Annotated in this window: 77 protein-coding genes, 1 other RNA gene and 1 pseudogene; 39 read left to right on the plus strand and 40 right to left on the minus strand. The window is 39.6% G+C overall.

What is annotated here, in order from left to right:
* From I6F42_RS15545 to I6F42_RS15555, 3 genes are all read right to left on the minus strand, one after another.
* Nucleotides 1–102, minus strand: a 102-nt coding sequence (locus I6F42_RS15545) for a valyl-tRNA synthetase (RefSeq protein ID WP_197152730.1), incomplete at its 3' end; no start/stop codon positions are given.
* Nucleotides 103–201: 99 nt separating this feature from the next.
* A complete protein-coding gene (locus I6F42_RS15550; RefSeq protein WP_197152732.1) occupies nucleotides 202–3,045 on the minus strand; it encodes a TonB-dependent receptor domain-containing protein in 2,844 nt (947 codons plus the stop codon).
* 218 nt (nucleotides 3,046–3,263) lie between these two features.
* Entirely contained in the window at nucleotides 3,264–5,606 is a 2,343-nt protein-coding gene (locus I6F42_RS15555; RefSeq protein WP_197152734.1) for a DNA polymerase II, read from the minus strand.
* A 193-nt stretch (nucleotides 5,607–5,799) separates the two neighbouring features.
* Here I6F42_RS15555 and dinG point away from each other — a divergent pair, with 193 nt between their 5' ends.
* From dinG to I6F42_RS15585, 6 genes are read left to right on the plus strand one after another with little or no spacing between them, the layout of a single operon-like run.
* Nucleotides 5,800–7,875, plus strand: a complete 2,076-nt coding sequence (gene dinG / locus I6F42_RS15560) for an ATP-dependent DNA helicase DinG (RefSeq protein ID WP_007584036.1) — start codon at nucleotides 5,800–5,802, stop codon at nucleotides 7,873–7,875.
* On the plus strand, nucleotides 7,875–8,651 hold the full coding sequence (locus I6F42_RS15565; RefSeq protein ID WP_024593658.1) for a TSUP family transporter: 777 nt from the start codon (nucleotides 7,875–7,877) through the stop codon (nucleotides 8,649–8,651). The genes dinG and I6F42_RS15565 overlap by 1 nt, the downstream gene beginning before the upstream one ends.
* Nucleotide 8,652: 1 nt before the next feature.
* A complete protein-coding gene (locus tag I6F42_RS15570; RefSeq protein WP_197152735.1) occupies nucleotides 8,653–9,261 on the plus strand; it encodes a primosomal replication protein in 609 nt (202 codons plus the stop codon).
* Nucleotides 9,262–9,274: 13 nt separating this feature from the next.
* Complete coding sequence (locus I6F42_RS15575; RefSeq protein ID WP_197152736.1) at nucleotides 9,275–10,165, plus strand: histone deacetylase; 891 nt, start codon at nucleotides 9,275–9,277, stop codon at nucleotides 10,163–10,165.
* A gap of 51 nt (nucleotides 10,166–10,216) precedes the next feature.
* Complete coding sequence (locus tag I6F42_RS15580) at nucleotides 10,217–10,498, plus strand: late competence development ComFB family protein (RefSeq protein WP_007584043.1); 282 nt, start codon at nucleotides 10,217–10,219, stop codon at nucleotides 10,496–10,498.
* Nucleotides 10,482–10,634 (plus strand): DUF2496 domain-containing protein, encoded by a 153-nt coding sequence (locus I6F42_RS15585; RefSeq protein ID WP_007584045.1) that lies wholly within the window; start codon nucleotides 10,482–10,484, stop codon nucleotides 10,632–10,634. Before I6F42_RS15580 ends, I6F42_RS15585 begins: the two co-directional genes overlap by 17 nt.
* Nucleotides 10,635–10,636: 2 nt before the next feature.
* Here I6F42_RS15585 and I6F42_RS15590 read toward each other — a convergent pair whose 3' ends face one another.
* On the minus strand, nucleotides 10,637–11,158 hold the full coding sequence (locus tag I6F42_RS15590; RefSeq protein WP_197152737.1) for a sel1 repeat family protein: 522 nt from the start codon (nucleotides 11,156–11,158) through the stop codon (nucleotides 10,637–10,639).
* A gap of 105 nt (nucleotides 11,159–11,263) precedes the next feature.
* On the opposite strand from I6F42_RS15590, the gene I6F42_RS15595 reads away from it, so the two are divergent.
* Nucleotides 11,264–12,148, plus strand: a complete 885-nt coding sequence (locus tag I6F42_RS15595) for a DMT family transporter (protein WP_010553704.1) — start codon at nucleotides 11,264–11,266, stop codon at nucleotides 12,146–12,148.
* 29 nt (nucleotides 12,149–12,177) lie between these two features.
* Here the strand turns inward: I6F42_RS15595 and I6F42_RS15600 are convergent, their stop codons facing one another.
* Together I6F42_RS15600 and I6F42_RS15605 are read right to left on the minus strand one after the other, a co-directional pair.
* Nucleotides 12,178–13,176 carry a cupin domain-containing protein gene (locus tag I6F42_RS15600; RefSeq protein WP_010553705.1) on the minus strand — a complete coding sequence of 333 codons (999 nt, stop codon included), beginning with the start codon at nucleotides 13,174–13,176 and terminating at the stop codon, nucleotides 12,178–12,180.
* A gap of 18 nt (nucleotides 13,177–13,194) precedes the next feature.
* The gene (locus I6F42_RS15605) at nucleotides 13,195–13,935 is read right to left on the minus strand and encodes an SDR family NAD(P)-dependent oxidoreductase (RefSeq protein WP_010553706.1); all 741 of its coding nucleotides are present in this window, start codon (nucleotides 13,933–13,935) and stop codon (nucleotides 13,195–13,197) included.
* A 129-nt stretch (nucleotides 13,936–14,064) separates the two neighbouring features.
* Between I6F42_RS15605 and hisD the strand changes: the two genes are divergently transcribed.
* The 5 genes from hisD to I6F42_RS15630 are packed head-to-tail and all read left to right on the plus strand — an operon-like array spanning nucleotide 14,065 to nucleotide 18,853.
* Entirely contained in the window at nucleotides 14,065–15,339 is a 1,275-nt protein-coding gene (hisD, locus tag I6F42_RS15610; protein WP_197152738.1) for a histidinol dehydrogenase, read from the plus strand.
* Nucleotides 15,340–15,343: 4 nt separating this feature from the next.
* The gene (locus tag I6F42_RS15615) at nucleotides 15,344–16,351 is read left to right on the plus strand and encodes a LacI family DNA-binding transcriptional regulator (protein ID WP_010553708.1); all 1,008 of its coding nucleotides are present in this window, start codon (nucleotides 15,344–15,346) and stop codon (nucleotides 16,349–16,351) included.
* A gap of 14 nt (nucleotides 16,352–16,365) precedes the next feature.
* Nucleotides 16,366–17,067, plus strand: a complete 702-nt coding sequence (locus tag I6F42_RS15620) for an alpha/beta fold hydrolase (RefSeq protein ID WP_197152739.1) — start codon at nucleotides 16,366–16,368, stop codon at nucleotides 17,065–17,067.
* On the plus strand, nucleotides 17,064–17,834 hold the full coding sequence (locus I6F42_RS15625; RefSeq protein ID WP_197152740.1) for an HpcH/HpaI aldolase/citrate lyase family protein: 771 nt from the start codon (nucleotides 17,064–17,066) through the stop codon (nucleotides 17,832–17,834). Before I6F42_RS15620 ends, I6F42_RS15625 begins: the two co-directional genes overlap by 4 nt.
* Complete coding sequence (locus I6F42_RS15630) at nucleotides 17,831–18,853, plus strand: ester cyclase (RefSeq protein ID WP_197152741.1); 1,023 nt, start codon at nucleotides 17,831–17,833, stop codon at nucleotides 18,851–18,853. Before I6F42_RS15625 ends, I6F42_RS15630 begins: the two co-directional genes overlap by 4 nt.
* Nucleotides 18,854–18,918: 65 nt before the next feature.
* Here the strand turns inward: I6F42_RS15630 and I6F42_RS15635 are convergent, their stop codons facing one another.
* Nucleotides 18,919–19,932: a nuclear transport factor 2 family protein gene (locus tag I6F42_RS15635; RefSeq protein ID WP_197152742.1), complete on the minus strand. Its 1,014-nt coding sequence runs from the start codon at nucleotides 19,930–19,932 to the stop codon at nucleotides 18,919–18,921.
* 238 nt (nucleotides 19,933–20,170) lie between these two features.
* Between I6F42_RS15635 and I6F42_RS15640 the strand changes: the two genes are divergently transcribed.
* From I6F42_RS15640 to I6F42_RS15660, 5 genes are all read left to right on the plus strand, one after another.
* The gene (locus I6F42_RS15640) at nucleotides 20,171–21,781 is read left to right on the plus strand and encodes a sodium/solute symporter (RefSeq protein WP_010553712.1); all 1,611 of its coding nucleotides are present in this window, start codon (nucleotides 20,171–20,173) and stop codon (nucleotides 21,779–21,781) included.
* Nucleotides 21,782–21,791: 10 nt separating this feature from the next.
* On the plus strand, nucleotides 21,792–22,757 hold the full coding sequence (locus tag I6F42_RS15645) for an ester cyclase (RefSeq protein ID WP_197152743.1): 966 nt from the start codon (nucleotides 21,792–21,794) through the stop codon (nucleotides 22,755–22,757).
* 9 nt (nucleotides 22,758–22,766) lie between these two features.
* Nucleotides 22,767–23,870 (plus strand): ester cyclase, encoded by a 1,104-nt coding sequence (locus tag I6F42_RS15650; RefSeq protein ID WP_197152744.1) that lies wholly within the window; start codon nucleotides 22,767–22,769, stop codon nucleotides 23,868–23,870.
* Nucleotides 23,867–24,721 (plus strand): hypothetical protein, encoded by an 855-nt coding sequence (locus tag I6F42_RS15655; protein WP_197152746.1) that lies wholly within the window; start codon nucleotides 23,867–23,869, stop codon nucleotides 24,719–24,721. The genes I6F42_RS15650 and I6F42_RS15655 overlap by 4 nt, the downstream gene beginning before the upstream one ends.
* A gap of 105 nt (nucleotides 24,722–24,826) precedes the next feature.
* Complete coding sequence (locus I6F42_RS15660) at nucleotides 24,827–25,144, plus strand: hypothetical protein (RefSeq protein ID WP_010553716.1); 318 nt, start codon at nucleotides 24,827–24,829, stop codon at nucleotides 25,142–25,144.
* 78 nt (nucleotides 25,145–25,222) lie between these two features.
* Here the strand turns inward: I6F42_RS15660 and I6F42_RS15665 are convergent, their stop codons facing one another.
* From I6F42_RS15665 to I6F42_RS15675, 3 genes are all read right to left on the minus strand, one after another.
* Nucleotides 25,223–27,628 carry a TonB-dependent receptor gene (locus I6F42_RS15665; RefSeq protein ID WP_197152748.1) on the minus strand — a complete coding sequence of 802 codons (2,406 nt, stop codon included), beginning with the start codon at nucleotides 27,626–27,628 and terminating at the stop codon, nucleotides 25,223–25,225.
* A 605-nt stretch (nucleotides 27,629–28,233) separates the two neighbouring features.
* A complete protein-coding gene (locus tag I6F42_RS15670; protein WP_197152751.1) occupies nucleotides 28,234–30,588 on the minus strand; it encodes a TonB-dependent receptor in 2,355 nt (784 codons plus the stop codon).
* A 468-nt stretch (nucleotides 30,589–31,056) separates the two neighbouring features.
* Nucleotides 31,057–33,216: an exonuclease domain-containing protein gene (locus tag I6F42_RS15675; RefSeq protein ID WP_231616378.1), complete on the minus strand. Its 2,160-nt coding sequence runs from the start codon at nucleotides 33,214–33,216 to the stop codon at nucleotides 31,057–31,059.
* 129 nt (nucleotides 33,217–33,345) lie between these two features.
* On the opposite strand from I6F42_RS15675, the pseudogene I6F42_RS20240 reads away from it, so the two are divergent.
* Nucleotides 33,346–33,523, plus strand: a pseudogene (locus tag I6F42_RS20240) (protein phosphatase); the annotation flags it as partial.
* 87 nt (nucleotides 33,524–33,610) lie between these two features.
* Here I6F42_RS20240 and I6F42_RS15680 read toward each other — a convergent pair.
* The 3 genes from I6F42_RS15680 to I6F42_RS15690 form a co-directional block, all read right to left on the minus strand.
* On the minus strand, nucleotides 33,611–34,000 hold the full coding sequence (locus tag I6F42_RS15680) for a hypothetical protein (RefSeq protein WP_197152753.1): 390 nt from the start codon (nucleotides 33,998–34,000) through the stop codon (nucleotides 33,611–33,613).
* An 87-nt stretch (nucleotides 34,001–34,087) separates the two neighbouring features.
* On the minus strand, nucleotides 34,088–34,474 hold the full coding sequence (locus tag I6F42_RS15685; protein WP_226929071.1) for a hypothetical protein: 387 nt from the start codon (nucleotides 34,472–34,474) through the stop codon (nucleotides 34,088–34,090).
* A gap of 109 nt (nucleotides 34,475–34,583) precedes the next feature.
* Nucleotides 34,584–34,826 carry a hypothetical protein gene (locus I6F42_RS15690; protein ID WP_024599791.1) on the minus strand — a complete coding sequence of 81 codons (243 nt, stop codon included), beginning with the start codon at nucleotides 34,824–34,826 and terminating at the stop codon, nucleotides 34,584–34,586.
* A 451-nt stretch (nucleotides 34,827–35,277) separates the two neighbouring features.
* On the opposite strand from I6F42_RS15690, the gene I6F42_RS15695 reads away from it, so the two are divergent.
* The 5 genes from I6F42_RS15695 to I6F42_RS15715 all read left to right on the plus strand — a co-directional run bounded on the left by I6F42_RS15695 (nucleotide 35,278) and on the right by I6F42_RS15715 (nucleotide 40,299).
* A complete protein-coding gene (locus tag I6F42_RS15695; RefSeq protein ID WP_197152755.1) occupies nucleotides 35,278–36,702 on the plus strand; it encodes a sugar porter family MFS transporter in 1,425 nt (474 codons plus the stop codon).
* A gap of 325 nt (nucleotides 36,703–37,027) precedes the next feature.
* Nucleotides 37,028–38,287, plus strand: coding sequence for an OmpP1/FadL family transporter (locus tag I6F42_RS15700; protein WP_197152756.1), 1,260 nt, complete (start codon nucleotides 37,028–37,030; stop codon nucleotides 38,285–38,287).
* A 2-nt stretch (nucleotides 38,288–38,289) separates the two neighbouring features.
* Entirely contained in the window at nucleotides 38,290–38,703 is a 414-nt protein-coding gene (locus I6F42_RS15705; RefSeq protein WP_021032090.1) for a YeeE/YedE family protein, read from the plus strand.
* 3 nt (nucleotides 38,704–38,706) lie between these two features.
* On the plus strand, nucleotides 38,707–39,108 hold the full coding sequence (locus I6F42_RS15710) for a DUF6691 family protein (protein ID WP_149602344.1): 402 nt from the start codon (nucleotides 38,707–38,709) through the stop codon (nucleotides 39,106–39,108).
* Nucleotides 39,109–39,204: 96 nt separating this feature from the next.
* A complete protein-coding gene (locus I6F42_RS15715; RefSeq protein ID WP_197152757.1) occupies nucleotides 39,205–40,299 on the plus strand; it encodes a mechanosensitive ion channel family protein in 1,095 nt (364 codons plus the stop codon).
* A 34-nt stretch (nucleotides 40,300–40,333) separates the two neighbouring features.
* Here the strand turns inward: I6F42_RS15715 and I6F42_RS15720 are convergent, their stop codons facing one another.
* The 5 genes from I6F42_RS15720 to I6F42_RS15740 all read right to left on the minus strand — a co-directional run bounded on the left by I6F42_RS15720 (nucleotide 40,334) and on the right by I6F42_RS15740 (nucleotide 46,553).
* Nucleotides 40,334–42,469 carry a TonB-dependent siderophore receptor gene (locus tag I6F42_RS15720; RefSeq protein WP_197152758.1) on the minus strand — a complete coding sequence of 712 codons (2,136 nt, stop codon included), beginning with the start codon at nucleotides 42,467–42,469 and terminating at the stop codon, nucleotides 40,334–40,336.
* Between the two features lie 219 nt (nucleotides 42,470–42,688).
* Nucleotides 42,689–43,000, minus strand: coding sequence for an EthD family reductase (locus I6F42_RS15725; RefSeq protein ID WP_002958288.1), 312 nt, complete (start codon nucleotides 42,998–43,000; stop codon nucleotides 42,689–42,691).
* 629 nt (nucleotides 43,001–43,629) lie between these two features.
* Nucleotides 43,630–45,156 carry an acetyl-CoA hydrolase/transferase family protein gene (locus I6F42_RS15730; RefSeq protein WP_197152759.1) on the minus strand — a complete coding sequence of 509 codons (1,527 nt, stop codon included), beginning with the start codon at nucleotides 45,154–45,156 and terminating at the stop codon, nucleotides 43,630–43,632.
* Nucleotides 45,157–45,441: 285 nt separating this feature from the next.
* An RNA gene (gene ffs / locus I6F42_RS15735) (signal recognition particle sRNA small type) lies at nucleotides 45,442–45,538 on the minus strand.
* 139 nt (nucleotides 45,539–45,677) lie between these two features.
* Nucleotides 45,678–46,553 (minus strand): DUF3014 domain-containing protein, encoded by an 876-nt coding sequence (locus tag I6F42_RS15740; RefSeq protein WP_197152760.1) that lies wholly within the window; start codon nucleotides 46,551–46,553, stop codon nucleotides 45,678–45,680.
* Between the two features lie 239 nt (nucleotides 46,554–46,792).
* Between I6F42_RS15740 and I6F42_RS15745 the strand changes: the two genes are divergently transcribed.
* Nucleotides 46,793–47,938: a patatin-like phospholipase family protein gene (locus tag I6F42_RS15745; RefSeq protein ID WP_007584072.1), complete on the plus strand. Its 1,146-nt coding sequence runs from the start codon at nucleotides 46,793–46,795 to the stop codon at nucleotides 47,936–47,938.
* Nucleotides 47,939–47,966: 28 nt separating this feature from the next.
* Here I6F42_RS15745 and I6F42_RS15750 read toward each other — a convergent pair whose 3' ends face one another.
* Nucleotides 47,967–49,940, minus strand: a complete 1,974-nt coding sequence (locus I6F42_RS15750) for a monovalent cation:proton antiporter-2 (CPA2) family protein (RefSeq protein ID WP_197152761.1) — start codon at nucleotides 49,938–49,940, stop codon at nucleotides 47,967–47,969.
* 133 nt (nucleotides 49,941–50,073) lie between these two features.
* Between I6F42_RS15750 and I6F42_RS15755 the strand changes: the two genes are divergently transcribed.
* Complete coding sequence (locus I6F42_RS15755) at nucleotides 50,074–50,970, plus strand: GGDEF domain-containing protein (RefSeq protein WP_010553733.1); 897 nt, start codon at nucleotides 50,074–50,076, stop codon at nucleotides 50,968–50,970.
* Nucleotides 50,971–51,000: 30 nt separating this feature from the next.
* Here the strand turns inward: I6F42_RS15755 and I6F42_RS15760 are convergent, their stop codons facing one another.
* The 6 genes from I6F42_RS15760 to lpxB all read right to left on the minus strand — a co-directional run bounded on the left by I6F42_RS15760 (nucleotide 51,001) and on the right by lpxB (nucleotide 58,959).
* The gene (locus I6F42_RS15760; protein WP_010553734.1) at nucleotides 51,001–51,354 is read right to left on the minus strand and encodes a hypothetical protein; all 354 of its coding nucleotides are present in this window, start codon (nucleotides 51,352–51,354) and stop codon (nucleotides 51,001–51,003) included.
* The gene (gene tilS / locus I6F42_RS15765) at nucleotides 51,355–52,659 is read right to left on the minus strand and encodes a tRNA lysidine(34) synthetase TilS (RefSeq protein WP_010553735.1); all 1,305 of its coding nucleotides are present in this window, start codon (nucleotides 52,657–52,659) and stop codon (nucleotides 51,355–51,357) included.
* Nucleotides 52,660–52,742: 83 nt separating this feature from the next.
* Complete coding sequence (gene accA / locus I6F42_RS15770) at nucleotides 52,743–53,699, minus strand: acetyl-CoA carboxylase carboxyl transferase subunit alpha (protein WP_007581016.1); 957 nt, start codon at nucleotides 53,697–53,699, stop codon at nucleotides 52,743–52,745.
* Nucleotides 53,700–53,715: 16 nt separating this feature from the next.
* Complete coding sequence (gene dnaE, locus I6F42_RS15775; RefSeq protein ID WP_197152763.1) at nucleotides 53,716–57,207, minus strand: DNA polymerase III subunit alpha; 3,492 nt, start codon at nucleotides 57,205–57,207, stop codon at nucleotides 53,716–53,718.
* 2 nt (nucleotides 57,208–57,209) lie between these two features.
* Nucleotides 57,210–57,812 carry a ribonuclease HII gene (rnhB, locus tag I6F42_RS15780; protein WP_010553737.1) on the minus strand — a complete coding sequence of 201 codons (603 nt, stop codon included), beginning with the start codon at nucleotides 57,810–57,812 and terminating at the stop codon, nucleotides 57,210–57,212.
* Nucleotides 57,802–58,959, minus strand: a complete 1,158-nt coding sequence (gene lpxB / locus I6F42_RS15785; protein WP_024608696.1) for a lipid-A-disaccharide synthase — start codon at nucleotides 58,957–58,959, stop codon at nucleotides 57,802–57,804. Before lpxB ends, rnhB begins: the two co-directional genes overlap by 11 nt.
* 301 nt (nucleotides 58,960–59,260) lie before the next feature.
* On the opposite strand from lpxB, the gene I6F42_RS15790 reads away from it, so the two are divergent.
* Genes I6F42_RS15790 through cydC form a run of 5 tightly spaced genes read left to right on the plus strand, consistent with a single transcriptional unit; the run spans nucleotide 59,261 to nucleotide 65,678 of the window.
* Complete coding sequence (locus tag I6F42_RS15790; protein ID WP_007581009.1) at nucleotides 59,261–60,844, plus strand: cytochrome ubiquinol oxidase subunit I; 1,584 nt, start codon at nucleotides 59,261–59,263, stop codon at nucleotides 60,842–60,844.
* Nucleotides 60,841–61,980: a cytochrome d ubiquinol oxidase subunit II gene (gene cydB, locus I6F42_RS15795; RefSeq protein WP_024590729.1), complete on the plus strand. Its 1,140-nt coding sequence runs from the start codon at nucleotides 60,841–60,843 to the stop codon at nucleotides 61,978–61,980. The genes I6F42_RS15790 and cydB overlap by 4 nt, the downstream gene beginning before the upstream one ends.
* A gap of 12 nt (nucleotides 61,981–61,992) precedes the next feature.
* Nucleotides 61,993–62,157: a cytochrome bd-I oxidase subunit CydX gene (gene cydX, locus I6F42_RS15800; RefSeq protein ID WP_002958303.1), complete on the plus strand. Its 165-nt coding sequence runs from the start codon at nucleotides 61,993–61,995 to the stop codon at nucleotides 62,155–62,157.
* Nucleotides 62,147–63,940 carry a thiol reductant ABC exporter subunit CydD gene (cydD, locus tag I6F42_RS15805; RefSeq protein WP_197152766.1) on the plus strand — a complete coding sequence of 598 codons (1,794 nt, stop codon included), beginning with the start codon at nucleotides 62,147–62,149 and terminating at the stop codon, nucleotides 63,938–63,940. Before cydX ends, cydD begins: the two co-directional genes overlap by 11 nt.
* Nucleotides 63,933–65,678, plus strand: coding sequence for a thiol reductant ABC exporter subunit CydC (gene cydC, locus I6F42_RS15810; RefSeq protein ID WP_197152768.1), 1,746 nt, complete (start codon nucleotides 63,933–63,935; stop codon nucleotides 65,676–65,678). Before cydD ends, cydC begins: the two co-directional genes overlap by 8 nt.
* Here the strand turns inward: cydC and I6F42_RS15815 are convergent.
* From I6F42_RS15815 to rpsB, 14 genes are all read right to left on the minus strand, one after another.
* Nucleotides 65,661–66,053, minus strand: a complete 393-nt coding sequence (locus tag I6F42_RS15815) for a septal ring lytic transglycosylase RlpA family protein (protein WP_197152770.1) — start codon at nucleotides 66,051–66,053, stop codon at nucleotides 65,661–65,663. The genes cydC and I6F42_RS15815 overlap by 18 nt on opposite strands.
* A gap of 146 nt (nucleotides 66,054–66,199) precedes the next feature.
* Nucleotides 66,200–66,970 (minus strand): acyl-ACP--UDP-N-acetylglucosamine O-acyltransferase, encoded by a 771-nt coding sequence (gene lpxA, locus I6F42_RS15820; RefSeq protein ID WP_007580998.1) that lies wholly within the window; start codon nucleotides 66,968–66,970, stop codon nucleotides 66,200–66,202.
* 2 nt (nucleotides 66,971–66,972) lie between these two features.
* Entirely contained in the window at nucleotides 66,973–67,425 is a 453-nt protein-coding gene (gene fabZ / locus I6F42_RS15825; protein WP_007580997.1) for a 3-hydroxyacyl-ACP dehydratase FabZ, read from the minus strand.
* Between the two features lie 26 nt (nucleotides 67,426–67,451).
* Nucleotides 67,452–68,474, minus strand: a complete 1,023-nt coding sequence (lpxD, locus tag I6F42_RS15830) for a UDP-3-O-(3-hydroxymyristoyl)glucosamine N-acyltransferase (RefSeq protein ID WP_007580995.1) — start codon at nucleotides 68,472–68,474, stop codon at nucleotides 67,452–67,454.
* A 7-nt stretch (nucleotides 68,475–68,481) separates the two neighbouring features.
* A complete protein-coding gene (locus I6F42_RS15835) occupies nucleotides 68,482–69,000 on the minus strand; it encodes an OmpH family outer membrane protein (protein WP_007580993.1) in 519 nt (172 codons plus the stop codon).
* 11 nt (nucleotides 69,001–69,011) lie between these two features.
* A complete protein-coding gene (gene bamA / locus I6F42_RS15840) occupies nucleotides 69,012–71,483 on the minus strand; it encodes an outer membrane protein assembly factor BamA (protein WP_007580991.1) in 2,472 nt (823 codons plus the stop codon).
* A gap of 96 nt (nucleotides 71,484–71,579) precedes the next feature.
* Complete coding sequence (gene rseP, locus I6F42_RS15845) at nucleotides 71,580–72,932, minus strand: sigma E protease regulator RseP (RefSeq protein ID WP_010553745.1); 1,353 nt, start codon at nucleotides 72,930–72,932, stop codon at nucleotides 71,580–71,582.
* Between the two features lies 1 nt (nucleotide 72,933).
* Nucleotides 72,934–74,139: a 1-deoxy-D-xylulose-5-phosphate reductoisomerase gene (gene ispC, locus I6F42_RS15850; protein ID WP_010553746.1), complete on the minus strand. Its 1,206-nt coding sequence runs from the start codon at nucleotides 74,137–74,139 to the stop codon at nucleotides 72,934–72,936.
* Nucleotides 74,136–75,002, minus strand: coding sequence for a phosphatidate cytidylyltransferase (locus tag I6F42_RS15855; protein WP_197152771.1), 867 nt, complete (start codon nucleotides 75,000–75,002; stop codon nucleotides 74,136–74,138). Before I6F42_RS15855 ends, ispC begins: the two co-directional genes overlap by 4 nt.
* Nucleotides 75,003–75,021: 19 nt before the next feature.
* Nucleotides 75,022–75,801, minus strand: a complete 780-nt coding sequence (locus I6F42_RS15860; RefSeq protein WP_007580985.1) for an isoprenyl transferase — start codon at nucleotides 75,799–75,801, stop codon at nucleotides 75,022–75,024.
* Between the two features lie 58 nt (nucleotides 75,802–75,859).
* Nucleotides 75,860–76,381, minus strand: coding sequence for a ribosome recycling factor (gene frr, locus I6F42_RS15865; RefSeq protein ID WP_206006177.1), 522 nt, complete (start codon nucleotides 76,379–76,381; stop codon nucleotides 75,860–75,862).
* Between the two features lie 49 nt (nucleotides 76,382–76,430).
* Complete coding sequence (pyrH, locus tag I6F42_RS15870; RefSeq protein WP_007580982.1) at nucleotides 76,431–77,180, minus strand: UMP kinase; 750 nt, start codon at nucleotides 77,178–77,180, stop codon at nucleotides 76,431–76,433.
* A gap of 157 nt (nucleotides 77,181–77,337) precedes the next feature.
* On the minus strand, nucleotides 77,338–78,189 hold the full coding sequence (tsf, locus tag I6F42_RS15875; RefSeq protein ID WP_007580981.1) for a translation elongation factor Ts: 852 nt from the start codon (nucleotides 78,187–78,189) through the stop codon (nucleotides 77,338–77,340).
* A 103-nt stretch (nucleotides 78,190–78,292) separates the two neighbouring features.
* Complete coding sequence (rpsB, locus tag I6F42_RS15880; protein WP_007580978.1) at nucleotides 78,293–79,021, minus strand: 30S ribosomal protein S2; 729 nt, start codon at nucleotides 79,019–79,021, stop codon at nucleotides 78,293–78,295.
* Between the two features lie 271 nt (nucleotides 79,022–79,292).
* Between rpsB and map the strand changes: the two genes are divergently transcribed.
* The 3 genes from map (at nucleotide 79,293) to dapD (ending at nucleotide 83,600) form a co-directional block, all read left to right on the plus strand.
* The gene (gene map / locus I6F42_RS15885; protein ID WP_007580976.1) at nucleotides 79,293–80,078 is read left to right on the plus strand and encodes a type I methionyl aminopeptidase; all 786 of its coding nucleotides are present in this window, start codon (nucleotides 79,293–79,295) and stop codon (nucleotides 80,076–80,078) included.
* 66 nt (nucleotides 80,079–80,144) lie between these two features.
* Nucleotides 80,145–82,763, plus strand: coding sequence for a [protein-PII] uridylyltransferase (gene glnD / locus I6F42_RS15890; RefSeq protein ID WP_007580974.1), 2,619 nt, complete (start codon nucleotides 80,145–80,147; stop codon nucleotides 82,761–82,763).
* 9 nt (nucleotides 82,764–82,772) lie between these two features.
* On the plus strand, nucleotides 82,773–83,600 hold the full coding sequence (dapD, locus tag I6F42_RS15895; protein ID WP_002958324.1) for a 2,3,4,5-tetrahydropyridine-2,6-dicarboxylate N-succinyltransferase: 828 nt from the start codon (nucleotides 82,773–82,775) through the stop codon (nucleotides 83,598–83,600).
* A gap of 148 nt (nucleotides 83,601–83,748) precedes the next feature.
* Here the strand turns inward: dapD and I6F42_RS15900 are convergent, their stop codons facing one another.
* A complete protein-coding gene (locus tag I6F42_RS15900; RefSeq protein WP_197152772.1) occupies nucleotides 83,749–84,513 on the minus strand; it encodes a DUF2971 domain-containing protein in 765 nt (254 codons plus the stop codon).
* A 539-nt stretch (nucleotides 84,514–85,052) separates the two neighbouring features.
* Here I6F42_RS15900 and I6F42_RS20245 point away from each other — a divergent pair.
* From I6F42_RS20245 to I6F42_RS15925, 6 genes are all read left to right on the plus strand, one after another.
* The gene (locus I6F42_RS20245) at nucleotides 85,053–85,412 is read left to right on the plus strand and encodes a biotin/lipoyl-binding protein (RefSeq protein ID WP_231616379.1); all 360 of its coding nucleotides are present in this window, start codon (nucleotides 85,053–85,055) and stop codon (nucleotides 85,410–85,412) included.
* Nucleotides 85,413–85,487: 75 nt separating this feature from the next.
* A complete protein-coding gene (locus I6F42_RS20250; RefSeq protein WP_231616380.1) occupies nucleotides 85,488–86,291 on the plus strand; it encodes an HlyD family secretion protein in 804 nt (267 codons plus the stop codon).
* A 13-nt stretch (nucleotides 86,292–86,304) separates the two neighbouring features.
* On the plus strand, nucleotides 86,305–86,985 hold the full coding sequence (locus tag I6F42_RS15910; protein WP_197152773.1) for an ABC transporter ATP-binding protein: 681 nt from the start codon (nucleotides 86,305–86,307) through the stop codon (nucleotides 86,983–86,985).
* Complete coding sequence (locus I6F42_RS15915; protein ID WP_197152774.1) at nucleotides 86,985–89,345, plus strand: ABC transporter permease; 2,361 nt, start codon at nucleotides 86,985–86,987, stop codon at nucleotides 89,343–89,345. The genes I6F42_RS15910 and I6F42_RS15915 overlap by 1 nt, the downstream gene beginning before the upstream one ends.
* Nucleotides 89,346–89,353: 8 nt before the next feature.
* On the plus strand, nucleotides 89,354–89,791 hold the full coding sequence (locus I6F42_RS15920; RefSeq protein WP_197152776.1) for a hypothetical protein: 438 nt from the start codon (nucleotides 89,354–89,356) through the stop codon (nucleotides 89,789–89,791).
* Between the two features lie 83 nt (nucleotides 89,792–89,874).
* Nucleotides 89,875–89,976 (plus strand): valyl-tRNA synthetase (locus I6F42_RS15925; RefSeq protein ID WP_197152777.1); only part of this gene is annotated, 102 nt, incomplete at its 3' end.

Raw genomic sequence — 89,976 nt, forward strand, 5'->3', positions numbered from 1 at the left:
AGTCATATCGCCTTTTTCTACAGCGTCGACAACTTGTAATTTAAAGCCTAATGAATAATCTCGTTGTGTTCGTTTGAACGGTGTATTATTTGACTTGGTCATAGTAAATCCTAAATGTGTAAACACATTTCAGGACGAGACATAAATACAAAAAAGGCCCGTAGTCACGTGACTATGGGCCTTTTAATTAAATTTCTAATATTAGAATTTCAAGTTAAAGCTTACATGAACAAAACGACCTAAACTGTCATAAAAACCTGCAATCGTATTTGCATTTGAAGATACTGTACCACCAACTAATGGTGGTTCTTTATCAAAGATATTATTCATACCACCAGTAAAGGTTAAATGCTCGTTATATGAATAGCTACCAGAAACATCAATAAAGCTATATGCTTCAATACCGCCATCTTCAATTAATAATGAATCTGTAGAACCTTCATAATCTACAGTTCCGTAGTAGCGCCATTTAACACCAACACGCCAATCATCACGTAGGTAATTTACATTAGCTGTGTGACGCCATTTCGGAGAAGCAAAACAGTCTGTACTAACTACACCAGCACAGTCGTAAGCTAAATCAGCATCACCTAAAATTGGCTCAACTTCTTTTTGAATACTGTAGAAGCCATTAATATCAAAGTTTAATGCACCTTGCTCTAGGTCCATCTTGTAACCCGCTGTAAAGTCAACGCCTTCCCATGTTTGTGCGCCAATGTTGTCACTTAAGTTTGTAACAAAGCCAGTTTGCCCTAACCATAAGCTGCCAGATGGACTACGAGAAACACTGTCACAGAAGAATGCGTCGCCTGTCTTAGCACAGTTATCAACAATACGTTCTGCGCCTACAGTGCCAACTACTTTTTCAATTTCAATTTTGAAGTAATCAATTGAGAAATTAAAGTTATCGAAAGGGTTGGCAACTAAACCAATTGTAATTGTATCGCCTTCTTCTGGCTCAAGTTCCGGATTACCGCCTGCAAATTGATTATATTGGCTAGCTGGAGATGAACTTATATTTCCATATTGTGAAGCACTTACACCTGTATTAGCACACTGGCTTTGTGATAATACTGGCGTATCACCAGCACAAGAATCAACACCGCTCCACAAACTAATGCTTTGCGCAGAGAATAATTCACCAATATTTGGTGCGCGCACAACTTTTGCGTAACTTGCTCTTAGTTTATATGCATCTGCAATCGTGTAATCTGTACCAATTGAGTATGTTGTATCTGAACCAGTTGTTGAGTAATCTGACCAGCGAGCAGCGGCTGATACATTTAACTCGTCAAGTACTGGAACTTGTAATTCAGCGTAAAGCTCATTTACATCAATAGCACCGTACAAACTTGGAGATGGACCACCTTGACCTAATAGTTGACCTTCTTCGTATACCGTATCTGAAATACGTTCGTAATCTTGCTCACGACGTTCAAAACCGAATACTGCAGCGATAGGAGCTGATGCAGAAGGTAGACTCCAATCAAATTCACCGGTAACGTAACCACTGTAAATAATCTGTGTTACTAAACCGGTTTGTGTTCCAACACCAGCTAACTGTGCAGCTTGCTCAGCTGTTACACCGTCTAATTCAAACACGTTATATAATAAACAATCATCTGCTTCGTCACATTCAGTGCCAACAGCACCCACGCGCGGAGCAATTTTTGGGGCTAATAAGTCATTTTTATAAACTGAACTTGACGTTGTTGCAGAGTAGTTATAGCTAATATCGTAAGACCAGCTATCGTTAATTTCACCTTCCATACCTGTCAAGATTCTGTATGACGTATGCTCTAGGTTATCTTCTCGTGGACCGCCTTCAACATTACGTTTACCAATATAGGCAACAAATTGATCATCGCCGTTTTGGTTAAATAAAGTCTGAAGCTGTTGTTTTTGAATATCAGATAGTAAAGGATTGTTGTAATCAAACAAAATTTCTTCATTGAAGAAAGTACCAGACTCAGCTATTTGACCCGCTGTTCTGTTGTGCATAAATGAAAATTCTAAATATGGTCTAAAGTGCTCATTGATTTCATAATCAATAAACGTACCAAACGTAAAGCGCTCATTCGGACGTAAAAAATGGTTAACTGGAGCAAAGTTGTAACGGGTACCATCATCCTCAAGAAAACCCTGACCATTTGGATTTAAGTTACCAAAAAAGTTCTGTTCGTAATCAACTACACCATCTACAACTGGGTAAATATCAAAATTTGGATTTGGTGCTGTAGCAGAGCCACCACATGATTTGCCATCATCAGACAAAGCACATGATGAATAGTCACGAGTACCTTGTACTAACTCATTTTGACGGTTGTAAGTAACATAACCTACCGCATGACCTTTACCGCCATCAAATCCACCACCGATAGTAAAATCGATGCTGTAAGCTTTACCATCAATACCAGTGTTACCAGTATCGTAGTCGTAGCCTCTATCATCCATTAACCCTTGCATGTATTTATTATCATTGTTGTGTTGATAGCCTGAGCTGCCCACATTTAATGAAATACCATCAAACTCATCATCCATAACAAAGTTAACTACACCAGCTACGGCATCTGCACCGTATACTGCAGCTGCGCCACCAGTTAATACATCTACACGCTTAATTAGAGATGCTGGAATTTGGTTAATATCTGCAACTTGCGAAGTAATACTACCCGCTTGCATTCTGCGACCATTTATTAACACTAGAGTTCTGTTTGAGCCTAAACCGCGTAAATCAACAGTTGCAGTACCTGTTGCGCCATTTGCCAAGAAAGAGCTTTGTGCAGCTTCTATTTGTGGAAGTTGGTTTAAAACATCTTCAACACGAGTAAAACCACTTAGCTTGATCTCTTCTGCAGTCATTACTGTTACAGGGCTAGATGTTTCTAAGTCAGTTCTTTTAATTCTAGAACCCGTGACTTGAATACGCTCTACTTTCTCGATTCCATCTTCAGCTGCAAAAGAGCTTGAAGAAAATACAGCTGTTGAGGCTGCGCCAAAAGCAAGTGCGATACGCACCGCTTTAGCTACTTGATTATTTAACATTTGATTCTCCCTGGTGTCACTACTTAATAGTAGCAATCATTATTTATTTTATTGTTACAGCTTCTTAACAGTAACTAAAACAAATAATAAACAAAAAATATCGAAAAGCCAACAAAAGTTAACGGAATTTTGCAGAAAAGAATAAATAACGCAATAAAAAGGAAGTACAGGAAGGTTTAGAAGATAAAAACACCAAAACATTGCCATTTTGGGTATTATTAAAAAAACCCACCCTGAGAACTTAACCCAAAAAAAACATTACCGTTCGAAATAACATCAACCATTTCAAATAACGGTACAATCTGTTTTTCTACATAAATTGAATAGTCATAGCTATGAAAGCCTTGATACAGTTCAACTCCAGCGGTTGTGTAAACGAATGTAACAAATTCACCTCTATTGACCGTAAATTCGCTATTTTTTTTCTGGTGTTTTTTAACTGCTTGAACATGAGGGGGGATATTTTTCTTATAATCGATTAAGTTTTGACCTAATCTCTTTTTGAAAATGAGTAAATGATCAAAATCACCTTGGTATAACTTTGTTGTATAGTCTTTAACAAGGTCATTTATATTTAAATTTCCATCAAAAAGACTAGTAAATAGGTCGAACTGGAATTGTTGAGCAAGTTTAGTCCAATCACTTCTTACTGTTTCTAATCCTTTAAATACTAGTTTTGATTCGTTTGGTTTAATTAATTTACCGACATAGCGCTTTTTAGATCCAACTAGCTTCCCCCTTATGGTTGGCAAAAAGAAAGGGCTATAAAGAGATTCAAATTCTATTTCTAAATGACTTGTTAAATTGTGCGTTTGTTTAATCTCGTTAATCCAATCTGTAGTTATCTTTTTAGCTAAAAACACGCCAATTTCATTACACTCGTCGTGGGTTAAATCATCATCCAACTTAATAAATGTAGAATCGGTATCACCATAAATAACGCTATAACCAAGCTCTTCTATCCATTTTTTAGTTTGTAGCATTATTTCGTGCCCTCTTAACGTAATAGAGCTAGATAACCTGGGATCGTAAAACCTGCATCCTTTTGAGCCTAAAACACCATATAAGCTATTCATTATTATTTTAATTGCTTGAGAAAGCATTTGATCTTGATTGTCTTTGGCGAGCTGTCTTTGCGACGCTAAGCTTTTAATCAGTAAAGGTAAGTGATGTTCGTCGCGCGAGAATAGGGCCTCATTAAACCCCTGTACACTATGGTTTGGATTTTTTAAACCTTCTATTAGTCCGAGTGGATCAATGTAGAAAGTTTGCATAATACTGGGGTATAGGCTTTTAAAATCTAAAACAATGACATTTTTATAAAGCCCAGGAATAGACTCCATTACATAACCGCCTGGGCTTTCAAATGTAAGTCCATGATCGCCCATATTAGGGGCAACATAACCGCTGCGATGCAGTAGTGGTAAATACATATTAATAAAAGCAGCGACAGAGCCGCCCTTTTTTTCAAGCTCTAATCCTGTGAGCTTTGTTCTTATAATAGAAAAATCGAGTAGCTTTAATTTATCAAAAATTTTATTTACCAAAATACAATCTTGTCGATTATATTTTGCTAAAGAAAGCTTATCTTCATTAAATTGCCTAATAATTTCCTGTAGGCTATTAGCCGTGTCGATTAATTTGGACTCACCCAACACTTGATTTGAAACGTTAGCTAAAGAAAAACTCTCAAAGCTATATGTACCATTTTTTAAAGTGTCTATTCCATCAACCACACATCGCCCAGGGATCGATACTCGAGTAAAGTGTCCTTTGCGAATATATAAAGGTTGATCTCCCCTACCCAGTAATAACTTAATGCCTAGTGCTTCAGCTCTTTCATGAATAACCGAAAAATCGAACTCAATTACATTCCAGCCAATTATGACATCAGGATCGCTAAGCTTAATAAAATGCTCCAATCCCTTTAAGAGCTCAGCCTCATCTACACACCAAATAATATCAAACTCTAGGTTTTCAGCTTCTCTATCTGGCTCGCCAATCATTAAAACACAGTCTAAATTACAGCCCACAAGTCCAACAGAAAACAAAACGCCACTTTCGTTACATTCAATGTCTAACGAGAGCTTATTAAGAGTTGGGGAATACTCATCATTTGCTTTTAATTTTGCCTCTGTTACTAATGTATAACCATTTTGATAAAAAACATTACCCGTTACCCAAGCACCTCCTTTTATAAAGCGCTCCATTAAATAGCGCTCTATTGGTCGAATATCTTCTTCAAATAATACAACTCCACGTTGCTTTAAAGCTTTAGCAGCAGAATAAAAATGCTTTAGTGATTTGAAGTAACAGGCCGACATATCTTCTTGCTGAAAGTTTTTTAACTCAAGACTTTTAATATTAAAGATAAGTGACTCAGCTGCTAATATTTTATGCGCTATTTCAGCATCTTTACTTTTGATAAAAAACAGCGCATTTTCGTTAGCTGATACTGTTTTTATAGGCCCTTTATCACTACAAAACCACGCTTCGTAGCAGATGCCGTTAGCAGTATCATAAGCATGAGAAGAAACAATAAAACCGGCTGTTAAGTACATTATTACTAAACCTTATTCATATATATGTAAGTTTTTACTTAATTCAAAATGCTTTAAAGCCATACATTCAACCTAAATAAACACTCAGATACTTTATTTGCTAAATTAATCTCATCACTTCTTGTAGTTACACTCTTATAACTCTAAAATCCATAGCACTGTAATTATATACATACTTTAGGTAAATCATCCCATGCTTTCTGACTCACTAAAAAAAACAATTAGGCAAGTACACCAGCATGTGGCTAGCAACCTAAACGATTATCGCCCTCGTAGCAGTCAAAACTACCTTGTAGCCGAAATAGCAAAAACGCTTGCTGGTGAATACCATAAAAAGCAGCGCATTTGCGTAATTGAAGCAGGCACCGGTACTGGTAAGTCTCTTGCCTATTGTTTAGGCGCATTACCGCTTGCCTTAGCGCAAAAAAAGAAGCTCGTTATTTCTACCGCAACCGTTGCACTGCAAGAACAATTAATAGCGAAAGAACTCCCATTTTTTAAAAAGCATTCAGGCCTCGACTTTAAATTTGATTTGGTAAAAGGTCGCCATCGTTATATTTGTGCCCACAAATTACATAATGCTGTAAACGGCGATAGCCAAACACAAATGGACTTTATGCCAACGCTTACTTCACCATTGAGCGCAATGGAAACCAAATGTTTAAATGAGTTATATAACGCTTACGTAAATAAAAAATGGCAAGGCGATAGAGACAGCTGGGCCGATACCGTACCCGATAGAGTGTGGAACTTAATAGCGTGCGATAAACATTCGTGCCAGCGCCAAATGAAGGCCCATCAAACGTGTCCGTTTCAGCTTGCTCGTAATCAATTAATGCAAATGGATGTGCTGGTAATTAACCACTCTTTATTACTTGCCGATTTAGACCTAGGCGGTGGTAAAATTTTACCAGAGCCCGACAACACCATTTATGTAATTGATGAAGCGCACCATTTAGCACATATAACACGCGATTTTTCATCAGCTGCTGCCACAATTAAAGGCACGATAGAATGGCTTGATAAGCTCACCAAGTTTAGCGGGAAAATGGCGAAGGTTTTAGTGGGGCAAAGAGCTATTGGGCAAAACTTTAAACTTTGCGACAGCATTAATGACGCGAATAAAGATTTAAAAGTAGTTCGCGATATTCTTGATAATGCCGACTTTGAATACTCAAAAGACGATACTTATCGCTTTGAACACGGTGAAATTCCACAATCGCTGCACAGTAAAGCAAAAGATATAAGCGAAGCCACGCAAGATGCGCTGCGCTGTTTAAACAAAATGCACGACACCCTTACCCAAGATGTAAGTGATGGTGACATAAAACCTTACGTTGCCGACCCAATACTAGGCGAAAGCGGTCAATACATAAACCGGTTAGAGCAACTAAACAAACTATGGTTTAGTTACGCAAAAAAAGGCGAAGGTGCTCCTCATGCACGGTGGATAAAACGCCTTGAATACAAAAGCCATCACGACCACTTATTAAGCGACTGCCCTATCGAGGTCGGTTATTACTTAAAAGATAAATTGTGGCGAGAATGCGCGGGCGCTGTTTTGTGCTCTGCTACATTAAGTGCACTGGGCTCGTTCGATCACTTTGCTTACGAAACAGGACTTGCTAAAGAAGAAGGCGTTAAATTTATTAAAGTACCTTCTCCTTTTGATTACCCCAAACAAGCCACTTTACGTATTCCGGTATCTAAAGTAGAACCTACCGATAAAGACTTTAGTGATCACCTAGCTAAAACTTTACCAGAGTACCTAAATGATAAAAAAGCGAACCTTGTACTATTCGCTTCTTACTGGCAAATGGACCACGTAACAAAGTTTCTTAGAACAAAAGGTTTTAACTTATTAGTACAAGGTGAGATGTCGCGAGAAGCGTTGCTTAAATTACACACTAAAAATGTAGACGAAGGCAAAGGCAGTATTTTATTTGGAACACAAAGCCTTTCAGAAGGTCTTGATTTACCTGGTAAATATTTAGAGAACTTAATAATCACTAAAATTCCGTTTGCTGTACCTACTTCGCCGATAGAAGAAGCGCAAGCAGAATTTGTACAAAGCAAAGGTGGTAACCCGTTTTTAACGATTACCGTGCCAGACGCCGCAAAGAAATTGGTACAAAGCTGTGGTAGACTGCTGCGAAAAGAGAGTGATGAAGGCTGTATTACTATTCTCGATAGGCGCTTAGTTACTAAGCGATACGGTAAAGCCATGCTCGACACCCTACCACCTTTTAAAAGACAAATAGATTATTAATGTTTGAACTCGCACTCGATCCAACAACTTGGGCTGTTTTATGTGCTGTTGCACTTGCCGCAGGTTTTATAGACGCTATCGCCGGTGGCGGTGGTATGTTAACTGTGCCCGCTTTATTAACTGCAGGCTTACCTCCACATTTAACATTAGGCACCAATAAACTAGCAGCAAGTTTTGGCTCCTTAACAGCAAGCTATACATACTATAAAAAGAACTTATTTAGTCCAAAGTTTTGGGCTGCCTCCATAATTGCTACTGCAATAGGTGCATTGATAGGTACTGTTATTGTTGATCATTTAAGTATCGATTTTTTAAACAAACTACTCCCCATTATTATTATTTTAGTTGCCGCTTATAGCTTATTTGGTAATTTAAGTACCACAGAAGGCGATGAACTCCCTAAACTAAACAAAGCGATGAAAATAAAACAATGGCTACAAGGTTTAGCATTAGGCTTTTTTGATGGTTTAGCAGGGCCAGGTACGGGGACATTTTGGACCGCTTCTAATGGCATGCTTTATAAAATGAACTTGCTACTCAATTGTGGTTTAGCGCGTTCAATGAACTTTGTTTCTAATTTTATATCGCTCATCACTTTTGTAGCACTCGGCCATGTAAACTTTTTACTTGGCATAACAATGGGCTTTTTTATTATGCTAGGCGCATGGTTTGGAGCACATTCAGCAATACGTTTTGGTAGTAAATTTATTCGCCCTGTATTTAATACTATGGTTATACTTTTAGCATTAAAACTAATTTACGAGGCTTACTTTTAATATGCACCCTACAGCTTTAGATAAACTACGCCAACAAGTTGCAACGCTAAAACAACAAGCTGAGCAATTTGATAAAGCTAAACTTTTTTCTAAAAATCGTTACATGCAAGCGCAACCTAGCTTGTTTGACCGCGCAGTTTTTAGTACTAAAAGCATGAACCTCGTCGATTACGTAATAGAAATAGAAGACGAAGTTTCGAGGTTACCGCCAAGCGAGCATCGCCATGCTTATACCTACGCGCTTGAACGTATTGCAGCTCAAATACAAGCTGTATTCAATGTTATTAAATCTACCCCTATTTGGGTTAAAGAAAACAAAAGCCATTATAAACCACGCCCTAAGCAAACCGTTTATAAGCAAGCGGTACAAAAAATAATGCAATCATCGCACGAGCTTTACGACGAATTAAAACAAAACCATGAGTTTGAACGCCGTTTAGTGCTCATGATTGAAGAGCGTAAAATGCAAATGGATAAAGCATCGCCAGCTAAAGCACAAAAGCTTAACCTTGAAATATTAAGCACACACGCTCGATTAGGCCGCTGCAGAAAAGCAATTTCTGCCACCGAGGACAAAATACAACAAGTAGAAAAACAGCAGCTGCGTTAAGCCGAACTTTACTATGCAGCTTTATTATCCATTGTATTCAGACCTTATCCTTGCAGAACGTCATCGATTTCCTATTCAAAAGTATAAGCTACTTAAAACAGAAATAGAAAACCTAGGTGTTTCGGCTATTCACTTTCAAGAGCCTATAAAAGCAACTAAATCTCAACTTTCGCTATGTCATAGCCAACGTTATATAGATGACTTTTTAAATGGGACTCTAGGTGATAAAGCAATTAAAAAGATGGGATTTCCCTATTCGCAACAACTTGTAGAGCGTACTCTTTTATCTATTGGCGGGAGTATTCAAGCTGCTGAAGCGGCTTTTAGTCACGATCTAACCTTCAATTTAAGCGGTGGTTATCATCATTCTCATAGTGATTTTGGCAGTGGCTTTTGTATTTTTAATGATTTAGCTATTGCAGCAGCACATTTAATAAATACAGAGCAAGCCGACACTGTTTTAATTTTTGATTGCGACGTACACCAAGGCGATGGCACAGCACAAATCACTCAAAACCATAACCAAATTATTACCTGCTCAATTCATTGTGAGCAAAATTTTCCTCGTAATAAGCAAGAGTCCACTTACGATTTTGCATTGCCCGCTAAAACAGCCGACGATGAGTACCTTGCTACATTAAAGCAAGCACTCGATTTTTGCGTGCGCATACATAACCCTGATATTATTTTGTATAATGCAGGCGCTGATATTTACACTAAAGACGAGTTAGGCTTGTTTAATATATCGCTCAATGGCGTATATGAGCGCGACTTGTTTGTTCTCAACTTCTGTAAGCAACATCAAACCCCACTAATGTGCGCTTTAGGTGGCGGTTATCAGCGTAATTTGAGTTCACTAATTAATGTTCATAAACAACTATTTAAAGCCGCTATCGATTTATAGTAAGCCTTAGTATAGACTCAGTTAAACGGATTATTTTAAAGCGGTGGGAATATGCGATTACACGAAGACATACACAACTATTACGAAAAGATTGTAGTTGAAGAAATCATCAAACTTAAACTTGATGAAAAATATGATGAAGATGTAATGGCTGACTTTTGTTGTACGGTACTAAATCAGCTCCCGCCACGATATATTCGCTACGATGTAGATATGGCGTTTTATTTACCGCAATCAGAACGCATACATATGGAACAACGTGTACAAACAGCAATAAATGTTGCCATTAGCCAAATATCAAAAAAGAAAGAGTTAAATGACAAGTCCACTTGATCAAGCCCCTACACATATTAAACTTGCAGTAGATTTAATTATGATACTAGAGCAACACGATGTTGCTCCAGAAGAGGTCTTAAAAGCACTCGATATTGTTAAAAGCGACTTTGAAAAAAAGCTAGAAAAGCCATAACTCTATTCTATTATTTGTATGCCGTGCTCGGTAACGCTACCTTCGTGCTTAGTGCAATCAATTTTAACTTCACCAAATGTACGCCTAGGCGAAGTTGAACGACGACAGGTCATATTTTGTGCTTTAACGCCAAATTGCGTTATATACAACGCAACTGTTTCGTCTATTTGTTGTTTTTGCTGCGTAGTTGCTGCACTGTAAAATACATCGTATTGCGCAGACCAATTTTCAACCCCCGCTTCTTTTGCAACGCCTAGCCAGCCCATCCCTAGTTTAGTAGATTGCTCCAAGTATTGGCCTTTCAAAAACATAAACGCCAACGTGTATTGTGCGCTTTTATAGCCTAGCCCAGCAGGCTCTTTTAAATAATTGAAAGCGGCTTCAAACTGTCCTTTTCGATACGCTTTAATACCATTGTATTCATTCTTTTTCATGGTGGTATCACTGTAAAGGTTGATTGGGCTTGAATTACATCCACCCAAAAAAGTGATAAACACCATAGAAACTACTGAGAACTTTTTCATTCTTATCCTTAATTTATTATTTTTATATGCCAGTTCCGAATATGGCTTACACTTTTTATAAACCCTGTTATTCTAAAAACCAATCAGCATAATTAAAATACTATCATGACCTTAGCAAGCTTACTGCGATTATTTTTTCTGGCCGCTATTTGGGGCGCTTCTTTTTTATTTATGCGAATGGCAGCTAACAGCTTGGGGCCTGCGGTATTAATTGAGTTTAGAGTAGGCTTTGCTGCACTCACCCTATTTATTATGGCGCTGTACTTAAAACGCCGCTTGGCGTTTATCCAACATAAAAAACACTTTTTTATTATAGGCGCGTTTAATTCTGCTCTTCCGTTTTTATTTTTTGCTTACGCAGCCCAAACTATCAGCGCATCCACACTCTCAATTTTAAATTCTACAACACCAATATGGGGTGTTGTTGTTGGAATTTTATGGACAAAAACAAAGCCCAATAAAAGTATGGTGATTGGTTTACTGCTGGGTTTAATTGGCGTAGCTATTTTGGTTGGGCAAAATCATTTTGTGTTAAATAGCCAATCAATTTTGGCCATAGTAGCGGCATTAAGCGCTTCACTTTGCTATGCCATTGCATCGCATTACACTAAAAATGCGCCTAAACTGGCCCCATTCGATAACGCCCATGGCTCAATGTGGGCTTCGAGCTTTATGGTATTACCGCTTATCTTATTTATGCCAATTCGAGAAATACCAAGCACCAACATTATGCTAGGTGTATTAGTACTGGGCGTAGTATGTACCGCCCTTGCTTATATTTTATTTTTTAAATTAATCGACGATATTGGCCCAACCTCAGCACTCACGGTTACATTTTTAATTCCATTATTTGGCATATTTTGGGGGCATTTATTTTTAGATGAGCAAATAGGGCCAAATACATTACTAGGCGCACTATTTGTAATTGTAGGCACTATGCTGGTTACTGGTTTTTTACCACGAAAGAAGCACTTAGCTAAAACAAGCTAAGTGCTTTAAATTACATATGGCATTAGAGTTTAAATAAATTGCGGATCTTTTGGCGCATCATTTCTGCGAGTGATATACATAATGCAATCACCTTGCGCTTCATTACTAAGCGCTCGGCTATGTTCAATAGGGACTGAAAATGTATCACCTTGAGTAAGCGTTAGTACTTCATCGCCTAAATCAATGGTTAAACTACCTTGATGAACAAAAATAACCTCTTCTTCAAAACGAATGTGTTTTGCTATTTTTGCATTTGGCTGTAGTTTTAACGCTGATATATTAAATCCATGCGCCCAATTTAATTGCGTTTGAATAAGCGTATCAGCATTTAAATTACCAACTAACGGTGCTTCGTAAACACCTTCGGATTGGCTTAAGTAAGAGTGCTTGTTCCAATTAAAATCTCGTGCCTTGACCACTGTTTGCGCAAGCTCTTCGTCTGTTATTACTCGGTGCTGCGCTATTTGATCACTACTTGTAACAGCCATTGGTTTTACCCCATCTGGGATTTTCTCATTGAGCGTTGTGTCTACTAAGCTGCCATTTTCTAGCAAAATAAGACCGAACTCTTTTGCCATATCAAATACTTGTGGAGCCCAAAGCACTCTGCCAGGATCGTCACTGCCAAGTACTGCATACAAGTAACCTATACCATCACCTACGTTTTCAAATCCTCTAAAAATATCTAAAGGAATCGAAATAATATCGCCTTCATTTAAAATTACCCTGGCATCTTTACCATCTACACCGGTATAAAATGCCCATGTGCCACTGTGTACAACAAATATTTCTTCTGTTAAGTGGCTATGCTGCGAGTTTAAGCACCCAGCAGGTTGACGAGCACCACCAATATTAAACCCATGAGGTATGGAAATATGCACATGCTGATTAGGGTTCTCTGCAACACCTGGACCTATAATAGTAAAATTTTCTTTTTGATCACTACCAGGCGATCGCGTATCAATAAAGGCGTTCTTACACGGAATTAAATCATCGTATCGTACTAAGCGATCTGCAAATAAACTCATTATTCTCTCCTAAATTAATTACTGAGCGGTCCAGCCGCCATCAATTTTTATACTTGTTCCTGTGATCATTGCTGACAGTTCACTCAGTAAAAATACACAAGCATTTGCGACATCATCCGTTTGAGCAATTTTTTTCATTGGGATCATGTCATAAACAAATTTTTTGAAATCGGGATTTTCAAGCATGGGCTTAGTCATTGGGGTTTCAACAAACGTAGGAGCAACGGTATTAACACGTACATTTTGCGTTGCAAGCTCAACTGCCAGCGCCTTTGTTAACCCCTCTACTGCATGTTTACTCATGCAATACAAAGTGCGATTAGGCGAGCCGACAAATCCCATTTGCGATGACATATTAACCACAGCACCGGCACCAGAGTTGATTAAGGCCGGTAATGCCGCTTGGCTTATTCGATAAACACTGCGAATATTCATCGCAATAACATCGTCAATGTTCTCATCGGTTTGCTCAAGCATTGGCGCAACACGGTTAATACCTGCGTTGTTAAGTAAACCGTCTAATTTAGAAAGTCCGCGTAAACGCTCATAAAAAGCATCACTGTTTATATCAAGCGGCCAGATTTCTATTTGCGAAGGAGCATATTGCTTGAGCTGCTCCAAATCGTGTTTTGTACGCGCCACAGCAATTATATTTGCACCCGCATCTACACACTTTTGTACGCATGATTTACCAATCCCTTTACCTGCACCCGTTATCAAAATGGTTTTACCAAGTAATAGAGTTTTATCAAATCCCATTTGTTCACCTAAAATCTATATTGCATTCGAAGTCATTATTAATTAGAGTACCCCCAGATGCAAGACATTATTTAACCAGTACGTCTCATCAACAGTGTATAAAAAAACTAATCACTAAGGATATAAACAATGATAAAGCATTTAAAAAAAGGTCAGCCTGCTGACTCAAAAAAAGAACAAAATCAGTCAGTAAGAGATATTGTAGAAAATATTTTAACGCGCGTTGAATCTGAAGGTGATGCAGCAATTCGTGAATATTCTGAAAAATTCGACAAGTGGACTCCGAAGTCTTTCAAACTTTCTGCTGACGAAATTAAAGCATGTTACGCACAGCTTGATGATCAATTAATCAACGATATAAAATGGGCACAAAGCCAAGTCCGTAATTTTGCTCAAATTCAACGCGACTCAATGAAAGACGTTGAAGTAGAGACGCTACCTGGCGTTACGCTTGGTCATAAACATTTAGCAATGGACAGCGTAGGTTGTTACGTACCAGGTGGAAAATATCCACTACTAGCATCTGCTCATATGAGTGTATTAACGGCTAAAGTAGCCGGTGTTAAACGTGTTATAGCTATGGCTCCGCCTTTTAATGGCAAGCCATCACCAGAAATTGTGGTTGCAATGGACATGGCAGGCGCAGATGAAATTTACTGCCTCGGTGGTGTACAAGCCGTTGCCGCAATGGCTATTGGAACACAAACTATTGCCCCAGTAGATATGATTGTAGGACCTGGTAACGCCTTTGTAGCCGAGGCTAAACGACAGTTATTTGGCCGAGTTGGTATCGATTTATTTGCAGGTCCTACCGAAACACTCGTTATTGCTGATGACAGTGTAGATGGCGAACTATGTGCTGCCGATTTACTAGGCCAAGCAGAGCACGGTCCTACGTCTCCCGCTATTTTACTAACTAACTCTGAGCAATTAGCAATTGATACAATGGCTGAAGTAGAGAGGCAACTTACCATATTACCTACTGCTGATATTGCAGGTGTAGCATGGAAAGATCATGGCGAAGTTATTGTATGTGATACCTACGAGGAAATGATTGACGTTGCTAACGATCTTGCATTTGAACACGTACAAGTAATGACTCGCAATACCGACTACTTTAAAGAAAACATGCAAAACTATGGGGCATTGTTCCTAGGGCCGCAAACCAACGTTTCTTATGGTGATAAATGTATTGGTACAAACCATACACTACCCACAGGTAAAGCAGCGCGTTATACTGGTGGGCTATGGGTAGGAAAATTCATAAAAACATGTACTTTCCAACGAGTAACAGAAGAAGCCTCGGTTGTTGTTGGTGAGTATTGTTCACGTTTATGTGCTGCAGAAGGGTTCGCTGGCCACAAAGAACAAGCAGACATACGAGTAAGACGATATAGGAAATAAATCATTGTCAAAGCAAAAACGAGTCACCTCATATGATGTAGCCCGCGAAGCGGGTGTATCACAATCGGCGGTATCGCGTGTATTTAGACCCGGATTTAGCGTGTCTAAAAAAACCCGCGAAAAGGTAGTCGCAACAGCCAATGAAATGGGCTATCGCCCTAATGCCATTGCCCGTATGTTGATCACTAAACAGTCTGGTATGGTCGCGGTTATTTTATCATCGCGAGCAAACTTGAACTACCCTGAGGTACTCTCTGAGCTTAATAAAGAGTTGGCACTTAATAATAAACGAGTGCTGCTCTTTACTCTTGATGACGCAGACGAACTAGACGAATTACTCGAAAACATTTGGACCTTTCAGGTTGATGGTGTAATTGCTCTAGCAGCTCACTTTGATAGTAAAAGCTTAGATTTATTTGCCAAGCACAGCACACCGATTGTGCTTTATAACCGTAATGTGCCTGAATCGAATGCAAACACAGTTTGCTGTAATCACGATAAAGGCATTAAACAGCTAATTGATTTATTACACCAATCTAACCATAAGTCGTATTTAATTATTGCCGGCCCAGAAGATTCTGACGTTGCTAACGAGCGCCGCGAAATAGCTCAAAATTATTTACACACTTTAGGTATCCAAAATACGCCTGTTATTTATGGTGATTATGGCTATAAATCAGCACGAAGTGCATTAGAAGATTGGTTAAAAACAAACCCCCTACCTGATGCCATTATTTGCAGTAATGATGTAATGGCCATTGGCGTAATTGATGAAATCAAACAAAACTTAAACTTAAGCGTACCCGACGATGTGTCGGTGGTAGGGTTTGATGGTATTAGTGCTGCGTCTTGGTACAACTATCAAATAACCACAATACAACAACCTATGAAACAGCTAACTAAAGCCGCTGTAGATATACTCATGGAACGTATTGAAAACCCTCAAGCAGCTGCTGAAGCACGAGTTTTCACTGGTTCATTGATAACAGGGAACTCTATTAAAACACGTTAAGTTAAGGAATTTTTGTGGCCAAAAATCCTGTTTATATTTTACCTGGTACTTTATGTAACCACCGTATGTTTGAAGCGCAAATAATTGCTCTGCAAAATGCGGGTTATACTCCTCACGTTATTCCCTTTACAGAGCAAACAAGCATTGCACAAATGGCTGAGCTTACTAAAACTATAGCTCTAAAGCCTGCCCCTTTTATTGGCTTTTCAATGGGTGGCATTGTTGCTCTTGCACTTTTAAAATCAGATCCTGAGCTTATACAGTCGCTGTGTTTAATTTCCAGCAATAGTTTGGCAGATAAACCAGAACGTCCATCTATTAGGCAAAAGCAAATAAAGCGGGCACAAGCAACTGGTACTACTGATGTGCTAAAACACGACTTTATGCCGCATTATTTTCACCAGCCAAACTCAGAGCACAATAAGCTTGTATTAAAAATGGCAAATGAGCTTGGCTTTAATGCTTTTAGTGCACAATTAAATGCACTTGCAACGCGCGAAGATACCTTAAACGTTATTGAAAAAACCAATAAAAAATTACTCTTTGTTGGTGGTGAGCATGACGTTCTATGTCCAAGCACTATTCAAAAAACAATGCATAAAGCCTGCCCTAATAGCGATCTTATTTTATTAGGTAATTGTGGGCATTTCGTACCGCTTGAAAGAAGTAACACCCTAAACGCACTACTCTTAGATTGGTTGGAGTCAATATTATGAATTTAAAACAAAAGTTAAACAATAAAGAGCTACTATTAGGCACTTTTATTAAAAGTACTCATTATCATAATACCGAAGTACTTGCCCACACCAGCCTCGATGTACTGTGCCTTGATGCAGAGCATGCCCCGTTTGATCGAGGCAATTTAGACAGCTGTATTATGGCAGCGCGTACGAAAAACATGCCGACCCTTATTCGCGTAAGTAATACTGATCACGCCACTATTCTGAGCAGTTTAGATATCGGTGCTGACGGCTTAGTACTACCTCATATTAAGACGCCAGCGCAAGCAAAAGCGATTATCAAAAACTGTTTTTATGGTAATAATGGTAGAGGTTACGCAGGTTCAAGCCGCTTTGCAGGCTACACTACACATGCATTAACCGATAACTTAGCAGCCAACAAATCATCTACCTGCATTATTGCTCAAATAGAGGATGCCGATGCGCTTAAGAGCATCGATGAATTGTGCCAAATAGACGAAATAGATTGTATTTTTATAGGACGAATGGACTTAACTATTTCCCTCGGTGAAACCAACCCGAGCGCCCCTGTTGTTATTGATGCTGTTACTAAAATAGCTAACGCAGCAGCAAAATATAATAAATGCTGTGGCATGTTTGTTGGTAATTTAAGTGAGCTCAGTCATTGGCAGTCGTTAGGCGTAAGCTTTTATTTATTAGGCTCTGATCATAGCTTTTTACTAAGTGGTGCTAAGCAATTACGTGCAGACTTTGAATCAGCTACAAGTAAATCAAAAATATGAGTATTCATAATAAAAATAAAGAGTTACTTAAAAAATTTAGAAATGCACTTTATAACTTTGATATAAACACGCTCAAAAAAGAAGTGACAAACTTATTTGCTGATGACGCGTTAATACAACTTTGTTACCCGTTTGAAACACTCGCAAACCCTAATACACTTATTGAAGATGTTTATAACCCCCTTAGCAATGCATTTGTAGGCCTTGAACGCCGCGATACCATTGTAATGGCGGGTAGCTCAATAAACGACTCTGATTGGGTTGGCTGCTGTGGATACTATACTGGCTCATTTGAAAAACCATGGCTAGGCATTCCACCCACAGGGCATCAAGTAAGCATGCGTTTTCATGAGTTCTATCGCATTAAAAATAATAAAGTGGTGGAATTACAAACTATTTGGGATATTCCCGAAGTAATGATGCAAGCAAACGTATGGCCACTGTCTCCAAGTTTAGGGAAAGAGTGGCATGTCCCAGGGCCTGCCACACAGGATGGGTTAATCACCCGTCCTTATAATAGCGAACAAGCTGCGCAAAGTTTAAAGCTTGTGGGCGATATGTGTGAGCATCTTGGATTTTATGCTAAAGGTGGCATTGAAGCCATGAAGCTAGATCAATTTTGGCATCCCCATTGTAGCTGGTATGGACCAAGCACAATAGGCACTGCACGCGGTATAAAAGGCTTTAGAAATTGGCATCAAATCCCGTTTTTAAATGCCCTCCCCAATCGTGTAGGCGATGCTAGTAAAGGTTATTTATTTGCCGATGAAAACTACGTAGGCTTTACTGCATGGCCAGGTATGAGCATGACTATTAGTAACGGTGGTTGGTTAGGTATTGCACCCGCAAATCAGCAAATAACTATGCGTAGCCTCGACTTTTGGCGAGCCGAAAACAACTTAATTCGTGAAAACTGGGTGCTGATAGATATACTCGATGTGTACAATCAAATTGGCGTAGATATATTTGCCCGAATGAAAGAACTAACTAAAGCGCGCTACTTAAGCTTTGCTCCGTAGCCTTTTATATAACCGTTATAAAAGAAAAGCTCTGTCATTACAGAGCTTTTTATAACTTGAAAAAATTAAGTGCTCGGGTTTGCAATACTTTGCGTGCGTTTTAAAATATCTAAACCTTGTTGTTTTAACCAATACGGTAAGTCAATGATTACCCAGTTTTCAACTAATTTGTCACCTTCACGATGATATACATCAACCACGCGCATATCGGCAGGAGTATTAGCTCCAGGTAATCCTAAAAAGCCACCAATGGCGGTATTTGTTAAGTTTGGCCAACCAAAAAAGCATGCATACTCATCTTCAGCAAACCGGCAAATATGGCCATTAAATACTTTACCCGTTAACCCTTCCCTAAACGGATACATATGTTGTTGCTGATAACGCTCAATTGTATATGTAGCGCCAATCCCCGCAGGGCCATACCAAACCATGTTCTCGTCCCATGTTTTTGCAAGCACTTCGGGTGGGCAAGTATTTATACCGCTTTGATTAAGCGCGGTTAGGTTATCAATCATCTGATTAACCAAGTTCATTGTTCGCGTACTTTGCTCATCACTACCCTTACCTAATCGCACGCCATCGTGTGTACGTGGTCCTGGGTATGTAAAATACTGCCCGGTAGAGAGCGGTAACGGGTTTAAGCCTACTTGCAGCATAACCCCAATAATATCGACAAAAAAACCAGTTTGAATAATTTTACCGTCTTTAACACAGTTAAATTCAGCGTAGCGAATTGTCGCCAATTTATGAGAAGGCGCAATACCTAACCAGTCACGATCAAACAAGCCCATAAAGTGGCCCATACTCATTACCCACTCGCCGCCATCAGCTTCGCTTTGCCCTGCAATAAAAATATCTTCGCGGCGCTGAAGTGCTTTAAAAGAGTGGAATAAAGGCTGCCAAACATGCTCAATTACATCATTAGCATTGTTTAATTCATTAAACGGATGCACACCTTTAAAACTGTAATCATCTGCCAAGTATTCTTTAAATACAGCATTTAAGTCATTACCTTGCGTTTTTTCTAATGCCGCATGAAACTGACGAACCAACTGCTTATTATTAATTATTTCTGCCATGATGTTCCCTTGTTGTTTGCGTAATCAAATTAACACTCTTAAACCGCAAATAAATACGCATTGCTAAAATGTATTCTATTTAAAGAGTAATTAAAAGCCTGTAAATACTAAGTTATAAATCGATTTAAAATAATACTAATGACAATTGACTTCGAAGTCAAAGTGATTCATGATGATTCAAAATAAAAAGTATAAATAGGCTAATTAGCCCGTAATACCTAATCTAACAGGATTAATTATGAATGATTTTGGATTATTGAATTGGAGCATTCTCATCGGGTACATTATTGCAAACCTCATACTTGGGTTTGTAATAAGTAAAAAGGTGAGCAGTGCTAATGATTTTTATATTGGCCGAAAAAATACACCTTGGTGGGCTATTGGTATATCGGTAGTGGCAACCTATGTTAGTGCGCTCACATTTTTAGGTGCACCAGCGTGGTCTTACAAAGAAGGTTTATCGGTTATTGCCATACACTTAAACTATCCACTCGTTATAGTGGCTGTTGTGTGTTTGTTTTTCCCGTTTTTTTACAACGCGGGTGTCGCCTCAATATACGAATACCAAGAACGTCGTTTTGGTAAAAAGGCACGTATTTTAATATCAACAATCTGGCTTATTTCACAAACGATGGGGTCAGCCGCCGTACTTTATGCAACCTCTTTAGTACTTGCCTTTATTGTTGATATAAACGTAATTACCGCCATATTTTTAGTCACTATTATCGCGCTTATATACACCATGCTTGGAGGTATAACAGCCGTAATATGGACCGATGTAATCCAATCAGCAATATTGTTTATTGGTGCCGGCATTATTATGTATGCACTTATTACCTCTATGGATGGCTCATTTAGCTCAACCCTTACTGAATTAAAAGCACAAGGCAAGTTAGACCCGCTTAACTTCTCGTTTGACTTCACAAAAGTCACCACCGTTTGGTCTGGCGTACTAGCAATGTCGCTCTACCACATCACCGTTTATGGTACTAACCAAATGATGGTACAGCGTACCCTTGCAGCTAAAAATATTGGGGATGCTAAAAAGTCGTACTTACTAATGGGCTTTATCGCATTCTTTATTTACCTGTTCTTTATATTTATGGGCGTGTTGTTTTACAGCTATTACGGCGGACGCACATTTGAAAACGACAACCTAATTATTTTACAGTTTGCATCCGACTATGGTCTGCCAGGATTAATGGGAATTATAGCTGCAGCAGTAATGGCTGCTTCTATGTCGAGCCTTGATTCAGCGCTTAATTCGCTTTCAACAATTAGTACTATCGACTTTTACAAAAAGTATTTTGCACCTGAAAAAAACGACGCACATTATTTAGCTGCAACACGTTTATTTACTCTTGGCTGGGCAATCATAATCATTGTACCCGCCATTATGTATCACCTTTACAGCGAAGGCTCCATTTTAGAAATACTCACCAAGGTAGGTTCATACTTTGTAGGTGCTCAGCTAGGTATGTTTGCACTAGGATTTTTCTCTAAGCACACCACCGAAAAAGGCCTACTTATTGGCACATTAGTATCGTTTGTAACCGTTGCAATATGCGCCCTTTACACCGATATAGCATGGCCTTGGTATTGTGCAATTGGTGCCCTAACGTGTGTAGTGTTTAGTATTGTTTTGAGTATCGCTTTTGATGGTTTTCAAGAGGAGTACAACGAGTACACCATTAAAGGTCAGTTAAAAGTATTTAAAGAGCAAAACCGACCAGAAAAAGAAAACGGCTGGTATTTGGTCCCTGGTAAATTTGACTCAATAAACTACTGGTTACTTGGCTTTTTTGTAGTGAGCTTCGCGTCTCTCATGTTATTTGAACATTTTGTATAAGGTGAAATAAATGAATATTTTAGAACAACTTTTTGAAAACTTCAGCGCTGCAAAATTACCAAATCAAGCATTGCTTGCTGATACCGTTCAATGGCAGGTAAGCCACCCTTTTGAACCAATTACATCTAAACAAAATGTAATTAATAATTACTTTGGTGTGCTTAAAAACTCATTACCCGATATAGAACGTAAACCCTTTATTTCTATTGAGGGCGACTACAAAGGCGAGCAATGGATATGTGCAACAGGCTACTTTACCGGCACATTTACAAAACCGTTATTAGGTATTCCAGCCACCGGTAAAAGTATTTTTATTCGCTATAGCGAAATGGCTCAAATAGAAAACAATAAAGTAATTAACGTTTATACCTTTTTAGATTTAATCGATGTAATGAACCAAGTAGGTGTAAACCCGCTGCGTCCAAGCTTAGGTTATCCGGGTTTAATAATGCCCCCCACTACACTTGATGGTGTGCCTGCTACAGCTAAAAACGACGAACTAAGTAAAGCCAATGAACAGCTCGTAATCGATATGCTTACTGAGCTTGGCCGCTACGATGGTAAAGATCTGTACAGCATCAATTTAGAAAAATACTGGCACCCAGATTTTATTTGGTATGGCCCTGCAGGTATAGGAACAACTCGAGGCATTAGTGGTTTTAGAGAACACCACCAAGCTCCATTCTTAAAAGGGTTCCCTGATCGTGGGATCAATAAAACACTCTGTTTAGTAAGTCACGACAACTTTGTAGCAACGGGCGGTTGGCCGCATATGTACGGCACTCATACAGGGGATGACTGGCTTGGTTTACCTGCATCGGGTAATAAGCTGTTTCCGCGTGTTATGGATTTTTGGCGCTGCGAAAACGGTATTTTAAAAGAGAACTGGGTCGCTATCGATATTCCTCACTTATTAGAGGAAATGGGTATTGATATATTCGAGCAAATGCAAAATAAAATAGCAGCAGCAAACTAAGAGATACTTATGAGCACACAAAACACAATTACCCAACCTTACTGGCTGCCTTTATCGAGTGTATTAAATCCGCAAAGTAAAAAACAGCAAGCGCTTGTAGGGTTTGACGAAGAGTTTGTTGATATTGTTGATTACATTTTACGTATTACGCACCGCATTTGGGAGCAAAAAAACATTGGTTTATGTTATCGCTATTACGCTGATGTATGTCCTGTTTTTACACTTGGTGCTTACGGCGAAAATATTGAAGATGTTATTCAAGGCACGCTTAAAACCATTGCCGCATTCCCAGATAGAAGCCTTATTGGCGAAAACGTCATTTTTTCAGAAGACGGTAATGAGCATTACTACTCATCACACTTAATTAGCAGTGTAATGAGTAATACCGGTAACTCAGAATTTGGCCCAGCTACCAATAAAACAGGCCGAGTAACAACCATTGCCGACTGCGTTTGTTTTGAAAATAAAATAGTAAAAGAATGGCTAGTACGCGACAACGGCTTTTTAGTTAAACAACTTGGCCTTAATATTATGAATGTAGCCAAGCACATGGCTAAAGTACCAAGTAAAGAAAAACACATACAATGGCTTGATGAAGAGTTTACCCGGGTACAAGCAATTGATCACCGCACGCCAAGCACTCCAATTTTAAACGGTGAACTGGCCGCATTTGCGCATAACTGGCTAGATACGTTATTTAACCAAAAGCAATTTGCTAAAATACACGAGTTTTATAACTTAACGGCCACACAACAATGGCCAAGTGGCAGAATGGCAACCGGCCTTGCACAAATTAATGGTGTCTTTATACAGTTTTTTGCCAATTGCCCTGATGCCAAACTAACCGTCGATCACTTAGCAGTTACCCCCTTTGGTGAGAGCACCACAGATGTTGCTATTCGTTGGTCACTTGCAGGGCATTTCAATCCACAAAGCGATGAACTAAGTGAGCTAAAAAATCTTCCTTATTTTGTGTTAGGCGCCTCACATTTACGTATCAAAAATCAAAAGATTATTGAAGAAGTCACCGTTTTTGACGAAGTTGCGCTACTCGCAAACCTATTTAGATCACACGCATTAAATAGCCAAACAGAATTGGAGGTAAATGCATGATCAACGCAATTATCGATTTATACACCAAAGCAGATATTAAAACTATTTCAAGTAAATTGTTGCGTAGTAGCCGTTGGCAACAACATCACTTTACCGCGATGGGGTCATTGCAAGCACAACCGCTATGGCTTGATTTTTTGGCGCAATATGGCGTATCAGAATTAATATCTAAAACGCACAGTAAAGGCCATGAACTTGAGACTTTACAGCTGATATTACAACCTAAAAAATTACTAAAACCAGTAAGACTTTCGTTTGTAATTAAGCACAATAATACCTTCATAAAATCAGTAAAATGTGTTGTTGATACGCTATTATTGGCTAACAACGAATTTACAGGTGAGGCAAGTAATAATACGCTGGTGATCCCTAAGTTACCTAAAAGCGACCCTATTATGGTTTGCGATTTAGATAACCAGCTGCACCCAACGACCTTTCATGCAACGCCCAGTGATATTTGTGAATTACCAACGCAAACCGCCGAAACATTAAATAATTGGTGGCAAATTTGGCAGCTTAATAACTTAGCTAATTTTGAAAGTGTTTATGCTAAAAATGCAGACGTTATTCTTGCTGGCAGTAACGAAACACAATCAAAAGATGCGCTGTTAAATTGCCATTTAGCGCTTTCACAAACCCTAAGCAGATGCTACGCCCAATTAGAAACCGTACAGTTTGACAGTGCCTTAAACCAAGCAACAATTTGCTGGACACTCGATGGTACTTTTAATGCTAAAAACGTACGCGTTCGCCAACAAATACTCACCGTTATTACAATTACTGACACTCTAATATCAAGCGAAGTAATGCAATTTGACACCCTCGCGTTAAATCAGCAATTCGCACTGTAAACACTTATTACTTCCCTTCAAGCGCTCACTGAGCGCTTTTTTTGTTTATAATTTTAACTTTTTTAGGTACATTAAACCTTAAATTATAATAATTAAGGACAATAAATGAAGTATCTCAGTATCGGTATCGTCTTACTTTTAACTGGCTGCCAATCTACGCCTACATTATGTGAAGTAGAACCCAACGCGCTTTTGTGTGACTCAAGTACTTATAATGTAGCGACGGTAAATGCATTAACCACATTCGAGTCAAGAGCTGGCAGAAAAGCATTCGCACTAGGGAAAACCGAAAATGGTGGCGAGTTTTATGGCTTTTCAGAGGGTTACAGCTCACAATCTAAAGCAAATACAAGAGCCTTGGATGAATGCAAAAAAATACTCGCCAAATATGATACTAATGCTCAGTGCGAACTAATTCGATAGCTTTTTTTAAATAAAAAAGCCAGCTAATAAATTTATTAGCTGGCTGAAAGTTATGGCCATGCGGCCATTTAGGAAACCTTAAAACTGGTATTTCAAGCTCGCACCCCACGTACGCGGGTTGCTCCAGTTTGCTTGTACTGAGTTAGCTGGCAAACCATCAACAATTTGTGAATGCACCACACCACGCGTTAATATGGCTTTGTCACCAATATTCTTAACGTATGCTTCAACCTGTACGCTGTCGTTTATAAACCAGGTTAAACGCGCATCAACCATTAAATGCGCATCTACTCTTACCTCAGGGATGTTTGTATCAAACGCGTAGTAATCGTCTAAGTAATTCATTTGAATATACGGTACTAAGTACGAATCGCCCCCTAAACTAAACTCATAACGCGCCGAAAGCCCCATGCTGTACTCTGGTGCCATTGCAGGTCGCCAGCCTTCAAAACTAAATTGGCTAGAATTATCGTTTATATCTTGGCGGCCACCTTGGTTACCAAGTGCTAGTAATGGACGAAGTTGCTCGTTACCCACAGCGTAACCATCAGCAAACTCGCTATCCAATAACGATAACGTACCGGTAAGTGTTAAATTATCAATTGGTACCCATTGAAGGTCGGCTTCAAGGCCTTTAGTCTCAACGTCACCGCCATTTTCGTAATATTCAAAAGTTGTTGCTGTACCTGCAGACACACATTCTAAAACGGTATCTCCCGTTGTTGTATCGTTACATGACGTTGCAAACAACTGTGCTTTTACGTCTTCGTACTTATTCATAAATACCGATATATTTAAGCGCATTGCACCATCTAGCAAGTAGCTTTTCATACCCATTTCATACGAAATAACATCTTCGTTATCATAAAGGGGATCTGCACCACGTGCTACCACGCGCGAATCGTTTGCACCACCCGTTCTGTAACCAGTGGCGACGCTTGCATACACCATTATGTCTTTGTTTATATCGTACTCTGCAGCTGCTTTATATAACATTGCAGAATCATCCCAATCGGGAATGACATCACCAGTAAACGTTTTATCGTCTTGGTTTACACGTAAACCACCTACAATACGTAAGTATTCACTAATTTGATAACGTAACTGCCCATACGCTGCGATAGATTTAGCTGTATGCGGGTCATAATTTGGATTCCCCCACGAAGGCACAACGACAGAGTCTGATACACCATCACCTGTTGTATCTGCATGCGATAACCAGCTCCAATCTGCTTCTTGATCAAAGTAGTAAAGTCCACCAATCCACGAAAAATCAGAGTCGTCATTATTTGATGCAAACTGTAACTCAGACGATAATGTTTTTTGGTCGTCCACTCGCCCAAAACCACCTACAAAATCAATACCGCCATCGCTATAGTCGTTGTCGTAGTATTGCTTGCCGTTAAGGGTTGAATAGTTAGTCGTCCACTTAATATCAGCAAAGTCGGTATACCACTCAAGTGCTACTGTGGTCGAAAAGCTTTCTTGTTTATCAAGCGAAAAGCTATTGCGATAAACATCATATGGACCAAGGTCGTCATGTTGCGTATCACTTGGCTGATAAATATGCCCAGCTGTAATTGTAGGGTTAGGATCAAATATGCCGGAGCCGGGTGACGTTTCGCTTATTTGGTAACCCGCAATTTGCTGATAGCCCCAAATAGCTTCTGAGTTTGAGTTTTTACGCGAGTAGTCAAAACGTACCGTTGCGTTAAACTTATCGTTTGGTTGCCACTTAGTGACATTACGCATATAAAACTGATTTTTTTCGCGTAAATCATCCGAAGGCCCTGGAATCACTAAGTTATTGATATAGCCATCGTGACGATCAGAGGCCACTACAAAACGGGTCGCGAGCGTATCGCTTACAGGTATATTTATAATACCCTCGTAAGCACTGCGGTTATAACTCCCTGTTTCAACTTTTATACTCCCCAGTAAATCGTCAAAAACAGGTTGATTAGTAATTATATTAATACTGCCAGCAAAGGTGTTACGTCCGTATAGAGTACCTTGTGGGCCACGCAGCACTTCTATGCGCTGCACATCCACCAATGCTCCTAAACCAGATGAGGTAGTCGGTACGTAAATACCATCTTGAAATATACCGACTATTTGCTCAGCAATACCGGTGCCTGCTACACCCACCTCATTAGTGCGTGCGCCGCGCATTGCAGGACGAACCTCACCACCGGATGACCCCATACGTAAACCCGGTACAACCTGCTCAAGACCCGTAACATCAATAATACCTGCACGGGCTATATCAGCCTCCCCTAGTGCAGTGATTGATGATGATACTTCCTGTAGATCTTGTGAGCGACGGTTTGCAGTAACGGCTATGCGTTCAATGGCTGGTTCTTTAATTTGCTGCTGAGTTTGTGTTGATGTTGTTTCTTCGGCGCTGTGAGCATTCATTGTGGTTGCTGTAATAGCAGTTGTTACAGCAAAATGAACGAGAGTCCGTGTAAATTTAGCTTTCATTATAATTATTCTCCCGAGTTTAAAACGTGTCTACTTCTCCCCAACTCTACATTTTCAATTATTACAGTAAACAAATTGTATCAATTGAAAATGCATTGATACAAAATAGACTTCGAAGTCAAAAAGATCAACAACTTTCTGCCTAATAATTAACCTCAACTATTAAAAGACATAAATAACAATGATTTAAAATCAAAACAATCATGATTTCGAAATCTATAAAATAAAAAGGCCAGCAATACAATATTGCTGGCCTTTTAAATAATATCCATTTTTATTAATAACTTAACTTCAGGACGTGTTGATCTTTGTGGATTGAAATTTGTTCAATCTAGGGGCGATTAAATCGCGGCGCGAGGTTTGTAACCTAGTGGGCTAAGTAAAAACCGAGCAACAAAGAGTTAATCGTCCCTAGAAAGAACCCTTTGGGCAGCGCATGTTTGGTATTTATGCTGCGTTATCGCCTATTCATGGGGAATAACCACACTACATAGGCTCCGCCTTGCCTAAAAACCAAACATACTGCTGTAAATTCACCCACCAAAGTTCAACACGCCCTAGCTAAACCCTAACCGAGTATAAAGCAGTTAAAAGCGATAACTGCCTTAAAAGTTATAACCTATTCTTACGCCATAAGTGCGAGGATTAGCATAGTCAGCAGCCGCTACGTTACCGCCAAAGCGAACCGTTCTAAGCAAGATAAGTTCATCGCCTGCATTTTGAACATATGCGCGTACAGCCCATTCATTATCGGCCGAATACCATGCAATACTGGCATCGTATTTTTGATAGCTATCTTGCGTACCAAACGAAAACGGGAGATCGTTGGTCGTATACGAATCCGATAACTGAATACTGGTAGCAGGCACAATGCGGCCTTTATCACCTAAATCAAACTCGTAACTCGCTAAAAGGGTAATGTTATATTTGGGACTTAACTGCACTTCGTTACCGTCAAGTTGCAGTAAGTTATCTACGCCATTTATAGTTTCTCCGCCTTCTTCAAACACATTTGGCGTAACAAAGTCACCATAAGTAGAATCTGTAAACGCGGCACGTGCACCTAGACGCAATGCATCACTCGCTTGCCAATCAATTTCAAGCTCTAAACCAGCTGCATTAATTTCGCCCGCATTACCAAAAAACGATACCGCCGTACCGCCTACATTTTGAAAACGCGTAGAAAGTAAATCTTCGTATTGGTTGTAATATAAAGAGGCGTTAAATCTTAATGAATTATCAAGCAGCATGCTTTTAAAGCCTACTTCGTAAGCCGTTACTGTTTGCTCATCGTAACTGTTTTCACCGTTAAAAGCGCCCTGTGCATTACCAGCTAAAAAGCCTGTAGATACTGTAGCGTATAGTAGCTGATCGTTTGTTAAGTCGTGTTCAATACCAACTTTCCACGTTACTTTACTCCAATCGCCATCTGCATCTTTTACCTCTAACTCTGAAAAATCGATCGTGCTTAAATCATTGGTATTTTGACCGTAGATATCCCACTCACGTTTATCATTTGTGTACCTTATACCTGCTATACCGCGTGTATCATCACTAAATGTGTAGTTACCTTGAAAATAAGCCGCCGCTGATCGCGTTTCTAGCTGAATTTGGTTTAACCATGGTGCATATTGAAGTGCTTGAGGCTGCGTTGTATCGGGTACATTATCAACCACAGCTCCGTAGCTCGCATTTAAAAAAGCGTTATCTAGGTCCTCAGAAAATAAGTAAATACCAGCCACCCATTCAAAATCACTTTCGTAGGTAGAGCTAACTTGTACTTCTAACGAGTTAGTTTTAGATTCAATTGCGTTACCATCTACTGTGGTTGCATAAGTCGAAAAATCACCATCGGTAAGGCGTGTTTCTTCGTAATCCATTGAGGCTGCAATTACTTTTAAATCAACCGACTCAAGCGACCAGTTTAACTCGGCGCTAATACTTACATCGCTCACATTGCGTGATGGCTTATAATCAAACTGCTGAGTAAATGGGTCTGACGATACACCTTGGGCAGTATCAAGCCCAGGCGTTGCTGCATTATCTAGGCCTGCACCAAAACGACCACAATTACTGCCACACACATCATCTCGACCAATGCGCTGAGTTAATGGTGCAGATAAGCTTGTTTTACCTGTCGCTGGGTTTATAGGCACACCTAAAATATGGTAACCAAAAGCACCGCCGCCATTTGACTCGTCCTGCCACGTTTCTACTTTTACATTTAAATTTACATCGTCGTTAAATTCAGTAAATACTTGGCCACGTAAAAAATACATATCGGCATCTTTCAAGCCTGCTGATTCATTAAACGAATTCTCTACGTACGGGTCACGTATTTCTCGTACCCCAGTAAAGCGTACTGCGGTGTCATCGGTTAAAGCAGCATTAAAAAAGCCTTCACCGCGCAAATGGCCATAATTACCAAACGTTGTAGCCATACCACCTTCGGTGATATCAAGTTCAGGCTTTTTAGCTATTACATCAATTGCGCCACCAAATGAGTTACGCCCGAACAACGTCCCTTGCGGGCCGCGTAGTACTTCAACACGTTCTAAATCAACAAAGCCAGCGAGTGCTTGCCCATGGCGTGGGCGATAAACACCGTTAGAGTAAAATGCAATAGCAACATCATTAGCCTCTACTTGCTCTGTTCTGGCACCGCGCATAGCTGGACGGGCATCGCTCCCCGACACACCCGACTTTAAACCTGGCGCTAGGCTATCAAGGCTTAAAATATCGGTAATGCCATTCTCTAGTAAATCTTTAGCCGACACCGCAGTAACTGCTAAAGGCACCGACTGAATACTTTTAACTCGCTTAGTAGAGGTAACAGAAATCACCTCCAGCTCTTTATTGGGGTTTAACTTTGCTTCTTGTGAAAATACAGATGCTGAGCCTAATAACGCCGTATTTACAGCAGCAAAAATAAGTGTTTTACGTAAAATATTCGTCGTCATGAGATAAATTCTCCACCTGTTGAAATGAATTTTATTAAGCATTTATGGAAGCTATGCTCCACCACCGAATTTTTATTATTTATAATTATTAAAAACGCAGTATTTAAATGACTATTTTTTCGACTCATAAAAACTACCGCTTTTTGCATTCGAATGCAACAACGATTAATGCAACTTTTACATGTAACTAACAGGTGTTATAAAAACAAAAGCTTAAAATACACTCAAGCAGCTAATAGTAAACAAATTTAATTTTTATGGCGGATTTAAAATTACTGGTTTGATCAGTTTAATGCGAGGGATTTAAACAAAGAAAAGGAATGAAATTCGAATAGAGCATATAATTTAGACTTCGAAGTCTAAATTATATTAAAGACCCACTTTAAGTGTCAGCACATAATTAATTTTCAATTAAGTACTGATTATTCATGGCATAACTATTTAGTGGCTTTTAGTTAACCTGAAGATCTATTCACTACTTTGGGATTGCTGAATAAGTAACAATAACTCAGCAGTAGCCGTTGCATCAGCAAGTGCGCGGTGATGGCTGGTTAAATTTAAATTAAAATGCGATGAGAGATTACCAAGCGAATACGACTTTAAGCCTTTAAACGCTTTGCGCGATTCAACCACGGTGCACATTTTTGGCATTTTAAAAAAGTGCCCTGCCATCTCGCATTCTTTTTTAATAAAGCCGTAGTCAAAATTAACGTTATGGGCTACAAAAATACTGCCTGCGAGTTTATCAATTAGTGGCTTTACAACCTCTGCAAATACGGGCGCGTTATAAACCATGCTGTCGCTAATACCAGTTAGTGACGTTATAAATCCAGGTATATGGCGCTCGGGGTTAACTAAGCTAGTCCAAGTATCAATTACTTTACCGTGCTGCACTTTTACAAGGCCTATTTCGGTAATACGGTTACCGCCTTTTAAGCCGCCTGTGGTTTCTATATCGACCACACTGTAAATACGGTGTGGATCTACAAACCATTTAACCGCAGCAATGTGTACTGTAAAGCCCACATTTTTTAAATTATCAATAGTGGTAAGTTGGTTGCGCCTCAGTTTGTCGCCCGGTGCTTTTACCTCTTCAAAATGTACTTGGCCATTATTAATGACCATTAAGTCGGGGTAGCCGTCTTTTAGCTGTAAATAATGTTTACTCATAGCCGTTAAATGAGTAATTAATGCCTCAAGTGGGCTGTTTAAAATAAGCGCTTCTAGTGGCTCTAATAAATTGCTGCGCCATCTAAACAAACCGTTAGGTTGATCAAAGTATTGCGCTGCATGTTTGCATACTAAATTAAGCAATGCTTGCGACGTTTGGCACTGTGCTAAGCGCTCATTTATCTGCGTTTGCTGCGATTCATAAAAATTACCAAGCCTTAATACTTGCGGATAAATATCAAACTCATTGCATGGCGGATAAGGCGACTCCACAAATAACTCATGCCAAAATACTAATGCAAACAAACTTTGCCAAAGCGTATTTTCGGTATTAAATACAGCCATACCTTGGCGAGTATAATAATCGTTTACGCCCTGCTCTACTTCACCTCGGTATAGTTCATCTATTTCTAGCACGCATTGGGTGTCGGCAAGCATGGCACTTAAACGCGAACGTGTTTTTTTATTAAACTTACGCATTAAAAAATCGTCAGCAAAATACAGTAAATCATCAGTAAGGGGATTTTCGATAATGGCTTCTAATCGTGCTTTTACCCATTCTTTATTGCCAAGCCTGTATTGCTCTCTTATTTGAATTTCTTGTGCTTCGCTATCATCCACGCACCCTTCAAGTAAGCTAAAAGCAAGTTCGCTATCAACTGCTTTTAGCTGCCTATAAAGCCTAACTAATAATTTATTTTTTAATACAACGGCAATTGCACCATGTGCAGCTTGTACTAAAACCTGCGGCGCTAAAGCAACGTAATCGCTCTCATCGGTTATATTTTTAAATGCTAACCGGTAACGGTTTAATAAATAGTTTGATTGTGCTTCGTCAAGTGTTTCAAAGCGTGACAAGCTCTCACTGTGCCCTTCGCGCGTAGCGGTTAAGCCTAAGTCTCGCATTACAAAACGATTTTGATGATTCACATCTCCACCGCTTAGTTTGCCTGCAAATAAAAACTCAAAATATTCGTAGTAGTCACTCCGGTTATTAATTACATACTGGCTATAAAGTGGCGCAAGCTCTTGTGGGCATGCTTTAAAAAACTCACGCGCAATATCCACCAGCGCGCCTTTAGCGGCGCTCTTTTTAAAGCTTATTTTCTCACTGTAATTACTTAGCAACTCAACCAAAGAAGGCTTAGTTAAGTGCGCTAAAAGCTGTGAATAATGCTGCTCGTTTGGCTCAAATAAAATACCGGCTTTTTTTAGCGTATAAATAGCCTGATGCGGCGATGTTATTTCTTCATAATTAAGCGATTGCGCCTGCACCAAATAAGGCCTTCGCGAGTATACCCGCGCCAACATGCACTGGCTTTGCTCATCTAGCTGATTAATTTTACTAATAAATTCGCTGTGTTTGGGCTCAAGTAAATGCATACATTTACTTGTTACAAACTCAATAAGCTCTCTAAAATGCGCTAAATAGTATTTTGCTGGTAATTCTTTTTTCATAATATCGCCACAACTGTATATAAAAACAGTATCTAGTATTTGCGCTTATTATTCAATCTTAAACTTGTAATCAGTAATGCTTATAGTTGCCATATAAGAATAATTTAGAGTCAATAAGCACTAAATGTAAAAAGCGACATATTACAAGCCATACAACAAAAGCAAACCATTGCCATACACTGTAAAGGCGGCACCTGCGGCACAGGGTTGGTCGCTGCACTTATTTTAAATTCGACAGTACACATAAGAAGAGGTATACAGCCTAGTACAAGGCATTCGCCCTAAAGCACTGACTATAGAATTGTAAAAAGAGTACTTTGAGAGCTTTGAGGTGTAGACAGCAACTGGGTAGGATTTAGCACTATGAATAGCGCTAAAAATATTCTTTTAAATGTCATTCTACGGCCTCAATCAATCGTCCAGTCATTGAGATACCAACAAGACTAATTGGTGAGTCAGCAGCGAAAACGTAAAACCAAACTATTTGCATTTTCTGGTCTATTAAACAAACTTGGCTCTTTAGGTGAACAAATGCAAATATCACGTCTCCAACACTGTATTTATCACGAAGAAATGACATAACTTTTTCTGTTGCATTACCAATTGATATTGGTGGTTCGCCATCACCTAAGTCCCAATTAGGACGGTTTAACAAATCATCTGGTGTAATAAATAGCTTTTTCCCATATCTCTCAAAAGTAGAGGACTCAAAGCAGCTGGGAAAGTAAGCATCAGCACTTATATTTATAGAAACTAAAATTAAAAGTAGATAAAGTGCTCTCATATCCATCCGTGCTTATAACGTCCCACGCAGCTGGAAACGCGAGCGCTCTGGCGCAGCCAGCAAGTGTTTTTCCGATGACTTGCCTTGTTAGTTTTCAATTTTTTCGGCAATTTTACCATTAATAAATAGTACTCCATTTTTTACAAGTACATCTCCATTCCAGATAGAACCATAGTATGCATCATCAAGATACAAGTCCTTCTCATACTTCCCAACGATCTTTAGCGTATGCATATTTTCGGAAGTCCCAAATTTTATCGTATGGTTTAAGGGAGAGGGAGAACTTTTACCAATAGTTTCTATAGGAATTAATTTTTCACTATATGGTTCAATGATTGTTACACCCAAGCCCGGATGGATAATATTGTACTTAAAGGAGTTGCCGACTCTTTTTCCTTCATCAGCACCAGTAATCCCATAAATACTTGCACATCCAGATACGAACATGATTAAAATAAGACAAAATAACCTCAAAATTGACTCCATAAGTTTATTTGAAAACTAACGCTTAGATAACAGGCTAAGTAATGGTTGGCTAAACTGTGTAGCGAAGCGAAACGTAGCCAACTGTTACTTATTATGTTTACCTACCACCAGAATCTTGATTGTTATTAGGTATATCATTACATACAGCACAATTAATATTTTTGCGATAATTGTAGAAACGCCTAATAGCAAAAATGGTTACCGATACTAAGGCCCACAAAATACCGAATTCAATAGAGTATTCTAGACTTCTGCCTTTTAAGTATTGAACGCCTGTCAACAGAGAAAAAATAATTGGTAGAGCTATAGCGTATTGAACAATCCATTTTTTTATTGGCATAAATATTCCATTAACACTCTGAGCTTGAAGTAAACATAACAACTTAATCGACGATATTTGTCGTTTTATAAACCGACAATGTTCCTATATTCAATGCATTTACCTTAACCACCAAATAATCACTTGTAAACAATTACCTAACTTCCAATCAATTTATGTAATTGCAAAAGCACACTTAAAGGTACAGATCAGTAATATTGTTCCAACAGGCACTTCCTATACAAAGCATATTATTTATTAAAATTCAGTCTGTGTTATCTAAAAAGGCAGTAACTTAATTTTAAAGTAACGCCGGTAAGCTAATACCTTTAAATTAAAGCCCTTAAATTAAAACCTTAAAAACGGCTTAATTTATACTCGCCAAACCCTTTATACCCGCACAAGCATATTCAACCATAACGCTTTACGATATTATGCTCCCTTAAATTTAATTTAACTTTCAGGGCATATAATGACAACGCACACACCGCCTTCCCACTCAGCCAACACAGCTGAAAACACCTCTCTTTTTTACGTAATTTTTATCTCTGCCGTGGCTGCTATTGGTGGCTTTTTATTTGGTTTTGACTCAGGCGTTATTAACGGCACGGTGTCGGCACTGGGTAATGCATTTAATTCAAGCAGTGTGGCTAAGGGGTTTAATGTTGCCTCTGTATTACTTGGCTGTGCCTTAGGTGCGCTTGCTGCAGGACCGCTGGCTGATAAATTTGGTCGCCGTGCAATTATGATCATCACTGCGATTATTTTTGCTATTAGTGCCTTTGGGTCGGGCATTAGCGAAAGCTCTGCGGAGTTTATTTTTTACCGTTTATTTGGTGGTTTAGGTATTGGTGCGGCATCGGTATTAGCGCCTGCTTACATTGCTGAAGTTGCGCCACCAGCACTTCGTGGTCGTTTAGCTACATTGCAACAACTCGCTATTGTATTGGGTTTATTTGCTGCTTTTTTAAGTAACTACTTAATTGCTGATGCAGCAGGCAGCGCGCAAAATATTTTAATGCTTGATATAGCCGCTTGGCGCTGGATGTTTTGGGCAGAGCTTGTGCCTGCTGTGTTGTTTTTAGTGGGTGTTTTATTTATTCCTGAATCGCCTCGTTATTTAGTGGCGCAAGGTAAAGTGGATGATGCAAAAGCGGTATTTAGTAAAATATCGAACGACAACGTTGATGCGCAAATAAGCGATGTAAAACGCTCATTGCATAGCGATACAAAGCCAAGTATTAGTGATTTATTTATTGATAACAGTAAAAAAGTACACCCAATTGTTTGGGTGGGTGTGGCGCTTAGTGTATTTCAGCAATTTGTGGGTATTAACGTGGTGTTTTATTACGGCTCTGAGCTTTGGCAGGCCGCTGGGTTTGATGAGTCGCAATCGCTATTTATAAATGTGCTCGCAGGTACTACTAATATTGTATCGACCTTTATTGCCATTGCCCTAGTTGACAAAGTTGGCCGTAAACCACTGTTGCTTGTAGGCAGTATTGGTATGTTTATCAGCTTAAGCGCGCTTACTTATATATTTGGCAGTGCAGGCCTTGATGAAGCAGGCAAACTTGCCCTTAGCGATAACATGGGTACTTTTGCGCTTATTATGGCTAACTTATTTGTGGTATTTTTTGGCTTAAGTTGGGGCCCAATTGTATGGGTATTATTGGGCGAAATGTTTAATAACCGTATTCGTGGTGCTGCCCTTGCCGTTGCTGCCAGTGCGCAGTGGATTGCTAACTTTGCAATTACCATGACCTTCCCTATTATGCTGGCTAACATTGGCCTTGCCGGCGCTTATGGATTTTATGCGTTATCGGCACTTATAAGCATATTTTTTGTTGTTAAATACATTAAAGAAACACGCGGTAAAACGCTTGAATCTATGTGATTTTTAAAAGCGGTGATATTAATCGCCGCTTTGCTTTTACATACAATAGCGTTATTTAAGAATGATTGTTTAGATGAGCTAAACGTTAATTAATAAATATATTTTAAACTGCTGTTGATACGTAAACGCTCCTTTTACCAGCAAAATTTTAATACCAAAGTGTATAGCTACCGATTGCATACTTAAATATCGCTATAGCTCAATATGTTAGCGCATATAACCATTGCCGTATTACCTTTTATTATAACTAATCTATTTAAATTCCTTTTTAGAATATCAAAAATTAGCTATTGTCCGCCCATTCCAACTTTATGTATTTACTAAAATGAAAAAACAGTTAATTTCAGGCTTAGCTTTAACGTGTGCGTTAGGTTCGTTCAGTGCATTTGCTACTAATGGTTATTTTACTCACGGCTATGGCATGACCCACAAAGGCATGGCTGGCGCAGGTGTAGCGCTGTCAGAAGAGTTAATGTCTGGCGCTAATAATCCAGCAACCTTTTTACCTAACGGAACAGAGCTATCACTGGGCTTAGAGCTTTTTTCACCTGAACGAAAATATACTGCATCAAAAGTAGATACTTTTTACCCTGGCGCATTTTATCTTGAAGCAAAAACACAAAAAAGCGACAACACCGTATTTGCAATTCCAGAGTTTGCTATTGGCCATCAATTAAATGAAAAAGTAAATATTGGTTTATTAGTGTATGGCAACGGCGGTATGAATACCGAGTACGGCGCAGAATCCTCTCCTGAGGGGACTTTTTACGCTGGTACAACGGGCGTTGATTTAAAACAACTCTTTATTAGCCCAACAGTAAGCTATAAGTTGAATGAACAAACACGCCTTGGTGTTTCCCCCATTTACGTGGTGCAACAGTTTGAAGCGCAAGGGCTTGGAAACTTTGCTCCTTTTTCGGAATCACCAGAAGCGCTTACAAATAATGGCACCGATACAAGCACAGGCCTAGGCATTCAACTGGGTATTAGCCAAGATATAAATTCGTCATTAAGCTGGGGGGCAAGTTACCGCTCGTCAGTGTCTATGCAAGAGTTTGATAGCTATAAAGGTTTGTTTGCAGAGCAAGGCGGATTTGATCTACCAAGTTCGTTTCAACTTGGCGCAGCCTACAAGCTTACCCCAAGTAATCAGGTTGTATTTGATTGGCAAAAAATAAATTACAGCGAAGTAAAAAGTATTGCAAATCCAGTCAATAATTTAATGTCAGCGCCTTTAGGAGCTAACGCCGGCGCTGGGTTTGGCTGGAACGATATGACTATTTATAAGCTTGGCTATCAGTGGCAACGTACATCGCAACAAAAGATTCGTTTTGGGGTGTCTTACACCGAGCAACCGATTCCTTCTTCTCAAGTTATATTAAATATTTTAGCGCCGGGTGTTCAAGAGTGGCATTTTACAACTGGCTTTAGCCATTCTTTTACCAACAAGGTACAATTAAACGCTATGGCTTTTTATTCGCCAGCAAAAAAAGTAACGGGTGCTAACTACTTAGCGCCTAATCAACAATTATCAATCGAAATGAAACAAACCGGTTTAGGCGTTTCTATTGTTTGGGAAATTTAAAAATGATAACAGAATTCACCCCAGTATCGGCCGCAATAGGCGGGGCATTAATAGGTATAGCGTGTACGTTATTACTGGTTTTATACGGAAAAATTGCGGGTATATCAGGCATTGTTAAATCTGTATTCGCTAAAGCAAATTCAGACTCTCGTTGGCAGTTATACTTTATTTTAGGGCTATTGTTGGCAGGAGTCGCTGTAAGGGTATTTGCGCCTTCTTTATTAGAAGGCGAATTGCAATTACCGCCTTGGCTTATTGTTGTTGCAGGGCTTTTAGTTGGCGCTGGTACAACGTTAGCTAATGGGTGCACAAGTGGCCATGGTGTGTGCGGCATGTCGCGCTTTTCTACTCGCTCTTGGGTTGCAACTTGCACATTTATGCTTGTCGCCTTCATTACAGCAAACCTTGTAGGATAAATAATGAAAGCAATTATGATGGTTGTTATAGGCTTTATATTTGGCTTAGGACTTATTGTTAGCGGGATGACAAACCCTGCTAAAGTGATTAACTTTCTTACCTATGGAAACCAATGGGACGCAAGCTTAATTATAGTGATGGCTGTTGCCATGCTAATAATGATGCTTACATGGTTATGGGTTGCAAAAAAAGAGAAGCCACTTCTTTCAGGAACGTTTAATTTAAGTGATTTAAAAAAAATTGATGCGCGCTTAATTATCGGCTCGGTACTTTTTGGTTTAGGCTGGGGTTTAAGTGGTATATGCCCAGGCCCGGGTTTGGTTCAATTGGTATCTCTTAAAATGGAGTTTTTATTGTTTTTTGCAGCCGTGCTAGGCGGTATGTGGTTAGCCAAAAAAGTATAATATTTGCTGCCGACTAAACTCGGCAGCTACCTTACCCAAACAAAGGTACATAACTTGCTGCAATATATATAAAACTATATTGAACAGGTTTAAGTTATGATAAATAAAGCGCTGGAATTTTCTAACAGCACACCTTGGTTAGGCGCAGCGTCCTCTCTTTTACTTATAGCTATACTACTGTTTTTAATTCGTTTTTTTGTAATGTACTGGCTAAAAAAATGGACTTCAAAAACCAAATTTATATTCGATACATTACTAATAGAGTCAATATCTAAACCGCTTACACTGTGCACAATTATTGTGCTACTCACCATTTTAGAGCACGACACCTTCATTATTAGTACTTCTATTTCTCAGCAGATCCCTTTTAATAGCATTAATATTGTATTAGCGCTGCTTGCACTTATTATGTTTTTAGACCGCTTTATTATTGGCACTATTAATTACTATGGTAAACAATCTGCCGTGGTTTTTAATTCAAAAAGCATAATTAAAGGCGTGATACGCGTTACATTATCGTCAGTGGGATTGCTGGTATTAATGGGCACGTTAGGTATTTCTATTACGCCCATTATTGCCTCATTAGGTATTACATCACTGGCTGTTGCCCTTGCTTTGCAACCTACCCTCGAAAACTTTTTTTCTGGCGTGCAGCTAGTCATAGATAAACCTATAAGGGTGGGTGATTTTATTGAGCTTGAATCTAAGGAGCAAGGCTTTGTTGATCATATAGGCTGGCGATCTACATGGGTTAAAATGCTACCCAACAATATGATTATTATACCTAATAGCCAATTATCTAAGTCGCGTATTATTAATTACTTTTACCCTGAAAAAGAGCTTAGCGTGCCTGTTGATATAAGCGTGCATTACGATTCAGATTTAGAATTTGTTGAACAAGTAACACTTGAAGTGGCTCGTGAAATACTTATTTCACACGAATGGGGCGTTGATGATTACAATACCTTTGTGGTTTTTCATACCTTTGATAGATCAAGCATTAACTTTACAGTAATGCTTAGAGCTAAAGAATACTTTAATCGCTTTTGGGTTAAATCTGCTTTTATAAAAGCCCTGCATAAACGCTATAAAAAAGAAGGTATTGTAATTCCCTTCCCTATTACGGCTATTAACACTACACAAGAATCCGCTAAATTTAATAGTGATAAAAAGGTGCAAGGCGATACTTAAAAAAAGCGCGAGTGACTCTCGCGCTAAATAAGTATTAAAACTTGTAGGTTATTTGCCCAATAATTTCGCGAGGACTGCCAGGAAAGTGGCCGTTTCGCTCACTAAATCCACTAACCGCGTATTCTTTGTCAAACAGGTTATTAATATTTACACTCAGTAATACGTCGTCAAAGCGACTCGTCCAGCTCATATCAAATACGGTAAATGGTTTTACTTTTTGGCCACTGGTACTAAGTTGCTCACTTACGTAATTTGCACCAAATGCAATTGATGAATCAATCGAATCCAGTGCGTAGCGAGTCCATAAACCTGCCTGGTGGCGTGGTGCATTAGCAAAGCGCGAACCATCTCCAAATGTATTTGAAAGCGTATCACCCGTTACGCCGTCTACCACTTGCGTATCGTTGTATGCGTAGTTAGCCGTTACGGTCCAGTGCGCTGATAAATCGCCGACTAAAGTTGTTTCAAATCCTCTGCTTTCTACTTCACCTATATTTAAAAGTGCAGCAATTCCATCCCCCGCTCCCGTATCGTCTGGGTTGCTCATTACCACGTTTTCTTTATTAATTTGGTAAATTGCAAAGGTGCTCATTATTTTGCCGTCGAGCCATTGGTTTTTCATACCCAGCTCGGTTTGCTTGCCGGTTTCTGGTTCTAAATTACCTTCGCCTTCTACATCTTCTTGGTCGGCTGACGATGTAGGATTAAAGCTCTCTGAGTAGTTAATATATACCGATGTGTTTTCTACTGGTTGATAAGTAACAGCAACGCGCGGCGTTATGTCGTTATCTGAGTAACTAAAACCAGTTTCTTGATTAAACTCTTTAAAATGGTCATAGCGTAGGCCTGCAATTATTGTCCACTGCTCGCCTATGCTAATTACGTCTTGCGCATACACACCAAATCGGTCGGTATCAACGCCATCGCGGTTCATGTCGGTGAGGTTATAAGTACTTGGATCGGTTTCACCGTAGTTTAAATTAAAAATATTTAAATTAGCGACGCCATCGGCCTCATATCGGGCACGTAAGTAGTCATATTCGGTATCAACGGTGTGGTAATCACCACCAAATAAAAACTGATGGGTTAATTGTCCTTGTCCAAAGTTATAAACAAAGTCGGTGGTTACACTTGCCTCTTTATTGGCACGAAATTGCTTACGGTATTCACGCTTAATCGTTTCATCGTCAATACTGGCAACGCCATCACCGTTTACATCTACCCAGCTTTGCGACTCATGGTACGCTTGGTCTCGCTCGTTATCCATGTAACGAAACGTAGTACTTAACGAAAAATCATCATTAAAATAATGGCTAAGTTCTGCTTGAAGCACCAAAGCTTCCATATTTTGATAATCAACCGCTTCATTAGCGTTATAACTTGGGTCAACTAAAAAGTTGCCGTTGTCATCTACCGGTACGCCCCGTAGGCGGTTTCCGCCTAGGTCTTGTTTTATGTAGTCAACACTTGTGGTTAAGGTTGTTGAATCACTTAAATCAAATAACAATCCACCTGTTAGCTCGGTGTTTTTTGAGTCTGCATTGTTACGAAAGCTGTCTTGCTCTTCATAATAACCACCCAATCTATAAGCCATTGTATCGCTTAAACCACCGGTCATATCGAGTGATGCGCCACGCGTATTGTAGTTACCCAAGGTGAGCTTTAATTCGCGCTTTTCTAAGTAGCTTGGTTTTTTGGTTACGTAATTAATCATCCCACCAGGTTCGCCACCGCCATACAAAGCAGAGGCTGGCCCCTTTAATACTTCAACACGTTCTACATTAAATAACTGCGGTACACCAAAGCCCGAATATGGGTCGCCACGCACACCATCGTAAAATACATTTGCGTCATCTCTAAAACCACGAAAAGTTACGCCTGAGTAGCTATATTCGCTCACTCCCGCAATAGATCGGTACAAATCGGTAATGTCACGCGCTGCTTGGTCAATAATAAGTTGCTCGGTTAATACCTGCGCAGATTGCGGAAGCTTAATAAGATCTAAATTAGTTTTAGTCCCAATTTTACTTTCGGTCTCTAAGTAAAATTGCTGGGCACGGCCAGTTACTTCAATAGTTTCAATGTCGTCGTTTTGTTGTGAAAAAGCTATATTAGAAAAAACAGATAAAGACGCAGCAATACTTAATGCCAAATAGTTAGGGTTAAACATGATAATTCCTGGGAGAAGTGTAGATAGCCAACAACCTAAATGATAACTTTTATCATTTTCATAATCAACACTAGGGCGGGTTTAATACATCTAAATATTAGAACTAATATTACTTAAAACAGAGCGCTAGCCCTTTTATTGCAGTTAAAATAAAACCCCTACTGCACTAAATGCGGTAGGGGTTATTAAGTAATTCTTAAATTAGTTTTAGCGTGTAATTTACCCAGCAATATTGCTAATTTGAATTACTGGAGACACGTTAGTAAAATTAACTAAATCAGCCGCTATTACTTCTTGATGAGGTGCAAAGGCTTGCTGAAAAGATTCTACCGATTCAAACACTAAATGCCCCATAGCAATATAAGTTGGCGCTTCGCCCGGTGCGCCACCAGCTAAACCTGCATCTGCACTACTTGATATAAGCGCTTTACCAACTAACTCTGCAACTAGTGGTAAATGTGTTTTACAGTAGTAGTCCATATCGAAAGTAGCACTTTCATTATTTGGGTATAATACGCTTACTTTAATCATTACATTCTCTCTTTTATTTACTAAAAAATTTAAAGCTGTGCTAATAAACAGCTTTACAAACTAGTGTTCAAAGCGTCTTTTGAAATAGTATGTATCATACATAAGTAAAAAAACGCATAAGTGAGCAGTCGCTCAATTATGCGTTATTCATACTCATAGCGCCAGTAATTTGATTGCATTGCTTATTTTAATTAAGGTGATACTTCGCTAATTTACTTAAGTGCGGGTCGTTTTTTAAAAGGTTTGGGCAGCAAAGGTTCTACAAAGTTAACGCACGTATTTATTCAATATGCTAAATCAGACTCAAAACCTTCAGGCAAAATATAAACCAAGCCCTTAACTGGTTTTACTGTAAGGTCGCTCTTCTAATCCTCTATAAAATGCCATTTAGTACCTGTATTTTTAATAAGCACATTACACACTTAATAATGGTAGTAGCACTTAAACCTAAGTGAATAAAATAACAGTAATGAAGGTGATTAAGAAAGGTATGCAAAGAGTAGGTATAAAATTATTTTGGACTTAAAGTTTTTATTAAACCGCACTAATCAAAGCTGATTGAGCTGACACTAGTGCGGTTCAAAAGTAAGTATAAAACTTACTAATTCAATATTAATAAACCAAAATGCTCATGCAGACAGTTGCACTTGAGCATCGGTTACAGATACTTTTTTCATGCTGCCTTGTTGTTCAAGACGAATATGCCAGCTAAACGCTTCTTCTAGTAAATGAGGGGTATGCCCGCCACGCTCACAAGCGCGCTCATAATAGTCTAACATCGCTTCGCGATATTCTGGGTGCACGCAGTGCTTAATGACTTGTATCGCTCGCTCACGCGGCGCTAAACCGCGTAAATCAGCTAAGCCTTGCTCGGTTACTAAAATATCAACATCGTGTTCGTTATGATCAACATGACTCGCCATAGGCACTACGCTTGAAATAGCGCCATTTTTAGCAATCGATTTAGTCACAAATATTGCTAAATGAGCATTACGAGCAAAATCACCAGAGCCGCCAATACCATTCATCATTCGTGTGCCACACACATGTGTTGAATTTACGTTGCCATACATATCAAACTCAAGCGCGGTGTTTATTGCAATAATCCCTAAACGGCGCACTATTTCAGGATGGTTAGAAATTTCTTGAGGGCGTAACACTAGCTTGTCTTTGTATTGCTCTAAGTTATTAAATACTTGCGCATTACAACGCTCAGACAACACAATTGAGCTGCCCGATGCAAAACTAAGCTTACCTGCGTCAATTAGGTCAAACGTCGAATCTTGTAGTACTTCAGAGTACATTGTTAGGTCTTTAAAGTCAGAATCGAGTAGTCCCATCATTACAGCATTAGCAATGTTACCAATGCCTGCTTGCAGCGGACCTAAATTAGCTGGCAATTTATTTTGAGCCACTTCATCTTTAAAAAAGTTAACTAAATGGCGCGCAATAGCGGCGGTGTCTTCATCAGGGTCGGTAACGGTAGAAAACGAGTCGCTTTGGTTAGTAAAAACAATACCAACAATTTTTGCAGGATCGATAGGAATAGCAGTGCTACCAATTCTATCATCTACTTTAACTAACGGCATTGGTTGGCGAGTAGGACGATAAGATGGAATGTATATGTCATGCAAACCTTCAAGATTCGGGTTATGCAGCATATTAATTTCAACGATGACTTGTTTGGCAAAAATAGCAAAACTGGCTGAGTTACCAACCGATGTAGTTGGCACAATATGCCCTTCTTCGGTAATAGCGACTGCTTCAATAACAGCTACATCAGGCATGGTTAATTGATGATTTCGTAGATGCTCAACTGTTTCAGATAAATGCTGATCAATAAACATAACTTCGCCGTTATTAATCGCTTTACGTAAAGTGCTGTCTACTTGAAAAGGCATACGACGCGCTAAAATGCCCGCTTCTGTTAATAGCTTGTCGAGATCATTACCTAATGACGCACCCGTCATTAAATTTATTTTGATTGGATTTTTTTTGACTTGCTCAATTAATGCTCTGGGTACTGCTTTAGCTTCTCCGGCGCGAGTGAAACCACTCATCCCTACAGTCATTCCATCTTTAATAAATTGGCTTGCTTGTTCTGCCGGCATCACCTTGTCATGCAGGTTACTATTGCGAATACGTTCCAAGTGCATACTGAGCTCCTCTCTAAATTTGACATTATTCTAATCCTAACTTCGTACTACACAATCTAGACTTAAGTCGTATTTACGAATCGAGGATGAGCAACATGTTTAAAAGGGAGGTTAATTTACTTTTAATTAATACTATCATGTAGTTATTAGTAATATTTTTAACAAAAATGACATAACAATCTATAAAGTAATCTATAAATAAATAGTATTATTTAATTAGAGGAATTATTTTTGAGGAATTAAGTTTATTAGTTCAAACACCCAAATGAGGAATTTGGGTGGCAGTCTTACCAGCCACATCTCGGCACACACGTCACAAACTGTGGCTGCTCCCTTCCGGGCCTGACCAGGTTCGCCTGCTAGTGTTGCGAGAGGACCAATAAGACTACCATTGAGGGCCTTGGTTGGCGCGGGAGGGATTATCTCTACTTTTGCTCTGTTATTCAAGGGATAATCTAAAAAGAAAGTGCGATTGCATACTTCATATACAATCGCGGCGTATTTAGCTATTTTAGTGCGTATTAATTGTTCTCTAACTGCGCTTTTATATTACGTAATGCTGCTTTTACTTTTTTCATGTTTTCTGGACCCATACGTAAAAGCTGTTTTTGTGCATCTGGTAATTGCTCCCACTCCGAAAACGCATACTGATACGTTACTGAATCACGAAGTAACGGCAAGTCACCTTCAGGCTCTGGCGTATCAAGTAATAAATCGATTGCATCGGTTAGCGTTTGATTAAACTCGTCATCGCCGTAACCAATTTCACTGTATGCATTATTAATAAGTGGCTTGTACTCTTCGTACATGCGAACGGCTTGCGCTGCACTCATACTGGTAAATATTTTCACATACGGTGTATAACGCTCGTAGCTGTTAGGGTTAATAGTTAAGATATCACCTTCATTCACGCTAAATTTTTCTTCTGGCTGTACAACAGGCATGTGCTTTTTAGCTATTTTTCCTTTTGCTAAGTTATCTACATATACCACACCACGACGAATAACATCGTCGGTCACCATTAAGCTCATTACTGAGTCGCTTAGGTACTCGTCCATTTTAGCAACAACAACTGCATCACTTTCGTTAAGCGTTGGTAGTGGCTCTACTTCTGGCACAGCCTCACTTGGACTTTGTGCTGGTACTTCAAGCTCTGCTGGCTTTTCTAGATTTACAGACGGCGCATCTACCACGGGGTCGTTCTCGGGTTTAAGCTCCATCATAGGTTGTTCTTTAACTGTGGGCTCTACCTCAGTGCGTGTTGCTTGCTCGTCACTGGGTGTTAGCAATACGAAGGCGGCCGCACATGCTACGACTATTAAAATAATAACGGCGAAAAGAATATTGTTATTAGGTGGACGTTTTTGAACATCTGATGCTTCTGGTTTATCTGACATACGAACTCCATAAAAATTAAAATGCGATATCACTTAGAGTACGCTAAGTGGATTAAATTCATTCTTACACAAATACTATTACATTTTATAATACGGCAATTATAGCAAAGTAAGTTAAGTACTAAATTGGGTGATTAAACAATGTAATAAGTATTAGGGCAGTTATCCTTTGATTCTTCTAGCTTAAAGACTTACAGTTAATAAATAAAGTAAAGACGTAGAACAGTTTAACCACCAATATGAAAATCAAGCAAGTTGATCCACAAAAACCTAAAATTGCCTTATTACTCACAGGTGGTGGCGCACGTGCTGCTTATCAAGTGGGTGTTCTTAAAGCGCTAGCTCATAGTATGCCTCGTACTGCTCCATTGCCATTTAGAGTAATAAATGGCACCTCTGCTGGGGCTATTAACTCAGCTGCGTTAGCATGTTACGCCTCCTGTGCGCATTTGGCTGTACGAAAGCTTGAATCAGTTTGGAAAAACTTTTCAACCTCTATGGTCTATAAAAGTGATTTTTTAAGCGTATTTGGTCATATTGCGCGTAATATTTTAACGAGCTTTCAGTCAGAACATATTAACCATCCACCGGCGAGCTTGCTAAACAACCGCCCTCTGCGTGGTTTATTAAACGAAATTTTAGATTTACACCGCATTGAGCGCAATTTACATCGTAATTATTTAGATGCGCTGTCTATTACGGCCTCAAGTTATACAACGGGCGACTCTGTTGCATTTTTTCAATCTAATACGCAAACATCATGGCAGCGTGCTAAACGCGAAGGCCGTGCAACTCGTATTAATGTTGAGCACTTAATGGCATCGAGTGCCATCCCTATGGTGTTTCCAAGTGTAAATATTTATAACCATTACTTTGGGGATGGCTCTATACATCAACTTTCTCCGCTGAGTCCGTCGATTCATTTAGGCGCTGAAAAAATATTTATTATTGGGGTCGACCAACCCAAAGAATTACACCCACCGGGTTACTCGCCACATTATCCGGGTCTATCTGCTGTTGCAGGGCATTTACTCGACAGTGTATTTACCGACACTATGCAATCGGATTTAGAGCGTTTGGCTCGTGTTAACCGAACATTAGGGCTATTACCCGCTCGCGACAAACATCAAGAACTTAAACAAATAGATACCTTTGTCATTAACCCTTCGCAAAACTTTAACGCAATTGCAGCGCAGTATTACGACGATATGCCATGGGCCATTAAAGTATTGCTACGTACCATAGGTGTAAAAAAGCATTCGCAATCGAGTTTAACCAGTTACCTATTGTTTGAAAAACGCTACACCCAGCATTTAATGCAAATTGGCTACGAAGATGGTATGGCGCAGCTGCCTAAGATGCGTGAATTTTTAGAGTTAGATTAATCTTTCAGAGTTAGATTAATCTAAGTCACTATTCGATTCCGTCGAGCAGGTAGTGCTCTACCCGCTCAACACGCCTTGGTTTACCTTGTAATACTAAAACGTCATTAGCCAATAATGTTGTTTGCGCTGATGGCGTATCTATTTCGGCTCCTTCTCTGCGCAGTGCTTTTACGAGTACTCGCCGCTTTTCTAAATTAAGATCTTCAATTGTTTTACCCACGGCATAAGCTTGCTGAGGTAGCGCTACAACATGTAAGTATTCTAATCGTTCACTTGAGGCATCTTCGCTATCTTTAAAATACCCTGCGTAAAAGCTTTGCATTAACGGATAACGATTACGACGTTCTTTACTTACTCTACGCACAATACGCGTCATCGGTACGCCCGACATAGACAACACATGCGACACGAGCATTAAGCTCGCCTCTAACGACTCTGGCACTACTTCGGTTACGCCTAGCCCTTTTAAATAATCTAACTGGCTATCGTCACGAGTACGAATAAGTATTTTAACGTTGGGCGCTATTTGTTTTATGGCATCAATAACAACTTGTGCGTGATCAAGCTCTGTAAAAGTAATAATAACCAAGCGAGCTCGCTCTACTCCTGCGCACTTTAAAATATCTTTTTGTTTAACATAGCCAAATATAACAGGCTCACCTGCCGCTTTGCCTTCTTGTACTAAAATTGGGTTACTTTCAATGGCAACGTAGTCTATTGCTTCGGGCTTTAAAAAACGCGCTATAGTTTGCCCAACACGCGAAAAACCACAAATAACAACATGGTCGCTATAAAGTGTACTACTTTGTGGCTCACTCTCCAGCGCTAAACTAGGGCGATCGAGTATACCAAAACGCTTTAAAATAAATGGCGTTTTATCAATCAAAAATGGTGTAAATGCCATTGATAACACACCAAGGGCAATTAAAAATGAAGCTTGCTCTGAGTTTAATAACTGATGCTGGCCAGCAAGTGCTATAAGTACAAAACCAAACTCCCCCATTTGCCACAGCATAATGCCACAGGCGAGCGAGTCTTGGTTTCGCTCATGCATTAGCCGCGCACTAAGTGCTACTACTGTAATTTTTAATACGAGTAACCCAAGCAATGCGCCAATAATTATTACTATATGCGCCAGTACAAATAAAATATCCAACTGCATACCCACAGTTACAAAAAACAGCCCCATTAAAATATCGCGAAATGGACGTATATCGGCCTCTAACTGATGCCTGTAATGGCTCTCACCTAACATCATTCCCGCTAAAAAAGCGCCCAATGCCATAGACAAGCCAAACATATACGTTAAAAAGCCCGCAAATAAGGCTACTAATATAGTGGTAAGCACAAACAACTCATCGGTTCGTACTTGCGCTATTTCTTTAAACACAATGGGCAATACCCATTTACCAATTGCCCAAAGAAGCACGCATACAAATGCGCCCTTACTTAGGGCAAACGCTAAAGCCCAACCAATACTTTGAGAGTCGCTTGATGCAAATAAAGGAAGTATTATTAATAGAGGAACAACAGCAATATCTTGAAAAAGCAGTACACCAACGGCCAATTGCCCACGGCGCTGATTAAGCTCACCCGTTTCTTTTAATAGCTTAACCACTACAGCCGTAGAAGAAAGCGCCATAATTGTACCAATGGTAAAACTGGTGAGTAGGGAAAAGTCTAAACAATATAAAATAATAATGAAGAGTAAACTGGTTATACCTACTTGTAACGAGCCCAGCCCAAATACTAGGCTTCGCATTGCCATTAGCCGCGAAATAGAAAATTCTAACCCCAAACTAAATAACAAAAACACAATTCCAAGCTCTGCTACAAACTCTATTTCGTGAGATTGCGCTAACCAACCAATACCATGACTACCGGCTAAAACCCCCGTTGCTAGGTACGCCAAAATAGGCGGCAAGCCAATGCGTTTAAAAAACCACACAAAAAGAACTGCTGCCACTAGCAAGCCAAAAATTTGAACGTTAATACTCTGCAAATTCGGCCTCACGCGTCAATTAAACCAAGGGACTTACTTTAAATATAGCAACCTTCTGTTTTTCAGCCAGTTTTAAAATATGGCACAAAAATCGCTTAGGTATTGCAAAGTAATACCCACGGGGGAGAATTTAATGGAAAACGTCCATATTTTGACGCAGCATGTGTCTGGTCGCGGTGATTTTTTGCCGTTTTCAGCTGAACATTCGCCAACAAATGAAATAACAGAAACACATAAACTCGTCGCAGAGCTACAAACAAGCTTAGTGATCGAGGATGTTCTGGCTATTTATGCTAAATTTGCAAAACAATTGCTCAATTTTTCTGGATTGCAGTTTCAATCAACTTTAGGTACAGCTCAAACTTCAGATAGCAATACAGGTAATACTCCATATACCTTTGATCTATCTATTGATAAAGATCATTTAGGCCAGCTAATTTACTTTAGTAAATTCCCGCTTGGTCAAGCAATTGAGAAAAAACTACATACTTTACATACTGCGCTGGTTTATCCACTTCGTAATGCGATGATGTATAGCCGTGTACTAAAACTTGCCACAAAAGATGCATTAACAGGCTTAAACAACCGTAGTCAATTTAACGACTTTTTACTGCAAAAGCTTGAAAACTGTCGTCGTTATCAACGCCCATTTAGTTTAATGCTGCTTGATTTAGATAACTTTAAACAAGTTAACGACAACTTTGGTCATAAAATTGGTGACGATACACTTAAAGAATTCTCAAAAGTACTGTGTAGCAGCATACGCGGTACCGACTCTGTATTTAGATTTGGTGGTGATGAGTTTGCTCTACTTATTGAAGACCCAGAGTTTACAACTAACAAGGTCGTCGCTGAGCGCATAATGTGCTTAGTAAGAAAATCGCCCCTAATGTCTAAATACAGAGTAACAACCAGCGTTGGTTTTACTTTAGCTAACAGCCAAGACAGCGAAACTGAAATATTTGCTCGCGCCGATAAAGGCTTATACAAAGCAAAAGCATCTGGTAGAAACTGCGCAAAAGCCTACTAACATTTGTTCACACTAATTGAATAAAAAAGCCTAGCTTCCCCCGCTAGGCTTTGCACTTACCAATTTATAAATAAACAAAGCAGCACAAAAACCAAAAAAGAATCCGCTAATTAAATTAAGTAATGCGGTAATAGTAGCAAGCGGTGTAAATAATACTAAAAGCAGTGGCAGGCTCACGCCTAAAATAAAAAACAATCCACCTTTACCTAACCAATAAGCTAATAAAAGCACTGCAGATACAATTCCACCCGCAACTGCATAACCTAGCGTAACTATATTTAGCTCAAGTAAAATATTAGCAATAATAGCTATAACGGCCGTTATTAGCATACCCACTGGCGCTTTAGTAACTAACGACAAACCAACATGCGGCTGTTTACTCATTTATTTACACTCCCAAAAAATACCATTTTCATCAATATGCTTAGCACTTATAAAATAACCAACCACTTGAACTAATTCATCATTATAAAAAATAAGCGGCACACTGGCGCGAAGCCAGGGCGCTATTTTTGCATCTTTAAACCAATGCTTAACTGTATTACTACCAGGCTTTTTAAGTGGTTTAATGCGTGCGCTATTGCAATTAAAGCGAACAATTACTTGCTCATTAGCGTGTGGAGGTCTTACTCCGCAACCGGTGTTTTTGATTAATAAGCGCCCGTCTGCCAGTTTTAGCTGTGAATGATTCAGCTCAATATCTGTTAATACTTCACTTGGTGTTACAAAATACAAATAACCTTGATGACGACGTATTTGCCCATCGAGCAAATCAATACGCATTTGTGCATCGTTTTTTGCGCACATTGCTTGATTAATAATTTGCTCGAGCTGCTTTTGCGATGGCATCACTTGTGTAAATAGTGCAAGCCACGCACGTACTATATTTGCAATGCGCGCTGCGCTGTATTCGCTTATCTGGCCAATGCAAAGTGCTTGATGCTCGTTAATACACTTATTTAAATCAAGCTGAGTATATTCATCAAGTAATGCTTGCTGCTGCTGTAGTAGCTCAATACTTCGTGCAGTGCATTGTTCAAACCCATTAAAGCGATCAGCTAACACAGGTACTATTTTTGAGCGTAAAAAGTTACGATCAAAACTTTCATCTGTATTAGAGTCATCGGTTATGTGGCTAACACTAAACTGCGTTGCAAACGCTTCTATATCGCTGCGAGCTACATTTAACAATGGTCTAAAACATATACGCCCACTTTGCAGCAAACGCGCTTGGTGCATGGCGCCAAGCCCTTTTAAACCCGAGCCACGCTTTAAGCGCAGTAAAAACGTTTCTACTTGGTCGTTTAAGTGTTGGCCCAGTAAAATAATGCTGCCTTGTGGGCTTAGTTCATCAAGTGCTTTATAACGGACGTCGCGTGCTTGGGCTTCAAGACTTGCGCGCGACTGCTGCTCAATTACAACTTTCGCAGCTTCAAAAGGCACATTAAGCTCAATGCATACGTTTTTGCAAAAGTGTTGCCAGTCATCAGCATGCTGGCTCAAGCCATGGTGGACATAAATAGCCGATACATTAATTGCAGGGTTATCTACTTTTAAAGTGCGCATTAAATGCAACAACACCACAGAATCAACGCCACCAGAAAGCGCCACTGTAAAAGCGGTGTTACCTTGCTCAATATAGCTATTTAATGATTTTTTTAATTGCTGATAAATTGCTGATGTATGCATATGGGCGCACTTTTATATAAAAACTCTGAACATTTTAAAGCAAAAAAGCCGCATAAGCGGCTTTTTTTTAACATTTAATGTGTTTAGCAATAACCAAACGACATTAAACGTTTGTAACGTTGATCAAGCATTTCTTCAAGCGTAAGCGCTTGTAGGTCTGCTAAGTCACGTTTAAGGCGAACTTTTAAGTTACGTGCCATAGCATCGTAATTGCGGTGCGCGCCACCTAGAGGTTCATCAATTAAGTTACTGATTAAATCTAGTTCTTTAACTCGCTCTGCGGTTACACCCATTGCTTCTGCTGCAAGTGGGGCTTTGTCGGCGCTTTTCCAAAGAATAGACGCACAACCTTCAGGCGAAATTACAGAGTAAGTGCTGTATTGCAACATGTTAACTCTGTCGCCAACACCAATCGCTAATGCACCACCTGAACCGCCTTCACCAATAACCGTACATATTGTCGGCACTTTAAGTGTCGCCATTACTTTTAAGTTACGCGCGATTGCTTCAGATTGACCACGTTCTTCAGCGCCAACACCTGGGTATGCACCCGGCGTGTCGATAAAGGTCATGATTGGCATTTTAAAACGCTCAGCCATTTCCATTAAGCGTAAAGCTTTACGGTAACCTTCTGGCTTTGGCATACCAAAGTTGCGTTTAATTTTTTCAGCAGTGTCACGGCCTTTTTGTTGGCCAATAACCATTACTGGTTCGCCATCTAAACGCGCAACGCCTCCTAAAATAGCCGGATCGTTAGCAAAAGTACGATCGCCAGCAAACTCGTCAAATTCCGTGAAAATGCGCTCGATATAATCTCGAGTGTAAGGACGCAACGGATGACGTGCTAACTGTGATACTTGCCAAGCGCCTAAATTAGAAAAAATCTCCTGTTTTTGTTTGGCACTTTTTTCTTTTAATTTGCTGACTTCCTCTTCTAACTCAAGGTCTAATTCGCCAGCGCGGCTTATATTTTGTAATTCTTCAATTTTTGCTTCTAATTCTGCAATTGGAAGCTCAAAATCAAGATAATTGAGGCTCATGCTCTAAACTACCTAATCAGTTAAATTCTAGTTCTACATCTTGCGCAGCCATTAGTGATAACTTATGAATTAAGTCGTCACTTGGCGTAACACACCATTCGATCCCAAGAGTTAATTGCGCCAACGCATCTGGACGTTGGTAATAAACCTTGATCGGACACGTTCCCATTTTATAGGGTTCGAGTACTTTTTGTAATTTATCGAAGAAACCTGCCTCGACTTGCACCATGTTCAGCGTCATTTTAATCGCTTTAATACGCTTTTCACGCGCTTGAGCAATGGTGTTTATTTCTCTGGCGGTCATTGTAATACCACCGGAGAAGTTATCAAAGCTGACCTGTCCAGATATTACCAAGATATTGTTAACTTGGAGCATATCTTGGTACTTTTCAAACTCGTCTGAATACAAGCGTACATCAATCCGTGCACTCTTGTCATCTAAAGTTACTAAGGCCCAACGATTTCCTTTTTTATTAATTAATACCCTAGAAGCAATCACCAAACCTGCGGCTGTTGCAAATACATCGCGGTTCGTTGGCTGTAAATCAACTATTTTCCCGCTGGTATAATGCCTAAGCTCACGGCGGTACTGATTTATCGGATGCCCAGTTAAATAAAGGCCTAGGGTTTCTTTTTCACCATCTAACCATTCGTTATCGGTGAGGCCTGTGGCTTTAATAAAGGCTTGTTCTACTTCATCAGGCTCAGTAGCTAATAAACCAAACAAATCACTTTGCCCTAATAGCTCAGCTTTGTTGTGTTGGTCGGCTGCCCGCATTGCACTTTTTAAACTAGCTAGTAATGTAGCACGGCCAGCTTGGGTTTTTTCTGGCCCTAAATTATCGAGTGCACCTGAATAAATTAATTTTTCGGTCACGCGTTTATTTAAGCGTTTTAAATCAACTCGGGCACAAAAATCAAATAAATCTTTAAATGGGCCCCCTTTTGCACGCGCTTCTAATATTGCATCAACCGGTGCTTCACCTACGCCTTTTATCGCGCCAATGCCGTAAACAATCTCGCCTTGCAAGTTTACTGTAAACTTAAATTCACCTGCATTCACATCTGGCGGCAATAAGGTGAGCTTCATGTTTTCACATTCATCCACCAAAATAACGATTTTGTCGGTGTTATCCATATCAGCCGACATTACCGCAGCCATAAACTCTGCAGGATGATGCGTTTTCATCCACAGCGTTTGATACGAAACAAGTGCATACGCCGCCGAGTGAGATTTATTAAAACCGTAACCTGCGAACTTTTCTACCAAGTCGAAGATTTTTATTGCGAGTTCGCCGTCAATGCCGTTATTTCTTGCGCCATCTTCAAACGTTGAACGCTGCTTTGCCATTTCTTCGGGTTTTTTCTTACCCATTGCACGACGCAGCATGTCGGCGCCACCTAGCGTGTAACCTGCTAGTACTTGCGCAATTTGCATTACTTGTTCTTGATACAAGATAATGCCGTACGTTGGATCAAGTATTGGTTTTAAGCTTTCGTGCTGATACTGCGCATCTGGGTATGAGATTTCTTCGCGGCCCAGTTTTCGGTCGATAAAGTTATCTACCATGCCTGATTGCAGCGGACCTGGTCGGAACAAGGCCACGAGTGCAATCATATCTTCAAAGCAGTCGGGCTTAAGTCGGCGTACTAAGTCTTTCATACCGCGCGATTCTAGCTGGAATACAGCGGTTGTTTCGGCGCGAAGTAGCAATTCAATACTTTTTTTATCATCCAGTGGGATGGTATTTATATCAACGAGGTCTTTACCTTGGCGCTCCATGCGCACATTGGTCATTTCGACCGCCCACTGCAATATAGTCAGTGTACGTAAACCCAAGAAATCGAACTTAACTAAGCCTGCAGTTTCTACGTCGTTTTTATCAAATTGCGTTACCGGAAACTTACCTTCGTCATCGCAATAAAGTGCAGCAAAGTCGGTAATAGTGGTTGGCGATATTACTACGCCACCCGCATGTTTCCCGGCGTTACGTGTACACCCTTCTAGGATGCGACACATGTCGATTAAATCTTTTACTTCGTTATCGCCATCGTAGGCTTCTTGCAAGCGCGGCTCTATATCAAACGCTTTAGCAAGTGTCATCCCAGGATCGCCTGGAATCATTTTTGAAATACGATCAACAAACCCGTAAGGGTGCCCAAGCACTCGCCCTACATCGCGTATTACCGCTTTTGCAGCCATGGTACCAAAGGTAATAATTTGCGATACGGCATTTCGCCCATACAAAGCCGACACGTGATCAATTACTTCGTCTCGTCTATCCATACAGAAATCGACGTCGAAATCGGGCATTGATACACGTTCTGGATTCAAAAACCGCTCAAAAAGCAAGTCGAATTCAAGTGGGTCCAAATCGGTAATTTTAAGTGCGTACGCAACTAACGAACCCGCACCTGAACCACGACCAGGCCCAACCGGAATATTGTTATCTTTACTCCACTGAATAAACTCCATTACGATTAAGAAGTAACCTGGGAATCCCATTTGGTTAATTACGCCAAGCTCTATATCAAGTCGCTCATCGTATTCAACGCGTTTTACTTTTCGATCTTCTTCATCGGGGAATAAAAACTGTAATCGCTCTTCAAGACCATCTTCTGACACTTTAACTAAAAACTCATCAATCTTGAGTGAGCCAGTTGGGTAATCAGGTAAAAAGTAAGTCCCTAGCTGAACCGTTACATTACAACGTTTAGCTATTTCTACTGTGTTTTGTAGGGCTTCTGGAATGTCGCTAAACAGCTCAGCCATTTGCTCTGATGTTTTTAGGTATTGTTCTTCAGAGAACCGTTTAGGTCTGCGTTTATCGTCAAGCGTGTAGCCGTCAAAAATAGCAACGCGAATTTCGTGCGCTTCAAAGTTTTCAGGCTTTAAAAACACTACTTCGTTGGTCGCTACAACAGGTAACTGCTCTTTGGTAGCAAGCTCTACCGCCATGTGTAAGTAGTCTTCTTCAAGCGGTCGGTTAGTGCGCACAAGCTCAAGGTAGTAGTTATCGCTGAAATGCTGCTTATAAAAGCTAACTACCGATTCAATAACACTTGGATTATTTTTTAGTAACGCTTTACCTAAGTCACCATCTTTAGCGCCCGAGAGAATAATTAAGCCCGTTTTATGCTCCACCAGCCATTCTCGGTCAATCACTGGGCGATGAAACACATGCCCACGTTGATACGCTTTAGATATTAATAAGGTAATATTTTTATAGCCGTCGTTGTCTTTGGCTAATATGGTTAGACGGCTTGGCTCATCAGGAAATTCAGGGCTACGAACCCAAAAGTCAGCACCCACAATAGGCTTAATACCGGCGTTATGTGTTGCGCCGTAAAAACGCACTAAGCCACAAAAGTTCATTTGATCGGTAATCGCAATAGCGGGCATTTGCAGCTCTTGCGCTTTAGCAACTATTGGCTTTGTTTTAGCAAGGCCGTCAACCATCGAAAAATCTGAATGAACTCTTAAATGAACAAAATCAGGAGCAGCCATGCTTAGCCCTCACCATTGGCTTGCGCCAATACACGCTGCACAGGTTTAAAGCTTTTACGATGCTCGTCAATTGCGCCGTACTGCTCAAGCGCTGCAAAATGTGCTTTTGTTGGATACCCTTTGTGCCCTGCAAAGCCATATTCAGGGTGGCGTTTATCAAGCTCAATCATTTCGTCATCGCGTGCTACTTTAGCTAAAATAGACGCCGCTGAAATTTCGGCCACTAAGCTATCGCCTTTAACTATAGCTTGCGCTGGCATAGTGAGTTTTGGCAAACGATTACCATCTATAAATACAAATTCAGGTTGCGTACTTAATGCCTCTACTGCACGGGTCATGGCAAGCATAGTCGCGTGCAGAATATTTAACTCATCAATTTCTGTTGGATTGCAGCGCCCATAGGCATAACACAATGCTTTTTCTTTTATTTCAATCGCAAGCGCTTGGCGTTTTTTATCTGTTAATTTTTTAGAATCCGCTAAGCCAGCAATTGGTTTAGTGGGATCTAAAATGACGGCGGCAGTAACTACATCACCAACAAGCGGGCCGCGCCCTACTTCATCTACACCGGCAATTAAGGATACATTAGGTCTATCAATTTGCATTTATTAACTCCGCCACAGCATTCGCTGCTTGTTCGCTGGCATTTAATCTAATTTTTTCGTGAATAGCTAAAAAGCGTGCTTTTAGCTCTTTGTTATCAGTGTTGAGCATAGGAGTAAGCGCATTTGTTAAATTAGCCACATTACACTCACTTTGTAAAAACTCAGGCACTAGCTCTTCGTCTGCTAATAAGTTAGGCAACGAAAAATACTTAATATTAAACGTAAATAAAGTTTTAAATATCCAATAGCTCAAAGGCTTTATTTTATAGCCCACTACCATTGGCTTTTTATAAAGCATACCTTCAAGTGTTGCAGTGCCCGACGCTAATAAAATAGCATCAGCAGCTTGCATCGCTAATTTTGATTGTCCATCAAGCAGGTTAACATTAAGGTTTGGCGCGGTAGCGTTTAATATATCAGTAAACTGCGCTTTGCGTTTTTCGTTAACCAATGGCACCACAACTTTAAGATTGGGGTTTTTAGCTTGCAGCTCTGCGGCTGTTTTAATGTAAGTTTCGCTTAGTAAACCAACTTCTGAGCCTCGGCTACCAGGAAGTAACGCCAGTACTTTGTCATCAAGGCTTAAGCCGAGTTCTGCACGTGCTTTAGTATCGTCGTGCTCAAGCGCTATGTCGTCAGCCAAGGTATGTCCTACAAATGTACATGGCACTTGGTGTTTATCGTAAAACTCTTTTTCAAATGGCAGTAACGCAAGCACTAAGTTAGTGGCTGCACTTATTGTATGTATACGCTTTTCGCGCCACGCCCAAACAGATGGACTTACATACTGTACTGTTTTAATGCCCGCATCTTTAAGTGGCTTTTCAACGCGTAAGTTAAAATCGGGTGCATCAATACCAATAAATACATCAGGTGGGTTATCTACAAAATGCTGCACGAGTTGTTTACGTATTTTAAGCAAACGCGGTAGACGCCCTAGCACCTCAACAAGCCCCATTACCGAAAGCTCATCCATGTCGTAAAGTGTTTTACAGCCCTGCGCTTGCATTTTAGGTCCTGCTATTCCTTCAAAAATAGCGTCCGGAAAATGTTTTTTAAGGGCTTTAATTAAACCTTCACCTAAAATATCGCCCGACAGTTCACCTGCCACAATACCAATTCGTAGTTGTTTTTTATCTTTATTCATTTGATTTTATTTCACAAGTAAACCAGGCGTTCATGCTTGTTAGTTTACCGTGTTTTACTGTTTGGTTAAACGCTTTAAATAACTGGTTTTTTATCACGTAAGTTAAGGCTTTATGTTGTTTGTTTTTAATACTGATGTAGCATAGGAAATATATATTAAGTTTTACTAATATGTATGTTGACAAAAATTGCACAAAAGTAAATACTATTATAAACTTTCAGTAATTACTGAAAGTTTATTAAACCTTAACTTTGCCAATTAAATGTTGCCCTGTTAATCCGTCACTCTCAAGGAGCCAATAATGATAGATGAAACCTTTGTGGATCTATCGCGATTACAGTTTGCTGTTACCGCTCTCTTTCATTTCTTATTCGTACCGTTAACGATAGGTATGACCTGGATTTTAGTTATTATGGAATCGGTTTATGTTATGACCGGTCGCGAAATTTATCGTGATATGACTAAGTTTTGGGGAAAATTGTTTGGTATTAACTTTGCAATTGGTGTGGCGACAGGCCTTACCATGGAATTTGAGTTTGGTACTAACTGGTCTTATTACTCCCATTACGTAGGTGATGTTTTTGGGGCTCCCCTGGCTATTGAAGGTTTAATGGCATTCTTTTTAGAATCGACCTTTGTAGGTATGTTCTTTTTAGGCTGGGACAGACTCTCTAAACGCCAACATTTAGGTGCAACCTTTTTAATGGCCATTGGTACTAACATGTCGGCGCTGTGGATTTTGATTGCCAACGGTTGGATGCAAAACCCAGTAGGTGCTGAATTTAACTATCAAACCATGCGCATGGAAATGACCAGCTTTGCAGAGCTTGTGTTTAACCCTGTAGCACAAGTTAAGTTTATTCATACCGTATCGGCAGGTTATGTAGCTGCATCTATGTTTGTACTGGGCATAAGTAGTTGGTACATATTGAAAGGCCGTGATTTAGCGTTTGCTAAACGTTCTTTTTCGGTCGCATCGGGCTTTGGTTTAGCATCAATTCTATGTGTAATTTTACTCGGTGACGAATCAGGCTACGAAGTAGGTGAAGTTCAAAAAGTAAAACTTGCCACGATTGAAGCTGAATGGCACACAGAAGAGGCTCCGGCTGCGTTTACCGCATTTGGTTTTCCTGATTCAGAAGAGCAAGTAACACATGCTGCGGTTAAAATACCTTACGCACTTGGGTTAATTGCTACACGTTCACTTGATGAGCAAGTAACGGGTATTAACGACCTAGAAAAACAACACGAAGTACGTATTCGCAACGGTATGATTGCTTATGAATACCTTACAAAACTCAGAAACGGTGAAGATACGCCAGATAATATTGCCAAATTTAATACCCTAAAAGATGATTTAGGTTATGGCTTGCTACTTAAGCGCTACACACCTGATGTTGTAGATGCTACCGAAGAGCACATTCAAAAAGCGGTTAAAGACTCTTTCCCTAAAGTAGGCCCTATGTTTTGGTCATTTAGGATTATGGTTGCCTGTGGTGTAGCCATGCTGGGTGTATTTATATTGGCATTTTACTACAACGCACATCGCGTTATTGAGCAAAAACGCTGGTTGTTATGGGCTGCCGTATTGAGCATTCCACTACCGTGGATAGCTATTGAATTTGGCTGGATAGTTGCTGAGTATGGACGTCAACCTTGGGCTATATCTGAAATACTGCCGACCTTTTTAGCCACGTCGTCATTAACAGTAAACGATATTTTAATTAGCTTAACTGGATTTATTGTTTTCTATACTGGTTTAGCCATTGTTGAAGGTTGGTTGATGATCCGCTTTGTTAAGCAAGGACCAAGCTCGCTACATACTGGTAAATATCATTTTGAATTGCCAAATAAAACGGATCAAACTGAAGGAGAGCAATCATGATTTTTGATTATGAAACATTAAAAATGCTTTGGTGGTTGATCATTGGTGTGCTGCTTATTGGCTTTGCTATTACCGATGGCATGGATATGGGCGTTGCTATGTTGCTTCGCCTAGTTGGTAAAACAGATTCAGAGCGCCGTACGGTAATTAATACCATTGGTCCACACTGGGATGGTAATCAAGTATGGTTTATTACCGCAGGCGGCGCGTTATTTGCAGCGTGGCCTATGGTTTATGCAGCTGCATTTTCGGGCTTTTACTTTGCCATGATGCTAGTACTCTTTGCTCTATTTTTTAGACCACTAGGGTTTGATTACCGCAGTAAAGTAGACTCAAAACGCTGGCGTAATAACTGGGATTGGGGCTTGCTTGCAGGCAGCGCAATTCCAGCATTAGTTTTTGGTGTTGCTTTTGGTAACTTATTTTTAGGCGTACCATTTAATATTGATAACTTAATGCGTGTTAGCTACCAAGGTTCATTTTTTGGTTTACTTAACCCGTTTGGTTTGCTTGCTGGTTTAGTGAGTATCACTATGCTAATTGCTCATGCTGGTATGTGGTTACAGCTTCGTACAGCTGATGCAGTAGCAGAACGCTCAGGGCAATATGGTCGTTATTCACTGATTGTGTTTATTATACTGTTTGCAGGCGCTGGTTTTTGGGTTGCTAATTTAACGGGTTACCAAATTGTATCTATGCCTGATACACAAAGCCATGCAGATCCATTAGCTAAAGTAGTAACAACAGCCCAAGGCGCGTGGCTTAGCAATTACAGTGAACGCCCATGGACTATGACCTTTCCTATTTTAGCGTTTGTAATGGCACTAAGTGCGCTATTGTTTTCTAAATTGAACAAACCAGCACTTGGACTTATTTCAACAAGCTTAATGTTAATTGGCGTGATTATGACGGCCGGTGTTTCACTGTTCCCATTTATTATGCCATCAAGCAACAATCCAAATATTAGCTTAACAATTTGGGATGCGGTATCGAGCCATAAAACGCTCAATGTAATGTTTGTTGCAGTGTGTATTTTTGTTCCACTTATTTTAACTTACACCACCTGGTGTTATGTAAAAATGTGGCGCAGAGTAACGGTTGAAGAAATTGAAAACAACACTCACGGTAGCTACTAAGGAGACTAAACTATGTGGTATTTCGCTTGGATTTTAGGTGTACTTTTGGCCTGTACCTTAGGTGTAATAAATGTAATGTGGTACGAATTTCATCAAAATAAAAACAGCATTGCTGATGATGAACAAGCCATGCACGATTTATTAAACGATGCTAACAACACAAAAGATGACGACTAACCCCCGACCAGATCGCGCGCAGCAGCAATCACTGCGCGCTTTTTTAAAGCGTCAAAGTAAACCCGCTGCAGTGTGGTTAAAGTTAAGCATTGCACTGGGTACTTTTAACGCATTACTGATGATTGCAGGTGCTTATTTATTAGCTCAAGTTATTCACAATGTAATGTTTGAAGGCAGCAGCTTAAGCGGCGTTACACATTTACTGTGGCCATTAGCGGGCATTATTTTACTTCGCGCGGTGTTTTTAGCACTAAGCGAACGCTTAAGTGCATTTGCTGCACTTAAAATAAAATCGGCTATGCGCCAAACACTTCTAAATAAGCTCAGCCTACTTGGGCCAAGTTATATTGAGCAACACGGCCAAGGCGCTACACTCAATACCCTACATAATGGCGTAGAAGCACTCCACGATTATTATGCTAAATACTTGCCAGGTGCGGCTTACAGTGCGCTTATTCCGCTGGCAATATTAGTTGTTATTTTTCCGACAGATTATAAAGCTGGGTTGATATTTTTATTAACCGCCCCGCTCATTCCTTTTTTCATGATTTTAGTAGGCTCAAAAGCCGAAGCTTTAAACCAAAAACGCTGGAAGCAACTTGCTGTACTGGGCAATTACTTTTTTGACCGCGTACAAGGTTTAACTCAACTCAAGCTATTTAATGCAACACGTACCGAGCTTAAACAAATAGCTAAAATTTCAGATGATTTTAGACACGCTACACTCGATGTTTTAAAAATTGCGTTTTTATCATCATTTGCACTTGAGTTTTTAGCCACCATTAGCGTGGCACTCGTTGCCGTAATTATTGGTTTTAGACTGTTTTTTGGCACTCTTGATTTTGCTACTGGCTTTGTGGTGCTACTTTTAGCACCTGAATTTTATTTACCACTGCGCCAGCTAGGTAGTCATTACCATGCACGCTTACAAGGCATTAGTGCCGCTGCCGATATGGTTGCGATTTTAAATGCACCACTGCCAAGTGACGAAAATGCGTTAGTGACTACAAGCACTCCTGAAAACAATTTAACTTTAAATGCAATTAACTCCATAAGTATTACCGACCTTAATTTTATATACCCAGATAGTAACGAAGGCATTAAAAATATAAATTTAACACTGCCAAATAAAGGCTTAATTGCCGTTGTGGGCAGTAGTGGCTCAGGTAAAAGTACGTTGTTTGATTGCTTATTAGGGTTTCACCCTGAGGTGATTAACCACCTATCTATTAATGATCAGAGTTTAAGCACAACCGATATTACTTACCTGCAAAATAACATTGCATGGATACCACAAAAAGCGACGCTGTTTTACGACACCATTGCTGCCAACATTAAATTGGCCAAACCAACTGCCACACAGCAAGAGCTTGAACATGCAGCAAAGCAAGCTGGTGTGCTTGAATTTATAAATACCCTACCCGATGGTTTTAACACACTGATAGGTGAGCAAGGCGAAGGGCTTTCTGGCGGACAAAAGCAACGCATCGCACTCGCACGTGCATTCATAAAACAAGCACCAGTTTTAGTGCTTGATGAGCCTACAGCGCACCTTGATAGCCAAACAGAGCAGCTTATTCAAGATGCTATTAATGAATATGCTAAAAATAACTTAGTATTAGTCATTGCTCATCGATTAAATACCGTTAAACATGCCAGCAATATCATTGTTATGCACGATGGAAAAATAGCTGAGCAAGGACACTTTGAAACACTTGCAGCGCAAAATGGTGCATTTGCTAACTTACTAAAAACGGCTAAACAAGGGGTTGCGCATGCATAATTTTATTCGCTTATTAAAGCTTTGTGCTCCTCATTATAAAGCTATGCTATTGGGTACATTTTTAGCAACGATTACGGTATTAGCTAATGTGGGCTTGTTGGCTATTTCTGGCTGGTTTTTAGCGTCAATGGCGGCTGCAGGTCTTGCGGGCGTGCAAATGAACTACTTTACTCCAGCAGGAACGATTCGGTTTTTAGCAATTGTACGAACTGCATCGCGCTATGGCGAACGCCTAGTTACTCATAACGCCACGTTTTTATTACTAAGTGAAATACGTACCAATGTATTTGCAACGTTAAGTAAGCTTAACAATGTTGATTTAGCAATGAGCCGCAGCGCTGATCTAGTTAACCGATTACAAAACGATGTAGACGCACTCGACAAGTTTTATTTAAACGTTTTACTGCCTATGCTAGTCGCTCTTTTAAGTGTGCCAATCATCATGCTGTTTATGTCGGCCTATAATGGCAACGTCGCCCTTATTTGCTTTACTGGCATTATACTTATTGGTGTGGTTATACCTGCCCTACTCAGCGCAAAGCTCAATAAAAACAGCCACAAAGAAACACAACTTAGTGCACAACTTCGTTCTGAGCTTTCAGATACACTCACAGGACTTAGAGAGCTTAGTATTTATCAAGCCCGTTCGCAGCAACTTAATAAGTGCGACGAATTAAGCGAGCAGTACAATCAGCAATTATTTATTCGCCACAAAGCACTGGCAAACTCAGATGGGTTAAGCTTGTTGGTTGTTCAATTAGCGATGCTTGCTAGCATAGTAACCATAGTTCCACTGGTTTACACCAGCAGTATGGTAAATGTAGAACTTGCTATGTTAAGTTTATTTGTACTGGCAAGCTTTGAAAGCGTATTGCTACTACCCAATGCGTTTATAGAGCTTCCTAGTGTATTAAAAGCAGCAGAGCGGTTGTTTACACTTGAAGATAAAGCAGCTAGCTCACAAGCTAAAGATACACATGTAGACGTTGATGAAAACTTTAGCGCGCAAAACCACACGTTAGCAATTAACAATATTAGCTACCAATATGGTGAGCAAACAGCACTAACTGATATCAGTTTTGAGCTAATGCCCCAGCAAAAAGTAGCGATTGTAGGTAGAAGCGGCAGCGGTAAAACAACGCTTGTAAATCTACTTACTGGTTTATGGCCTTTACAACAAGGCAGCATAACGCTAAGTAATCAAAATAGCGTTGTTGACTTACATTCATTAAATAATGATATACGCGCAAGTGTGATAAATATACTAGCCCAGCAACACCATATTTTTGATGGCACACTGAGTGAAAATTTACGTTATGCCGCGCCAAATGCAACTAAAGAGCAAATGATTGAAGCGCTCTCATTAGCGCAATTAAGCCCGTGGTTTAATGAGCTAAAAGAAGGTTTAAAAACACGATTAGGCACCGGCGGGCGTAATGTGTCGCAAGGTCAGTCTAGGCGTATAGCTATTGCACAAGCATTACTTAAAAGTCCGGCTATTTTAGTTCTTGATGAACCAACAGAAGGTCTTGATAATCAGTCTAAGCAAGGGGTAATGCAAGCAATAATGCATGTTATGAATAACGCGAGCGTGCTCACAATTACGCACGATCCCGCTCTACTTGCTCAAATGGATAATGTTGTATGGTTGGAAGGCGGTAAAGTAGTCGCACAAGGCTCTCATAAAGAACTCAGTGGGGCTTATCCTGCTTATGTTGCGCTAACTACCCGGTTTTAAAACCTTTATAGACACGTCGATAACGCCGACTTTTGGGTCGGCTATCTTTTTAAACATACTTTTTGATAAATCAATAATACGACCTGGCACATACGGGCCTCTATCGTTAATTCTTACCGTGACTGATTTGTTATTGGCTAGATTAGTAACAACCACCTTAGTGCCAAAATCGAATTCTAAATGGGCTGCCGTGGCGGCTTGCTGGCTAAAGCGCTCTCCGTTGGCGGTTGTTCTTCCGTGGTATTTATCAGCATAAAAAGATGCTTTCCCAACTTGAGTGATTTCTCCAGCAGATGATTTAACAATAGGCTGGCTACTACAAGCGGCTAAAACTGAAGTAATAAAAAGAGTGAGAACTAACTTAGGTAAACGCATAGGACGGCTTTTATTATATAAATTACCCGCATACTAACTCAATTACCCTGAGTATTAACTGAATTAGTTTAAAGCAGGGCAATAAAAAACCACCTTCGATTTATCATCTAGGGTGGTTTTTTTAATGCTTAAAGCAAACCCGCGAATTATCTTACGATGCCGCGCTCTGAGTTTTTAACAAAGTCGACCATCAATTTCACAGCAGGATACTTTGCGGCATCTTCACTAAGCGACTCAATAGCTTCTTCAGCACCTAAGCTTTTACGATAAAATGCTTTGTATGCACGGCGTACAGCCATAATTTCATCACTTTCGAAACCACGACGCTTCATGCCTTCTTTATTGATAGCTGCAGGACCTGCTGGCATACCAATGGTAGTAACAAATGGTGGTACATCTTTGTTAACACCTGAATACATACCAATAAAGGCATGTGCACCAATTTTACAAAACTGATGAACACCCGAATTACCACCAAGGATAACCCAATCGCCTACATGTACATGGCCGGCCACACTTGCGTTGTTAGCAAAAATTACGTTATCGCCAATTACCGCGTCATGTGCAACGTGTGTATAAGCCATAAACAAATTATTACTACCAATTTTAGTAACACCTTGGTCTTGAATCGTACCACGGTGAATAGTGGCACATTCACGGATAACGTTGTTATCACCCATGATTAAAGTGGTTGGCTCGTTGTTGTATTTTTTGTCTTGGCAGGCTTCACCCACAGACGCAAACTGAAAAATATGATTGCCAGAGCCAATAGTTGACGGCCCTTTAACAACAACGTGAGACTCAATAATACAGTTATCACCGATAACAACATCATTGCCAATATAACTATACGGACCAACTGAGACATTGTTGCCTAGTTTAGCGCCAGGTTCGATTATTGCTGTAGAATGGATCACTATTAAAACTCTCTTCTCGCACACATAATTTCGGCACTACACACTATTTTGCCGTCGACTCTAGCTTCTGCAGCAAACTTCCAAATGTTGCGACGTTCTTTTAAAAACTCAACATGAAGATGCATTGTATCACCAGGAATTACAGGTTGTTTAAAACGTGCGTTATCAACAGCAGCAAACAAATACAATTCGTTTTCGCTACGGTTTTCTACTGTTTTAAAACCTAATAAACCCGTTGCTTGCGCCATTGATTCTAATATTAGCACACCAGGAAAAATTGGCTGATTTGGAAAGTGCCCAGTAAAAATTGGTTCATTTATAGAAACATTTTTAATAGCATGTAAAGACTTGCCAGGTGTAAAATCAATTACACGATCAATTAATAGCATCGGGTAACGGTGCGGTAATAAACTTAAAATTTCTTGAATATCAAGGCTATTTAATTCGTTTGCCAAAATAGCATCCTTATTAGTGTTCAACGTTATGACTTAGCCAATGCTTCAAGCGCTTTAAGACGAGATTTCATGTCTGAAAGGTTACGCAAGTGAGCTATTGATTTACGCCATTCTTTGTTTGTTGTATGGGGCATACCAGATGAGTAAATACCTGGTTCGGTGATTGATTTTGTCACCATACTCATGCCGGTAATTATAACACCATCACATACAGACATGTGACCATTAATTGCAACCATGCCACCAATTTGACAGTTCTTGCCAATGGTAACGCTTCCTGCAAGTACAGTGCAGCCCGCTATTGCGGTGCCTGAATTAACTTCAACGTTGTGCGCTATTTGACACTGATTATCGATAATAACATTGCTATGAATGATGGTATTGTCCAGTGCACCACGATCAATTGTCGTACTTGCACCAATTTCAACTTTGTTGCCTATGATCACTGAACCAAGCTGAGGTATTTTAACCCACTGCCCGCGCTCATTTGCATAGCCAAACCCATCACTACCTACAACACTATTTGCTTGAAACAAACAATCTGAACCAATTTCAACATCGTGATAAATAGTCACACTAGGCCAAAGCTTAGTGCCAGAACCTATTTTAACACGTTCCCCGATAAAACTGTTCGGACCAATTTGCGCGTTGTCACCTATCACTGCATGAGCTTCAATGACTGCGTTAGCACCAATAGCGGCGCTATCACTAACAATCGCTGTTGAATGAACAGTTGCACTTGGATGAATACCCGTCGAGGCTGAGCGTGGTGTTGTATCCATAAATTGCGCTAATTTTGCGTAACTTACATACGGATTAGCAACAATAATTTTGCTACCACTAAAGTACTCTGCATCGGCTTGACTTACTATTACAGCACTAGCTTGAGTAGTCTCAAGTTGCGATCGATATTTTGAGTTCGCTAAAAATGCAATATGCCCAGAATGGGCATTTGCAAGTGTCGCTATTTTTTTTATTTCTAAAGCGCCATCACCCTGAAGTTCGGCGCCTAGAAGTTCCGCAATTTGCGAAAGCGTATAATTTTGCATAGAGTGATTATTTCTTACTAACAGCGGCTACAACTTTAGATGAAAGATCAGTCACTTCTTTAGGGTTAAAGTAAATAGTAGTGTCTTTTACTTTAACTTCGTCGAAGTCGCCGTCTTTAGCAATCTCTTCAATTGTTTTGATGATTACACCTTGAACTTTAGCAAGCTCTTGGTTTTGACGCGCTTTAATCTCTTGCTCTAAAGGGCGACCTTGTTCAGCAAGATTTTTTTGCATGCCCTGAATTTTTTCACGCAGAGTATCTTTTTGAGCTTGGCTCATAGTTGTACTTTCACGTTTAAATTTTTCAGCTTCAAAACGAATATCGCCTTGTAACTTTTCAAGCTCTTGACGACGTTCAGCAAACTCAGTTTGTAAAGACTGTTCAATTTTAGCCATTTGAGGAATTTGCTTGTAGATTTCCTGCATATCAACAATACCCACTTTGTGTGCAAATGCATTCACAGAAGTACCCATCATTAACGTTGCTAAAACTGCTACAGCTGTTGATTTAAATAATTTTTTCACAAAAAACTCCTTTAGAAAGTGTTACTAATGTTAAAGCTGATAGTTTTCGTATCGTCATCTTCTTCTTTTTGCAATGGATACGCAAAACTGATCAGCATTGGACCCATTGGAGAGATCCATTGTAATGAAAGACCGGTTGAAACCCTAAAACGCATTGGGTCTGAATAGTCATCTAATTTAGCACGTTCATCAACGCCTAAGTTTTGATAGCGGTCTACGTTAAACTCAGTATCCCATACGTTTGCAGCATCAACAAAGAAGCTAGTACGTACAGAGCTGGTATTTTCTTCATCTAAGAATGGTGTAGGAACAATTAGCTCCATACCTGCCACTGCTTTAGCATTACCACCAATACGACCTTGTGGCACTAGAATATCAAATTCTGATGCACCACCAATGCTACCGGTTGTAGTACCGTCTGCACCTGGCGTACCCGGAATAGACTGCGGTATACGCGACACAGCACGTGGTAATATCGTATTACGGTCAAAGCCACGTAGTTCCATTTCCGTTATACGGAAGTACTCTTGGAATGGAAGTGTTTGCTCATACCCGTTTGTAGAACCATAACCGTTACCATAACCAAGTGCTGCACGCGTCGAGAATACCCAACGGTGGTCATTTGATATAGGCCAGTAAAAACGCGAATCGTAGTTCAGTTTAAAGTACTGAAGATCTGAGTTAGGCGTTGTTGCTGTTAAGTTTAGAGTTTGACGCGAACCCGCTGTTGGGAATAAACCACGGTTAACGGTGATACGCGACCAGCCAACACTCAGCTCATACTTAGTAAAGTCAAAGCCTGCATCTGGGTTATCTGGATCTAAGAATGTTTCACGAAGTACACGCGTTTGCTCGTACTCTGCAATATCCGAAAGCTCTTCTTTAATCCAACGGGCGCCAAAGTTAACACGATTTACAGCATCAATTGGAAAACCAATATTTGTGCCTAAACCATAACTTTTCGATTTATATTCAACAAGACTGAATTTACTTGCATCGTAGTTTCTGTAAAAGATGCTACTGCCTTGCGATACACCATCTGGCGTAAAGTATGGGTCTGTGTACGATAAGCTTAAGCTTTCAGAACCTGTAGACGTATTAAGGTTTAAACCAATTTGGTTACCTGTGCCTAAAAAGTTAGATTCTGTTACACCAATATTAAACTGCAGACCTAAGTAAGAACCATAAGCAAGACCAGCATTAAAGCTACCTGCAGATTGCTCTTTTACAGTAAAGTCTACATCTACTTGGTCATCCACACCGGGTACAGGCACTACGTTAAAATCAACAGTTTCCATGTAAGGTAGACGTTGAATTTGCAGTTTTGAACGCTCAAGGTTTTGATTAGATAACCATGCGCCTTCAAGTTGTGTCATTTCACGACGAAGTACTTCATCTGCCGTATTTTGGTTACCACCAACAATAATACGACGAACGTATACACGCTTACCTGGATTAACCGATAGTGTTAATTGTACTTCTTGCTTTTCGTCGTCAATTTCCGGAATTGTACGCACTTCAGCATTAGCGTAACCAAAACGTGCTAAGTAGCTTTTAATAAACTCTTCAGATGAAGTAACTACAGAACCGTTATAAAGCTCACCCGCTCTAAGTGGGATAACACTTTTAATTAAGTCTTCACGGCCAAGCAAGTCACCAATAAAGTCAAAACCTTTAACTTTATATTTTACGCCTTCAGTTAAGTTAGCTGTAACGTAAACCGATTCACGTTCAGGGCTCACTGAAACTTGCGTTGAGTCGATATTAAAACGCAGGTAACCACGGTCTAAATAATAACTACGAATTTTTTCTAAATCGCCTTCAATGGTTTGCTTTTGGTAACGGTCGCTACCCATAAACTGCCACCAAGGTAAATCTTGCTGCGATTCAGCAAGTTTAAGAAGCTCTTCATTAGAAAAAAGTTCATTACCCACTAAGTTAATTTGGCGGATAGAAGCAGCATCACCTTCATCAAACTCTAACTTAAGTTTAACGCGGTTACGTGGCAGCTTAGTAATACTGATGTCTACTTTAGCGTTGTATTTACCAATGCTGTGGAAAAACTCAACTAAGCCTTTTTCGATACTATCGATAACGGTTTTATCAAGTGGTTCACCTTGGCGAATATCTTGCTGATCAAGAGACTCATTAAGCTGCTCGTCTTTAATGTCTTTATTGCCTTCAAACTCAATAAAGCTGATGGTAGGACGTTCCGTTACTTTAAAAATAACGTTGTTGCCATCACGAAGTGCTTTTATGTTATCAAAGTGCCCAGAACGATAAAGTGACTTTATTGTTTTTGAAATCGTATAGTCATCAACATTATCGCCTACGTTAATAGGAATATGTGTTAGCGCTGCACCAAGTGCTACGCGCTGCAAACCTTCAACTTTCAGGTCTTCAACAATAAAGGAGTTTTGGCCTAGGGCTGCAAAACTTGCACCCAATAAACTTGTTATTGCCAAATGTTTTTTTATAGCCATTTTATTATCTTTATCCTTTACAACTGTATTACCGCATAACACCTTACTAGTGGTGCTTTACAATCGTGTTCTAATTAGTAATTTGCCACGCTGTAACTACAAACGCGATACATCATTGAACAAAGCGAAACATGTTAGAAAAATGAGCAACAAGGCACCCACTTTAAAACCAAACTCTTGTGTCTTTTCAGAGACCGGCTTTTTACGAAAAAGTTCAATTATGTAATACATTAAGTGTCCGCCATCAAGCACTGGTAGGGGTAATAAATTAAATACACCCAAGTTAACGCTTATTAAGGCTAAAAAGCTTAAAAAGGCCACTAACCCATAGCTTACGCTAGTTCCAGCGCCTACTGCAATGCCCACAGGACCACTTAAATTTTTAACCGAAACCTGGCCTGTAATTAAATTACCAATCATGTCAAAACTGAGTGTAATTAAGCGCCACGTTTCTTTTGTGCCTCGCACAATACTATCGAGCGGGCCGTAATGCCTTGTCTCTACATAGCCATCAGGCCATTGCTGTACAACAGGAGCAACACCTAAAAAGCCTTGCTCAATACCGTTATTATCAATGCGCCCTTTAGGGGTAACTGTAATGGCTTGTATAGTATCTTGTCTTTTTACACTAAATTGTAAAGATTTGTTAGCTGATTGCGTAATAAGATTAACTAATTGCTGCCAATTGCTTATTGTTTCACCGTTTACAGCCAAAATTGTGTCGTTAACTTGTAAATTAGCGTGTTCTGCGGCTGAGTCTTTAGTTACGGCGGCAATTGTTAAAGTTGCTTGAGGTCTAAATGGCACAATACCTAACGAACTTAATGGTGGTACGTCTCGCTGGTCAAGCTTCCACCCCTCTAAATTAAGCGTTTTAACGCGTGGTTGAAGGTTTTTATCACGAACAATAACTTCAACGCTTTCTTCGCCTAAGTTAGACATAAGCGCAAACGTGGCATCTTGCCATGTCGTTATGTCATCATCACCAATTTTTATAATATGTTGAGAAGGCATAATGCCCGCCTGCTCTGCGCGACTGCCTTCGGTTATGCTGCCAACAACTGGCTTAACCGATTGCACTCCTACCATATACATCACCGCAAGAGCAAAAATGGCAAACAGAAAGTTAGCCATTGGTCCCGCAGCAACAATAGCAATACGCGCTTGTACAGATTTAGAGTTAAACGATAAGTGACGTTGATTTGCTGGTACGTCATCAACTCGCTCATCAAGCATTTTTACATAGCCGCCTAATGGAATAGCTGCAATCACGTATTCGGTATTATATTTGTCATGCCATTTTAACAGTGGCTTACCAAAACCAATTGAAAAACGCAGCACTTTAACGCCCATTTTTCGTGCAACCCAAAAATGGCCATATTCATGTATGGCCACTAAAATACCAAGCGCTAAAATAAATGAGCCTAGATTCCAAAAAAAATCAAACATATTAATGCGCCACTTTTGTTATAAATTCTGAAGCGCTAATACGCGCTAATTTATCACACTCTAAAATTTCATCTAGGCTTTGCACATTGGTGTAAGTTGCAGCTTCTAGCGTCTGTGCATTTATTTTGTATATATCGGTAAAACCAATTTTACCGTTTAAGAATGCGCCCACAGCTATTTCATTTGCTGCGTTAACCGTTGTTGTCGCCCCCTGCCCTGCACTACACGCATCAATTGCTAATTGTAAATTTGGATAACGAGAAAAATCCGGTTTAGTAAACGAAAAATCACAAATGTCAGAGAAGTTTAACGGTTTAACACCCGCATTAATTCGCTCAGGATACGCAAGTGCATGGGCAATTGGCGTGCGCATATCGGGGTTACCCATTTGCGCTAAAATAGAACCATCGTGGTACTGCACCATTGAATGAATGATACTTTGTGGATGAATAACCACATCAATATCACTAGCATCACAATTGAATAACCACTTAGCTTCAATAAACTCTAAGCCTTTGTTCATCATAGTTGCGGAATCTACTGATATTTTTTGACCCATCGACCAGTTAGGGTGTGCAACGGCTTCACTTACGGTTACATCTTTTAACGTATTTATATCACGCGTTAAAAATGGGCCACCAGAGCCGGTAAGCAAAATTTTACTTACGCCATGTTGCTGTAGTTTTTGATCGCCTTTGGCATTTTGTAACGAAGAAGGTAGGCATTGAAAAATTGCATTATGTTCGCTATCTATTGGCAGCAAAGTGGCTTTATGTTGTTTAACTTTATCAATAAACAACTGACCTGACATAACTAAAGATTCTTTATTAGCTAGTAGTACTTTTTTACCCGCTTCAACAGCACTTAATGTGGGTAGTAAACCAGCTGCACCTACAATTGCCGACATTACAATGTCAACATCGGGATGAGCACATAAGTCGCTCATTGCTTGCTCACCGTGCATAACAAGAGTTTGGCACTGAGTATTAGCTAAATACGCAGATAACTGCTCTGCGGCCTGCTGGTTAGCCATAATCGCATAAAGCGGTTCATGTTCAATACACAACTCCGCCATTTTCTTTGCATTTTGTCCTGCAGCCAAAACAAAAACATCAAATAACTCTTTATTGCGCGACACAACATCAAGTGCACTTAAACCAATTGAGCCTGTTGCGCCTAAAATAACCAGCAATTGCTTTTGGCTCATAAACTAAGACTCCACGCATAGCACATAACAAACATTGGAGCAGCAGCCGTTAAGCTGTCAATTCTATCTAAAATACCGCCGTGTCCTGGTAAACATCGACCGCTATCTTTTAAACCAGCTTCACGTTTAAACATGCTTTCCAGTAAATCACCTACCGCAGAAAACAACGCAATAAATGCTGTCATTATCGCGTACACAGGCCATACAACTAAATCAACATCGGTAAAGTGACAAAATGCTAATACAAAAATAATAGAAGCAACTACACCGCCTGCTAACCCTTCAATTGTTTTATTAGGGCTTACTTTAGGCATTAACTTATGTTTACCAAAACTTTTACCCGTAAAGTAAGCACCCACATCTGCGCTCCATACAATACCGAGTACCACTAAAATTAGCACCGAACCAAAATGAGTTGATTCAGCATATTGCGCGCTACGTAGTGTATTTAGTGCAAGCCATAGCGGCACAAGCGTGAGTAGCCCCGCAATGCCGCGCATAACTAGGCCTTCATTCCACGCTTTAGCCATTTCTGGGTAGCGCCAAATTAAATAGCTAGCAACAATCCACCAAGCAAACGAAAGCGTAAATACGTAATTTGCATCACCGACTAGCTTGCCATTTTCCCATAATGATTCAATAGGCCAATGTAAATTAAGCAAGGCAAGTAAAGCTGCAATAAACACAACAAAGGCAGCACGTTTAAGCTTGTCGCAAAGGCCCATAAATGCAGACCATTCCCATGCGCCTAATAATACAATTGCACCAGCAAAGTAACTAAATAACGTAAGCGGTGTATAAAAAACCAAAGCCAATGCTAATGGAGCTAGCACTAGAGAGGTTAAAATTCGTTGTTTTAACAAAATGTGACCCTTATTCTATTTAGGTTTGAGCGAGTAATTGTTTTATTTGTTCGCCCGTACAACCAAAACGTCGCTCTCTGGCAACGTAACACGCAATGGCCTCAGCAAATGCTGCTTCATTAAAATCTGGCCAAAGTGTCTCGGTAAAGTAAAGTTCTGCATAAGCAACTTGCCATAGTAAAAAATTACTAATACGAACATCGCCACCAGTGCGAATAAGTAAATCAGGTTCTGCCTGATCTGCCATGCTCATATGCTGTGCTAAGCGCTCTTCTGTAATATCTTCTGCGTTTAGTGTGCCCTGCGCAACTTGCAAAGCAAGTTGTTTTGCCGCATTGGCAACATCCCAACGACCACCGTAATTAGCTGCAACATTTAAACGCAACCCGGTGTTATTTTCAGTCAGCTTATGCGCAGCGTCTACCTTGCTACGTAATCCTTCAGAAAATCGTGATAAGTCTCCAATAATGGTCAGTTTTACATTGTTTTTATGAAGCTTTTTAACTTCCTTTGTTAAAACAAATAAGAAAAGCTCCATTAAAGTGTTTACTTCGTCTTCAGGGCGGCGCCAGTTTTCACTACTAAAAGCAAATAAGGTTAACGATTGTATCCCTAATTTAGTACAAAACTGAACAGATTGACGAACTGCGTCTACGCCTTTTTTATGCCCATACACACGAGGTCTATTTCTAGCTTGCGCCCAACGTCCGTTCCCATCCATGATGATAGCAACATGTTTGGGTAAACATTGCTGTGAAATTGTGTCAGCATCTAGAACCATAAATATCGAGTATTCCATAAAAAAACGCCGCCTAGTATACCCTAGACGGCGTTTCAAAACTAATAATTTTAGTTGCTTAGATTTCCATCAATTCTGTTTCTTTGGCAGCTAATAAAGTATCCATTTCTTTAATAAACTTATCAGTAAGCTTTTGAATCGCATCATCTGATTGACGCGCTTCATCTTCAGATATGTCTTTATCTTTTAATAAACCCTTTACATCGCCATTAGCATCACGACGAATGTTACGAATAGCAACACGACCGCCTTCAACTTCAGCGCGTACAATTTTGATTAGGTCTTTACGACGCTCTTCTGTAAGTGGAGGAAGTGGTACGCGAATAACAGTACCTGCCGACATAGGGTTTAAACCTAAATCAGATGCCATAATTGCTTTTTCAACAGCTTGCGCTAAAGACTTATCAAATACACCAATAGCAAGTGTACGAGAATCTTCAATTGTTACGTTAGCAACTTGGTTTAAAGGCGTTGGTGCACCGTAGTACGACACCATAATGCCATCTAGGATTGCAGGATGTGCACGGCCAGTACGAATTTTAGATAATTGGCTACCTAGTGCAGTTACACTTTTTTGCATGCGCGCTTGCGCGTCTTTTTGAATATCGTTAATCACGGTTTAATCCTAATTATTTGATAATTTCATCTGAGGCTTGTGAAGAAATAAGTGTACCTTCTTCTTCACCCATAATTACGCGTTTTAGCGCGCCTGATTTATTCATGTTAAATACGCTCAATGGCATATTGTGATCGCGGGCTAGAGTAAATGCCGCTAAATCCATAACTTTTAATTCTTTTTCAATGATTTCATTGTAGCTTAAGTGGGTATAAAGCGTCGCATCTGGGTTTTTAACAGGGTCATCACTGTATACGCCATCAACCTTAGTCGCTTTAATTACCGTATCCGCTTCAATTTCGATACCGCGTAAACATGCTGCAGAATCGGTAGTAAAAAATGGGTTACCAGTACCCGCTGCAAAAATGACTACGCGACCAGTTTTCAATAAACTAATTGCTTCAGCCCAATTATAAGCGTCACATACACCATTAAGCGGAATAGCCGACATAAGACGACAATTTACAAATGCACGGTGTAGCGCATCACGCATTGCAAGGCCGTTCATAACCGTTGCAAGCATACCCATGTGATCGCCTACTACGCGATTCATACCTGCTTCTGCAAGTGATCCACCGCGTAAAAAGTTACCTCCACCAATAACTAAACCCACTTCTACGTCGAGCTCTACTAGCTCTTTAATTTCTTGTGCCATACGGTCTAAAACTTTAGGATCGATGCCGAAGCCTTCGTCTCCCATTAAAGCTTCACCACTTAATTTGAGAAGAACACGTCTAAAAATAGGTTTGCGATTGATAGTCATAGTATTGGGGCCAACTTTTATTGAATTATGGATAAAAAATAACCGCGCTTATGTTAAACATAAAAGCGCGGTTATTTTAAAGAATTTCTAGCTGCGAAGCAAAACCAAATAGTACTTTAATTGCATCTAATTTCATTATCCTTCACAAATAGTAATCTTACTTAGCTTTAGCAGCAGCAATTTGAGCAGCAACTTCAGCAGCAAAATCTTCTTCTTTCTTCTCGATACCTTCACCAACTTCTACACGTACGAAGCTAGTAACTGTTGCGTTTTTCTCTTTAAGAATATCGCCAACAGTTTTCTTAGGCTCCATGATGAAAGCTTGACCAGTAAGAGAAACCTCACCAGTGAATTTTTTCATGCGGCCAACAACCATCTTCTCAGCGATTTCAGCAGGCTTGCCTTCATTCATCGCGATTTCGATTTGTACTTGCTTTTCTTTAGCAACAACGTCAGCTGGTACATCTGAAGGTGTTAAGTATTCAGGGCTAGATGCAGCAACGTGCATTGCAACGTGCTTAAGTGTTTCTTCATCAGCAACACCCGCAACAACAACACCGATACGATCGCCATGACGGTACTCAACTAGGTTTTCACCAGTTACGTACTGTAAACGACGTACATTGATGTTTTCGCCAATTTTAGTAACTAGCTCAACACGGTCTTCTTCAAACTTAGCTTGTAAGTCTTCGATAGAGATAGTGTCAGCAATTGCAGCGTCAGCAACTTTGTTAGCAAATGCTAAGAAGCTTACGTCTTTTGCAACGAAATCTGTTTGACAGTTAACTTCTACTAGTACTGCAACACCAGCGTTTTGCTTGATGATGATAGTACCTTCAGCAGCAATGTTACCTGCTTTTTTAGCAGCTTTAGCAGCGCCACTTTTACGCATGTTTTCAATCGCTAACTCGATGTCGCCATCAGTCTCAGTTAACGCTTTTTTACAATCCATCATGCCAGCGCCTGTGCGCTCGCGTAATTCTTTAACTAGGGCAGTAGTTACAGCCATTAGTAAATCCTCAAATCTGAAATCAGGTTAGATAAGCGGGTTACCCGCTCGACAAGAATAGCAAGTCTTCACCTTAAAAAGATGAAGACTTGATGACAGCTAATTACTCAGCTTCAACGAAATCGTCTTTCTCAGCTTGAGCAACGATGTTATTCTCGCGACCTTCAGTAATAGCAGCTGCAACAGCGCTAGTGTAAAGGCTTACAGCACGGATAGCATCATCGTTACCAGGTACGATGTAATCAACACCGTCTGGGTTAGAGTTAGTATCTACGATTGCAACAACTGGAATACCTAGGTTGTTTGCTTCACGGATAGCAATGTGCTCGTGGTCAGCATCGATAACGAAAAGCGCGTCTGGAAGACCGCCCATGTTTTTGATACCACCAAGGCTCTTTTCAAGCTTTTCCATTTCGCGGTTAAGCGTTAACGTTTCTTTCTTAGTTAATTTCTCGAAAGTTCCGTCTTGGCTTTGTGCTTCAAGGTCTTTAAGACGCTTGATTGATTGACGTACAGTTTTCCAGTTAGTCAACATACCACCTAACCAACGGTGATTTACGAAGAACTGGTCGCTTTCTAAAGCAGCTGATTTAACTGCGTCGCTTGCTGCGCGCTTAGTACCAACGAAAAGAACTTTACCTTTGTTTGCTGCAGCACTTGATAAAAACTTAAGTGCGTCGTTGAACATTGGTACAGTTTGCTCAAGGTTGATGATATGTACACGGTTACGTGTGCCGAAGATGAAAGGCTTCATCTTAGGGTTCCAGTAACGTGCTTGGTGACCAAAGTGAACACCAGCTTGAAGCATATCGCGCATTGAAACGTTTGCCATTTTATAGATCCTCTATAGTTGTTTAGGGTTAGGCCTCCACATATCCCATAGCACCAACACCGAAGTAATTAAACTTCAAATGCACCCAAGTGTATGTGACGATACGTGTGTGTGTTAAAATAAAATTGTGTTTGCCTTAAATACAAAAAATCATTTAAGAATTTATTTGTAAAAAGACGGCGCGCTTTATACCATATTAAAATTAAATACTCAACGTCGCGTGCAAAATTTGTTCGACGATAAATGTTAAAAACTCAACTTTGGAGCCTCAATGAGCGCTATTATCAAGACCCCTGAAGAAATAGAGAAAATGCGCGTAGCTGGGCGCTTAGCGGCCGATGTACTTGAAATGATCGGCCCTCATGTAGTGCCAGGTGTTACCACCGATGAGCTAAATACACTTTGTCATGATTATATTGTTAATGTGCAACAAGCAATCCCTGCTCCGTTAAATTATCATGGCTTTCCAAAATCAGTTTGTACGTCAGTTAATCATGTTATTTGTCACGGAATTCCAAATGACAAAGCATTAAAAGAAGGCGACAGTGTAAATATCGACGTAACTGTCATTAAAGATGGTTACCACGGCGACACATCTAAAATGTTCCACGTTGGTACACCAAACATTCAAGCTAAGCGTCTTGCAGAAGTAACACAAGAAAGCTTATACCTTGCTATTAAAATGGTAAAACCAGGTGTGCGCTTGGGTGATATTGGCTCAGCAATTCAAAAATATGCAGAGAGCTTTAACTACTCAATTGTACGTGAATATTGCGGCCACGGTATCGGCGCAGGATTTCATGAAGAACCACAAATAATGCATTACGGTAAAGCCGGTACTGGCGAGGCCTTAAAAGCAGGTATGTGTTTAACTATTGAACCTATGGTTAATGCGGGTAAACGCCAATGCAAACTTCTTAAAGATGATTGGACAGTAGTAACACGCGACCGTAGTTTGTCTGCACAGTGGGAACATACTTTATTAGTGACTGAAAATGGTGTTGAAATTTTAACGCTACGATCAGATGATACTATCGAGCGGATCATAGAACACTAATAAAACCGAAACACTTGATAAGAAAATTCTTATCCGTGTGAAAGGTTCAACAAGGAGCCAGCCCACGTGGCATTACCCAACAAAGTAAAAAAGTTGCTTAGCGATGCAGAGCAACTTAGTGATTATCGCGATTGTTCTAGCTATTTTTATAAATGGTTACATAACGAATTTTCTAAACAACCGGTTGGGAATTTAATTAATGCCCGGGCTGAGTTTATTGACCGCCTACTCATTAAGCTTTTTCATGTTTACGACTTAGCGCGCGAACCTGATTTAGCATTAATAGCGGTAGGCGGATACGGACGTGGTGAGCTACATCCCTACTCCGACATCGACTTTTTATTGCTTGTAACTAAACCGCCAAGCGAAGAAATATGCGAAAAAATAGGCCAGTTTGTCACCATGCTATGGGATCTCAACTTAGAGATTGGTCACAGCGTGCGTACGATAGAACAAGCCATTGAGCAAAAACGTGAAGACGTTACTTTTGCCACCAGCTTGCTCGAAAGCCGCCTTATTTTTGGTAACCACATTGAGTTTGAAAAACTCAAAATGCATATTCTTGAAACGCCAGTATGGCGCTCAGGTGAATTTTTTACTGCCAAAGTTCAAGAACAAAACTTACGCCACAGAAAGTGCCACGGCACCGCGTATAATCTTGAGCCAAACATTAAAGAAAACCCCGGTGGTCTGCGCGACTTACAAACCATTATTTGGGTGGCAAAAAAGCATTTTAGAACCGAAACCCTGCAAGAGTTAATAAGCCACGGATACTTAACTCACGAAGAGTTTCAAGAGCTTTCTGAGTGCCTAGAAAACCTATGGAACATTCGCTTTGCACTGCATTTAGCTGCAGGTCGAGCTGAAAACCGCTTATTGTTTGATCATCAACCGCAAGCCGCCGAAATTTTAGGTTTTGGTAGCGACGGTAAAGCCTCTGTTGAGCGTATGATGAAACGCTTATTTAGAATAATGAGCCGCGTGCGCGAACTTAACCAAATGCTACTTTCATACTTTGAACAAAGTATAATGCCCGAAAGTAGTGCTGTGGCAGCAATAGAACTCGACAGAAACTTTGAGCAAGTAGGTCATCAAATACGCGTAAAAGATCCGTCGGTATTTTTTAGACGCGACCAACTCTTTGTATTGTTTGAGCACATAGCCGATAACCCAGCAATAACGCATATTTACCCAAGTACTATTCGTACTATTCGCCAAGTGCGCCGTCGTTTATTGGGCGATTTGCAAGATTACGCAGCCTGTCGTGAAGCCTTTTTACGCTTAGTTAAACACCCTAACGGCATGGGCCGCGCATTTACGCTCATGCACAAGCACGGCATGCTTGCCGCCTACTTACCGCAGTGGCGTAATATATTTGGGCAAATGCAGTTTGATTTGTTTCACGCGTACACCGTAGATGAGCACACTCACAAATTAATCAAAAACATTTACGAATATTTTGATAAAACAGGCATTAGCGAGTTTCCTATTTGTAGTGAAATAGTCACTCGAATGGACAAACCAGAGCTACTTTATTTAGCCGGTATATTTCACGACATTGCTAAAGGCCGAGGTGGCGACCACTCAGAACTTGGCGCTGTTGACGCAATAGCATTTGCTAAATTACATGGTTTTTCATCGGTGGATGCAAAGCTCGTTGCATGGCTTGTAAGTAACCATTTACTTATGTCGGTTACCGCACAGCGTAAAGACATTAACGACCCTGCTGTAATAAAAGACTTCGCTACACGCGTTAAAACAGAGCGCCAACTCGACTACTTATATTGTTTAACCGTTGCCGACATACGTGCAACCAACGACAACTTATGGAACGATTGGAAAAACACCCTACTGCGTGAGCTCTACTTACACACGCAGCGCGCTTTGCGCCTAGGGCTCGAAAACCCAATGGATCAACGCGACCAAATTCGCGACAAAAAGCACCAAGCTAAACAACGCTTAATAAATCTAGGTTATCAAGAGGAAAAAATTGATTTAATTTGGAGCCGCTTTAAAGCCAACTACTTTACCGCCTTTAGCGAACAGCAAATATCATGGCAAAGTGAGCATTTATTAAGTAGCACAGACTTAAGCCAGCCAAGTGTTGTTGTATCTAACAAAGCTATGCATGGTGGCACACAAGTATTTGTATACAGCCCCTACTCTGGCCCACTGTTTGCCCGATTAGTAAGTGTGATTGGCTCTAAAAAAGCGCAAATACAACATGCGCAAGTACTGACCACAAAAGACGGTTACGTCTTGTTTAGCTTTGTAATACTTGAAGTAAGTGGCGACCCTATTGCAAGTGGTCGAGCGCAATCAATTAAACGCGGGCTTGAGCAAGCTCTGAGCGATCCGCGTAAAAAGATTCGCTTTAAAAAGAGCCGCTCTCAACGCTTTAAAGATTTTAATATTAAACCTAAAATTGTGTTGCGCCCACATGCACGCAAAGACCGTAGCTTAATAGAAATTCAAGCCGTCGATATACAAGGTTTACTAACCAAAATAGCCGAAGTTTTCCAAGCGCATTTACTACACATTCACGCTGCCCGTATTACAACGGTAGGTGAACGTGCCGAGGATTTCTTTGTCGTATCTAATAACGAATACCAAGCGCTGACTGATGAAGAGCAAGCAAAAATTCATCAGGCATTACGTAAAAAATTCAACGCCGAAACAGAATAGAGGACACACATGTCAGATTTAAAAACGATGATCGAAAACGCATGGGACAACCGCGATAGCATTAGCCCAAGCACAGTATCAAGCGACGTAAAACAAGCCATTATTGACGCACTTGATTTACTTGATAGCGGCGCAGCACGCGTTGCCGAAAAAATATCAGGTGAATGGGTTGTACACCAGTGGCTTAAAAAAGCAGTATTACTATCGTTTCGTATTCGCGACAACCAACCAATGAACGACGGCGTAAACCAGTTTTACGACAAAGTACCACTTAAATTTAGCGACTACACGCCAGAGCAATTTCAGCAAGGCGGTATGCGCGTAGTGCCAAACGCAGTAGCGCGTAAAGGCAGCTTTGTAGGTAAAAACGTCGTACTTATGCCATCGTACGTAAACATTGGCGCATATGTTGACGACGGCACCATGGTTGATACATGGGCGACTGTAGGCTCATGTGCACAAATTGGTAAGAACGTACATTTATCAGGTGGCGTAGGCATAGGCGGCGTTTTAGAGCCTCTACAAGCTAATCCAACTATCATTGAAGACAACTGTTTTATTGGCGCACGTTCTGAAATTGTTGAAGGCGTAATTGTTGAAGAAGGCGCAGTAATTTCAATGGGCGTTTACATCAGCCAAAGCACCCGTATTTACGACCGTGAAACCGGCGAAATTCACTACGGCCGCGTACCAGCAGGCGCAGTAGTTGTACCAGGCGCACTACCATCAAAAGATGGCACCCACAGCCTTTACGCTGCAATTATCGTGAAAAAAGTAGATAAACAAACACGTGAAAAAGTAGGCATAAACGCCCTACTACGCTCAATTGATGAGTAACAGTCGATTGGGTTGAGTGAAACGAAACCCAACGATACTTTGAAGTGAAATGTTTTAGCTGAACTTTCATTGTATATAGAAAGCTCTAAGCCCTTTGGTTTTGAGCTTTTTTCTCGAAAGAAAGCTTTAAACGTTACAACATCTTTCTCTAATCTACTTTTAATTTATATTTTCCCTCAACCATTTTAGCTTGAATGATTGGGATGTCTTTTTTTAATTTCTGTGATAAATCATTTACTATTTGTGTCAGCCTTTCAATGTCTTTACCTGAGGTTTTAACTCCAAATATAATTTTATTTATCTTATTTAAATTAAAATCATGGATACCAGGGCCCTTGTTACGAGTCAAAACTCTGTATTCTTCTTCGTAAGACCAATCATTAGACTTAGTCAAAAAAACATCTTTTACCGCATCAAAGCTACCTTTTCCAACCTTGATAATTGGCATCTCATCCTTGTAAACAATATCGTAGCCAATTAAATTACTTTCGCTATTATATAAATTCAGAGTAGGGTCATTAAGATCAATATCAAACTCTATTACAAAACCAGTGTGGTTGTGTGCATAATGTGACCACATCAGAATATTATCTGGCTTTTTACTAAAACAACAAATTTCTATTCTATCAATTATATCTTTATGAAAATCCCCAGAAGTTATCGAGTTCTCAATCCCTTTATACATTTTATTTTTGTTCTCAATTCGTCTGCTAGGACTCAGCTTTAAATGTTCTGATGCTTTTAGGAACAAATCTTTTCTCGATTTAAGATAGCTTAGTGATGCTTCCGTATTATAAGAAACAATACAATCAAACGGATCGTTAAAATCTTTATGACTGCTAAACTTTAAAGTCCCATCAATTAATATTGCTTGAGAACCAAAAGAGATAGGTAAATATTTATAAACTTTCATTAAACTCAAATACCCTCAATTAATCATTTAGCATTATAAGCTTTTTTATACGTTTTTAAATTAAACATGAGCTGTATACCTGTCTCCCTGAAACTAAACGATTTATGATACTACCTAGCTGTTGGGTTTCTTTTCACTCAACCCACCCTACATCAATAAAATTAATCCCGAGCTGCTGCTCATTGTTAGCAATAACCTCCCAAAACCAAAAAAGCACTTATAAAAATAAGTGCTTTTGTGTAGCAACGTAGTAATTACTTTGCCCTGCTTCGTCAACAAACAAGATAAACAAACAAGATAAACAAACCTTTCTCCCACTAAATCCCATTAAAATAAAATTTACATAGTTAACTTAGTGGTGATATAACTGAATGTGTTTTGGGAACGTAGTTGGTGAAAAATCAAACCATTAGCTGCAGGCTAAAAATATTACTCAGCTAGCTTACCCTCACACCCTTTACTTAAAGAAAGTAAAAACCCTAATTAAAACAGCGTTTACCACATTTTAAAATAATAAAAGCACTTAGCAGGTTGTACTAATGGAAGAGTATTTAATCGTTAAACAAAAAAGTAGATATCCTATCGCTATTGCGGCTTTATTGTTGTTATTGGCTTTGGGTTATTTAATTAAGATATTACTTTTCTCAAATGATATTCCTGAACGTTATTTAAAGCCAATATTAGTCTCTCAAGTATCATTACCCAATGTATTAAAAGGGATTGGTACAATAGAGCCTACACAAAGAGAGCTTTTGTCTGCGCCGCTAAAAGGCAATATCAACACACTTACAATTCGTGAAGGGCAAGCTATAAAAAAAGGCCAAGTATTAGCAAAGCTAACTAACTACGAATTGGAACAAGATATACATAATGCGAGTTATGAGCAGCTTAATTTATAATCCCAAGTAGCTATTGATAAAAGTAATTTAGCAATTAAGCTCTCGCAAATTAAAGTCGACTTATCAAAAGCTAAAATGGCATTGCAGCAGCAAGCGCTTGAATTAAATGCTAATAAAGTTTTAATGGAACAAGGTATTATTTCTGCAATTCGCTTTAAGCAAAGCGAAATGCTTTACAAGCAAAGTGAACTTGAAGTTAATGCTAAAAATGATGAACTTAGCCTATTTAAAGAGGCATTTGATCAGCAATTAATTGCGCTTGATAACAAAGTAAACATCGCAAAAAACAAACTTAGCTATTTACAAAGGCGTCAAGAGCAACTAACACTCACAGCAAACTTTGACGGTACCGTAAGCCAAAACTTAGCTAAATTAGGCCAAGCGGTTACTCAAGGGCAATCGCTGTTTGAGTTAATAGAGACCGACAACTTACTGGCTAAAATACAAGTTCCTCAGTATTCATCTACTCAATTAAAAATAGGCCAGAAAGCAGACATAGTTACACCCAGTGGCACAATTGCAGCTAAGGTTGATTATATTGATACGGTAATAAGAAATAGCGCTATTAATGTATTTTTAGTATTAGGCGCTTCCCCTCCATCATGGCTTAGAAGCAGCCAAGCAATAGAAGCTCATATTTATTTGGAGCAATCTTTAGTAGTTCAAAACATTAAAAAACCGAATGATTTTGATAACTACAGTCTGTGGAAAATATATGAAATAACGCCCTCAAGCAAAGCTATTCTTACTCATATTAATTACAAAACGACTGAGCAAGACACTTTAAGCTTTGATGAGTCGCTACAAGGTAACTACGTTTTATTACTACCAGCAGCTTACGCCACTCGAAGTAACCTTGATTTGAAAAAAGCATTTTAATGAGGTGTTAGTTATGAGTTATCCGTTAATAGAGTTTAATAATGTTTTTTATCAATACCCTAATACCAAAATTGATACCCTCAAAGCTGTAAGTTTTAAAATAAACAGTGGTGACTACATTGCAATAACCGGTACTTCTGGCAGTGGTAAAAGTACTCTACTTTCTATTTTAGGTTTACTAAACTTACCTAGCCAAGGGCAATACACTATTTTAGGCACTAACACAGCAGACTTAACACCCGACTCTATTGCAGCCATTAAAAACAGAGAACTTGGTTTTATATTTCAAAACTTTAATTTGTTAAATCATTTAAGCGTATTTGATAACGTGGCTTTGCCACTCAGTTACAACAAATCGGTGCCTAGAAAGGATTACCAAAAAAAAGTAGAAGCTGCGCTTAATAAAGTAAATATGCTTGAATTTATTGATAGAAAGCCAAGCCAATTGTCAGGCGGGCAACAACAAAGAGTTGCTATTGCTAGAGCATTAATAAATGAGCCCTCTGTTATTTTAGCCGATGAGCCAACGGGTAATTTAGATTCGAGTAATAGCGAACAAATATATCAGTTACTCAATAAGCTAAACGACGAAGGCAAAACAATTTGCTTAATAACACATGATGAAAACCATGCTAAAACAGCAAAAACGCGTTTGTATATTCAAGACGGACAGCTTAGTGCGCAAGGTTTTTGATGCTGAACTCAATTACTGATCTGACCTTAAACTGGCTAAAATATGCTAAGCAAAATACTAAATTATGGCTTAGCTGTTTGTTGCTGAGTATTCCTTTATGTTTAATTTTAAATATAAGTAATATTCATAGTCAGTTTTTATCAGCCGATTACACGGCAATAAATAACATCCACAACATTAAACAAGTTTACTTAAGTGATACTCAAAATGACTTACCCGTTGATGAGTACATTTTTGATGAAATAACCTTATTGCACCAAGATTTAGTCGGCGTTTTTGAACGCTCTATTGATTTATCATTAAAGCTTTCGGTTAATCATGATAGCGAGCCTGTTAAGGTAAGCTTTATATCGGGGGGTTATAAACAATTAGGTATCATTCCTGCCTTAGGTAGCTTTGAGAAATTAGATTTCCCAAAACAAGGCAGCGCACTAAGTGCCGCCATTAGCTATTCGTTTTGGCATACTCATTTTAAAGGTGTCACTGATATTATTGGCAAACAGCTTGTTGTTAATAATAAAAGCATAAACATTGTTGCTGTAATGCCAAAAGAGTTTAAAAGCTTTAAACGTGCCTATGAACCTAAACTTGTTATTCCTTACTCGCAACTCAAGCGTTTTTTGCCTCAAGAAAGTAGCCTGACCCCAGATACATTTACGTATATTTTAGGAAACGTTAAAAATAAAACACTCTTTTTAAGCTTGCTAAATAAGCACTTACAAAACGAAATGTTTATATTTGATAACACCGAACTTAAGTTTAGTGATGGTATTGGCGTCAACCCAACTCACTTTAATAAAATAATAAAGCGCCTAAACTTATTGCAGTTACTTTATTATATTTTACTCTCATTTAGCTTTATTGCCTTTTGTGCATTTTACTGTGCAGAGTCAATTAAAAAGCAACAAGAAGAAACTATACGCAAACTATGTGGAGCCAATAACAAACACATTTTTGTGCAGCAAATTATTGATATTGCACTCACAAGCCTACTACTTATTATTGTAATGTGCGTTTTGTATCCACTGAGCGACCGCATTAGCGCAATTTTATTACCAAGCCTGAATAAGCTAAGCAGCTCTTTTTCATTATTTACGCTGGCGGTATTTTACATTGTTATTATTACTTTCTTATCGGCGCTTAGTTATTTTCAGCGAAGGTGGGTACACAGCAGTATTGGACGCGGCCAAAGTGCAACAACAAGCGAAAAAGTACAAGTGTTCTCATTGCTTTCGTTACTTACTAGCCTTGCTATTACAAGTGTTTACATTAGTAGTTTGGTTATTTACAGCCAGATTAATTTAAATAATAAAAGTATGGGTTTTAATGCAGATAATATTCTAATTGCCAGCTTTATTTTTCCACAATCACCTAACGAGGCCTTTAATGCAAATAACTCTGCTCAACAATTAATTCAGCAATTAAATTCACTGCCCATTATTGAAGAAGTATCACTTAGCTCTGCCCCGCCACTATCAGATCGCAGTGGGTTTAGTGCATGGTACACCGTTACCGGACAAGCCATCAGTTCGGGTAAAAGCGCCAGTACCGCAAGCCATAGAGTGAGCCCACATTACTTTAAAACTATTGGCGCTAAGCTTATCTCTGGGCAAAGCGTGCAATGGCAACAGTACCAAAACATTGTCGTTAACAGCGCGTTATGGGATCAATACTTTGCAGGCACAGAACTAAACCAAGCTTATTTATTAGCCCAATTTGATACTGGAAAAGTAAAACATAAAGTAGTTGGCGTTGTTAATGATATTTATAACGAAGGAGCCGACACACCGGTTCAGCCAACTGTATATAGTGTAATAAGTGCCCTGACAGGTTTTGAAACAATTATAATTAAAACTTATGCGCCCATCACACAAGTTGAAAGTGAACTCCAAACGGCAGTAAAAGCATTAAGTGTAAACTTTAACGATTTATCACTTACTTCCCTTTCGTCTTTAGTAAAAAATGAGCAAGCCCCTAGAAATGCATTACTTATAATTACCGTGGTGTGTTCCTCAATTCTTCTACTCTCTGCGTTTTTATACAACTACAGCAGTATTAAACAGCTTACGGCTAAATCATCCACAGAGCTTGCATTAAGACGTGCTATGGGCGCTCGCAGCTACCAAATATGCTATTTATTTTTAAAACTATTTTTCACTGCATTTGTGATAACCCACATAGTTATTATTGCGCTATTTTTCACCCAACATGAAAAACTACAAACTTTTTTATTTCAACAATCCGTTTTTGACCTAAACACGATACTTACAGTGCATTTAGTCATTTTTTTAGCGGTTATATGTATTATTGCTATAGAGATTAAAAAAACACTTAACAATTCGTGGAATAACTTAACTTAAGGATAAGCATGTATAAATTACTACTAGCTACACTACTTATATACGGCGGAAATACATACGCTGAGCAGTACAATTTCTCTCATTACCAAATGGTTAAATCGCCCATTAATAATACCGCACCGCAAATGTTTTTATTTAACAGCAAAGGCGAGTTGATGCATTACTCTGATAAATATTTACCAAATATTTTATCCATTTTTAAAAATAAACAAAGCCATCCTGATTCTGATTTAATTAAAAGTAATTTAGAGCAGCTATTAACAACATTGCCCGATTTTACACAGCAAAAGTATACGTTGTTTTACACCTCAATAGATGAAGATATAGGCCCCTGTCCGCCTTGTAGGCAACAAGAAAAAACCATCGACATGCTTAAAAGTAAGTTTTCAGATAAGCAGCTAAAGGTTCATTCAATTTCTATAATTGCCAGTGACAACGGTATATAAAAAAAGCCCGCTAAACAACTTTAGCGGGCTTTTTGTTGCGAAGTGTCTCGTCCTGAAATGTGTTTACACATTTAGGATTTATTATGACCAAGTCAAATAATACACCGATCAAACGAACACAACGAGATTATTCATTAGGCTTTAAATTACAAGTTGTCGACGCTGTAGAAAAAGGCGATATGACT

Source organism: Pseudoalteromonas sp. SWYJZ12 (genome assembly GCF_015864395.1).
In the GTDB taxonomy this organism is placed as follows: domain Bacteria; phylum Pseudomonadota; class Gammaproteobacteria; order Enterobacterales; family Alteromonadaceae; genus Pseudoalteromonas; species Pseudoalteromonas arctica.

Bases quoted from the DNA above. Each gene is read 5' to 3' on its own strand.
- I6F42_RS15710 (WP_149602344.1), top strand. From the start codon at position 38,707: ATGAAAGCAATTATGATGGTTGTTATAGGCTTTATATTTGGCTTAGGA.
- I6F42_RS15650 (WP_197152744.1), top strand. From the start codon at position 22,767: ATGAGCACACAAAACACAATTACCCAACCTTACTGGCTGCCTTTATCG.
- I6F42_RS15705 (WP_021032090.1), top strand. From the start codon at position 38,290: ATGATAACAGAATTCACCCCAGTATCGGCCGCAATAGGCGGGGCATTA.
- accA (WP_007581016.1), bottom strand. From the start codon at position 53,699: ATGAGCCTCAATTATCTTGATTTTGAGCTTCCAATTGCAGAATTAGAA.
- hisD (WP_197152738.1), top strand. From the start codon at position 14,065: ATGATAAAGCATTTAAAAAAAGGTCAGCCTGCTGACTCAAAAAAAGAA.
- tilS (WP_010553735.1), bottom strand. From the start codon at position 52,659: ATGCATACATCAGCAATTTATCAGCAATTAAAAAAATCATTAAATAGC.
- I6F42_RS15755 (WP_010553733.1), top strand. From the start codon at position 50,074: ATGGAAAACGTCCATATTTTGACGCAGCATGTGTCTGGTCGCGGTGAT.
- I6F42_RS15790 (WP_007581009.1), top strand. From the start codon at position 59,261: ATGATAGATGAAACCTTTGTGGATCTATCGCGATTACAGTTTGCTGTT.
- I6F42_RS15605 (WP_010553706.1), bottom strand. From the start codon at position 13,935: ATGGGATTTGATAAAACTCTATTACTTGGTAAAACCATTTTGATAACG.
- I6F42_RS15580 (WP_007584043.1), top strand. From the start codon at position 10,217: ATGCGATTACACGAAGACATACACAACTATTACGAAAAGATTGTAGTT.
- cydD (WP_197152766.1), top strand. From the start codon at position 62,147: ATGACGACTAACCCCCGACCAGATCGCGCGCAGCAGCAATCACTGCGC.
- cydB (WP_024590729.1), top strand. From the start codon at position 60,841: ATGATTTTTGATTATGAAACATTAAAAATGCTTTGGTGGTTGATCATT.
- lpxB (WP_024608696.1), bottom strand. From the start codon at position 58,959: ATGAATAAAGATAAAAAACAACTACGAATTGGTATTGTGGCAGGTGAA.
- I6F42_RS15695 (WP_197152755.1), top strand. From the start codon at position 35,278: ATGACAACGCACACACCGCCTTCCCACTCAGCCAACACAGCTGAAAAC.
- I6F42_RS15700 (WP_197152756.1), top strand. From the start codon at position 37,028: ATGAAAAAACAGTTAATTTCAGGCTTAGCTTTAACGTGTGCGTTAGGT.
- I6F42_RS15745 (WP_007584072.1), top strand. From the start codon at position 46,793: ATGAAAATCAAGCAAGTTGATCCACAAAAACCTAAAATTGCCTTATTA.
- cydC (WP_197152768.1), top strand. From the start codon at position 63,933: ATGCATAATTTTATTCGCTTATTAAAGCTTTGTGCTCCTCATTATAAA.
- I6F42_RS15585 (WP_007584045.1), top strand. From the start codon at position 10,482: ATGACAAGTCCACTTGATCAAGCCCCTACACATATTAAACTTGCAGTA.
- I6F42_RS15645 (WP_197152743.1), top strand. From the start codon at position 21,792: ATGAATATTTTAGAACAACTTTTTGAAAACTTCAGCGCTGCAAAATTA.
- rnhB (WP_010553737.1), bottom strand. From the start codon at position 57,812: ATGCAAATTGATAGACCTAATGTATCCTTAATTGCCGGTGTAGATGAA.
- I6F42_RS15920 (WP_197152776.1), top strand. From the start codon at position 89,354: ATGTATAAATTACTACTAGCTACACTACTTATATACGGCGGAAATACA.
- I6F42_RS20245 (WP_231616379.1), top strand. From the start codon at position 85,053: ATGGAAGAGTATTTAATCGTTAAACAAAAAAGTAGATATCCTATCGCT.
- I6F42_RS15590 (WP_197152737.1), bottom strand. From the start codon at position 11,158: ATGAAAAAGTTCTCAGTAGTTTCTATGGTGTTTATCACTTTTTTGGGT.
- I6F42_RS15630 (WP_197152741.1), top strand. From the start codon at position 17,831: ATGAGTATTCATAATAAAAATAAAGAGTTACTTAAAAAATTTAGAAAT.
- I6F42_RS15760 (WP_010553734.1), bottom strand. From the start codon at position 51,354: ATGAGTAAACAGCCGCATGTTGGTTTGTCGTTAGTTACTAAAGCGCCA.
- dinG (WP_007584036.1), top strand. From the start codon at position 5,800: ATGCTTTCTGACTCACTAAAAAAAACAATTAGGCAAGTACACCAGCAT.
- frr (WP_206006177.1), bottom strand. From the start codon at position 76,381: ATGCAAAAAAGTGTAACTGCACTAGGTAGCCAATTATCTAAAATTCGT.
- I6F42_RS15570 (WP_197152735.1), top strand. From the start codon at position 8,653: ATGCACCCTACAGCTTTAGATAAACTACGCCAACAAGTTGCAACGCTA.
- rpsB (WP_007580978.1), bottom strand. From the start codon at position 79,021: ATGGCAAACGTTTCAATGCGCGATATGCTTCAAGCTGGTGTTCACTTT.
- I6F42_RS15635 (WP_197152742.1), bottom strand. From the start codon at position 19,932: ATGGCAGAAATAATTAATAATAAGCAGTTGGTTCGTCAGTTTCATGCG.
- ispC (WP_010553746.1), bottom strand. From the start codon at position 74,139: ATGAGCCAAAAGCAATTGCTGGTTATTTTAGGCGCAACAGGCTCAATT.
- I6F42_RS15815 (WP_197152770.1), bottom strand. From the start codon at position 66,053: ATGCGTTTACCTAAGTTAGTTCTCACTCTTTTTATTACTTCAGTTTTA.
- I6F42_RS15575 (WP_197152736.1), top strand. From the start codon at position 9,275: ATGCAGCTTTATTATCCATTGTATTCAGACCTTATCCTTGCAGAACGT.
- I6F42_RS15640 (WP_010553712.1), top strand. From the start codon at position 20,171: ATGAATGATTTTGGATTATTGAATTGGAGCATTCTCATCGGGTACATT.
- I6F42_RS15900 (WP_197152772.1), bottom strand. From the start codon at position 84,513: ATGAAAGTTTATAAATATTTACCTATCTCTTTTGGTTCTCAAGCAATA.
- I6F42_RS15715 (WP_197152757.1), top strand. From the start codon at position 39,205: ATGATAAATAAAGCGCTGGAATTTTCTAACAGCACACCTTGGTTAGGC.
- I6F42_RS15555 (WP_197152734.1), bottom strand. From the start codon at position 5,606: ATGTACTTAACAGCCGGTTTTATTGTTTCTTCTCATGCTTATGATACT.
- I6F42_RS15690 (WP_024599791.1), bottom strand. From the start codon at position 34,826: ATGCCAATAAAAAAATGGATTGTTCAATACGCTATAGCTCTACCAATT.
- dnaE (WP_197152763.1), bottom strand. From the start codon at position 57,207: ATGGCTGCTCCTGATTTTGTTCATTTAAGAGTTCATTCAGATTTTTCG.
- lpxD (WP_007580995.1), bottom strand. From the start codon at position 68,474: ATGCAAAATTATACGCTTTCGCAAATTGCGGAACTTCTAGGCGCCGAA.
- I6F42_RS15550 (WP_197152732.1), bottom strand. From the start codon at position 3,045: ATGTTAAATAATCAAGTAGCTAAAGCGGTGCGTATCGCACTTGCTTTT.
- I6F42_RS15725 (WP_002958288.1), bottom strand. From the start codon at position 43,000: ATGATTAAAGTAAGCGTATTATACCCAAATAATGAAAGTGCTACTTTC.
- I6F42_RS15720 (WP_197152758.1), bottom strand. From the start codon at position 42,469: ATGTTTAACCCTAACTATTTGGCATTAAGTATTGCTGCGTCTTTATCT.
- I6F42_RS15665 (WP_197152748.1), bottom strand. From the start codon at position 27,628: ATGAAAGCTAAATTTACACGGACTCTCGTTCATTTTGCTGTAACAACT.
- I6F42_RS15670 (WP_197152751.1), bottom strand. From the start codon at position 30,588: ATGACGACGAATATTTTACGTAAAACACTTATTTTTGCTGCTGTAAAT.
- I6F42_RS15565 (WP_024593658.1), top strand. From the start codon at position 7,875: ATGTTTGAACTCGCACTCGATCCAACAACTTGGGCTGTTTTATGTGCT.
- I6F42_RS15915 (WP_197152774.1), top strand. From the start codon at position 86,985: ATGCTGAACTCAATTACTGATCTGACCTTAAACTGGCTAAAATATGCT.
- rseP (WP_010553745.1), bottom strand. From the start codon at position 72,932: ATGTTTGATTTTTTTTGGAATCTAGGCTCATTTATTTTAGCGCTTGGT.
- I6F42_RS15655 (WP_197152746.1), top strand. From the start codon at position 23,867: ATGATCAACGCAATTATCGATTTATACACCAAAGCAGATATTAAAACT.
- I6F42_RS15660 (WP_010553716.1), top strand. From the start codon at position 24,827: ATGAAGTATCTCAGTATCGGTATCGTCTTACTTTTAACTGGCTGCCAA.
- tsf (WP_007580981.1), bottom strand. From the start codon at position 78,189: ATGGCTGTAACTACTGCCCTAGTTAAAGAATTACGCGAGCGCACAGGC.
- I6F42_RS15600 (WP_010553705.1), bottom strand. From the start codon at position 13,176: ATGAGTTTATTTGCAGATCGCTTAGTACGATACGATGATTTAATTCCG.
- I6F42_RS15730 (WP_197152759.1), bottom strand. From the start codon at position 45,156: ATGCACTTGGAACGTATTCGCAATAGTAACCTGCATGACAAGGTGATG.
- cydX (WP_002958303.1), top strand. From the start codon at position 61,993: ATGTGGTATTTCGCTTGGATTTTAGGTGTACTTTTGGCCTGTACCTTA.
- bamA (WP_007580991.1), bottom strand. From the start codon at position 71,483: ATGGCTATAAAAAAACATTTGGCAATAACAAGTTTATTGGGTGCAAGT.
- I6F42_RS15740 (WP_197152760.1), bottom strand. From the start codon at position 46,553: ATGTCAGATAAACCAGAAGCATCAGATGTTCAAAAACGTCCACCTAAT.
- I6F42_RS15680 (WP_197152753.1), bottom strand. From the start codon at position 34,000: ATGAGAGCACTTTATCTACTTTTAATTTTAGTTTCTATAAATATAAGT.
- I6F42_RS15675 (WP_231616378.1), bottom strand. From the start codon at position 33,216: ATGAAAAAAGAATTACCAGCAAAATACTATTTAGCGCATTTTAGAGAG.
- pyrH (WP_007580982.1), bottom strand. From the start codon at position 77,180: ATGACTATCAATCGCAAACCTATTTTTAGACGTGTTCTTCTCAAATTA.
- I6F42_RS15860 (WP_007580985.1), bottom strand. From the start codon at position 75,801: ATGGAATACTCGATATTTATGGTTCTAGATGCTGACACAATTTCACAG.
- I6F42_RS15625 (WP_197152740.1), top strand. From the start codon at position 17,064: ATGAATTTAAAACAAAAGTTAAACAATAAAGAGCTACTATTAGGCACT.
- I6F42_RS20250 (WP_231616380.1), top strand. From the start codon at position 85,488: ATGGCATTGCAGCAGCAAGCGCTTGAATTAAATGCTAATAAAGTTTTA.
- I6F42_RS15595 (WP_010553704.1), top strand. From the start codon at position 11,264: ATGACCTTAGCAAGCTTACTGCGATTATTTTTTCTGGCCGCTATTTGG.
- map (WP_007580976.1), top strand. From the start codon at position 79,293: ATGAGCGCTATTATCAAGACCCCTGAAGAAATAGAGAAAATGCGCGTA.
- I6F42_RS15910 (WP_197152773.1), top strand. From the start codon at position 86,305: ATGAGTTATCCGTTAATAGAGTTTAATAATGTTTTTTATCAATACCCT.
- dapD (WP_002958324.1), top strand. From the start codon at position 82,773: ATGTCAGATTTAAAAACGATGATCGAAAACGCATGGGACAACCGCGAT.